This window comes from Sphingomonas ginsenosidimutans, assembly GCF_002374835.1.
Lineage (GTDB): Bacteria > Pseudomonadota > Alphaproteobacteria > Sphingomonadales > Sphingomonadaceae > Sphingomonas > Sphingomonas ginsenosidimutans.
In genome coordinates, this window is sequence record NZ_NWVD01000002.1 from 451,761 (window position 1) to 562,901 (window position 111,141).

At 70.4% G+C, this 111,141-nt stretch carries 115 protein-coding genes (2 of these 115 running past the window's edge); 56 read left to right on the forward strand and 59 right to left on the reverse strand.

Annotated features, from left to right (window positions below; all coding sequences use genetic code 11):
* Positions 1-2,640, forward strand: partial view of an excinuclease ABC subunit UvrA gene (gene uvrA / locus COA17_RS07780; RefSeq protein ID WP_096611411.1) — the 3' portion only. 261 nt of this gene lie to the left of the window's left edge; 2,640 of the gene's 2,901 nt are visible here — the last part of the coding sequence; its start codon lies beyond the left edge, outside the window; its stop codon occupies positions 2,638-2,640.
* Between the two features lie 369 nt (positions 2,641-3,009).
* Here the strand turns inward: uvrA and COA17_RS07785 are convergent, their stop codons facing one another.
* The 3 genes from COA17_RS07785 to COA17_RS07795 all read right to left on the reverse strand — a co-directional run bounded on the left by COA17_RS07785 (position 3,010) and on the right by COA17_RS07795 (position 4,201).
* Entirely contained in the window at positions 3,010-3,603 is a 594-nt protein-coding gene (locus COA17_RS07785; RefSeq protein ID WP_096611413.1) for a hypothetical protein, read from the reverse strand.
* A gap of 87 nt (positions 3,604-3,690) precedes the next feature.
* Positions 3,691-3,969, reverse strand: a complete 279-nt coding sequence (locus COA17_RS07790) for a BrnA antitoxin family protein (protein ID WP_096611415.1) — start codon at positions 3,967-3,969, stop codon at positions 3,691-3,693.
* Positions 3,929-4,201 (reverse strand): BrnT family toxin, encoded by a 273-nt coding sequence (locus tag COA17_RS07795; RefSeq protein WP_096611417.1) that lies wholly within the window; start codon positions 4,199-4,201, stop codon positions 3,929-3,931. The genes COA17_RS07790 and COA17_RS07795 overlap by 41 nt, the downstream gene beginning before the upstream one ends.
* A gap of 217 nt (positions 4,202-4,418) precedes the next feature.
* Here COA17_RS07795 and COA17_RS07800 point away from each other — a divergent pair, with 217 nt between their 5' ends.
* On the forward strand, positions 4,419-5,630 hold the full coding sequence (locus COA17_RS07800; RefSeq protein WP_141397050.1) for a hypothetical protein: 1,212 nt from the start codon (positions 4,419-4,421) through the stop codon (positions 5,628-5,630).
* Between the two features lie 8 nt (positions 5,631-5,638).
* Here the strand turns inward: COA17_RS07800 and COA17_RS07805 are convergent, their stop codons facing one another.
* The gene (locus tag COA17_RS07805; RefSeq protein WP_096611686.1) at positions 5,639-5,947 is read right to left on the reverse strand and encodes a BolA family protein; all 309 of its coding nucleotides are present in this window, start codon (positions 5,945-5,947) and stop codon (positions 5,639-5,641) included.
* A 50-nt stretch (positions 5,948-5,997) separates the two neighbouring features.
* On the opposite strand from COA17_RS07805, the gene COA17_RS07810 reads away from it, so the two are divergent.
* Positions 5,998-6,594, forward strand: coding sequence for a DnaJ domain-containing protein (locus COA17_RS07810; protein WP_420542555.1), 597 nt, complete (start codon positions 5,998-6,000; stop codon positions 6,592-6,594).
* A gap of 23 nt (positions 6,595-6,617) precedes the next feature.
* Here the strand turns inward: COA17_RS07810 and COA17_RS07815 are convergent, their stop codons facing one another.
* From COA17_RS07815 to sdhC, 5 genes are all read right to left on the reverse strand, one after another.
* Positions 6,618-7,190 carry an ATP-dependent Clp protease proteolytic subunit gene (locus tag COA17_RS07815; protein ID WP_066488068.1) on the reverse strand — a complete coding sequence of 191 codons (573 nt, stop codon included), beginning with the start codon at positions 7,188-7,190 and terminating at the stop codon, positions 6,618-6,620.
* A gap of 10 nt (positions 7,191-7,200) precedes the next feature.
* Positions 7,201-8,232 (reverse strand): C13 family peptidase, encoded by a 1,032-nt coding sequence (locus COA17_RS07820; RefSeq protein ID WP_231738760.1) that lies wholly within the window; start codon positions 8,230-8,232, stop codon positions 7,201-7,203.
* 131 nt (positions 8,233-8,363) lie between these two features.
* Positions 8,364-10,166 carry a succinate dehydrogenase flavoprotein subunit gene (gene sdhA, locus COA17_RS07825; protein WP_096611423.1) on the reverse strand — a complete coding sequence of 601 codons (1,803 nt, stop codon included), beginning with the start codon at positions 10,164-10,166 and terminating at the stop codon, positions 8,364-8,366.
* Entirely contained in the window at positions 10,166-10,543 is a 378-nt protein-coding gene (gene sdhD / locus COA17_RS07830) for a succinate dehydrogenase, hydrophobic membrane anchor protein (RefSeq protein WP_066488073.1), read from the reverse strand. Before sdhD ends, sdhA begins: the two co-directional genes overlap by 1 nt.
* A complete protein-coding gene (sdhC, locus tag COA17_RS07835; RefSeq protein ID WP_096611425.1) occupies positions 10,543-10,968 on the reverse strand; it encodes a succinate dehydrogenase, cytochrome b556 subunit in 426 nt (141 codons plus the stop codon). Before sdhC ends, sdhD begins: the two co-directional genes overlap by 1 nt.
* Before the next feature lie 192 nt (positions 10,969-11,160).
* Between sdhC and COA17_RS07840 the strand changes: the two genes are divergently transcribed.
* The 5 genes from COA17_RS07840 to COA17_RS07860 are packed head-to-tail and all read left to right on the forward strand — an operon-like array spanning position 11,161 to position 16,196.
* Positions 11,161-12,504, forward strand: coding sequence for a methyl-accepting chemotaxis protein (locus COA17_RS07840; RefSeq protein WP_096611427.1), 1,344 nt, complete (start codon positions 11,161-11,163; stop codon positions 12,502-12,504).
* Positions 12,505-12,532: 28 nt separating this feature from the next.
* Complete coding sequence (locus tag COA17_RS20050) at positions 12,533-13,888, forward strand: methyl-accepting chemotaxis protein (protein WP_096611429.1); 1,356 nt, start codon at positions 12,533-12,535, stop codon at positions 13,886-13,888.
* A gap of 28 nt (positions 13,889-13,916) precedes the next feature.
* Positions 13,917-14,618, forward strand: coding sequence for an SDR family NAD(P)-dependent oxidoreductase (locus tag COA17_RS07850; RefSeq protein WP_066487578.1), 702 nt, complete (start codon positions 13,917-13,919; stop codon positions 14,616-14,618).
* Positions 14,608-15,552, forward strand: coding sequence for a 50S ribosomal protein L11 methyltransferase (locus COA17_RS07855; RefSeq protein WP_096611431.1), 945 nt, complete (start codon positions 14,608-14,610; stop codon positions 15,550-15,552). Before COA17_RS07850 ends, COA17_RS07855 begins: the two co-directional genes overlap by 11 nt.
* The gene (locus tag COA17_RS07860; RefSeq protein ID WP_245857543.1) at positions 15,534-16,196 is read left to right on the forward strand and encodes a TIGR02117 family protein; all 663 of its coding nucleotides are present in this window, start codon (positions 15,534-15,536) and stop codon (positions 16,194-16,196) included. The genes COA17_RS07855 and COA17_RS07860 overlap by 19 nt, the downstream gene beginning before the upstream one ends.
* A gap of 105 nt (positions 16,197-16,301) precedes the next feature.
* Here COA17_RS07860 and COA17_RS07865 read toward each other — a convergent pair whose 3' ends face one another.
* Positions 16,302-16,607: a hypothetical protein gene (locus COA17_RS07865; RefSeq protein WP_096611433.1), complete on the reverse strand. Its 306-nt coding sequence runs from the start codon at positions 16,605-16,607 to the stop codon at positions 16,302-16,304.
* A 140-nt stretch (positions 16,608-16,747) separates the two neighbouring features.
* On the opposite strand from COA17_RS07865, the gene COA17_RS07870 reads away from it, so the two are divergent.
* Positions 16,748-17,653, forward strand: coding sequence for a pirin family protein (locus COA17_RS07870; RefSeq protein WP_066487635.1), 906 nt, complete (start codon positions 16,748-16,750; stop codon positions 17,651-17,653).
* A gap of 4 nt (positions 17,654-17,657) precedes the next feature.
* On the opposite strand, the gene COA17_RS07875 is transcribed toward COA17_RS07870, so the two are convergent.
* The 11 genes from COA17_RS07875 to COA17_RS18755 all read right to left on the reverse strand — a co-directional run bounded on the left by COA17_RS07875 (position 17,658) and on the right by COA17_RS18755 (position 25,866).
* Positions 17,658-18,821 (reverse strand): BaiN/RdsA family NAD(P)/FAD-dependent oxidoreductase, encoded by a 1,164-nt coding sequence (locus COA17_RS07875; RefSeq protein ID WP_096611435.1) that lies wholly within the window; start codon positions 18,819-18,821, stop codon positions 17,658-17,660.
* Positions 18,822-18,854: 33 nt separating this feature from the next.
* Positions 18,855-19,229, reverse strand: coding sequence for a winged helix-turn-helix domain-containing protein (locus tag COA17_RS07880; RefSeq protein ID WP_096611690.1), 375 nt, complete (start codon positions 19,227-19,229; stop codon positions 18,855-18,857).
* Between the two features lie 28 nt (positions 19,230-19,257).
* A complete protein-coding gene (locus COA17_RS07885) occupies positions 19,258-20,718 on the reverse strand; it encodes a flavin-containing monooxygenase (RefSeq protein ID WP_066485879.1) in 1,461 nt (486 codons plus the stop codon).
* Between the two features lie 112 nt (positions 20,719-20,830).
* A complete protein-coding gene (locus COA17_RS19340; RefSeq protein WP_176484840.1) occupies positions 20,831-20,980 on the reverse strand; it encodes a hypothetical protein in 150 nt (49 codons plus the stop codon).
* Between the two features lie 151 nt (positions 20,981-21,131).
* Positions 21,132-21,896, reverse strand: coding sequence for an SIMPL domain-containing protein (locus COA17_RS07890; protein ID WP_096611437.1), 765 nt, complete (start codon positions 21,894-21,896; stop codon positions 21,132-21,134).
* Positions 21,897-21,935: 39 nt separating this feature from the next.
* On the reverse strand, positions 21,936-23,258 hold the full coding sequence (locus COA17_RS07895; RefSeq protein WP_096611439.1) for a cystathionine gamma-synthase family protein: 1,323 nt from the start codon (positions 23,256-23,258) through the stop codon (positions 21,936-21,938).
* Between the two features lie 21 nt (positions 23,259-23,279).
* A complete protein-coding gene (locus COA17_RS07900) occupies positions 23,280-23,699 on the reverse strand; it encodes a hypothetical protein (RefSeq protein ID WP_096611441.1) in 420 nt (139 codons plus the stop codon).
* A gap of 54 nt (positions 23,700-23,753) precedes the next feature.
* Positions 23,754-24,479 (reverse strand): hydroxyacylglutathione hydrolase, encoded by a 726-nt coding sequence (gene gloB / locus COA17_RS07905; protein ID WP_096611443.1) that lies wholly within the window; start codon positions 24,477-24,479, stop codon positions 23,754-23,756.
* Between the two features lies 1 nt (position 24,480).
* Positions 24,481-24,915, reverse strand: coding sequence for a VOC family protein (locus COA17_RS07910; RefSeq protein ID WP_096611445.1), 435 nt, complete (start codon positions 24,913-24,915; stop codon positions 24,481-24,483).
* Positions 24,916-24,931: 16 nt separating this feature from the next.
* The gene (locus COA17_RS07915) at positions 24,932-25,657 is read right to left on the reverse strand and encodes an alpha/beta hydrolase (RefSeq protein ID WP_070321462.1); all 726 of its coding nucleotides are present in this window, start codon (positions 25,655-25,657) and stop codon (positions 24,932-24,934) included.
* A 23-nt stretch (positions 25,658-25,680) separates the two neighbouring features.
* Positions 25,681-25,866 carry a hypothetical protein gene (locus COA17_RS18755; RefSeq protein ID WP_141397052.1) on the reverse strand — a complete coding sequence of 62 codons (186 nt, stop codon included), beginning with the start codon at positions 25,864-25,866 and terminating at the stop codon, positions 25,681-25,683.
* On the opposite strand from COA17_RS18755, the gene COA17_RS07920 reads away from it, so the two are divergent.
* Positions 25,865-26,224: a hypothetical protein gene (locus COA17_RS07920; RefSeq protein WP_141397053.1), complete on the forward strand. Its 360-nt coding sequence runs from the start codon at positions 25,865-25,867 to the stop codon at positions 26,222-26,224. The genes COA17_RS18755 and COA17_RS07920 overlap by 2 nt on opposite strands.
* 27 nt (positions 26,225-26,251) lie before the next feature.
* Here COA17_RS07920 and COA17_RS07925 read toward each other — a convergent pair whose 3' ends face one another.
* A complete protein-coding gene (locus tag COA17_RS07925) occupies positions 26,252-27,673 on the reverse strand; it encodes a glutamate ligase domain-containing protein (protein WP_096611447.1) in 1,422 nt (473 codons plus the stop codon).
* A 57-nt stretch (positions 27,674-27,730) separates the two neighbouring features.
* Here COA17_RS07925 and COA17_RS07930 point away from each other — a divergent pair, with 57 nt between their 5' ends.
* Positions 27,731-28,546: an LD-carboxypeptidase gene (locus COA17_RS07930; RefSeq protein WP_096611449.1), complete on the forward strand. Its 816-nt coding sequence runs from the start codon at positions 27,731-27,733 to the stop codon at positions 28,544-28,546.
* 26 nt (positions 28,547-28,572) lie between these two features.
* Here the strand turns inward: COA17_RS07930 and COA17_RS07935 are convergent, their stop codons facing one another.
* Together COA17_RS07935 and COA17_RS07940 are read right to left on the reverse strand one after the other, a co-directional pair.
* Positions 28,573-29,502 (reverse strand): GGDEF domain-containing protein, encoded by a 930-nt coding sequence (locus COA17_RS07935; RefSeq protein WP_066490080.1) that lies wholly within the window; start codon positions 29,500-29,502, stop codon positions 28,573-28,575.
* Positions 29,503-29,576: 74 nt separating this feature from the next.
* On the reverse strand, positions 29,577-30,227 hold the full coding sequence (locus tag COA17_RS07940) for a retropepsin-like aspartic protease family protein (RefSeq protein WP_066490077.1): 651 nt from the start codon (positions 30,225-30,227) through the stop codon (positions 29,577-29,579).
* A 321-nt stretch (positions 30,228-30,548) separates the two neighbouring features.
* Between COA17_RS07940 and thrS the strand changes: the two genes are divergently transcribed.
* Positions 30,549-32,561: a threonine--tRNA ligase gene (gene thrS / locus COA17_RS07945; protein ID WP_096611451.1), complete on the forward strand. Its 2,013-nt coding sequence runs from the start codon at positions 30,549-30,551 to the stop codon at positions 32,559-32,561.
* A gap of 81 nt (positions 32,562-32,642) precedes the next feature.
* Complete coding sequence (gene infC / locus COA17_RS07950) at positions 32,643-33,176, forward strand: translation initiation factor IF-3 (protein ID WP_066490070.1); 534 nt, start codon at positions 32,643-32,645, stop codon at positions 33,174-33,176.
* Positions 33,177-33,342: 166 nt separating this feature from the next.
* Here the strand turns inward: infC and cysN are convergent, their stop codons facing one another.
* The 3 genes from cysN to cysQ all read right to left on the reverse strand — a co-directional run bounded on the left by cysN (position 33,343) and on the right by cysQ (position 37,196).
* Positions 33,343-35,247: a sulfate adenylyltransferase subunit CysN gene (gene cysN, locus COA17_RS07955; RefSeq protein ID WP_096611453.1), complete on the reverse strand. Its 1,905-nt coding sequence runs from the start codon at positions 35,245-35,247 to the stop codon at positions 33,343-33,345.
* 240 nt (positions 35,248-35,487) lie between these two features.
* Positions 35,488-36,384, reverse strand: coding sequence for a sulfate adenylyltransferase subunit CysD (gene cysD / locus COA17_RS07960; protein ID WP_096611455.1), 897 nt, complete (start codon positions 36,382-36,384; stop codon positions 35,488-35,490).
* Positions 36,381-37,196 (reverse strand): 3'(2'),5'-bisphosphate nucleotidase CysQ, encoded by an 816-nt coding sequence (gene cysQ, locus COA17_RS07965; protein ID WP_096611457.1) that lies wholly within the window; start codon positions 37,194-37,196, stop codon positions 36,381-36,383. The genes cysD and cysQ overlap by 4 nt, the downstream gene beginning before the upstream one ends.
* Positions 37,197-37,352: 156 nt before the next feature.
* Here cysQ and COA17_RS07970 point away from each other — a divergent pair, with 156 nt between their 5' ends.
* From COA17_RS07970 to COA17_RS07995, 6 genes are all read left to right on the forward strand, one after another.
* The gene (locus COA17_RS07970; RefSeq protein WP_066486539.1) at positions 37,353-39,281 is read left to right on the forward strand and encodes a heme lyase CcmF/NrfE family subunit; all 1,929 of its coding nucleotides are present in this window, start codon (positions 37,353-37,355) and stop codon (positions 39,279-39,281) included.
* The gene (locus COA17_RS07975; protein ID WP_096611459.1) at positions 39,278-39,811 is read left to right on the forward strand and encodes a DsbE family thiol:disulfide interchange protein; all 534 of its coding nucleotides are present in this window, start codon (positions 39,278-39,280) and stop codon (positions 39,809-39,811) included. The genes COA17_RS07970 and COA17_RS07975 overlap by 4 nt, the downstream gene beginning before the upstream one ends.
* On the forward strand, positions 39,808-40,206 hold the full coding sequence (locus COA17_RS07980; RefSeq protein WP_096611461.1) for a cytochrome c-type biogenesis protein: 399 nt from the start codon (positions 39,808-39,810) through the stop codon (positions 40,204-40,206). Before COA17_RS07975 ends, COA17_RS07980 begins: the two co-directional genes overlap by 4 nt.
* Before the next feature lie 73 nt (positions 40,207-40,279).
* Complete coding sequence (locus COA17_RS07985) at positions 40,280-41,494, forward strand: LLM class flavin-dependent oxidoreductase (protein WP_096611463.1); 1,215 nt, start codon at positions 40,280-40,282, stop codon at positions 41,492-41,494.
* Positions 41,491-42,591, forward strand: coding sequence for a zinc-binding dehydrogenase (locus tag COA17_RS07990; protein WP_096611465.1), 1,101 nt, complete (start codon positions 41,491-41,493; stop codon positions 42,589-42,591). The genes COA17_RS07985 and COA17_RS07990 overlap by 4 nt, the downstream gene beginning before the upstream one ends.
* A 2-nt stretch (positions 42,592-42,593) precedes the next feature.
* The gene (locus COA17_RS07995; RefSeq protein ID WP_096611467.1) at positions 42,594-43,949 is read left to right on the forward strand and encodes a cytochrome P450; all 1,356 of its coding nucleotides are present in this window, start codon (positions 42,594-42,596) and stop codon (positions 43,947-43,949) included.
* A gap of 272 nt (positions 43,950-44,221) precedes the next feature.
* Here COA17_RS07995 and COA17_RS08000 read toward each other — a convergent pair whose 3' ends face one another.
* The 7 genes from COA17_RS08000 to COA17_RS08030 all read right to left on the reverse strand — a co-directional run bounded on the left by COA17_RS08000 (position 44,222) and on the right by COA17_RS08030 (position 52,815).
* Positions 44,222-45,343, reverse strand: coding sequence for an OmpA family protein (locus tag COA17_RS08000; protein WP_096611692.1), 1,122 nt, complete (start codon positions 45,341-45,343; stop codon positions 44,222-44,224).
* A gap of 129 nt (positions 45,344-45,472) precedes the next feature.
* Complete coding sequence (locus tag COA17_RS08005; RefSeq protein WP_096611469.1) at positions 45,473-45,973, reverse strand: DUF2793 domain-containing protein; 501 nt, start codon at positions 45,971-45,973, stop codon at positions 45,473-45,475.
* Positions 45,974-45,984: 11 nt separating this feature from the next.
* Positions 45,985-47,889, reverse strand: a complete 1,905-nt coding sequence (locus tag COA17_RS08010; RefSeq protein WP_096611471.1) for a GTA baseplate fiber-binding domain-containing protein — start codon at positions 47,887-47,889, stop codon at positions 45,985-45,987.
* A 184-nt stretch (positions 47,890-48,073) separates the two neighbouring features.
* Positions 48,074-48,976 (reverse strand): TniB family NTP-binding protein, encoded by a 903-nt coding sequence (locus COA17_RS08015; protein WP_096611473.1) that lies wholly within the window; start codon positions 48,974-48,976, stop codon positions 48,074-48,076.
* Positions 48,973-50,694, reverse strand: coding sequence for a DDE-type integrase/transposase/recombinase (locus COA17_RS08020; protein ID WP_167956318.1), 1,722 nt, complete (start codon positions 50,692-50,694; stop codon positions 48,973-48,975). Before COA17_RS08020 ends, COA17_RS08015 begins: the two co-directional genes overlap by 4 nt.
* On the reverse strand, positions 50,633-51,922 hold the full coding sequence (locus COA17_RS08025; RefSeq protein ID WP_167956320.1) for a TniQ family protein: 1,290 nt from the start codon (positions 51,920-51,922) through the stop codon (positions 50,633-50,635). The genes COA17_RS08020 and COA17_RS08025 overlap by 62 nt, the downstream gene beginning before the upstream one ends.
* 251 nt (positions 51,923-52,173) lie before the next feature.
* Entirely contained in the window at positions 52,174-52,815 is a 642-nt protein-coding gene (locus COA17_RS08030) for a peroxiredoxin-like family protein (protein WP_167956322.1), read from the reverse strand.
* A gap of 213 nt (positions 52,816-53,028) precedes the next feature.
* Here COA17_RS08030 and COA17_RS08035 point away from each other — a divergent pair, with 213 nt between their 5' ends.
* From COA17_RS08035 to COA17_RS08070, 9 genes are read left to right on the forward strand one after another with little or no spacing between them, the layout of a single operon-like run.
* Entirely contained in the window at positions 53,029-53,487 is a 459-nt protein-coding gene (locus tag COA17_RS08035) for a YHS domain-containing (seleno)protein (protein WP_096611481.1), read from the forward strand.
* Between the two features lie 39 nt (positions 53,488-53,526).
* Positions 53,527-54,012, forward strand: a complete 486-nt coding sequence (locus tag COA17_RS08040) for a hypothetical protein (RefSeq protein WP_096611483.1) — start codon at positions 53,527-53,529, stop codon at positions 54,010-54,012.
* A gap of 26 nt (positions 54,013-54,038) precedes the next feature.
* Entirely contained in the window at positions 54,039-54,638 is a 600-nt protein-coding gene (locus COA17_RS08045) for a DedA family protein (protein WP_096611485.1), read from the forward strand.
* Between the two features lie 3 nt (positions 54,639-54,641).
* Positions 54,642-55,478 carry a helix-turn-helix transcriptional regulator gene (locus COA17_RS08050; protein ID WP_096611487.1) on the forward strand — a complete coding sequence of 279 codons (837 nt, stop codon included), beginning with the start codon at positions 54,642-54,644 and terminating at the stop codon, positions 55,476-55,478.
* Positions 55,475-56,842, forward strand: coding sequence for a tetratricopeptide repeat protein (locus COA17_RS18760; protein WP_141397054.1), 1,368 nt, complete (start codon positions 55,475-55,477; stop codon positions 56,840-56,842). The genes COA17_RS08050 and COA17_RS18760 overlap by 4 nt, the downstream gene beginning before the upstream one ends.
* 26 nt (positions 56,843-56,868) lie before the next feature.
* Positions 56,869-57,666: an alpha/beta fold hydrolase gene (locus COA17_RS08055; protein WP_141397055.1), complete on the forward strand. Its 798-nt coding sequence runs from the start codon at positions 56,869-56,871 to the stop codon at positions 57,664-57,666.
* Positions 57,660-58,772 (forward strand): D-alanine--D-alanine ligase, encoded by a 1,113-nt coding sequence (locus COA17_RS08060; protein WP_096611491.1) that lies wholly within the window; start codon positions 57,660-57,662, stop codon positions 58,770-58,772. Before COA17_RS08055 ends, COA17_RS08060 begins: the two co-directional genes overlap by 7 nt.
* A gap of 38 nt (positions 58,773-58,810) precedes the next feature.
* Positions 58,811-59,923, forward strand: coding sequence for a serine hydrolase domain-containing protein (locus COA17_RS08065; protein WP_141397056.1), 1,113 nt, complete (start codon positions 58,811-58,813; stop codon positions 59,921-59,923).
* Complete coding sequence (locus tag COA17_RS08070; RefSeq protein WP_167956328.1) at positions 59,913-60,680, forward strand: lysophospholipid acyltransferase family protein; 768 nt, start codon at positions 59,913-59,915, stop codon at positions 60,678-60,680. Before COA17_RS08065 ends, COA17_RS08070 begins: the two co-directional genes overlap by 11 nt.
* Here the strand turns inward: COA17_RS08070 and COA17_RS08075 are convergent.
* Positions 60,633-61,616 carry a YeeE/YedE thiosulfate transporter family protein gene (locus COA17_RS08075; protein WP_096611495.1) on the reverse strand — a complete coding sequence of 328 codons (984 nt, stop codon included), beginning with the start codon at positions 61,614-61,616 and terminating at the stop codon, positions 60,633-60,635. The two genes, COA17_RS08070 and COA17_RS08075, sit on opposite strands and share 48 nt — an antisense overlap.
* The gene (locus COA17_RS08080) at positions 61,613-63,274 is read right to left on the reverse strand and encodes a patatin-like phospholipase family protein (RefSeq protein ID WP_209023461.1); all 1,662 of its coding nucleotides are present in this window, start codon (positions 63,272-63,274) and stop codon (positions 61,613-61,615) included. Before COA17_RS08080 ends, COA17_RS08075 begins: the two co-directional genes overlap by 4 nt.
* Positions 63,275-63,537: 263 nt before the next feature.
* On the opposite strand from COA17_RS08080, the gene COA17_RS08085 reads away from it, so the two are divergent.
* Entirely contained in the window at positions 63,538-64,512 is a 975-nt protein-coding gene (locus tag COA17_RS08085; RefSeq protein ID WP_245857569.1) for a carbon-nitrogen hydrolase family protein, read from the forward strand.
* A gap of 29 nt (positions 64,513-64,541) precedes the next feature.
* Here the strand turns inward: COA17_RS08085 and COA17_RS08090 are convergent, their stop codons facing one another.
* Positions 64,542-65,003: a hypothetical protein gene (locus COA17_RS08090; RefSeq protein ID WP_096611501.1), complete on the reverse strand. Its 462-nt coding sequence runs from the start codon at positions 65,001-65,003 to the stop codon at positions 64,542-64,544.
* Positions 65,004-65,153: 150 nt separating this feature from the next.
* On the opposite strand from COA17_RS08090, the gene COA17_RS08095 reads away from it, so the two are divergent.
* Genes COA17_RS08095 through COA17_RS08105 form a run of 3 tightly spaced genes read left to right on the forward strand, consistent with a single transcriptional unit; the run spans position 65,154 to position 69,972 of the window.
* A complete protein-coding gene (locus tag COA17_RS08095) occupies positions 65,154-66,905 on the forward strand; it encodes a hypothetical protein (RefSeq protein ID WP_096611503.1) in 1,752 nt (583 codons plus the stop codon).
* Positions 66,902-67,555 (forward strand): hypothetical protein, encoded by a 654-nt coding sequence (locus COA17_RS08100; RefSeq protein ID WP_096611505.1) that lies wholly within the window; start codon positions 66,902-66,904, stop codon positions 67,553-67,555. Before COA17_RS08095 ends, COA17_RS08100 begins: the two co-directional genes overlap by 4 nt.
* A complete protein-coding gene (locus tag COA17_RS08105) occupies positions 67,552-69,972 on the forward strand; it encodes an AAA family ATPase (protein ID WP_096611507.1) in 2,421 nt (806 codons plus the stop codon). The genes COA17_RS08100 and COA17_RS08105 overlap by 4 nt, the downstream gene beginning before the upstream one ends.
* A gap of 284 nt (positions 69,973-70,256) precedes the next feature.
* On the opposite strand, the gene COA17_RS08110 is transcribed toward COA17_RS08105, so the two are convergent.
* The 5 genes from COA17_RS08110 to COA17_RS08130 form a co-directional block, all read right to left on the reverse strand.
* A complete protein-coding gene (locus COA17_RS08110; protein WP_096611509.1) occupies positions 70,257-70,790 on the reverse strand; it encodes a VOC family protein in 534 nt (177 codons plus the stop codon).
* Positions 70,791-70,874: 84 nt separating this feature from the next.
* Positions 70,875-71,681 (reverse strand): enoyl-CoA hydratase/isomerase family protein, encoded by an 807-nt coding sequence (locus COA17_RS08115; RefSeq protein ID WP_096611511.1) that lies wholly within the window; start codon positions 71,679-71,681, stop codon positions 70,875-70,877.
* Between the two features lie 38 nt (positions 71,682-71,719).
* On the reverse strand, positions 71,720-72,046 hold the full coding sequence (locus COA17_RS08120; RefSeq protein WP_096611513.1) for a putative quinol monooxygenase: 327 nt from the start codon (positions 72,044-72,046) through the stop codon (positions 71,720-71,722).
* Between the two features lie 96 nt (positions 72,047-72,142).
* Entirely contained in the window at positions 72,143-72,925 is a 783-nt protein-coding gene (locus COA17_RS08125; RefSeq protein ID WP_096611515.1) for an alpha/beta fold hydrolase, read from the reverse strand.
* Positions 72,926-73,001: 76 nt separating this feature from the next.
* A complete protein-coding gene (locus COA17_RS08130; RefSeq protein ID WP_096611517.1) occupies positions 73,002-73,754 on the reverse strand; it encodes an SDR family oxidoreductase in 753 nt (250 codons plus the stop codon).
* Between the two features lie 120 nt (positions 73,755-73,874).
* On the opposite strand from COA17_RS08130, the gene COA17_RS08135 reads away from it, so the two are divergent.
* Positions 73,875-74,828 carry a LysR substrate-binding domain-containing protein gene (locus tag COA17_RS08135; protein ID WP_176484841.1) on the forward strand — a complete coding sequence of 318 codons (954 nt, stop codon included), beginning with the start codon at positions 73,875-73,877 and terminating at the stop codon, positions 74,826-74,828.
* A gap of 213 nt (positions 74,829-75,041) precedes the next feature.
* Here COA17_RS08135 and COA17_RS08140 read toward each other — a convergent pair whose 3' ends face one another.
* Positions 75,042-75,479, reverse strand: a complete 438-nt coding sequence (locus COA17_RS08140) for a hypothetical protein (RefSeq protein WP_096611521.1) — start codon at positions 75,477-75,479, stop codon at positions 75,042-75,044.
* 90 nt (positions 75,480-75,569) lie between these two features.
* Entirely contained in the window at positions 75,570-75,773 is a 204-nt protein-coding gene (locus COA17_RS08145) for a hypothetical protein (protein WP_096611523.1), read from the reverse strand.
* A 272-nt stretch (positions 75,774-76,045) separates the two neighbouring features.
* Between COA17_RS08145 and COA17_RS08150 the strand changes: the two genes are divergently transcribed.
* From COA17_RS08150 to COA17_RS08185, 8 genes are all read left to right on the forward strand, one after another.
* Positions 76,046-76,438 carry a thioredoxin family protein gene (locus COA17_RS08150; protein ID WP_096611525.1) on the forward strand — a complete coding sequence of 131 codons (393 nt, stop codon included), beginning with the start codon at positions 76,046-76,048 and terminating at the stop codon, positions 76,436-76,438.
* Positions 76,435-77,166 carry a cytochrome c biogenesis CcdA family protein gene (locus COA17_RS08155; RefSeq protein ID WP_096611527.1) on the forward strand — a complete coding sequence of 244 codons (732 nt, stop codon included), beginning with the start codon at positions 76,435-76,437 and terminating at the stop codon, positions 77,164-77,166. The genes COA17_RS08150 and COA17_RS08155 overlap by 4 nt, the downstream gene beginning before the upstream one ends.
* Positions 77,167-77,275: 109 nt before the next feature.
* Positions 77,276-78,034 (forward strand): DUF1223 domain-containing protein, encoded by a 759-nt coding sequence (locus COA17_RS08160; protein ID WP_245857546.1) that lies wholly within the window; start codon positions 77,276-77,278, stop codon positions 78,032-78,034.
* Positions 78,035-78,152: 118 nt separating this feature from the next.
* A complete protein-coding gene (locus COA17_RS08165; protein ID WP_096611696.1) occupies positions 78,153-79,019 on the forward strand; it encodes a cytochrome b/b6 domain-containing protein in 867 nt (288 codons plus the stop codon).
* Positions 79,016-79,783 (forward strand): molybdopterin-binding protein, encoded by a 768-nt coding sequence (locus tag COA17_RS08170; RefSeq protein WP_096611531.1) that lies wholly within the window; start codon positions 79,016-79,018, stop codon positions 79,781-79,783. Before COA17_RS08165 ends, COA17_RS08170 begins: the two co-directional genes overlap by 4 nt.
* On the forward strand, positions 79,770-80,585 hold the full coding sequence (locus COA17_RS08175) for an alpha/beta hydrolase (protein WP_096611533.1): 816 nt from the start codon (positions 79,770-79,772) through the stop codon (positions 80,583-80,585). Before COA17_RS08170 ends, COA17_RS08175 begins: the two co-directional genes overlap by 14 nt.
* Positions 80,582-81,064 (forward strand): GNAT family N-acetyltransferase, encoded by a 483-nt coding sequence (locus COA17_RS08180; RefSeq protein ID WP_096611535.1) that lies wholly within the window; start codon positions 80,582-80,584, stop codon positions 81,062-81,064. The genes COA17_RS08175 and COA17_RS08180 overlap by 4 nt, the downstream gene beginning before the upstream one ends.
* A 45-nt stretch (positions 81,065-81,109) precedes the next feature.
* On the forward strand, positions 81,110-81,721 hold the full coding sequence (locus tag COA17_RS08185; RefSeq protein WP_096611537.1) for a DedA family protein: 612 nt from the start codon (positions 81,110-81,112) through the stop codon (positions 81,719-81,721).
* On the opposite strand, the gene COA17_RS08190 is transcribed toward COA17_RS08185, so the two are convergent.
* Together COA17_RS08190 and COA17_RS08195 are read right to left on the reverse strand one after the other, a co-directional pair.
* Positions 81,700-82,467 carry an alpha/beta hydrolase family protein gene (locus COA17_RS08190; protein WP_096611539.1) on the reverse strand — a complete coding sequence of 256 codons (768 nt, stop codon included), beginning with the start codon at positions 82,465-82,467 and terminating at the stop codon, positions 81,700-81,702. The two genes, COA17_RS08185 and COA17_RS08190, sit on opposite strands and share 22 nt — an antisense overlap.
* A complete protein-coding gene (locus tag COA17_RS08195) occupies positions 82,467-83,777 on the reverse strand; it encodes an SAM-dependent methyltransferase (protein ID WP_096611541.1) in 1,311 nt (436 codons plus the stop codon). The genes COA17_RS08190 and COA17_RS08195 overlap by 1 nt, the downstream gene beginning before the upstream one ends.
* 309 nt (positions 83,778-84,086) lie before the next feature.
* Between COA17_RS08195 and COA17_RS08200 the strand changes: the two genes are divergently transcribed.
* Positions 84,087-84,527, forward strand: coding sequence for a CBS domain-containing protein (locus tag COA17_RS08200; protein WP_167956332.1), 441 nt, complete (start codon positions 84,087-84,089; stop codon positions 84,525-84,527).
* A gap of 336 nt (positions 84,528-84,863) precedes the next feature.
* Here COA17_RS08200 and COA17_RS08205 read toward each other — a convergent pair whose 3' ends face one another.
* The 8 genes from COA17_RS08205 to COA17_RS08245 form a co-directional block, all read right to left on the reverse strand.
* A complete protein-coding gene (locus tag COA17_RS08205) occupies positions 84,864-85,487 on the reverse strand; it encodes a glutathione S-transferase family protein (protein ID WP_096611545.1) in 624 nt (207 codons plus the stop codon).
* Positions 85,484-86,590 (reverse strand): NADH:flavin oxidoreductase/NADH oxidase, encoded by a 1,107-nt coding sequence (locus COA17_RS08210; RefSeq protein WP_096611547.1) that lies wholly within the window; start codon positions 86,588-86,590, stop codon positions 85,484-85,486. The genes COA17_RS08205 and COA17_RS08210 overlap by 4 nt, the downstream gene beginning before the upstream one ends.
* Positions 86,591-86,624: 34 nt before the next feature.
* Entirely contained in the window at positions 86,625-87,431 is an 807-nt protein-coding gene (locus COA17_RS08215) for an SDR family NAD(P)-dependent oxidoreductase (protein ID WP_096611549.1), read from the reverse strand.
* Entirely contained in the window at positions 87,428-88,336 is a 909-nt protein-coding gene (locus COA17_RS08220; RefSeq protein ID WP_217991001.1) for an enoyl-CoA hydratase/isomerase family protein, read from the reverse strand. The genes COA17_RS08215 and COA17_RS08220 overlap by 4 nt, the downstream gene beginning before the upstream one ends.
* A gap of 35 nt (positions 88,337-88,371) precedes the next feature.
* The gene (locus COA17_RS08225) at positions 88,372-89,049 is read right to left on the reverse strand and encodes a peroxiredoxin-like family protein (RefSeq protein WP_096611551.1); all 678 of its coding nucleotides are present in this window, start codon (positions 89,047-89,049) and stop codon (positions 88,372-88,374) included.
* Between the two features lie 2 nt (positions 89,050-89,051).
* Positions 89,052-89,987: a DMT family transporter gene (locus COA17_RS19345; RefSeq protein WP_167956336.1), complete on the reverse strand. Its 936-nt coding sequence runs from the start codon at positions 89,985-89,987 to the stop codon at positions 89,052-89,054.
* On the reverse strand, positions 89,984-90,661 hold the full coding sequence (locus COA17_RS08240) for a peroxiredoxin-like family protein (protein WP_245197207.1): 678 nt from the start codon (positions 90,659-90,661) through the stop codon (positions 89,984-89,986). The genes COA17_RS19345 and COA17_RS08240 overlap by 4 nt, the downstream gene beginning before the upstream one ends.
* A gap of 160 nt (positions 90,662-90,821) precedes the next feature.
* The gene (locus tag COA17_RS08245; RefSeq protein WP_096611553.1) at positions 90,822-91,400 is read right to left on the reverse strand and encodes a carboxymuconolactone decarboxylase family protein; all 579 of its coding nucleotides are present in this window, start codon (positions 91,398-91,400) and stop codon (positions 90,822-90,824) included.
* 113 nt (positions 91,401-91,513) lie between these two features.
* Between COA17_RS08245 and COA17_RS08250 the strand changes: the two genes are divergently transcribed.
* The 7 genes from COA17_RS08250 to COA17_RS19350 all read left to right on the forward strand — a co-directional run bounded on the left by COA17_RS08250 (position 91,514) and on the right by COA17_RS19350 (position 96,430).
* Positions 91,514-92,425 (forward strand): LysR family transcriptional regulator, encoded by a 912-nt coding sequence (locus COA17_RS08250; protein WP_096611555.1) that lies wholly within the window; start codon positions 91,514-91,516, stop codon positions 92,423-92,425.
* 12 nt (positions 92,426-92,437) lie between these two features.
* Positions 92,438-92,950, forward strand: a complete 513-nt coding sequence (locus COA17_RS08255) for a DUF1993 family protein (protein ID WP_096611557.1) — start codon at positions 92,438-92,440, stop codon at positions 92,948-92,950.
* Positions 92,951-93,256: 306 nt separating this feature from the next.
* On the forward strand, positions 93,257-93,382 hold the full coding sequence (locus COA17_RS20055; protein ID WP_280742702.1) for a hypothetical protein: 126 nt from the start codon (positions 93,257-93,259) through the stop codon (positions 93,380-93,382).
* A gap of 52 nt (positions 93,383-93,434) precedes the next feature.
* A complete protein-coding gene (locus COA17_RS08260; protein WP_096611559.1) occupies positions 93,435-94,790 on the forward strand; it encodes an NAD(P)/FAD-dependent oxidoreductase in 1,356 nt (451 codons plus the stop codon).
* A 99-nt stretch (positions 94,791-94,889) separates the two neighbouring features.
* Complete coding sequence (locus COA17_RS08265; protein ID WP_096611561.1) at positions 94,890-95,741, forward strand: GNAT family N-acetyltransferase; 852 nt, start codon at positions 94,890-94,892, stop codon at positions 95,739-95,741.
* 123 nt (positions 95,742-95,864) lie between these two features.
* Entirely contained in the window at positions 95,865-96,260 is a 396-nt protein-coding gene (locus COA17_RS08270; RefSeq protein ID WP_096611563.1) for a hypothetical protein, read from the forward strand.
* A complete protein-coding gene (locus tag COA17_RS19350) occupies positions 96,257-96,430 on the forward strand; it encodes a hypothetical protein (RefSeq protein WP_176484842.1) in 174 nt (57 codons plus the stop codon). The genes COA17_RS08270 and COA17_RS19350 overlap by 4 nt, the downstream gene beginning before the upstream one ends.
* A 52-nt stretch (positions 96,431-96,482) precedes the next feature.
* Here COA17_RS19350 and COA17_RS08275 read toward each other — a convergent pair whose 3' ends face one another.
* A complete protein-coding gene (locus COA17_RS08275) occupies positions 96,483-97,127 on the reverse strand; it encodes a DUF6969 family protein (RefSeq protein WP_096611565.1) in 645 nt (214 codons plus the stop codon).
* 112 nt (positions 97,128-97,239) lie between these two features.
* Between COA17_RS08275 and COA17_RS19355 the strand changes: the two genes are divergently transcribed.
* Positions 97,240-97,614: a hypothetical protein gene (locus tag COA17_RS19355; RefSeq protein ID WP_176484843.1), complete on the forward strand. Its 375-nt coding sequence runs from the start codon at positions 97,240-97,242 to the stop codon at positions 97,612-97,614.
* Positions 97,615-97,812: 198 nt separating this feature from the next.
* Entirely contained in the window at positions 97,813-98,685 is an 873-nt protein-coding gene (locus tag COA17_RS08285) for a LysR family transcriptional regulator (protein ID WP_096611569.1), read from the forward strand.
* A 225-nt stretch (positions 98,686-98,910) separates the two neighbouring features.
* On the opposite strand, the gene COA17_RS08290 is transcribed toward COA17_RS08285, so the two are convergent.
* Positions 98,911-99,555, reverse strand: coding sequence for a recombinase family protein (locus COA17_RS08290; protein WP_096611571.1), 645 nt, complete (start codon positions 99,553-99,555; stop codon positions 98,911-98,913).
* A gap of 282 nt (positions 99,556-99,837) precedes the next feature.
* Between COA17_RS08290 and COA17_RS08295 the strand changes: the two genes are divergently transcribed.
* The 5 genes from COA17_RS08295 to COA17_RS08315 all read left to right on the forward strand — a co-directional run bounded on the left by COA17_RS08295 (position 99,838) and on the right by COA17_RS08315 (position 107,824).
* Positions 99,838-100,086: an AbrB/MazE/SpoVT family DNA-binding domain-containing protein gene (locus COA17_RS08295; protein WP_037447248.1), complete on the forward strand. Its 249-nt coding sequence runs from the start codon at positions 99,838-99,840 to the stop codon at positions 100,084-100,086.
* Complete coding sequence (locus COA17_RS08300) at positions 100,079-100,477, forward strand: type II toxin-antitoxin system VapC family toxin (protein WP_096611573.1); 399 nt, start codon at positions 100,079-100,081, stop codon at positions 100,475-100,477. Before COA17_RS08295 ends, COA17_RS08300 begins: the two co-directional genes overlap by 8 nt.
* Before the next feature lie 371 nt (positions 100,478-100,848).
* Positions 100,849-102,867 (forward strand): type I restriction-modification system subunit M, encoded by a 2,019-nt coding sequence (locus tag COA17_RS08305; RefSeq protein ID WP_096611575.1) that lies wholly within the window; start codon positions 100,849-100,851, stop codon positions 102,865-102,867.
* Complete coding sequence (locus COA17_RS08310; protein WP_096611577.1) at positions 102,864-104,810, forward strand: restriction endonuclease subunit S; 1,947 nt, start codon at positions 102,864-102,866, stop codon at positions 104,808-104,810. The genes COA17_RS08305 and COA17_RS08310 overlap by 4 nt, the downstream gene beginning before the upstream one ends.
* A 17-nt stretch (positions 104,811-104,827) precedes the next feature.
* Entirely contained in the window at positions 104,828-107,824 is a 2,997-nt protein-coding gene (locus COA17_RS08315; protein WP_096611579.1) for a type I restriction endonuclease subunit R, read from the forward strand.
* 30 nt (positions 107,825-107,854) lie between these two features.
* On the opposite strand, the gene COA17_RS08320 is transcribed toward COA17_RS08315, so the two are convergent.
* The 3 genes in view from COA17_RS08320 to COA17_RS08330 are tightly spaced (at most 58 nt apart) and all read right to left on the reverse strand, a layout consistent with a single transcriptional unit that may run on beyond the window.
* The gene (locus COA17_RS08320) at positions 107,855-109,594 is read right to left on the reverse strand and encodes an ATP-binding protein (RefSeq protein WP_096611581.1); all 1,740 of its coding nucleotides are present in this window, start codon (positions 109,592-109,594) and stop codon (positions 107,855-107,857) included.
* Entirely contained in the window at positions 109,591-110,643 is a 1,053-nt protein-coding gene (locus tag COA17_RS08325; RefSeq protein WP_096611583.1) for an SIR2 family protein, read from the reverse strand. The genes COA17_RS08320 and COA17_RS08325 overlap by 4 nt, the downstream gene beginning before the upstream one ends.
* 58 nt (positions 110,644-110,701) lie before the next feature.
* Positions 110,702-111,141: the 3' portion of an AAA family ATPase gene (locus tag COA17_RS08330; RefSeq protein WP_096611585.1), read on the reverse strand. It continues 2,182 nt past the right edge of the window; 440 of the gene's 2,622 nt are visible here — the last part of the coding sequence; its start codon lies off the right edge, out of view; the stop codon is at positions 110,702-110,704.

The following is a 111,141-nucleotide window of genomic DNA, read 5'->3' on the forward strand; positions in this document are numbered from 1 at the left end:
GAGCAGAAGACGACCAGCCGCAACCCGCGCTCGACCGTGGCGACGGTCACCGAGATCTACGATTACATGCGCCTGCTGTGGGCGCGCGTCGGCGTCCCCTATTCCCCCGCCACCGGCCTGCCGATCGCAGCGCAGACGGTCAGCCAGATGGTCGACCGCGTGATGGCGCTGCCGGAGGGGACGCGCCTCTACCTGCTCGCCCCCGTCGTGCGCGGGCGCAAGGGCGAATATCGCAAGGAACTGGCCGAGTGGCAGAAGGCCGGCTTCACCCGCGTGCGCATCGACGGCGAGGTGTATGAGATCGACGAGGCGCCGGCGCTCGACAAGAAGTACAAGCACGATATCGAGGTGGTGGTCGATCGCCTCGTGGTGCGCGAGGATGTCGCGACCCGCCTCGCCGACAGTTTCGAGACCGCGCTGAAGCTTGCCGACGGCCTGGCCTATATCGACCCGGCCGACCCCGTCGAACCGCGCACCCCCGAAAGCGTCGTGCTCGGCGATCACGCCCCGCCCGGCCGGATCGTCTTTTCCGAAAAGTTCGCCTGCCCGGTCAGCGGCTTCACCATCGCCGAGATCGAGCCGCGGCTGTTCAGCTTCAACGCTCCCCAGGGCGCATGTCCGGCGTGCGACGGGCTGGGCGAGAAGATGATCTTCGACGAGGATCTGGTCGTCCCCAACCACGATCTGTCGATCAAGAAGGGCGCGGTCGTCCCCTGGGCGAAGAGCAACCCGCCCTCGCCCTATTACATGCAGGTGATGGCCAGCCTGGCGCGCGAATTCGGCTTCTCGCTCGACACCCCCTGGGCCGACCTGCCGGGCGAGGTGAAGCTGGTGATCCTCCACGGCACCGGCGGCAAGCCGGTCACGCTGACCTTCGTCGACGGCAAGAAGAGCTACGACGTGAAGAAGCCGTTCGAGGGCGTCATCGGCAACCTCAACCGCCGCCTGCTCCAGACCGAGAGCGCGTGGATGAAGGAGGAGCTGTCCAAATACCAGTCGTCGCAGGCGTGCGAGGTCTGCCACGGCGCGCGCCTCAAGCCCGAGGCGCTGGCGGTCAAGATCGCCGGCGAGGATATCAGCCACGCCACGCGGATGAGCGTGGTCGACGCGCTCGCCTTCTTCACCGACCTGCCCAGCCATCTCGGCGACCAGCAGCGCGCGATCGCCGAGCGCATCCTGAAGGAGATCGTCGAGCGGCTCGGCTTCCTCAACAACGTCGGGCTCGACTATCTGAACCTCGATCGCACCTCGGGCACGCTGTCCGGCGGCGAGAGCCAGCGCATCCGCCTCGCGTCGCAGATCGGCAGCGGGCTGTCCGGCGTCCTCTACGTCCTCGACGAACCGTCGATCGGGCTGCACCAGCGCGACAACGACATGCTGCTCGCCACGCTGCGCCGGCTGCGCGACCTGGGCAACACCGTCATCGTCGTCGAGCATGACGAGGATGCGATCCGCATGGCCGATTACGTGATCGACATGGGGCCGGGCGCGGGCGTCCACGGCGGCAAGGTGGTGGCGCAGGGCACCGTCAAGCAACTCCTCAAGTCGAAGACGTCGATCACCGCCGATTACCTCAACGGCACCCGCGAAGTCCCGCTTCCTGCCAAGCGCCGAAAGGGGTCGGGCAAGAAGCTGACCGTCCACAACGCCACCGCCAACAATCTGACCGGCGTCACCGCGTCGATCCCGCTCGGCACCTTCACCTGCATCACCGGCGTGTCGGGGTCGGGCAAGTCCAGCTTCACGATCGACACGCTCTACGCCGCCGCCGCGCGCCAGCTGAACGGCGCGCGCATCCTGGCGGGCAAGCACGACAGGATCACCGGGCTGCAGCATCTCGACAAGGTCATCGACATCGACCAGTCGCCGATCGGCCGCACCCCGCGGTCGAACCCGGCGACCTACACCGGCGCCTTCACGCAGATCCGCGACTGGTTCGCCGGCCTGCCCGAATCGCAGGCGCGCGGCTACAAGCCCGGCCGCTTCAGCTTCAACGTCAAGGGCGGGCGGTGCGAGGCGTGCCAGGGCGACGGCGTGCTCAAGATCGAGATGCACTTCCTCCCCGACGTCTACGTCACCTGCGACGTGTGCCACGGCGCGCGCTACAATCGCGAGACGCTGGAAGTGAAGTTCAAGGGCCACTCCATCGCCGACGTCCTCGACATGACGGTGGAGGACGCCGCCAGCTTCTTCGCCAACGTGCCGCCGATCCGCGACAAGATGGCGATGCTGGTCGAGGTCGGCCTGGGCTACGTCAAGGTCGGGCAGCAGGCGACCACGCTGTCGGGCGGCGAGGCGCAGCGCGTGAAGCTCGCCAAGGAACTCAGCCGCCGCGCCACCGGCAACACGCTCTACATCCTCGACGAACCGACCACCGGCCTCCATTTCGAGGACGTCCGCAAGCTGCTGGAGGTGCTCCACGCGCTGGTCGAGCAGGGCAACACCGTGGTGGTGATCGAACACAATCTCGACGTCATCAAGACCGCCGACTGGATCATCGACCTGGGGCCGGAAGGCGGCGTGAAGGGCGGGGAGATCGTCGCGGCGGGCGTGCCGGAGGAGGTGGTGAAGGAAGAGCGGAGTTTTACGGGGAAGTATCTGGCGCCGTTGCTAAGCGCGCAACGGAGAACAACGAAATAGCAAGAATCAACACATTGATTTTCATCAAATATTTCACTAAACTCACCTTAGGAGGTGAAGTATGGCTCGAAAAGATGAGACTGAGATTGCCATCGGAGTAATGCGTATTGCAGCAAACCAGCCAAGCGACTTGGCAACGTTCAAAAGATGCCGCGCCGACATGCCCGGGTTCATGAATTTCTCAGCGGAGGATAACGCGCTGTCTGGAACACGCCCCGGTGAGACGATGTGGCATCAACAGGTACGCAACATCAGGTCACATCACGCCGCCGGTGGCAACGCCATCGACCGTGGATGGCTAGTGCATATTCCTCGGATAGGTTATCGTATAACGAGTGCTGGAAAAGCCCAACTAGCATCACTTGGGCTTCATCCATAGCGCTTCTTAAATCCTGGCTCAATCCACCGAATTTCGGTTTTCGCTTGGCAATTCATGTCCCATACGAACCAAGCATAAGCTGTAGTGCCCGTACCTTTTTGGACAGCACCGGCCGGATAAAATGTGATACGCTCGCTGAACACCCATACACGTGATGGCGGAGACGTAGAAAATATTGTTCGTCTGCGGTTAGCACCTTCGAGGAAGGCAAGACGCAAAAGTAAAGCAAATTTCTTATTAGCCTTATCTAGGCAGGATTTTAAGAATCCTTCAGCGGCATTGTATGGAGGATTTGTGATTATGTTGTCAGCATTTCCAGATACCGTCAAAAAATCAATACCGGCTTCTCCATAACCCCGATCATAAAGATCAGAACTTCGAACGGCGCACCCAGTTTTTTCTAGGACTTCTGACATAGCGCCATTCCCGCAGGCAGGTTCCCAAATACTCCCCGTGAAGGTTTCATTTTCGATCAAAGCATGCGTCGCCCATGCGGGCGTGGGGAAAAAGTCTGGCCCGCTCAAATCGGCAAACCGCTTAGTCGCCGGCTTAAAGCCACCGTTCAAATTATAAGTTACGTCCATCAAGAAATTATCGCAGAATCAGCGGCTTATGCAATAGCCGCTAAGTGACTCAAACCCTTTAGAATTCCACACTCGACTATATTTTCGTCACAACCCCACCGCCTTCCGCAGCGCCTCGTTCATCCGCCCCTGCCACCCCGGCCCACCCTCGCGGAACTTCTCGATCACATCGGGATCGAGCCGCAACGTCACCTGCCGCTTCGCCGCCGCGCCCAGCGGCGGACGGCCGGCGCTCCGCCATTTGCCGGGCCGGATGACCTCGCCGCCGACCGCGATCTCCGCCTCGGCGAACATCGCCTCGGTCCATTCGGGCGCATCGTCGGGATCAACCCAGTTGCCGGGCGAACCAGTGTCGTTCTCGCTCATTGCACTTCCTCATCGAGACGATCCGGCGGCGTCCCTCGACGTCCGCCCACACCACCATCACCAATCGGTCATCCAGCAGACCAAACGTCTGAAATCGCGGCTCGGGATAATCGAAGCGATCGTCGGGTCGCGTCATCGTCAGTCCGGCGAACACCCGCCCGGCGTCCGCAAAATCCAGCCCCCGCTCGGCGAGCGTCCTGGCACGCTTGGCGGGATCGAAGCTGATGTCCACCGGCCCAATATGTAACTACGATATTCACGGCGTCAATTGCCTCTGCGTCCCCCCGCCGCGGCAAAGCCGCGTCGTCAGTCGGCGCTATAGCGCCGCTAGCCGGCGTCGCCTCGGCGGGCCTCGGCGGTAGCTGCGCTACCACCTCGGGCGGCGACGCTGTCCTACACCCCCCAACACCCGCCACCCTCCCCCGCACACCACAGGGAGGGCCACCCACATGACCGTCATGACCCCGATGGAGGGCATCACCGCCCCCGCCCGCCGCGCGACCCAGCCCCCGCCCGACCCCGCGCCCGCCCCCGCCGCGCTGCTCCCCGACACCACGCCCTCGCGCCGCGCCGACGGCTGGTCCGCCGCCAACCAGCGCACCTTCCTCGCGGCGATCGCCGAGGGGCATGGCGTCGATGCCGCCTGCGCGCAGGTCGGGCTGTCGGCCACCTCCGCTTATGCCTTCCGCCGCTCGGCGAAGGGCGCGGCCTTCGCGCTCGGGTGGCGCGCGGCGACGCTGGTCGCGCGCGATGTGGTCGCGGACACGCTGATGGTCCGCGCGCTCCATGGCCAGGTCGATACCTATACCCGCGCCGACGGCGTCACCGTCACGCGCCACCGCCATGACAATCGCCTCGCGATGACGCTGCTCGCGCGGCTCGACCGGCAGGTGGAAAGCGCGCCCGACGCCGATGTCCGCGCCGCGCGGCTGGTGGCGCAGGAATTCGACGCCTTCCTCGATCTGGTCGATCGGGACGGCGGGCCGGCGCAGGCCGGGCTGTTCATCGCGCGGCGCAGCGTCGGGCTGGGCGACCTGCTCGACGCCGCGGGGGAGGATACCGCGCCCGCGCACGATCTGGCGCCGCTGTTCGCGCTCGCCGCCGCCGACCGCCTCGTGCGGACCGGCCATGCCACCGCGGACGAGGTGCCGGCCGCCGATCTCGATCCGGCGCAGCGCGCGTCCTGGACCGCGGAGCAATGGGCGCGTGCGGAGGCCGCCGGGCTGCTCCGCCTCGCGCCGCCGGCTCCCCCGGCGCCGTCCCCGACCCCGCCCCCGATCCCGCCAGCGCCTCAACTTTCGCAACATTCGCCCGCCCCGTTCCCGCGCGTGCCCCCGCCCGATCCGGAACCGGTGTGGTGGTGCGACGAAGAGGATGCGTGGCGCACCTCCTTCCCCCCGCCCCCCGGCTTTTTCGGCGAGGAGGAGCACGAGCCGACGCATTTCGAATACGAACGCGCGCTCACCCCGGAGGAGGAGGCGGTGATGGGCCCCGGCCCCGATCATCGCGATGCGCCCGCGATGGCCGTGCTCGCCGCCGCGCGCGATGCCTGGTTCACGAAGCGGGCCGCTCCGGCGCGCGCGGCGTCAGGCGGACCGGAGGATGTCGCGGACGGCGGGGGCGACGGTCCCGCCGCGGTGGCGGGCGGCGGCGGCGGGTGACCGCTGCGTCAGCGTGCCGCCTCGCCGGGCGCGCGCGCGCTGATCGCCAGCGCGTGGATCCGCTCCGCCAGCAAATCGGCGAGCGCGTGGTTGACCATCCGCTGGCGCGCGACGCGGCTCTGCCCCGCGAAGGCGGCGCTTTCCACCGTCACGTGGAAATGGCTCTCCCCCGTGCCGTCGTCGCCCATGTGCCCGCGATGCCGCGCGCTGTCGTTCACCACCTCCAGGTGGGTCGGGGACAAGGCGGCGGTCAGCCGTTCGGCGATCGCCTCCGCGACGGTCGGGGCGGGGGCGGGGGTGGTGGAAGCGTCGGTCATCGCCCCCATATAGCGGTTCTTTTGCGAAAGAAGATGGACGAAGCGTGGCGTTGAACAACGATCGCCCCCACACCCGTTTCCACGGCCGGGTCGAAGGGACCGGCCAGCCGTGTTCGCACCCCGCCTGCGACGCGGCGGGGGAGTTCCGCGCGCCCCCGCTCGAAGGGCCGGGGAATGGCGAAGGCCCGCCGCGCTTCCGCTGGTTCTGCCTCGATCACATCCGCGCGTTCAACGCCGGCTACAATTACTTCGACGGGATGACCGCCGACGAAATCCACCAGGCACAGCGCCCGATGGCCGGGTGGGAGCGCGAGACGCGCGCCTTCGCGCGTGCGGGGGCGGGGGATGCCGGGCCGCGCTGGGCCGATTTCACCGATCCGCTCGACGCGATCGGCGCGCGCTTCCGCCGCGCAGCCGCCGCGCCGGAGCGTGCGGACGGCAAGCCGCTGTCGGGGGAGGACCGCCGCAACCTCGAAGTGCTCGGGCTGGCCGCGGACGCCGATCGCGCCGCGCTGCGCCGCCGCTATTCGGACCTCGTCCGCCGCTACCACCCCGATCGCAACGGCGGCGACCGCCGGCACGAAGCGAAGCTGACCAGGGTGATCGCCGCCTATCAGCAGCTGCGCCGCGCCCCCGCCTTCGCATGACGCGCGGCGGCGGCGGGGGGGCGTCAGATGATGTCGAGCACCAGCCCCAGCCGCCGCGCCTCCTCGGCCTCGATATACCAATTGTCGGGCGCCTTGGCCTTCAGCTGCTCCAGCGTCACCTGCGTGCCGCGCACCAGATCGGCGAACCCTTCCTCCTGGATGCGGATCGAATCCTCGATCTCGTTTAGCTTGGCCTTGAGCAGCGGGGTCAGCGTGTTGAGCGGGCCGTTGAGCGTGATCGTGCTGTTCATCAACCGCTCGTGGATCATCAGCCGCGAATTCTTGGTCAGGAACCGGCGATCGGCGGGAAAGGCCGACATGAACGTCGCCCCCGCGGAATAGACCGCCACCTTGCCCAGGAACAGCGCATCCCGCCCGGTATATTCGCGCAGCAGCCGGATCGAATCGCCCATCGCCCGCGCCATTTCCGGGTCGCCGCCCAATGTGGTGATCGACACCACCAGCGGGCCGTCGGGCGGCGCGGCGGCCAGCTGGTCCTTGAACTGCGCGTACATCGCATCGTCGACGATGCCGTGCAGCTGGATATGCGGAGCCGCGAGCAGCGGATATTGCGAGGCGTGGGTATCGGTGGTCATCCCGCCCCAATCAGCGGCGCGCCCGCTTGTTCCGCGCCACCTCCTCCAGCACCGCCGTCGCCGGGCGCCCGACCGGCGCATCGGCGGGCGGCAGCGCGCGCTCCAGCGTCGCCAGCCAGCGTTGCGCACCCGCCCCGATCGACACCTGCGGATCGGAGGGGGTCAGCTTGGCCCGCCGCTCCCATCCGGCGATCTCGCCCTGCGCCTGCGCCACCGCCGCCGCCAGTGGCACCGGCTGGCGCAGCGCATGGTTGACCAGCGCATCGCCGAAGAACGTCCAGTCGTTGTCCGCCTCGCACCCGAAGCTGCTGCGTTCGGCGGAGGCGGCGGTGACGATCGCGGTCGTGTCCGACGACAGCATCGGCACGAACACCCCCGAATAGCAGGCGCTCAGCAGGATCAGGCGGTTGCGGATGCCCAGGTCCGACAATTCCCGCCACAGATGCGCCGGGCCGATCGCACCGTAACCCTGGTCGCCGTCGTTGTAATAGAGGCCGAACCCGGCACCATGGCTGGTGGTGTAGAGGATCAGCACATCCTCCGCCGGGTTCATCACCTCGGCAACGCGCGCCAGCACCAGGTCGAGCGCGGCGGGGCTGCCCATCGGCAGCGCGGCGCCCCCGCGCCCGTCCGGCCCGGCCAGCACGATCGTGCGCCCTTCCGCGCCATAGCGCCGCGCCAGCACCACCGCGCTCGCCCGCGCCTCCCGCGCGAACACCGGGTCGCTGTCCAGCGCCGCGACCACGACATAGGCATCGATCACCCCGCTGCGTTCGGGCGCGAGCCGGTCGAGCGCGGCGGTCAGCCGGCGATGCTCCGCCAGCCGCCAGCGCGCGGTGCGGTCGCGCTCCACGACGATCCCGGTATCGGCCTGCTGCCGCATCGTCGCATCGTCGCCGTCCAGCGTCGGCGGGGGGAGCGTATGGCGGGGCGGCGGCGCGTCAGCGACCGTGGCGGAGGGGGACGAGGCCCGTGCCCCCACACCCGCCACCGCGATCAGCAGCAGCCCCGCCCGCATCATGTCCGACCACGTCCGCCCCATCCGCGCCCCCGTTCGCGACGATTGGGCACGTGTAGGAGCACGTCGTCAAGTGCGCGTTCCGATCCGCCATCGTCGACAGCGCCGGGCCACCGCGACCGCGCGGCCCCGTCGACGCGGGGCCGCGCGGGCGATCAATAGACGCGCTTCTTCGGCTTGATATACTCGATGTCGTCGGTCAGCGTGTAATCGTGCACCGGGCGATAGTCGATCGACACCGCGCCGCCCTTGCCGCCCCAGCCGTCGAACGTCGCGATCGTGTGCTTCATCCAGTTGGCGTCGTCGCGCTCCGGGAAATCCTCATGCATGTGCGCACCGCGGCTTTCCTTGCGGTTGTCGGCGCTCTTCATCGTCACCACCGCCTGGCCGATCAGATTGTCGAGCTCCAGCGTCTCGACCAGATCCGTGTTCCAGATCAGCGAGCGATCGGCGATGCCGACGTCCTGCATCCCCTGGTAGATGCCGTCGATCTTCGTCACGCCCTCGGCCAGCAGCGCGCTGTCGCGGAACACCGCGCAGTGGCGCTGCATCGTCTTCTGCATCTCGGCGCGCAGCGTAGCGGTCGGGGTGCCGCCCTTGGCGTTGCGGAAATGGTCGAGCCGGCTGAGCGACAGCTCTTCCGATCCCTTGGGCAGCGCATCGTGCGAGGTGTTCGGCTTCAGCGTGTCCTTCAGCCGCAGGCCGGTGGCGCGCCCGAACACGACCAGGTCGATCAGCGAGTTGGAGCCGAGGCGGTTGGCGCCGTGGACCGAAACGCACGCCGCCTCGCCGACCGCGAACAGGCCGGGGACGACCGCATCGGGGTTGCCGTCCTTCAGCCGGACGACCTCGCCGTGGTAGTTACACGGGATGCCGCCCATGTTGTAATGGACCGTCGGCGTCACCGGCAACGGCTGGCGTGTCAGGTCGACGCCCGCGAAGATCTTGCCCGTCTCGGTGATCCCCGGCAGCCGCTCGTGCAGCACCGCGGGGTCGATATGGTCGAGGTGGAGGAAGATGTGGTCCTTGTCCTTGCCGACGCCGCGGCCCTCGCGCATCTCCATCGCCATCGAGCGCGCGACGACGTCGCGGCTGGCCAGGTCCTTGGCGGACGGGGCATAGCGTTCCATGAACCGCTCGCCCTCGGAATTGGTCAGATACCCGCCCTCGCCGCGCGCACCCTCGGTGATGAGCACGCCCGCGCCGTAGATGCCGGTCGGGTGGAACTGCACGAACTCCATGTCCTGCAACGCGATGCCGGCGCGCAGCGCCATGCCGTTGCCGTCGCCGGTGCAGGTGTGCGCCGACGTCGCCGACTGGTACACGCGCCCGCCGCCGCCGGTCGCCAGCACGACGGCATGCGCGCGGAAACGGTGGATCGACCCGTCCTCCATGCACAGCGCGATGACGCCGCGGCACGCGCCGTTCTCCATGATGAGGTCGAGCGCGAAATATTCGACGTAGAAGTCGGCGTCATACTTCAGCGACTGCTGGTACAGCGCATGCAGCATGGCGTGACCGGTGCGGTCGGCGGCGGCGCAGGTGCGCTGCACCGGCGGGCCTTCGCCCATGTTCTGCATGTGCCCGCCGAACGGCCGCTGGTAGATGGTGCCGTTGTCGTTGCGGCTGAACGGCACGCCAGCGTGCTCCAGCTCGTACACCGCGGCCGGCGCCTCGCGCACCATATATTCGATCGCGTCCTGGTCGCCGAGCCAGTCGGAACCCTTGACGGTGTCGAACATGTGCCACGACCAATGGTCCGGCGAGTTGTTGCCCAGCGATGCGGCGATCCCGCCCTGCGCCGCCACGGTATGGCTGCGGGTCGGGAACACCTTGGTGATGCAGGCGGTCTTGAGGCCGCTTTCCGCGATCCCCATCGTGGCGCGCAGGCCCGATCCGCCCGCGCCGACCACCACCGCGTCATAGGTGTGGTCGATGATCTTGTAGGCGTCAGACATTATGCGGCAGCTCCGAACGCGACCTTGAGGATCGAGACGATGGCGATGGCGGCGGCGGCGGCGGTGAACACGTTGAGGAGGATCATCATCACGAAGCGATTCTCCTTGTGCGCATAATCCTCGATCACCACCTGCAGCCCTAGGCGGAAGTGGTAGAACACCGATGCGATCAGCAGCACCATCGGCACCGCCGCCCACATCGAATGCAGCCACAGCCGTACCGTGGTATAGTCATAGGCCGGCAGCCGCGCGATCGACGCCAGCAGCCACACGACCAGCAGGACGTTGGTGCCCGCGGTGATCTTCTGATGCCACCAATGATGCGCACCGGCGTGGGCGCTGCCCAGACCCCGGACGCGGCCGATCTGCGTCGTCATCACTTGATCCCCAGATAGAGCCAGAACGCCGCCGTCAGCAGCACCGACGCGACGAAGGTCAGCGCGGCCAGCGTCCGGTTGGTCTTCAGCTCGAACGCCGCGCCCGTGTCCATCACCAGGTGGCGGATGCCGCTCATCATGTGCTGGAACACCGCCCAGGTCAGCGCGACGCCGACCACCCAGCCGATCGGGTTCAGCCCGCCGTCGGCGTGGGTGAACACGTTCAGGAACGCGGCATAGGCGTCCGGCCCGGCGGCGATCGCCGCCAGCCACCACACCAGCAGCGCGGTGCCCACCGTCGCCATGCCGTCGCCGGTCACGCGATGGAAGATCGACGCGGCCATCGCCGGGCTCCAGCGATAATGAAGCGCGAGCGGGCCGCTGAACAGGTGCGGGCTGCGCGGGCGATCGGGTCTGGTGGCCACCGCTTGGCTCCTCGGAATACGGCGTGAACGATTTGGGCCGGTCTATGCGGCGATGCGGCACGGGATGCAAGCGCCCGGCTTATCGCGGCGCCCGGATCGGCGCGGGCGGCATCCCTAACCCTGCCTTAACCTATCGCGCCGTACATCTCCGATCCTGTCCCCCACACAAGGAAGTGCTTCGTGTCCAAGGATATGCCACCTGTCGGATCGGTCGCCACCGCGCTCGACCTGGACGAGCGGTTCCGCGTCTTCGATGCCGACGGCCGGCTTGCCGACAGCGCGCGCACCGCCTGGGCCCTGCTGGAGCCGCGCGTGCGCGAGATTGCGCGCGCCTATTGGGAACATTGGCAGCATTGCTTCGCGGCCGAATCGTCGTGGAAGGACGCGGGCGACGACCGGATGGTCGATCTGGGATGCGAGTTCCTGCGCAACCGCTTCCTCCACACGCGCGAGCGGCCGTGGGTCAATGCGATCGAGCGCGCGGTCGCGACCGCCTATGCCGCCGGGGTGACGCCGATGGCGCTGCTGTCGATGATCAGCGCCAGCGACCGCATGGCGCTGACCGTGCTGATGGCCGCGGTGCCCGCGGGCGATCCCCAGCTGCTGGAACTGGTCGACACGCTGATGCGGCTGTCCGCGCTGGAGGGCGAGATCACCGTCGAAATCTACAACGGCTATGGCGCGTACAGCGCGCAGGTCGAGCGCGACCGGCTGGCGGCGGAGTTCCGCGACGGCATCGCGCTGACCGTGGAGGATACCACGCGCGAGGGACTGCAGCTGCGCTCCCAGGCGTCGTGCGCGTCCTCCTCGGCGCGCGGGATGCTGGGCAAGACCAGCGAGGTCGCCGCCGCGGCGGAACAGTCGGCGGTCGCGATGCGCGACGCCGCCTCCACCGCCGCCGGGCTGATCCGCGCGATCGAGGATGCCCGCGCCGAGGTGGAGATCGCCGCCGAGATCGCCACCCGCGCCGCCGGCCAGGCGGGCGATGCGGTGACGGTGTCGGGCGCGCTGAGCGATCATGCCAAGTCGATCGAATCGATCCTGGGGCTGATCCGCGATATCGCCGGGCAAACCAATCTGCTGGCGCTCAATGCCACGATCGAGGCGGCGCGCGCGGGCGATGCCGGCCGCGGCTTCGCCGTCGTCGCGCAGGAGGTCAAGAGCCTCGCCAACCAGACCGCGCGCGCCACCGACGATATCGCCGCGAAGATCGCCGCGATCCAGGCCGCCACCCGCGTCACCGTCGATACCAGCGCTTCGATCCGCACCACCGTGGCCGAGGTGCAGGAAAGCGCCACGCGCATCCGCCACGCGATGGAGGCGCAGGCGCATACCGTCACCGCGATCACCGCCGCGGTCGACGAAACCGCGCTGGCCGCCGATTCGATGTCGCACACCATCGCCACGATCCGCCACGACACCGAAACCGTCGCGACCCAGATCGACCAGCTGGGCGCCGGCTTCGACACGCTGGCAGGGCGCCTGGGCGCGCTCGAGGGGCGGGCGTCGGTCTATGCCGGGAAGGTCGCGGCATGACGGCGGCGGCGCGCGGCGGGAAAGGCCGATGAGCGATCCGGCGGTCTATTTCGACACGCGCCCGCTCGCCGAGCGCGCGATCGGCTTCGACTGGGACGGCGCCGTGCCGGCGGCGTGCCGCGATATCGTCGCGATCCTCGATGCGGCGGACGGCTGGCAGGCGGTGTCGCAGGCGTTCTGGGATCATTTCCGCGCACAGCCGACGCTCCCGCGCGAGGCGCTCGGCAACACGCCCGAGGAGATCGCCGCCGAGCAGGTGCGCACGATCGAATTCGTCCGCATCCGCTACGAAGAGCCGTGCAGCGAACGCTGGAAGGCCAAGCTGATCCACTATGTCGAGATGTCGCAGCGTGCGCATATCCCGCTCACCGCCTTCCTGGCGTCGATGTCGCGCGCGCATGCGCAGATCCTCTCGCTGATCGCCGACGCGCCGGGGATGGACGTGGCGCGGCTGCTCCGGCTCGCCGATGTCGTGCAGCGGCTGGCCCTGTTCGAGGGCGACGCGATGGCGCGCCAGCTGGCGATGCAGGCCGATCACCATGCCCGCGCCAGCCGCGAACAGCGCGGCGGCGCGTTCCGCACGTCGATCTTCACCGGCATCGACGCGATCGCCAGACAGGGGCTGGACGTGCGCGGACAGGTCGAACAGGCCTCCGCCTGCACCGCCGACATGCTGGAGAAGACCAGCGAGGTCGCCGCCGCCGCCGAACAGTCCGCGCTGGCGATGCGCGACGCGGCCTCCACCGCCGCCGGGCTGATCTGCGCGATCGAGGACGTGCGCACCAGCATGGATGCGTGCAACCGCACGCTGGCGGATGCTACCGTCCAGGCCGAAGGCGCGGTGACCGCGACCGCGGCGCTGAGCGATCATGCCAAGTCGATCGAATCGATCCTGGGGCTGATCCGCGATATCGCCGGGCAGACCAACCTGCTGGCGCTCAACGCCACGATCGAGGCGGCGCGCGCGGGCGACGCCGGCCGCGGCTTCGCCGTCGTCGCGCAGGAGGTCAAGAGTCTCGCCAACCAGACCGCGCGCGCCACCGACGATATCGCCGCGAAGATCGCCGCGATCCAGGCCGCCACCCACACCACCGTCGATGCCAGCGCCTCGATCAAGCGCACCGTCGCCGACGTGCAGGGATCGGCCAGCCACGTCAGCGAGGCGATGCGCCTTCAGTCGCAGACCGTCACCGCGATCACCGCGGCGGTCGACGAAACCGCGCTGGCCGCCGATTCCATGTCGCACACCATCGCCGCGATCCGCGAGGAGACGCAGGCGGTCGCCAACCAGATGGCGTCGGTCGGGGTCACGTTCGCCACGATCGGCGACCGGTTCCAGGACCTGCGCACCACCGCCAGCGAGTTTTCGGCAAGCGTGGCCTAATCGCGCCGGCGGCGTTATGCCGCCGGGCATGACGCATATCCTGCTGACCGGATCGACCCGCGGCATCGGCGCCGCGATCGCCGCCCGGCTGTCCGCCATCCCCGGCGTGCGGCTGGTCGGGCACGGCACCGCCGCCGGCATCGCCGCCGACTTCGCCGATCCCGCCGGCGCCGACCATCTATGGGAACGCGCGCTCGACCGGCTCGACGGGCGGATCGACGTCCTCATCAACAACGCCGGCATCTTCGAGGCCGCGCCGATCGATGCCGATGATGCCGACTGGCTCGCCGCGTGGCAGCGCACGGTGCAGGTCAACCTGACCGCCGCGGCGCAACTGTCGCGCCACGCGGTGCGCCACTGGCTGGCGCGGGAGAACGGCGGCCGCCTCGTCAACGTCGCCAGCCGCGCCGCCTATCGCGGCGACAGCCCCGCGCACTGGCATTATGCCGCGGCCAAGGCGGGGATGGTCGCGATGACGAAGACGATCGCGCGCGGCTATGCCGCCCAGGGCGTGCTCGCCTTCGCGATCTGCCCCGGCTTCACGATGACCGGGATGGCCGACGACTATCTCGCCAGCCGCGGCGGCGACAGGCTGCTCGCCGACATCCCGCTCGGCCGCGTCGCGCAGCCGGAGGAAGTGGCGGAGGTCGCGCGCTTCCTATCGCTCGATGCGCCGCCGTCGATGACCGGCGCGGTGCTCGACGTGAACGGGGCCAGCTATGTCCGATAAGGTCGACAGCTGGCGCGTCACGCTGCCGTGCACCCGTGCCGAGGCGGAGGCGATCGACGCCGCCGACGATCTGGTGATCGAAGCGGTGCTGATGACCACCGAGGAGGTGGAGGACGATCGCGAACGCTGGCGGCTCGACGCCTATGTCGAGGATGAGCCCGACGCCGCGCTGCTCGCCGCGCTCGCCGCGCTGGTCCCCAGCGCCGCCGGAACCGCCCCGGTCGTCACCCCGCTGGGCGCGGAGGACTGGGTGGCGATGAGCCAGGCCGGGCTGGAGCCGATCCGCGAGGGCCGCTTCGTCGTCCACACCAGCGCGCATCCCGTCGCCGCGCCGCCGGGCGGCCGCGCCTTCCTGATCGATGCCGGGCAGGCGTTCGGCACCGGCCACCATGCCACCACCTCCGGGTGCCTGGCGATGCTCGACGGCATGGCCGACCGCGCCTTCGCCAATGTCATCGATCTGGGCACCGGCACCGGGCTGCTCGCCTTCGCCGCGCGTCACCTGTGGCCCGCCGCGACGATCACCGCGACCGATATCGATCCCGCCGCGATCCACGTCACGCACGAGAATGCGGCGGAGAACGGTATCGACGCGCTCCACCTGATCGTCGCCGACGGCGCGCTGTCGGACGATATCGCCGCGCGCGCACCCTATGACCTGGTCATCGCCAACATCCTCGCCGGCCCGCTGATCTCGATGGCGCCGGAGGTGGCGGCGATCGCCGCGCCCGGCGCCGCAATCGTGCTGGCGGGGCTGCTCGACACGCAGCGTGAACAGGTGATCGCCGCCTTCGCCGCATGCGGCTGCACGCTGGAACTGGTCGACCGGCGCGGCGACTGGACGATCCTGCGCCTTTCCGCTGGCACGACCCGCTACGTGCCGACACGGCCGATCGACCCCAAGGGCCGCGACGGTTGGGCGCTCGATCTGTAGCGCGCCGGGCCGCGCGCGGCGTCCTCGCGCTCGCGCTGCTGCTTGCCGGCTATGTACTGGCGGGGCTGCTGGGCGGACTGGTGCCGCGCAACCCCGACTGGCGACCGCCACCTGCCGGCGGGGTGACGATCTTCGTCGAGGATAACGGCATCCATACCGGTATCGTCGTGCCCAAGGTGGCGGCCGGCGTCGACTGGCGCAGCGACTTCCCCGCCGCCGACTTGGGCGATCCACGCTACGCCGGCTACGATTACCTCGCGATCGGCTGGGGCGAACGCGGCTTCTTCCTGGGCACGCCGCACTGGTCGGACCTGCGCCCCGCGACCATCCTCCACGCCGCGATCGGCAGCGACGATACGCTGCTGCATGTCGAACATATCCCGCGTCCGGCGGTGACCCGCCACACGCGCGCGATCACGCTGCGCCCCGCCGAATATCGCCGCCTCGCCACCACGATCCGAGCCGCCCGTGCATCGGGCACGGCGCTGCCGGGCTACGATCGCCACGACGCCTTCTACCCTGCGCGCGGCCATTACGATGCGATACGGACGTGCAATCAGTGGACCGGCGCGACGTTGGCGACGGCGGGCGTCCGGGTCGGTGCTTGGACGCCTTTCCCGGTCACTGTGCTGCGCTGGTTCTGACCGGAACGTTGCCCCAGCGAAGGCTGGGACCTCCTCCGGCTCCTGCCCCGCCCCATCACCCACGGCCTCGGCCTCAACCGGCACCAAGCGCCTCCATCGCTGGCCTCAGTTCGCCGCGCCGGTCTGGTTCGCCATCTCGCCGCGCTCTGGCGACATCGTCGGCGCAGGCCCGGTGGCGGGGCGCAGCGCCTCGCGTTCACTGTCGGGCACCGGCGCGGTCGGATCGGGGCGGAAGGCCTCGGGCGCCCGCGCCGTCCCGGGCGTCGCGGCGGCGGGGGCGAGATCGGGCGCGGCGTGTTCCGCACCGGGATCGGCATCCATCACGGTGAAAAACCGGTCGAGCCACCCCAGCTTCAGTGCCGCCGTCATGCCCGCCGCGATCGCGCCCACCGCGCCGGCGGCAACCGCCATGCGGGTACGGCCGGGCCGGTCGGCGGCGGTGGCGGGTTTGCGGGGGCGTTTTCTCTTGTTCGGTGCGCGGGTCATATGCGGTCAACACGGGTGCGCGCGCGCGGTTCCCGTCATGCCCGCGGGGTGGTAGCGTGCGCGCCATGTCCATCCACGACGACCTGATCCTCCAGACGCTGGAGCCCGTCACCCACGATCTGGGCGGCTTCAAGGTCCATCGCACGCTGCCGCATCGCGAACGCACGATGGTGGGGCCGTTTATCTTCTTCGACCAGATGGGCCCCGCGCACCTGCCGCCGGGCGGGGGGATCGACGTGCGCCCGCACCCGCATATCGGGCTGTCGACGGTTACCTATCTGTTCGACGGTGCGTTCCAGCATCGCGATTCGCTGGGCACCGATGCGCGGATCACGCCGGGCGCGGTCAATCTGATGACCGCGGGGACCGGCATCGTCCATTCCGAACGCTCGCCCGCCGATGCGCGTCCCGGCGGCGCGGCGCTTTCGGGGATCCAGACGTGGCTCGCGCTGCCCGACGGGCGGGAGGATATCGCCCCCGCCTTCGAACATGTCGCGGCCGACGCGCTGCCGCTGGTGGAGGCAGGTGGCGCGCAGGCGCGCGTGATCATGGGCGATCTGTGGGGCGCGGGCGCGCCGACCACGACGCATGCCGCCACCATCTATGCCGACATCCTGCTCGACGCGGGCGCCGCCGTGCCGATCGACGATGCGGCGGAGGAGCGCGCGATCTACCTCGCCCACGGCGATGCCACGCTCGACGGGCTGGTGCTGGAACCGCAGCGGCTCTACGTCCTGCGCCCTGGCGTGCGTGCGCGCCTGTCGTCGGCGCGCGGTGGCCGCGCGATGCTGGCGGGCGGGTCGGCGTTCGCGACGCCGCGGCACGTGTGGTGGAACTTCGTCCATTCCTCGCGCGAGGCGATCAACGAGGCGAAGCGCGCGTGGAAGGCCGGGCGCTTCGCCGCCGTACCGGGCGACAGCGAGGCGATCCCGCTGCCCGAACTGACGCCCAAGACCGTCAGCTACCCCTGACGCTTCACAGCGCCTGCGCCGCGGCCCAGCCGCTCGCCCAGGCCCATTGGAAGTTGTAGCCGCCTAGCCACCCGGTCACGTCCACCGCCTCGCCAATCGCATACAGGCCGGGCAGGTGCCGCGCCGCCATCGTCTTGGACGACAGGCCGGCGGTGGCGATCCCGCCGACCGTCACCTCCGCCTTGGCGAACCCCTCGGTCCCGTCGGGGTGGAAGCGCCAGTCGGCCAGCCGTGCCTCCGCCGCCGCCAGCGCGCGGTCGCTCGCCGCGCCCAGCTCGCCCACCCCGATCCGCTCCGCCAGCGTCTCGGCCAGCCGCGCGGGCAGCCCCAGCGCCCCCGCCAGCGTCGCGCGCGGCCGCGCGCGCTTGGCCGCGACCAGCCAGCCCGGCGCGGCATCGGGGCGGAAGTCGATGCCGATCGCCTCGCCGTGCCGCCAGTAGCTCGATACCTGCAGGATCGCCGGGCCGGACAGTCCGCGGTGGGTGAACAGCGCGGCCTCCGCGAACGCCGCCTTGCCCGCACGCGCCACCACCGGCGTGGCGACGCCCGACAGCGCGCGGAACAGCGCCTCGTCGCCCGGCAGCGTCAGCGGCACCAGCGCGGGGCGCGGTTCCACCACCTTCAACCCGAACCGCCGCGCCAGATCATAGGCGATGCCGCTCGCCCCCAGCTTGGGGATCGACGGCCCGCCGGTCGCGATCACCAGCGCGGGCGCGGCGACGGTGCGCGCGCCGTGGCGCACGGTGAACATGCCGTCGGCATGTCCCACCTCGCCCAGCGGCGCACCCAGCCGGATCGTCACGCCCCCCGCCGCGGCTTCGTCCAGCAGCATCGCGACGATCTGCCGCGCCGATCCGTCGCAGAACAATTGCCCCAGCGTCTTTTCGTGCCACGCGATCCCGTGCCGTTCGACCAGCGCGACGAAATCGGCGGCGGTGTAGCGGCCCAGCGCCGACTTGGCGAAATGCGGGTTGGCGGACAGATAGCGGTCGGCGGCGGCGTCGCGGTTGGTGAAGTTGCACCGCCCGCCCCCGGAAATCAGGATCTTGCGCCCCGGCTCCGGCACATGGTCCAGCACCACGACCCGCCGCCCGCGCTGCCCCGCGACCGCCGCGCACATCAGCCCGGCGCCGCCCGCCCCCAGCACGATCGCATCGAATGTCTCCACCCCCGCGCCCGTGTCACAACCGCGCGCGCGATACTAGGGCGCAGGCGGCGGCACCGGTTCATCGCGCAGCGCCGCGTCCAGCGTCGCGAACGCTGCGGTCGCAGCCACCGCCGCGTCGATCGCCGCCTCCAGCGCACGATAGGCGGCCAGCACGCGCCGCCCGGCGTCGGTCACCGCCGCGCCCCCGCCCCCGCCACGCCCCGTCACCACCAGCCGTTCGCGCCAGCAACGGTTCATCTCGTCCACCAGCAGCCAGCAACGGCGATAGCTGATCCCCAGCGCGCGCCCCGCGGCGGAGATCGAGCCATGCTCGGCGATCGCCTCCAGCAGGTCGGCCTTGCCCGGCCCCAGCGCGATCGCCTCCCCGCACAGGATCTGGGCCTTCAGCTTCAGGGGACCGTGGCGCATCGCGCGCATGATGCGCCGCGCGCGCGGGTCAGGTCAACGCCACCGCCGCGCGGTCCACCGAGGCAGTCGCGGCGGCATATTCGGTGCAATTGCCCGCCCAGTTCTGGTAGATGCGCCCGTTCGCCGCCTTGTACCAGCTGTTGCACTGCGGATCGGCCCAGACGGTGCCGGCCAGCAGCTGTTCGATCCGCTGCTGGAACCGCGCCTGCGCCTCGGCGGTCACGTCGGCGGCGCTGGCGCCCTCGGCTTCCAGCGCGTCGAGCGTGCGCAGCATGTACGCCACCTGCTGTTCGATCATGAAGCTGATCGAATTGTGCCCCAGGTTGGTGTTGGGGCCATAAAGGACGAACATGTTCGGAAAGCCCGCCACCATGATCCCCAGATAGGCTTCCGGCCCGTCCGCCCATGCCTGGCGCAGCGTGCGCCCGCCGTTGCCGGCGACCTCCATCGACCAGTTCCACTCGGTCGTCTCGAATCCGGTGGCGAAGATCATCACGTCCAGCTCGATCAGCCCGTCGGGGGTGCGCACCCCGCCCGGCTCGATCATGTCGACCCCGCCGGTCACCAGCGTCACATTGTCGCGGCACAGGGCAGGGTAGAAATCGTCGCAGATCAGGATGCGCTTGCACCCGACCGGATAATCGGGGGTCAGCTTCGCGCGCAGGTCCGGGTCGGGCACCTGCGCCGCCAGATGATCGAGCGCGGTACGCGTGAACGCCGCGCGCCCCTCCGGTGTCCACTGGAACGCCTGCCACGTCAGGAAATCGGCCTGGTCGAAGATCATCGCGCGCTGCGCCGCGCCCAGCTTCATCGCCACGTCCATGCGCGTCGCCATCAGCGCCTTGGCCTCCGGCGTGATCGCCACGTCCATGCGCGGCACGATCCAGTTGGGGGTGCGCTGGAACACCGTCAGATGCCCGGCGACCTTCGCCACCTCCGGGATCAGCTGCACCGCGCTGGCCGCCGATCCGATCACGCCGACGCGCTTGCCGGTCAGGTCGATGCCCTCGGGCCAGTCGGCGGCGTGGAACATCGTGCCAGCGAAGGTCTCTCGTCCCGCGATCGCCGGCCATTGCGGCCGCGACAATTGCCCCAGCGCGGGGACGATCGCGTCGAACGTCGCGCGCGCGCCCTTTTCCGTCTCCACCGTCCAGTGCCGCGCGCCCTCGTCCCAGGCGGCGCGCACCACGCCTTCGTTCAGGTGCAGCACCTCGCCCAGCCCGAATTGTTCGACCAGCGATTGCGTATAGGCGTGGATTTCCGGCCCGCGCGCATAATGGTGGCTCCAGTGCGGGTTGGGGGCGAAGCTGAACTGGTACAGGATCGCCGGCACGTCGCACGCCACGCCGGGATAGCGGTTGGCGCGCCACGTGCCCCCCACCGAATCGGCATGTTCGTAGATCGTCACCTCGTGTCCGGCCTCGCGCGCCTTGATCGCGGCGCACAGCCCGCCCATCCCCGCACCGATCACCGCGATCCGCTTGCCCATCCTGCCTCTCCTCATGCGGTCTGTCGCCGCGCGCCGGCAGAATGCCGCGCAGGTGCCGTGAAGGGAAGCGGTTAAAGTCGATCGTTTTAGAAGCGGAAAGGTCGCTCCCTTCTCACGGCGGCGGCGTGTCGCGCTGCTTCTGGATCAGCGCCACCGCGATCATCGCCAGCAACCCCAGCGGAAACCACAGTCCCGGCTTGCCCACGACGATACCGATGAACCAGAATATCGCCAGCGCGGCGAACGGGGTGAACTTCGTCATGGCGCAACGCTATGGCGTCGACGCGACCCCGACAAGTATCCTACGATCGCCCGCCCACACACGTGACGCGATCAGCGCCGCTGCGGGTGCGACGGAGTCGGTGTCGGACGCCTCCGGGGGTGGCGGAGGCGCAGGTCGGTCCCCGCCGGTCTTACCCTCCGATCGAATAGGTCACGGACACCTGCTGGCGCGTCTCGATCGGCGCCGGAGTCACGTCGATCGCCACCGGCGCCATAGCCTCAGGGGGTGGGGGCGGCGGCGGGGGCGGCGCCGCCCGCATCGCCGCGCCCATGACGATCGGTTCGTACCCCTCCTGGTCGGTGACGGTCACGATCGCGCCCAGCGGCGTCCCCGCACCCGTGGCGACCGCCTCCGCCCGCGTCTTCGCATCCGCGATGGCGGCGGCGGTGGCGCGCGCCTGCGCCTCGCGCGGGTTCGAGAGCGAAAAGCCCGTCAGCCGTGCATCGCTCGCTCCCAGCCGTGCGGCCAGTCCCACCGCAGTCCCCGCCTTGCCGATCGCGCCGGTGCGCACCCCGGCCTGCATCCGCGCCAGATAACCGGTGATCGCGCACGCCCCCTGGCTCAGCCGCGGGCGCCCGTTATAGCCCTGGTCGTCGCAGGCGCGGTCCTTCACCTCGATGACGATGACGTTGCCGGTGGTGATCTCGGCCCCCGCGCCCAGCAACCCGCCCAGCGCACCCGCGATCGCTTTCTGCCGCGTCGCCAGCGCGCGGCTCGCCTCGTCCGGGGTCGTGCCTTCGCCGCGCACCCAATAGTCGAGCCGTGCCGTATCGGGCGGGGTCCGCACCACGCCCACCCCGGTCACGCGGATCGTCCGTTCCGGCCCGGCGGGCGCCTGCGCCATCCCCGCCGCCGGTACCAGTGCCGCCGCAGCGGCCAGCATCGCATGTCGCATCACGTCGCCCTCCTCGATTCCCGGCGTCAGATCCTCGCCTCAGATCGCCGCCAGCGCCTGTTCCATGTCGGCGATCAGATCGTCGGCATCCTCGACCCCGATCGAGATGCGCACCAGATTGTCGGTGATTCCCAGCGACTGCTTGCGCTCGTCCGCGACCGACAGATGCGTCATCGCCGCCGGGTGGCTGGCCAGCGTCTCGGTCCCGCCCAGGCTGACCGCCAGCTTGGCGATCCTGAGCGCGTCGAGGAACCGGAACGCCTCCGCCTCGCCGCCCTTCAGGTACAGCGAGAAGGTGGAGCCGCCCCCGGTGCAATGCCGGCGGTAGATATCGGCCTGCCGCCCCTCCGCCTCCGCCAGGAAGCCGAGATAGCCGACCCGCTCCACCTTGGAATGATCGCGCAGGAACGCGCACACCTTGGCGGCATTGTCGCCGGCGCGGCTCATCCGGAGTTCCAGCGTCTCCAGGCTGCGCAGCAGCATCCACGCGGTATTGGGGTCGCAGATCGTGCCGATCGTGTTCCGCATCGCGCGGATCGTGTTGATCAGCGCCTTGGCGCCCAGCACCCCGCCGGCGACCAGATCGGAATGGCCCCCGGCATATTTGGTCAGGCTGTAGACGACCACGTCGGCGCCGTGGCGCAGCGGCTGCGACCACAACGGCCCCAGGAAGGTGTTGTCGATCGCGATCGGCGGCATGTCGGCGGCATCCGCAAAGATCGCGTCGCGGCTCGCCGCCACCGCCTCGACATCGACCAGCGCATTGGTCGGGTTCGCCGGGCTTTCCAAATAGATCAGCGCCACCCGTCCGCCGTCCGCGGCGCGCTGCAGCACCGCATCGATCTCCTCGCGCGTGGCGCCGGCGGGGAAATCGAGCCATTTCACCCCGAACTGCCCCAGCACGCGCGCGATCAGCGTCTCAGTCGCGGCATAGAGCGGGCCGGAATGGACGATCGTGTCGCCCGGCCGCACCAGCGACAGGAACAGCGTCGCGATCGCCGACATGCCGCTGGAAAAGGTCAGCGCATCCTCCGCGCCTTCCCAGATGCCCAGCCGGTCCTCCAGTATCTCCTGGTTGGGGCCATTGAACCGCGAATAGACCAGCCCCTCCGCGCCGCCGGGGCGCTTGCCGGTCACGCCCTCGAAATGGCGCTTGCCGGCGGCGGCGTTGGGGAACACGAACGTGCTGGTCAGGAACACCGGCGGCTTCAGCGCGCCTTCCGACAGCGCCGGGTCGTATCCATGGCCCATCATCAGCGTCGCGGGTTTCAGCCGGCGTCCGCCGATCGCATCGACCTCCGGTTTGGCGGAACGCCGCGTCGTCTCCACGCCGGTCAGCGTGTCCTCGGTCTCGCCGCTCATGCGTCCTCGTCCTCTTCTGTCTTATTTGGATCGATAGGGGATGAAATCGCCCATCGCACAGCTGCCGGTCGGCATCCCGATCGGCAGGTTGACGGTCTGCGCGATATCGCCGCGGCACAGCCGGCCCTGATACTGGCGCGTCACCAGCGTGTCGCCGCGCGCGACGTTGCTGCACCCGCCGCCGGTGTCGCTGACATAGACCAGCTTGCTGCTGACCCGGTAGATCAGCTTGCCGTCATAGGCGGTCAGCCGCGGGTTGTTGAACCGCGTGTCGATGCACGTCTCCGGCTTGCCGGGGGTCTTGCCCGCCAGCAGCTGCCGATATTCCGCCGCCGCCTTCGCCTCGACGGAACCGCGCGCCGGTTCGCGCTGGGCGTTGGCGCCGACCACCGCCAGCGCGCTCAATGCCGCCGCGGCGGTGAAGCTGATGAGGAACCGCATTCGCTCTCTCCCAATCCGTCCCCCGCGCCCGACATATCCGATAACGCACGAACGCTAGAATGCATCCTTCGCCGCGCGCAGTCGCGCCAGTTCGTCGGCATCCGCCGCGCGCAGGAACGGGTTGGTCGCACGTTCCGCGTGGATCGTGGTCGGCACCGTCGCCTCGCCCGCGGCGCGCAGCGCGTCGACGTCGCGCATCCGCGCGATCAATGCGGCGTTGTCGGGGTCCACCGACAGCGCGAAACGCCCGTTCGACTGCGTATATTCGTGCCCGCAATAGACGTTCGTGGCGTCATCCAGCGTCGCGAATCGCTGCATGTTCGCGAACATCTGCGTCGCATCGCCCTCGAACAGCCGCCCGCACCCCATCGAAAACAGCGTATCGCCGGTGAAAATGGCGTCCGCACCGTCGAAATGGAACGCGATATGCCCCGCCGTATGCCCCGGAACGGCCATCACACGCGCGCGCTGTGCGCCCAGTTCCACCGTATCGCCCTCGCCAACGCCCTCTTCCAGCGCCGGAATCTTCGCGCGTTCCGCCTCCGGGCCGATGATCCGCGCGCCCGTCGCCGCCTTCACCCCGGCGGCGCCACCGACGTGATCGGGGTGCCAGTGCGTCAGCCACACCGCCCCGATGTGCCACCCGCGCGCCGTCGCGGCCGCCAGCACCGGCGCCGCTTCCCCCGGATCCACCACCATCACCGCGCCCGTCTGCGGCTCCCGGACAAGCCAGCTGTAGTTATCCGACAGCACCGGGACACGCGCGATCTCCAGCGTCATATCACCACGTCCCCATGTTCGGCATCGACACCCACGGTTCCGCCGGCTCCAGAACCCCGTCCTGCAGCAACTCGATCGAGATGCCGTCCGGGGTCTTCACGAACGCCATATGCCCGTCGCGCGGGGGGCGGTGGATGATGTGCCCGGCGTCGGCCAGCCGCTGGCAGGTGGCGTAGATATCCTCCACCCGGTACGCCAGATGCCCGAAGTTGCGCCCGCCGGCATATTCCTCGGGGTCCCAGTTGTGGGTCAGCTCCACCTCGGCCCGCGCGCGCTCGCCGGGGCCGGCGATATCCTCGTCCGCCGCCAGGAAGATCAGCGTGAACCGCCCCTTCTCATTCTCGATCCGCCGCACCTCGCGAAGGCCCAGCAGGTCGAAGAAGGCGATCGTGGCATCGGGGTCGCTGACCCGGATCATCGTGTGGAGATACTTCATGTTCCGCCTCTCGTCGTCACGGCACCACGTCTTCTACCGCGCGGATCAGCAGCGCGATATCATCCTCGCGCGACAATCGGTGGTCGCCGTCCTTCACCAGCCACGTCTGGACGTGCGGCGAGCGGATCAGCCCCGCCAGCGCGACCGTGCGGTGCCACGGCACGTCCGGGTCCGCCTGCCCCTGCAGGAACCGCACCGGGCCATCGAAGGCGATCGGCCCGTGCATCAGCCGGCTAGCCTCCCCCGATTGCCAGAAGCGCCGCGTGTAGACGGTCGGCGCGGGACCATAGGGATTGGCGCGCTCCAGCCGCCCGTGCTGGAGGAGGTACATCTTCTCGTCCTGGCTGAACCCCCAGTCGGTGAAGTCGGGCGCGGGCGCGATGCCGACCAACGCGGCGACGCGGTCGGGCCGCGCCAGCGCCGCCAGCAGCATCAGCCACCCGCCCATCGACGATCCCACCAGCACCACCGGGCCACTGACGGCATGATCGATCATCGCCAGCACGTCGTCGCGCCAGTCGGCCAGCGACTGGTCCTCGAACGCGCCCTCGCTGGCGCCGCATCCGCCATAGTCGAAGCGCAGGAACGCGCGCCCGGTCGCCACCGCCCACGCCTCCAGCGCCAGCGCCTTCGTCCCGCCCATGTCGGAGGCATAGCCCGGCAGGAACACGATCGCCGGGCCGCTCCCCTCGGTCAGGTGATAGGCAAGGCGCGGGCGGGCGGCAGGGGCAGCATCGGTCATCGCCCCGTAGCTAGGGTCGAGGCTCATTGCTGGCAATGGCGATCGCCACATGAAGCAACGATGAAGAACAGGCGACCGCGCGCCAAGATGAACGTACACCAAATGACGCATGAACATTTGTCCATGTCGATCAGGGCAAGCAACCGCCCCGATATCACGACCGTTCCAGCAGCCTCATCGTTGATGGAGGCTGAAATGAACAGGATCATGATCGGAATCGTCGGCGCCGCGATGATGGCATCGGCCGGCACCGCCTTTGCCGCGCCGGCGCTTCGCGAACAGGCGGTGGTGCCGGGCAGCGGCGGTGCGCGCTATGTCGCGATGCTCAGCGACCGCGGGCAGGATTTCACCGCGGTGTGCGGCGACCGCGCCGGGGTGGATGCGATCTTCCAGCCCGAAGCCGTCAGCTGGAACGTCGCGCCCGCCGGCAAGGGGCATGAGCGCGTGACCGAGGACGTGCGCGGCCTCGAACGGCTGGTCCCGGTGTCGGTCGAAACCTGCCGCGTCAACGCCGGCGACCATTTCGACCATGCGGTCCGCCAGGCGATGCGCCAGCACGCCAGCTGAGCCGCAGGACGGGCGGCGCGGGCCGCGCTATTCCCGCCGCGCCGCCAGTCCCGCGACCATCTCCGCCGCCAGCAGCGGCAGCGTATCGTCGCGCGCGCCCATCACCACGATCCGGTCGCCCGCGCGCGCCAGCGCGACGCAATGCGCCGCCGCCTCCGCGCGGTCCGCAATATGCACCGCCTGCGCGCCCGCCAGCACCACGTCGCGGACGATATCGGCGCTGGTCACCTCGCGCACTGTCGTCCCGCCCTGATAGACGGGATCGGGCATCACCAGCAGGTCGCCCGCACGCAGTTTCCCGGCGAACATCGCCACCAGTTCGGCACGCATCACCTTCAGCGGGCCGAAGCCGTGCGGCTGGAACAGCACGATGACGCGCCCGGGAAAGGCGTGCAGCGTGTCCAGCGTGGCGGCGATCTTGTCGGGATTGTGCCCGAAATCGTCGATCACTGCGACGCCATCGGCCTCCCCCACCAGGTCGAACCGCCGGCGCAAGCCGGTGAAGCGCGCGATCCCCGCCAGCGCCTGTTCCATCGGCAGCCCGGCGGCCAGCACCGCGCCGATCGCCGCCAGCGCATTGGCGACATTGTGCCGCCCGGGCACGCGCAGCGCCACGCGCCCCGCCGCCATCCCGCGCCGCGCCAGATCGAACGACACCGCGAACGGCGCCTCCGCGATCGCACCGGCATACAGGTCCGCGGCCGGATCGCGCAGCGACACGCGCGTCACCCGCTCCGCCGGCAACGCCGCGGCGGCGCGTGCGGCATCGTCGTTGTCGGCATTGACCACGCCGTGCCGCGCCTTGGCCAGAAAATCGCCGAACAGCCGGTTCAGCTCCTCCAGCGACTTGTGATCCAGGCTGACGTTGTTCAGCACCGCCACCTGCGGCCGGTACAGCGCGATCGACCCGTCGCTTTCGTCCACCTCGCTGACATAAGAATCGCCCGATCCGACCAGCGCGCTGGCGAAGGGGCGGTCGGCGGCGACGAAATCCTTCATCACCGCGCCGTTCATCACCGTGGGATCGGTGCCGGCATGGTGCAGGATCGTCGCGATCATGCCGGTCACCGTCGACTTGCCGCTGGTCCCCGCGACGCCGATCGGCATCCGGCTGGCGTTGAACAGCGCGGCGTTCAGCTCGGCACGCGACATGCGCGCGCAGCCATGGTCGCGCGCGGCGACCATGTCGGCGACCGTCGCCTCCACCGCGGCCGAGGCGACGACGGTCTGTCCCTCGTCGCTGATGCCGCTGCCGTCCTGCGGGAACAAGGCGATGCCGCGCGCGCGCAATTCGTCGAACTTGGCGGGGACCCGCCCCTGGTCCAGCCCCCGGTCGCTGCCCGCGACGATCGCGCCGCGCCCCGCCAGGATCATCGCCAGCGGCATCATCCCCGATCCGCCGATACCGACCAGGAAGAAGCGCCGGTCGCGCACGTTGCCGTCATGCATGGCGGTACGCTATCGGCACTTTGGATGGACGTGGCAAGGCAAAGCGGGGCGGAACGGATGCGCATCGGGGTACTGGCGGCCAGCAGCGTGGCCAATCCCGACGTGATCGCGCCGGTCAGCGCCTTCGCGGTGATCGCCTATCCCGAGGTGGATCTGGTGTTCCACCCGCAATGCTATGCGCATGACGGGCATTTCGCCGGGTCGGACGCGGTGCGCGCCGCCGCGTTCCTGGAATATGCCAATGATCCCGCCTTCGACGCGATCTGGTTCCTGCGCGGCGGCTATGGATCGAACCGCATCCTGTCGACGATCATGCCGCAGCTGAAGGAGCCGGCGCGGCGCAAGGCGTATCTGGGCTATTCCGACGTCGGCTTCCTGCTCGGCGCGCTCTACGCACGGCGCATCGGGCGGCCGACGCACGGGCCGATGGCCGCCGACATCAGGCGGCAGGGCGGCGACCAGACGGTAGCGCGCGCGCTCGGCTGGCTGGCGCGCGGCGATCGTGCGGGGCTGGAACCTGGGCTGGCGGGGCGGCCCAGCGCCGCGTTCAACCTGTCGATCCTCGCCGCGCTGGCGGGCACGCCCTATCTGCCCGACCTGACCGACCACGTCCTGATCGTCGAGGAAGTGTCGGAGGCGATGTACGCGGTGGACCGGATGCTGTTCACCATGGCGCACGCCACCCAGCTGCGCGGCATCGCCGGCGTACGGCTGGGCGCGGTGACCGCGGTGAAGGACAATGTCCCCGCCTGGGGCGAGACGCTGGAGGCGATGATGGCGCGCTGGTGCGGGGAGATGGGCGTCCCCTATCTGGGCCGTGCGCTGATCGGGCATACGCAGGACAACCACGTCGTCCCGTTCGGCGTCGCCTGACGCCCGCCCCGGCGTGCCCTTCGGGGTCAGGCGACGACGCGGTTGCCGCCCTGCGCGATCGCCGCCAGCACCTGCGTCTTGGCACGGCGGATCGCCTCGGCCGGGCCGTCCGCGGCGGCCGCGGCGATGCCGGCGGAGAAGGTGACGGTGCCGATCGGCGTACCCTTGTCGCGCAGCCGCAGCGTGCGCCGCGCCATCGCCTCGCGCGCTTCCTCGATCATCGCGGTCGCGCGCGCCGCGGGCACCCCGCGGAACACGGTCATGAACTCGTCGCCCGCCCAGCGGATCAGCTCGTGCTCCCCGCACGCCTGGCGCAGCGTCGTCGCCATCGCGCGCAGCACGTTGTCGCCGACGCCCAGCCCGAATTCCTCGTTGATCCGGTACAGCCCGTCCAGCTTGGCCAGCGCCAGCGTATAGCCCTCCGGCTCCTCGGCCAGCGACACCAGGAAACTGTCGCCGTCGTCGCGGTTCGCGGCCTGCGTCAGCCGGTCGTGCGCCTCGTCGTCGCCGCGCCCGGCCACGCGCTCGCGCAGCGCGCTGATGTCGACCGCGATATCGGCCAGCTCGCGCTCCGCCTTGGCCAACCGCGACACCATCTGCGTCGTCAGATTCGCCAGCGGCGTGCCCTGCGTGGGAAAGCCCGACAGGTCGCGCCCGAATCCGCCCGTCAGGTCCTGCGTCTGGTTGGTCAGCGTTTCCAGCCGCTCGGTGTGGTGCAACATCTGCGCGTGCGCGGCGGCATCCTCGCGGCCGCAGAATTGCGCCGCCAGCGTCGATGCCTGTTCCGCGGTCAGCCGCACACCCCCTTCGGTCAGCCGCGCGACCTCGGCGGTCAGCGCATCGTTGCCACCGCCCAGATGCGTGTACGCCATCTCGTAATGCGACGGCGTGGGGGCCAGCGCATGTTCCAGCAGGAACTCGAGCGCGGCATAGGCGCGGTCGAACGGCCCCTTCATCACAATCCTCGCACATGGCGCGCCGCGATGGCCGCGGGCGGGGGCGACGCTATCCGATCGTAGTGAACGAGATGCTAACGCGCCGTGCCCGTGGCCGTTTTCACGGCACCGTCCGTGCCCTGCGGATGATGCGGGGTCAGGATCAGCGTCTGCCCCTCGACCCGCCACGATTTGAGCCGCGACAGGAAATTCATCCCCAGCACGTCGATGTCGCCGAATGCGGGCGATACCACCACCGCCAGGTCGCGCGCCACGACATTGCCGAAGCGCAGCTCGCGCACCTCGCCGGTATCGGCCCGGATCGTGCCGTTGGCGGTCTTCAGCACCACCGGGAACATCGCCGGCTTCACTTCCACCCCGGCCGCCGCCGCGGTGGCGGGGGACAGCGCGGTGATCGTCGCGCCGCTGTCGACCAGCAACCGCCGCTCCGCCCCGCCGATCGTCGCGCGGACGTAGAAATGCCCGTCGCGGCTCATGCGGATGCGCGTCTCCTCGCCCGCCACCTGCTGGCTGTCCATGTTCAGCCCCGCCGCGATCCGCGCCACCCACGGGTCGAACCGCTCGCGCTCCACCACCGCGGCGAACAGCAGCAGCCCCGCCGCGCCCCAGAAGGCGATGCTGACCAATGTGCGCAGCACCGGGATGCGCCGCGCGACCACCGCCGCGACGAACAGGACGCCCAGCATCAGGTAGAAGTGCGGGTTGGCGGCGACGACGTCGAACATGGTGCCGCCGATATAGGACGCCGCGCGCGCCGGAGGAATGGCCGGGAGGCGGCGGCGCACGACAGACTCATCTGGCGCACGTCCGGCGCGCACGCTATATCGCCCGCGTCATGACGCACGCCCCGCTCACTACCACCACCACCCCGGCGCGTCCGGGGGCCGGCGCGCGCGTCACCGCCTGACGCAGCCGCCGCCCACCCGGAAGCGGGTGGACGAGCGACCGCACCCGCCTTCGCGACGATTTCCCCTCCGGTCGCTCTTTTCGCCGGACGCTGGGGCGCATAAGCCGCAGCACCGCTGGTTCGCAGGAATTGTATTGGCATGGACACGCTTTCGATCACGCTGCCCGATGGTTCGGTTCGGAACGTCGTGCCTGGCACCACGCCCGCGGATATCGCGGCGTCGATCGGCCCCGGTCTCGCCAAGGCGGCGATCGCGGCGCGAGTGGACGGCGAATTGCGCGACATCACGCGCCCGCTGGAACGCGACGCCCGCCTAGCGCTGGTGACGCAGAAGGACGAGGCGGACGCGCTGGAACTGGCGCGTCACGATTTCGCGCACCTGCTGGCCGAAGCGGTGCAGAACCTGTTTCCCGGCACGCAGATCACCTTCGGCCCGGCGACCGACGACGGCTTCTACTACGATTTCGCGCCGCCCAAGGTGGATGGGAAGGACCGCCCGTTCACCGACGAGGATCTGCCCGCGATCGAGGCGGAGATGCGCCGCCTGATCGCCGCCGACAAGCCGCTGCGCCGCGAGGTGTGGACACGCGAACAGCTGATCGCGCGCTGGCGCGAACAGGGTGAGACGTTCAAGGCCGAATGGGCCGCCGAACTGCCAGAGGATGAGGAGCTGACCGTCTATTGGTCGGGCGGTGACTGGCTCGACATGTGCCGCGGCCCACACCTGGCCTCCACGGGCAAGCTCGATCCGCAGGCGTTCAAGCTGACGCGCGTGTCGGGCGCCTATTGGCGCGGCGACCAGAAGAACGCGATGCTCAGCCGCATCTACGGCACCGGCTGGCTCAACAAGAAGCAGCTCGACCAGCATCTGTTCCGGCTGGAGGAAGCCGCCAAGCGCGACCATCGCAAGATCGGCGCGGAGATGGACCTGTTCCACCTCCAGTCCGAGGCGCAGGGGTCGGTGTTCTGGCATCCCAACGGGTTCGTGCTGTGGCGTCAGCTGGAGGCGTATATGCGCCGCCGGCTCGACGCGGCCGATTATGCCGAGGTGAAGACGCCGCAGCTGATGGACGCGCGCCAGTGGGAACAGTCCGGCCACTGGGGCAAGTATCGCGAGAACATGTTCGTCGTCCCCGACGAAGTGCCCAATACCGAGGACGAGGGTGCCGTGCTGTCGGGCGATGCCGAGCTGATGGCATTGAAGCCGATGAACTGCCCCGCGCACGTCCTGATCTTCAAGCAGGGCATCAAGAGCTATCGCGACCTGCCGATCCGCATGGCCGAATTCGGCTGCTGCCACCGCAACGAGGCGCATGGCGCGCTCCACGGCATCATGCGCGTGCGCCAGTTCACGCAGGACGACGCGCATATCTTCGTGCGCGAGGACCAGCTGGTCGAGGAAGTGCGCAACTTCTGCGAGTTGCTCGATTCGGTGTACGCCGATCTGGGCTTCACCGATTATGCGGTGAAGCTGGCGCTGCGCCCCGAAAAGCGCTTCGGCTCCGACGAGATGTGGGATCAGGCGGAGGCGGAGCTGCGCGAGGCAGTGATGTCCTCGCGCCTGTCCAACGCGATTAAGGAGAAGTTCGAGGAACTGCCCGGCGAAGGCGCCTTCTACGCGCCGAAACTGGAATTCCACCTGACCGACGCGATCGGGCGGACGTGGCAGGTCGGCACGATCCAGTCCGACCGCGTCCTGCCCGAGCGGCTCGACGCCAGCTATGTCGCGGAGGACGGCCAGCGCCATCGCCCGATCATGCTGCACCGCGCGATCCTGGGCACGTTCGAACGCTTCATCGGCATCCTGATCGAGCACCACGCCGGCCGCTTCCCGACGTGGCTGGCCCCCGTCCAGGCGGTGGTCGCGACGATCGTGTCGGACGCCGACGATTACGCGGTCCAGGTCGCGGCCGAGCTGAGGAAGGCCGGCATCCGCGTCGAGACCGACCTGCGCAACGAGAAGATCAACTACAAGGTGCGCGAACATTCGCTGGCGAAGGTTCCGAACCTGCTGGTGGTCGGCAAACGCGAGGCGGACGAGGGCACCGTCGCGCTGCGCCGGCTGGGCAGCCAGGGGCAGGAGATGCTGACGCTGGGCGCCACGATCGAGATGCTGCGCTTCGAAGGAACGGCACCCGATCTTAAGCGATAACGACTATCTTCAAAACGGACGCAAGATCGCTTATATAGAAACGTTAGTACCATATCAGGAGAAGTACCAATCCGTCCTCCCATGATGCGCCGCCCGATGCAGGCGCCGCCGATGAATGGCCCGCGGTTCAATGAGTGGATCCAGAGCCCCAAGGTCCGCGTGATCGATCACGAGGGCGAGAACCTGGGCGTGATGTACACGCGCGAGGCGATGGAGCAGGCGCGCGAGGTCGGCTTGGATCTGGTGGAGGTGTCGCCCAACGCCGATCCGCCCGTCGCCAAGTTCCTGGACGTCGGCAAGTTCAAGTACGAGGCGCAGAAGAAGGCCAACCTCGCCCGCAAGTCGCAGAAGACGCAGGAGATCAAGGAGATCAAGATGCGTCCGAACATCGACGACCACGATTACGACACCAAGATGAAGAAGGTCGTCGAGTTCATCGAGGAGGGCGACAAGGTGAAGGTCACCATGCGCTTCCGCGGCCGCGAGCTGAGCCACGGTCAGCTTGGCATGAACGTGCTTCAGCGCGTCGCCGAACAGGTGCAGGACGTCGCCAAGGTCGAAGCCTATCCGCGTATGGAAGGCCGCCAGATGCTGATGGTGCTCGCCCCCAAATAAGCGCCGTCGGGTCGCGTGGCCCGGCGCGCGGGCCACGCCGCCACGACCTATCGGTGTTCCGGCGAAGGCCGGAACCCAGGATAGGGAGCGCGGCGTCCGCCCCGCGACGCTCCGACCTTCGCCGGAGCCCGGCCGGCCCGGACTGGCCGCACCCCGCCGCTACCCGCTATTCCTCGCGCTCCAGCAGCCACGCGACGATCCGCTCCGCCGCCGCTTCGGCATCCTCCGCCGCGGTGTCGATGCGGATCTCCGGTGCCTCGGGCGCCTCGTACGGGCTGTCGATCCCGGTAAAGTTCTTGAGCGCCCCCGATCGCGCCTTGGCATACAGCCCCTTGACGTCGCGCGCCTCCGCCGCCGCTAGCGCGGTGTCAACATGCACCTCGACGAACTCGCCGGGGGCGAGCATCTGGCGGACCATGTCGCGCTCGGCACGGAACGGCGAGATGAACGCGGTCAGCACGATCAGCCCTGCGTCGGTCATCAACCGCGCGACCTCCCCGATGCGGCGGATGTTCTCCACCCGGTCGGCATCGGTGAAGCCCAGGTCGCGGTTGAGGCCATGGCGCACATTGTCGCCGTCCAGCAGGAAGGTGTGCCGGTTCATCCGCACCAGCCTCTTGTCGACCAGATTGGCGATCGTCGACTTGCCCGCCCCCGACAGGCCGGTGAACCACAGCACCGCCGGCTTTTGGTTCTTCAGGTCGGCGCGCTTCTCTCGTGTTACGTCCAGATGCTGGCGGTGGACGTTCTGCGCGCGGCGCAGCGAAAAGCGGATCATCCCCGCCGCGACCGTCGCATTGGTCGCCTTGTCGATCAGGATGAACCCGCCCAGCTCGCGGCTCTGCTCATACGGCGCGAAGACGATCGGCTTGTCGAGCGCCAGCGTCACCACGCCGATCGCGTTCAGCTCTAGCGTGCGCGCCGCCGTCTCCTCCAGCGTGTTGACGTTGACCTGATACTTGGGCGTGCGCAGCGTCGCCGACGCGCTCTGCGTCCCCAGTTGCAGCGCATAGGAACGGCCGGGCAGCATCGGCTCGTCCGCCATCCACACCAGTGTCGCCTCGAACTGGTCGGCCACCTCGGGCGGGTCGCCGGCGGCGGCGATCATGTCGCCGCGCGAGCAATCGACCTCGTCCGCCAGCGTCAGCGTCACCGACTGCCCCGCCTGCGCCTGCTCCAGATCACCGCCCAGCGCAACGATCCGCGCGACGCTGGTGGTGCGCCCCGACGGCACGATCCGCACCGCATCGCCCGGCTTCACCGTGCCGCTGGCGATCGTCCCGGCAAAGCCGCGGAAGTCGAGATCGGGACGGTTGACCCATTGCACCGGCAGGCGGAAGGCCCCCCGCGCCTCGCGGTCGGCATCGACCGGCACGGTTTCCAGATGCTCGATCAGCGTCGGTCCGGTGTACCACGGCATCGCATCGCCGCGCGCCGCGATATTGTCGCCGCCCAGCCCCGACACCGGGATCGCGGCGAAATCGGTGATCCCGATCTCGCTGGCGAAGGCGCGATAGGCCAGGCGGATGCGGTCGAACGTCCCCTTGTCGTAGCCGACCAGGTCCATCTTGTTCACCGCCAGCACGATGTTGCGGATGCCGATCAGGTGGGCGAGATACGAATGGCGCCGTGTCTGCGTCAGCACGCCCTTGCGCGCATCGACCAGGATCACCGCCAGATCGGCGGTCGACGCGCCGGTCACCATGTTGCGGGTATATTGTTCGTGGCCGGGCGTGTCGGCGACGATGAACTTGCGCTTTTCGGTCGCGAAGAAGCGATAGGCGACGTCGATCGTGATCCCCTGCTCGCGCTCCGCCGCCAGCCCGTCGACCAGCAACGCGAAGTCGATGTTCTGCCCCTGCGTGCCGACGCGCCGGCTGTCGGCCTCGAGCGCCGACAGCTGATCCTCGAAGATCTGCTTCGAATCATACAGCAGCCGCCCGATCAGCGTCGACTTGCCGTCGTCCACGCTGCCGCAGGTGATGAAACGCAGCAGCGATTTCGATTCATGCTGCGCGAGATAGGCGGCGATATCCTCGCGGATCAGCGCGTCGGGCTGGTAGGCGGTCATGCGAAACTCCGCAGGCGGCGGCGATACTCCCCCCTCCCCATTTGGGAGGGGTTGGGGGAGGGGCGCGTCCGGATGGTACGGGGACGGCGCGCGGGGGTCAGCCGTGATTCCCGGACGCGCCCCTCCCCCGGCCCCTCCCCGGCGGGGAGGGGGGCGGGAGCGCGGCGAGGCAGGCGCCCGCCTGCGGCCCGAGACCCCAGCCTTCGCCGGGGCGACGTGACGGTTGCTGCACGCACCACCTCAAAAATATCCCTGCTGCTTCTTCTGCTCCATGCTGGCGCCGGCATCCTTGTCGATCGCCCGCCCCTGCCGCTCGCTGGTGGTGGTCAGCAGCATCTCGCGGATCACGTCGTTCAGCGTCGCCGCCTCGCTCTCCACCGCGCCGGTCAGCGGGTAGCAGCCGAGGGTGCGGAACCGGATCGAGCGGTCGACCGGCACCTCGCCGGGGGCGATCGGGAAGCGGTCGTCGTCGACCATCAGGATCAGCCCGTCGCGCTCGACGGTGGGGCGCTTCGCCGCGAAATACAGCGGGACGATCTCGATCCCCTCTCGCGCGATATATTGCCAGACGTCCAGCTCGGTCCAGTTGCTGATCGGGAAGACGCGCATGCTCTCCCCCTTGGCGTGGCGCGCATTGTACAGATGCCACAATTCGGGCCGCTGCGCCTTGGGGTCCCAGCGGTGCGTCGCGGTGCGGAACGAGAAGACGCGCTCCTTCGCGCGGCTCTTCTCCTCGTCACGGCGCGCGCCGCCGAACGCGGCGTCGAAGCCATGCAGGTCGAGTGCCTGCTTCAGCCCCTCGGTCTTCCACATGTCGGTGTGGAGCGCGCCGTGGTCGAACGGGTTGATCCCCTGCGCCAGCGCATCGGGGTTGCGATGGACCAGCAATTCCATCCCGGCATCGCGCGCCGCCTTGTCGCGCAGCGCGTACATCGCGCGGAATTTCCACGTCGTATCGACATGCAGCAGCGGGAACGGCGGCGGCGCGGGGTAGAACGCCTTGCGCGCCAGATGCAGCATCACCGCCGAATCCTTGCCCACCGAATACAGCATCACCGGCTTGTCGGCGACGGCGGCGACTTCGCGGATGATGTGGATGCTTTCGGCTTCCAGCCGGTCGAGGTGCGTCAGCGTCATGTCAGGTACGGCCTGAGCGGGGCAGGTTCGTAGCCGCCGGTGGCGACGAAGCCGGTGTTGCGATACCCCGGCTTGCCATAGACGAACGGCGCGCCGTCGGGGTCGAGCGTTCGCCCGCCCGCCGCGCGCAGCACCGCATCGCCCGCCGCAGTGTCCCATTCCATCGTCGGGCCGGTGCGCGGATAGACGTCGGCCTCGCCGCTCGCCACCAGCACGAATTTCAGGCTGGAGCCGACCGACACGCGCGTCGCGATCCCGCCGGCGTCCAGCCAGCCGTCGAGGCCCGGCATCGCATGGCTTTTCGATGCGACCGCACACGGCGCCTCGCCGCACGCGCGCACATGGATCGACTGCTCGTCATGGCGCGGCTCGTTGGGCTTGCGCACCGCCATCCACGCGCCGCGCGTCACGTCGCCCCAATAGATCGCGTCGCGGGCCGGGGCATAGACGACGCCCATCGTCGGCGCGCCGCCCTCGACCAGCGCGATGTTGACGGTGAAATCGTCGCCGCGGCCGACGAATTCCTTCGTCCCGTCGAGCGGATCGACCAGCAGGAACGCGCCGGTCACGTCGGGGACACGCCCCGCCGCGGCTTCCTCCTCCGCCACTACCGGGATCGCCGGGGTCAGCGTGGCGAGACCGGCGAGGATCACCGCCTCCGCCTCGCGGTCGGCGATGGTGACGGGGCTTTCGTCGGCCTTGTGCATCACGGCGCACCCCGCGACGAAATGGCCCCACACCACATCGCCGCCCGCCTCGGCGAGCGCGACAAGCGTGGCGAGCAACGCGGTCCGGTCGGTCGTATCGGTCATCGCCGGCCTATGTGGCGGCTGTGCGACCGGGTCGCCAGCAACTTGTGCGTGTGACGGGGCAAGCTGCGGTTGATGCGCCGTGCGCTTTTTTGACGCCTTCCGGCGCGCGCTGCGGCTCGCTACAGCATCACGGGTGAGCCACCCGTCCTTTCCGTCATGACCGCCGAAACCGGGCTTGCCGCCCTGTGGCTCGCCGCCGCGCTGGCGGCGTTGCAGGTATTGCTCGCGACGCTGACACTGCGGCGCGGCGTCGCCGGCGGCGCGGGCGCGGTGCGCGCGGTGGCGATCGTGCAGGGCGCGCTGGCAGCGGCGGCGATGGCGGCGCTGATCGCAGTGTTCCTGGCATCCGACATGTCGGTCGCGCTGGTCGCGGCGAACAGCCATTCGATGAAGCCGTGGCTGTACAAATTCGCCGGCGCGTGGGGCAACCACGAAGGGTCGATGCTGCTGTGGGTGACGATCCTGGGGCTGGCGGGCGCGGCGGTGGCGCGGTTCGAACACCGGCTGGCGGAGCGCACCTTGGTGGCGACGCTGGCGGCGCAGGCGGCGATCGCGCTGGGCTTCTATGCCTTCCTGCTGTTCGCCTCCAACCCGTTCGCGCGGTTGCAGCCGGCGCCCGCCGACGGTGCGGGGCTGAACCCGCTGTTGCAGGACCCCGGCCTCGCCTTCCACCCGCCGACGCTCTACGCCGGCTATGTCGGGCTGTCGGTCGCCTTCTCCTTCGCCGTCGGCGCGCTGGTGACGCGCGACGTGGGCCCTTCATTCGCGCGCGCGATGCGGCCGTGGGTGCTGGGCGCGTGGGTGTTCCTGACGCTGGGGATCACCGCGGGCAGCTACTGGGCCTATTACGAACTCGGCTGGGGCGGCTGGTGGTTCTGGGATCCGGTGGAGAACGCCAGCCTGATGCCGTGGCTGGCGGCGACCGCGCTGCTCCATTCGGTGACGGTGCTGGCGACGCGCGACGGCTTGCGCGCCTGGACGGTGATGCTGGCGGTGGTCGCCTTTTCGATGAGCATGATCGGGACGTTCCTGGTGCGATCGGGCATCCTCACCAGCGTCCATGCCTTCGCGGTCGATCCGACACGCGGCACGTTCATCCTTGCCCTGCTGGTCCTCTACATCGGCGGCGCGCTGGCGCTGTTCGGCGCGCGGGTGGGGACGGTGCGGCAGGGCAAGTTGTTCGAACCGTTCAGCCGCGAAGGGTCGCTGGTCGCCAACAACCTGCTGCTGACGGTGATCCTGGGGATCGTGCTGATCGGCACCTTCTACCCGATCGTCGCGGGCGCGTTCGGGACGCAATTGTCGGTCGGGCCGCCGTTCTTCGACAAGGCGACCGGGCCGATCGCGCTGATCCTGGTGGCGATGATGACCGCCGGGCCGCTGATGCGCTGGCGCCGCGACGACGCGGGCGAGGTGCTGGGCCGGCTGTTCGCGCCGATCGCCGCGGCGCTGTTCGCCGGGGCGGGTGCGTTCGTGCTGGGCGGGCCGATCGGCGTCCTGCCGCTGGCGGGCATCGCACTGGCGGCCGGGCTGGCGGTGGCGAGCGTCGCGCCGCTGGCCAGGCGCAACCTGGCCCGCGCGCCGCTGCATCTGTGGGGCATGGTGATCGCGCATCTGGGCGTCGCGGTCGCGCTGGCCGGCATGGCGGCCAGCACCGCCTGGACGCAGGAGGCATTGCTGGCGGTCGGTGTCGGCGATCCGGCGCGCGTCGCGGGCTTCACCGTCCGGCTGGAGGGCGTGCGCCCGGTGGTGGGGCAGAACTGGACCGCGCTGGAAGGGCGGCTGTCGGTGACGCGCGGCGATGCCGCGCCCTATGTGCTGCGCCCGCAGGTCCGCTATTTCACCCAGCCGGTCACCACCACCAACGAAAGCGCGATCGCGACGCATGTCGACGGGCAATTCTATGCCGTGCTCGGCGCGCTGGGCGATGACGGGCGCTGGCAGCTGCGATTGTGGTGGAAACCGTTCGTGACGCTGATCTGGGCGGGCGGCGCGCTGATCGCGATCGGCGGCGGGCTGTCGCTGGCAGGGCATCAATGGCGGCTGTTCCGGCAGGGCCGGCGCCGTGCGGAGGGGGACGCATGACGAACCGGCGCTGGCTGTTGTGGCTGCCGCTGTGCGCGTTCGGCATGGTGGTGGCAGTGGTCGCCTGGGGGCTGTGGCGGCCCGCCGACCGCACCGTCCGTTCGGCGATGATCGGCAAGCCGCTGCCCGATTTCACGCTCGCCCCGATCGCGCCGGGCAAGCCGGGGCTGACCACCGCCGATTTCCGCCGCGGCCGGCCGCGCCTGCTCAACGTCTTCGCCAGCTGGTGCGTGCCGTGCATCGCGGAGGCGCCGCAGCTGATGACGCTGAAGGCCGCGGGCGTTCCGATCGACGCGATCGCGATCAAGGACACGCCGCAGGACATCGCCGATTTCCTTCGCCGCAACGGCGATCCCTATGCCCGGATCGGCAGCGACGTGCACAGCCGCGTCCAGCTCGCGCTCGGCTCGTCGGGCGTGCCCGAGACGTTCGTCGTCGACGGGCGCGGGATCATCGTGGCGCAGCATGTCGGCGATATTCGCGCCGACGACGTACCCGGCATCCTGCGCGCGCTGGCGGACGCGAAATGATCCGCGCGGCCGCCCTCGCGTTTGCGCTCGTCGCCGCCACGCCCGCCGCGGCACAGACCGCCAACGCCGCGCTCGCTTATACCCAATTGCCCGACGCCGCGCAGGAACGCCGCGCGCGCGCGCTAATGGAAACGCTGCGCTGCATCGTCTGCCAGGGACAGTCGATCGCCGATTCGGACGCCGATATGGCGGGCGAGATGCGCGCCGTGGTGCGCCAGCGGATCGCCGCCGGGCAGACCCCGCGCCAGATCCGCGACTGGATGATCGCGCGCTACGGCCGCTACATCTCCTACGATCCGCCGCTCGACGCAGCGACGATCCCGCTCTGGATCGCCCCGCTGCTCCTGCTCCTCGCCGGTATCTGGCTGGCGCGCGGATCGTTCCGCCGCCGCTGATTTTCCGCTTGGCCGATCGGCACGCGCGGCATAACATCGGTTCCAGAACAAAACTTATGCTGAGGAGAGTGGCATGGCCGACCGGCTGCGGTTCGGCGCGTTCATCGCGCCCTTTCACCCGCTGGGGGAAAACCCCACGCAGGCGATCGAACGCGACCTCGACCTGGTCGTCCATATGGACCGGCTGGGTTATGACGAGGCGTGGATCGGCGAACATCATTCCGCCGGCTATGAACTGATCGCCAGCCCCGAACTGTTCATCGCCACCGTCGCGGAACGCACCCGCCACATCCGGCTGGGCACCGGCGTCTCCTCGCTTCCCTATCACCATCCGCTGATGCTGGCCGATCGCATCAACCAGCTCGATCACGTCACGCGCGGGCGGGTGATGTTCGGGGTCGGGCCGGGCGCGCTGCCGTCCGACGCGTTCATGATGGGCATCCCCGTCGCGAAACAGCGCGATCGCATGGACGAGGCGCTCGACGTCCTCGTCCCGCTGCTGCGCGGGGAGGTGGTGACGACGCAGACCGACTGGTTCACCCTGAACGAGGCGCGGTTGCAGATGCGCCCCTACACGCGCCCTTCGGTGGAGATCGCGGTCGCCAGCCAGGTATCGCCTACCGGAGCGCAGGCGGCGGGGCGCCACGGGCTGGGGCTGCTGTCGATCGGCGCGACCCAGGCGGGCGGGTTCAACGCGCTCGCCAGCAACTGGGCGATCGCCGAGGCGCAGGCGGCGGAGGCCGGACGCACCATGGACCGCAGCGGCTGGCGGCTGGTCGGCCCGATGCACGTCGCCGCCACGCGCGAGGAAGCGCGCGCACAGGTCCGCTACGGCATCGAACAATGGCTGTATTATTTCCGCGAAGTCGCCGCACTGCCGCTCGCGCCGCAGGACGGCAGCGACCCGGTCGATTCGCTGGTCAATTCCGGCATGGCGGTGGTCGGCACCCCCGATGACGCAATCGCCCAGATCGCGCGGTTGCAGGAACAGTCCGGCGGGTTCGGCGCCTATCTGACGCTCGACACCAACTGGGCCGAGTGGGACGACAAGAAGAAGAGCTACGAACTGATCGCGCGCCACGTCATGCCCGCGTTCCAGGATTCCAACGGCAATCGCGACGCCTCGCTGCGCTGGGCCGCGGACAATCGCCCGCGCTTCATCGGGGAGGCGCAGGCCGCGGTCGGTGCGCGCGTGGCGCAACATGTCGCGCAGAAGGGGACGGAGAACATCCGCCCCGAAATCCTCGCCGCCATGGGCCTCGACAAGAAATCGGAGGCGGCGGAATGAGGGCCGTCGTCCGGCGCGGGCACGAACTGGTGGTCGATACGATCACCGATCCGGTGCCCGCCGCCGGACAGGTGGTCGTCCGCACGCTGTGCTGCGGCATCTGCGGGTCGGACCTGCACGCCGTCCACGGGATGGAGGCGATGGTCGAACTGGGTGCGCGCAGCGGCGAACCGCCGCTGATCGACCCGGCCGCCGATATCGTCTTCGGCCATGAGTTCTGCGCCGAACTGCTCGATCACGGTCCCGGCACCGACCGCCGGCTGAAACCCGGAACGCGCGTCGTCTCGTTCCCGGTGATGCCGGGCGCGGCGGGGATCGAGACGCTGGGCTATTCGAACCGCTTCCCCGGCGGCTTCGCCGAAACGATGCTGCTCGCCGAACCGCTGCTGCTGGCGGTGCCCGACGATCTGTCGGATGCGCAGGCGGCGATGACCGAGCCGTTCGCGGTCGGCGAACATGCCGTCGCGCAATCGGATGCCGGCGCGGACACGGTCCAGCTGGTGGTCGGCTGCGGCCCGGTCGGGCTGGCGGTGATCGCGGCGCTGAAGGCGCGCAGGCTGGGGCCGGTGATCGCGGCGGACTTCTCGCCGGCGCGCCGCCGTATCGCGGAGGCTATGGGCGTGGATATCGTCATCGACCCGCGACAGGAAAACCCGCACGCGCGCTGGGCGTCGTTCGGCGTGCCGGTCAGCCGCGCCGAACGATCCGTGCTGGCGATGTCGGGGAACGCGGGCAAGCGCGCGATCGTGTTCGAATGCGTCGGCGTGACTGGCATGATCCAGTCGCTGGTGGAGGCGGCGCCCCCCGCCACGCAGATCCTGGTCGCGGGCGTATGCATGCAGACCGACGCGATCGAACCGTTCCTGTGCATCAACAAGGCGATCGAGCTGAAATTTGTGCTCGGCTACACTCCCGACGAATTCGCCACCACGCTGGGGCGGATCGCGCGCGGGCAGATCGACGTCGCGCCCGCGATCACCGGCACGGTCGGGCTGGACGAGGTGCCCGCCGCCTTCGCCGCGCTGGCCGACCCCGAACGCCATTGCAAGATCCTCGTCCGCCCCTCTTCCCCGCCCGTATCTCCCCAAGGAGCATGACCATGCGTCTCGTCAGCGATCATATCGTGGAGGGCCGCGCCGGCCCGACGTTCGGCACCGCCTATCCCACGTTGCCGGGCGTCGACCTCACCGACATCCGCGGCTTCACCCGCGGCCAGCCATGGGCCGATTATGCCGCGATGCGCGAACAGGCGCCGGTGATGTGGCACCCCGAACCGCGCGGCGGCACCGGCTTCTGGGCGGTCACCGGCTATGAGGACGTCAAGCGCGTCAACGGCGACCCGGACACCTTCTCTTCCGAGACCGGCGGCATCCTGATGGCGCTGGGGCCGCAGGAGACGCGCCACCCGACGCTCTTCTCCGCCTCGACCAATTCGATGATCAATCTCGACGGGCGACCGCACCGCGCGCTGCGCAAGGAGCATATGCCCTATTTCACCGCCACCTATATCAAGGGGCTGCGCGACCGCGTCTCGGCGGAGGTGACGCGCCTGCTCGACACGATGGCGCCGCTGGGCCGGTGCGACTTCGTCGAGAAATTCGCGCAGCGGCTGCCGATCTTCACGCTGTGCGAGATGCTGGGCGTACCCGAACCGGATCGCGAGCGGTTCATGGGCTGGATCCACTTCCTGGAAATGGCGCAGCAGGTCGCGATGGAGCAGATCGACCAACTTGCCGGCCTGTCCGAACCCAGCCCGCAGATCGCCGCCTTCATCGAGATGTTCAACAGGAACGTCGCGGAGATGTTCGACTATGGCCGCGACATGCTCGCCAGGCGCCGCGCCGATCCGCAGGCCGATCTGATGAGCGCGATCGCCAATGCCGAGGTGGAGGGCGAGAAGCTGCCCGGCGAATATCTCGACGGCGCGTGGCTGCTGATCGTGTTTGCGGGCAACGACACGACGCGCAACTCGCTGTCGGGCGCGATGAAGCTGTTCACCGAAAACCCGGAGCAGAAGGCGCTGTTGCAGGGTGACGGATCGCTGCTGACCAATGCGGTGCACGAAATCACCCGCATGGTCTCGCCCGTCATCTACATGCGCCGCACCGCTACCACCGATGTCGAACTGCACGGGCAGCGCATTGCGGAGGGCGAAAAGGTCATCATGTATTACGGTGCCGCCAACCGCGACGCTGCGATGTTCCCCGATCCCGACCGCTTCGACATCTGCCGCGACAATGCCGAAAAGAACATCGCCTTCGGCTACGGCCCGCATATCTGCATCGGGCGGATGACCGCGCAATTGCAGCTGGAGGAAGCCTATCGCCAGATCTTCCGGCGCTTCCCCGACATCCGCTGGTCGGGCGACATCGACATCGCTCCCAACAATTTCGTCCACGCCGTCCGCCGGCTGGAGGTGGAATTTACCCCGGAACGCAGCGCCGCCGCGGCGTGACGGGGGATCCGGCGCACGCGATCACCCGATCGCGCAATGCGCTACGCCCTCCTCGCCTTCCGGCACCCGCGCCACGAGCGTGCCGTCCGGCGCGACGATCGCGGTGCGGCCGAAGCTGACAAGATCGCCCGCCGCCGGAGGCCGCCCCCGCCTGAACGGGCGCCCGCGTTCCCGGCCGCAACCGACAGCCGTATCGGCTCCGACGAGCGGACAAAGAAATAGGGAGGCCGGCGTGAGCCGACCTCCCCAATCCTTTCGCCGAAGCGATCGCCTTACTGGCCCGAACCCGGACCGTAGGTGATCTCCACGCGACGGTTCTGCACTTCGCGCACACCGTCGGCAGTTTCGACGCGCAGGCGGGTCTCGCCGAACGCTTCGGTGGTCATCACGCCGTCCGGGATACCCTTCGAGGCGAGATAGGCCTTCACCGAGTCCGCGCGACGCTGCGACAGGCCCAGGTTGTACTTCGCGGTACCCGACGTGTCGGTGTAGCCGGCCAGCATGACCTGCGCGTTCTGGCAGTTCTGGTACTGCGTCACGGCGTTGTCGAGGATCGACGCGGCTTCCGGGGTGACGTCCGACTTGTTCCACTCGAAGAACACGATGAACGGACCCGGCGAGCAGACCACTTCCGGCGGCGGAGGCGGCGGCGGGGGCGGAGGCGGAGGCGGCGGGGGCGGCGGCGGGGGCGGCGGAGCCGCTTCCGGTGCGCCGAAGTTGTAGGTCACGCCACCCAGCAGCGAGTGCGAGCGGAAACGACCGTCATAGGCACTGCCGCGCTGGTCGAACAGGTTGACGTTGTCCGCGTTGAAGAAGCGATACTTCAGCGAGACGTCGACATGGTCGCTCAGCGGCGCGCGGATGCCCGCCAGGGCCTGCCACGCGAACACGGTGTCCGAATCGTCGAGCAGACGATACGACGTCGCCGGGTCGAGGCGCGCCTTGACGCGGGCGACACCGGCACCACCGCCGACGAAGCCCTGCAGGCCGTCGTCCGGCCCGAAGTCGAGCAGGCCGTTGACCATGAAGCTCAGCGCCGAGGTACGGCCGCCGAAATAGTCATAGGTGCCAGCGGCGATCTGGGTCGTGCCGCTGTTCGGCGTCTGGCCGGTGTTACGGTAGCCATCGACGGTTGCCGAACGATAGCCGACTTCGGTCTCGAGGCGGAACGCGCCGAAATCGTAACCGATGACGCCATCGACGTCATAGCCGTAATCGTGGTCGACGGTGCCGGTGCCCGACCGCGAAGCGGCAGTACCGGTGATCGAATAGTCGATGTCCTCGACAATCATCGCACCGCCTTCAACGCCGACATACCACGCCTTGTCGCGCGCGAGCGCGGGCGTGGCGAGGGCGGTGGAGGCAAGCGCCATGATCATGGCAAGCTTACGCATCATAATCCCCTTTCCATGGTGTCACTACGGACAGCGCAAACTCACTATCCGAACGATGGTTTCCCGACAAGCTGACAAAAACCCGGCACTGTTGCGCAACTGCCACAGTTTCCGCACCACCGAAGCGTCTCAGCGGGCGATCATTCCGTGGGTACGCAGCGCCTCCAGGATCGCCACGATCGCGGTGCGGGCGGGGGCGTCCACGGTCTCGCCGCCCACCGGGTCGGCGATCGCGGGCCGTTGCCCGCCCACCACCTGGGTGCCGTCGATCACGATGCGCGCGGCGCGTGTCACCCCGCTCTCCCATCCGGCGGTGGTGCGGGTCGCCGGCACCTGCTGCGCGGCCTCCCACACCCGCCAGCCCGGGCGCGTCGCGACGAACCGCCATCCGCCATCGGTCCATCCCGCGAGCATCCCGGCGTGACCGGTCCACGCCCCCTGCGGCGCATCACCGACGATCCACGAATCGCCGGGCTCGGGATCGGCCGGCGGGATCTGGACGCCGATGCCCTTGACCACGGCCTGCACCGCCAGGTCCAGCAGTGCCAGCGCCTCGTTATGGGTGCGTTCCTTCTGCGCCTGCCCGGCGTCCATCATCGGCAGCAGCAGCCGCGCGCTTGTCGCTTCCATTGCGTGTCTCCTCAAAGGTTTAGGATCGCAGGCGACGACAGGGCGTAGGTGCCCTGTTGCCGAACCGCCACTGTAACCGCGCCGGCGGGAACCTCCGCCGCGCTCAGCACCAGCTGCGGCCCGTCGCTGTTCCTTGTCGCGATCGTCGTGCCGGCCTGATCCGCAACGGCGATGCGATAACCCTCGCGCTCTTCGCCCAGCGGCACGTCGTCCCCCTCGCGCCATCGCCAGCCCAGTCGGCTGCGGCGCGTCCAAGTCAGGCGCAGCCCACCGTCCGCCGCCCGCGCCGCGCGCAGCTGCACCGGCGGCGGCGGCGCACAGGACCGTCCGTCGATCGCCGCGCTCGCGATCGCCGCCTGCGCGCCGTCGCCGACGCCCGCCGCGGCGACTCGCACGCTCTCGCCCGGCTGCGCGCCTGGCAGCGGCAGCGAGATCGCGGCCCCGCGCTCGATCAGCACGAAGCGCGAGCCGCCGGGATGCGCGGCGGCGGCGGTACCACGGCACCCGCGCCACCATCCGCTCAGCCGCCAGCGAGTCGCATCGACCTGCACCGCGTCGCGGAACTGGATCAGTTCGTCACCGATCAGCGCCAGATTCGCACCGCGGTCGATCGCCGCCGCATCGGCGGAGGCCAGCGTCATCCCCTCATGCGCCAGCACCAGTTCGATCACGCGCGCGCGATCCTCGATCGCGGTGCCGCCCGCCGGCAGCGCGGCCGTCAGCCGGCCCAGCGTCGCCGGGGCGGCGGTGGCGCCGATGGCGGTCCAGGACGCGCCACCGTCGCGGCTGACCGTCACCGCCGCATGTCGCCAGCCCGGCGCCTCGCCCGCGGCGAAGATCGCCAGCCGCGGTTCGGTGACCGGCGCCTCGTCCAGCGGCGGCAGTTCGGCGATCTCGACCCGAGTCGCGCCGATCGGTTGATCTCGCGCCGCCGCCACGCGCCCCGGATCGGCCGGCAGCGGCGGCAACGCCCCGCCCGCCCCCAGCGGCGTCAGGTCCAGCGTCACGCGCCACCCCTCCACCGCCGCGCGCGTCACGCGCCACAGCGCGCCGTCGCTTCGCACCGCCGTGCCCGGCGCGATCGCGATCGCGGTCGCGTCCAGGACCGCCTTGCGCGACCGCCGCGACCGTTCGCGCTCGCGGATCAGGTCGTCGGCGACCTGCCGCGCGCGGGCCGCCTCCAGCGCGACCGGCAGCTCGATCGCCTCCTCGCGCCAGCCGCCGCCGGTGCCGAGCGCCCGTTGCACGCCGATCTGGTAATCGCGCGCCGGGTCGTAATGCGACAGCGAAAGCGCGGCGGGCACCGCCTCCACCGGCAGGCGCGCCTCGCGCAGCGTCGCATCGGGGTCCAGCACCAGCGGCGCGCCGGTCGCGCGGCCGATCCGCGTCGCCGCGCCGTCGGGCACCATCCACGCACCCGTCATCGTCGCCAGCGCCGCCACCGCACCCGCCACGCTGTCGCCGCTAGCGGCATAGCCCGCGACCGGATCGTCCGGCCCCGCGCCGACGATCGCGCCGTCGCCCAGCGCGCGCATCACGTCGCCGGCGCGCGGCGGGGTGGCATCGCCGATCACCTCGAAGGTGAGCGAGGGGATGCGGTTGCCGAAATCGGCCAGTTGCAGCGCCTCGAACACCGCATAGGCGATGCCGCGATGCGCCGGCGCGTCGGCCTCATGGCTGGCGATCAGCGGGTCGGGCGCCTGATCCTCGCTACCGTGATGCAGGCGAAAGCCGGTCTGCGTCTTCCAGTCGCCCGCCGCCCCGCGCAGCAGCTTGCCGTCGGCCCAGATCCGCCCCACCCCGGCGACCGGCCGCGCCGACAGCGCGACCGCAAAGGAGGCGGCATAGCTGTAACTGGTCGTGACCGGCTGCCCCTTGCCCGCGCGACCGTCCTGCTGTAAGCCGCATCTAGCCACTGCAAAACGGCGCAGGTGGTATCAGCGACTTAGCCCGTAAGCTCTGCAAGCGATCCGGCCGGTTTGCAGTCGTAAGACGCTCGGACCGCTTTCGAATGAACATTTAAGCGCTGCAAAGCATGCCTGATCGCGGCCAACCCTCCGACCAAGTCACTCAAGTCTCACGTGAACCAGCAGAACCGGCTCAAGAACCGTGCGACGTGTCCGCCCGTCTTTGCGAGGGCAGCGTCCAGTCCAACCGCGCGAGGACGTCCTGCGTTACCTGCTCGTCACCATCATCGATCGCCCTCAACGCCGCGTCCTCGAGTAGCTGCGCGACCTCACCGACCAACCCTTCCGACATCTCGTTGAGGAGACCGGCCAGGCTCGGGTGCTTCAGGTTCGACGCACGCGCGAGCGGGATGTCCCGCTCCAGTGCAGCCAGAACGCCCTGGAAATCGTCGCCGTTTTCGACCGGGCCGACATGCACCTCGCGGAACCGGGTGCTCATCTCCCGGTCGGCATAGAGAGCGCTCCTCGCCGCGTGCGTCCCGGCGCAGATGAAGGTGATCCGATGCTCCTCGCTGTTCGTGAGATACTTCATGAACGCCAGGAACTCCTTCTGGCGCAAATAGGAGGTCAGGGTGAGCGTGTTCAGCTCGTCGAGCACGACCACGCACACGGACAGGTTCTGGAGAACGGTAAGGCCCTGTGTCCGTTTCGGGGCCACTGCGGTGGCTCTGAGTGACGGCGCCCCGGTCTTGTTGATCAGTTGCTCGTAGAACTTCATCTCGTCCATCTTGGACGTGCACTCGAGTGGCAGAACGGTCGAGGTGGCACCGATGCCGCGCTCGGCCCTGAACTGGGTCACGCAGTTCCTGATGAGCTGCGACTTGCCCGCATGCGAATGGCCGTACAGCAGTATGTGGCGACCACGCGTGGACGGTTTGGCCCTGAGCGTGCGCATTACCGTGCGCTTGATCGGAGCCAGACCCGGATACTCCACGAACCAGGTCGGGCGCGAGTCGACGATCGACTGGGCGCGCGTCTCGTCGTCCCGTTTCATCCACGACGCGGCCTCGGGGCTCAGGTGCGGGTAGGCCGTCATCGCGCCCAGCGCGACTTGATGTGGCTGAGCGGGAAGGGCACGACGTTGTCCGGATCGGCGAACGGGCGACCCCGAACGTTGGCCGGAGCCGCCGGAGCGACCTCGCCGACGACAGGTTTCGTGCTGGGCTGCTCGGGCGGCCCATGCGAAGGTCGCTCCACGACCATGTCGGTCGGGATCACGCCGGCCTGCTCGGCGCGAAGCGCCTTCTTGGCCGCGGCACGCGCACTACTCACGACCTTCTGCTTTTCGATCTCGGCCTTCACGTTGACAGCATGGGGGGTCCGGCGCCCCTTGTTCTCCCGCTTGACGCGATTGAGGTTCGCGACCGCGTCCTCCGTGAGGAGCCGGGCGGTGCACGGGACCGGGAAGTACCGCTCGGTGCTCGGGTCAAAGAACTGCATCCAGCCCTCCTCGCGCTCGTCGTAGGCGAAGATGAACTCGCCGCCTTGGGGATGCCTGCGGCCGATCCAGCAGGTCACCTCGGGCGAGTTGTAGCGCCGATAGTTCTCCTGAAGCCCGTACTGCTGAATGTTCTTGCGAGTGATGAATGGCAGGAAGGCGCAACGGACCTGATCGGGCTCGAACCGGCGCGGCGCCTGGTATGCCTGGTTTGCAAGCCACATCTCCATGGGCGAGTAGCCGGTCGAGCTGTGCACCGTGTGGTGATACCGATAGAGCTCGATCGCGATCACCTTCTCCGCCTCCTCAAGGGACAGGCAGGCGCGTCCCTCGCTGTCGTAGCCCGCTTTCATGAGCACGTTCGAGAAGGTCTTCCCCGGCAACTCCGCCATCTCGGCCTGGACAGTGCGGATCATGCGCTCGACATGTCCGCCGTCGTCCGGAACGCCGATGCGGCGGGTGGGATGTTCGATGCCCAGCAGATCGCAGCCATGCTCGAACGGGTTGGCCGTAAGGTCCCGGCCGTGGTCGGTATGGATGCGGCGCATTGGGCCGGCGAACGGCCAATCGATCCAGTCGAGGCCGAGACCTGCGAGCCATCTCGCCTTCGGATTGATCGCCCGCGTCATAACCTGCGCCGTCAGGAGGCTGCTCGGCTTCCGCATCGAAAGCATTACCGCGAGGATCACACGCGTGAAGATGTCTATGACGATGGAAAGGGTCGGCCTGCCCATGACCCCTCGGCTCAATGGGTGTACCACTTCCAGGTCGAGGATGCTGTGATCCGTCTGCGAGAACTCGAGCGGGCGCGAGGCGGGCAGGAACCCGCCGCCATGCGGGGCGAAGCGCTCCCTGGCCGCCTTCGCGCCCTCCCTCGCGACCGTCACCGCTTCCGGGTCCCTCCGCCTGATGCGCTTCTTGATCGTGCGGATGTCGACCAGATCTTCCTGCGCGACCTTGGTGCTGAAGACGCGATCGACGGCGGTGATGCGCCCGCGCTCGGGTGTCAGGTAGGCGATGTCGATCGCCTCCTCGATCGCCGTCTCGATATGATCCGGCAGGCGTCCGCGCCTCGTCGTCGGCTTGGGCCTGGGCAGGAGACCGACGAGTCCGTCGCTCGTGTACCGACCGCACCAGTCGGTCAGCGTCCGCCAGCTGTACCCATTGGCCTTGCTTTCCGCGACGGCGGCGGAATGGCGGCTCCGACCCGGCCCTTTCTCGTCAATCAGTATGCGTCGGACACGGCGCTCGCGATCATAGGCGACACGCCAGCGTTCCTCTTCGGCCGGCGTCCGCGGACCGGCCGGCAGCTCCACTCCTGCGCTCGTTCCGCGAACCTCGTCTGGCATCGGGCACCTCTGACGGGAGCGTACCATGATCCCGGCCTGTCGTCATCGGCATGCGACCGGTACGTTCGGGCGCGAGCGGAGGCAGGTGCGCTTGTCCGAGCTTGGTGTGTCCGAGCAGCTTCTTGAGCGCCTCGCGTGACGGCCGCTCGTGCGTGCGGCGCAGGTATGCGACCGCGGCCGCGACCTCGTCCGGGTTGGGGAGATACTTGGGCCGCCGCAGATGCGTCTCCACCACCTGGAGGTACGCGTGGGGCGGATCGATCGCATCCGCGAGCGCCCATGACTGCCAGACCCCGGCCTTCTTGCAGGTCTCGACAAAGCGGAGCGGCCACTCCGTGAGCAGGCGCTCGGTCAGATCGAGGAGCGGAGCACGATCGGAGACGGGTAGCAGCTCGACGTCACGGCGATTCCGCTTGGCCGTCGGCAGCACCGGATCGCCGCCCCAGGTAGAGGCTGCGACCTCGCGCATTCGCATCGATCTCGGGCCGGTAGCCAGGGTCTTTGCGACCTGACGGACCAGCGCGAAATACAGATGCGAGTAGGAGAACGCGGTCCGGTGGAGATCGACCCAGCCCTGGGCCAGTGCGTTCTCGGCTCGTGCCTGGAACGATAGGAGGTGCGAACTCGCCGGAGGAGACTCGGCGCGGGCAAGATCGGACCGACACCGCCAGCATGATGACGGGCCAGACGATCTGAGCGGCAGGACCGCACGCAGGCATTCGGGACACCGATCGAGCAGTTCGATCCCGTGCTGCAGGCAGGCGCCCGACACGGCGAGCCGCCACTTTCGGCGGAAGTACGGCTTCTGATCCGTGCCGAGACACGCCGGACAGAACTGCTGGCCGAAACCGCGCCGATCGCGGTCGCGCAGTCCGATCGGCAGGATCCACTGCGTCTGGCTCCGCGCGAAATAGGACACAACCAACATGCCGTCATAGGCCGGCAGTCCAGTTTCGCTGGCTCGCCGCAGACTGGTGCCCGTCGCGTGCGCCAGATCGGCAACGATCGGGTCGGGTGCCTGCTTGTCCATGTCCCGACCCATCACGGCAGGGCGTGGTCCCCAGAGGCTTGTCGCGAGCGAGAAGGGCTTCATGCCGTGTGCCAGCGCATTGCGCGCGAACCAGGACGAGAGGAGTTCGCCGGGCAGCGGCGATTGCGCCAAAGGCCATAGCCCTACAACGCTTGGCTCCACCATCGGCGTCCTCCGTCGTGGCGAACCGCTCCATGAGCGTTGGTACGCCGCCGCCTTCATTCGCTCGTGCGAGAAACGCTCGCCGGGGCTCGGCGAGCGCTATTCGCCTGCCATTTACCCCGCCCGAGAGGGATCAGGGCAACCCTGGATTGTTGCAGACCAGCCCCGACGCCGTCGCACGCGAAGTTACTTCTCCCGCATGTGCCGCCATCAGCCCATTCGCTCGCCAAGACGCTAACGCGCAGGCTTATCTATCAGAAAGGTACGTTTACTGGGCCGCATGCCTCCACGACAGCAATCACCACCGCCGGGTCCGGGCGCACGCGGAAGTCGGGCTCGACGAAGGCGTAGCGCACGATCCCGCCACTATCGATCACGAAGGAAGCGGGAATGGGGAGCAGCATGCCGGAGTCGCCGTAGATGTCGGCAAGGTCGAGACCGTGCGCCCGGTAGCTCGCGTGCAACTCCGCGCCCATTGGGTGTGCGAGGCCGAGCGAGAGCGCCAGCCCGTGGTCGACGTCGCAGAGCATCTCCGCGTTCGGCGCCAACCCGCAGCGCGTCTCCTCCGCTCGCCCGCCAATCTCGCCGCTGACCGCGACGAAGTGCCCGCCCACTGCCTCCAGCCGCGGGATCGCCTCGTGCCAGGCTTGCAGCTCGCCGCGGCAGTAGGGGCAGAAGCCGCCGCGCATGAAGCTGAGCACCACCGGCCCTTCGGCCAGGCGATCGGCGATATCGACGTAGCGGCCACGCGAGTCCGGCAGTGCGAACGGCTCGAACCGGTCGTAGAGCTTGGGCGCGTCAAGGCCCGCGCCGCTCTGGCGTAGCCGGCCGACGAAGCCGTCGAAGAGCGCGTTCCAGTCGAAGGCGGGCGCGGCGGGGGCAGCGATCGTTTCCATGGACGCCATTGTGGCGGGGCGGGCCGGGCGTGTGAAGGACCCGGGCGTGCATGGGTTCCATGCGCGCCAGCGATGGACCGGAGCCCGCGATGCGGGCCGCGCATGGAAAGCATAGGACCTCGGCATTTCACCGCGACGACCCGCTCGGCCAGTTGAAGGGCACGGAAGCGGTCACCCCCGATCGTCCCGTCCCGACACGCAAGGAACACGACCATGAAGCTCAAGACCCTCATCGCCGCGCTGGGCCTCGGCCTCGCAACCGTCGCCGTCCCGGCGCCCGCCTTCGCCAAGGACGCGCCCGTCTACACCGGCACGTTCAGCAACACCGCGGTCTCCGGCTACGACACCGTCGCCTACTTCACGCAGGGCAAGCCGGTGAAGGGCTCGACCGAGTTCCGCACCACCTACAACGGCGCGGAATGGCGCTTCGCCAGCGCGGCCAACCTCGCCAAGTTCCGCGCCAACCCGGGCCGCTACGCCCCGCAATACGGCGGCTACTGCGCCTGGGCGGTCAGCCAGGGCTACACCGCCTCGGGCGACCCGACCGTCTGGAAGGTCGTCGGCGGCAAGCTCTACCTGAACTACAACCAGGAGATCGGCGCCAAGTGGTCGAAGAACATCCCCGGCTTCATCCGCGCCGGCGACGCCAACTGGCCCAAGGTCCTCGGCTGAGCCGCAGCCGATCCCCGACCCCTTGAAGGAGTGACTGCGATGAGCACGTCCCACCGCCGCATCCAGATCGTCCTCGTACTCTACGTCGCGTTCGTGTTCGTCCAGTCGCTCTTCTTCAAGTTCACGAACTCGCCCGAGACCGTCTACATCTTCGGCACGCTCGACGAGTGGGCGGGAGGCCTGGGCTTGCCCGGCCTGTTCGCGCCTAACGGCATCTTCTCGCAATACGTGATCGGCTCGGCCGAGCTCGTGGCGAGCGCCGCCCTCCTCGCCAGCCTCTCGGCCCGCTTCCGGTCGCTGCGCCCCTACGCCGCGCTTCTCTCCATGGGCGTGATCTCCGGCGCGATCCTGTTCCACCTGTTCACGCCGCTGGGCGTGTCGGTGCTCAACGCCGACGGCACCCGCGACGGCGGCCTGCTGTTCGGGATGGCGTGCGGCGTGTGGCTCGCCTCGGCCGCGCTGATCTGGCTCAACCGCGACCGCGTCGCCCTGCCCGGCGCGCTGCGCCGGGCGGTGGCGGCCTGAGCCGCGCCGGCGAAGGGAGGCTCGCCATGGACGCCTGGCTCACGGACACGATCACCGGCTATGCCGCGTCGCCGGTGCTGCTGTTCGCCGCCCTCTTCCTCCTCACCTTCGTGCAGGAGGACGCGGTCAGCGTGACGGCGGGCCTGCTCTCGGCACGCATGGTGATCGACCCCGTGCCGGCCGTCGCCGCCGTCGTCCTCGGCACGGTCGTCGGCGACCTGGCCCTCTACGCCGCCGGCCGCTGGCTGGCCGACACCCGGCCCGTCCGCAGGCTGCGCGCCGCGAGCGGGCCGCTCGAGGGCCGGCTGCGGCGGCAGGGCCTGCTCGCCGTCGCCGCCGCGCGCTTCGTGCCCGGCACCCGTCTCCCCGTCTTCCTCGGCAGCGGCGTCGTCGGCACGCCGCTGGCGGCGTCGACCCTGGTCATCTCGCTGACCACCCTCGCCTGGACACCGGGCCTGTTCTACCTCGGCTACGGTGCGGGCGAGCACGTGCTGGCTATGATCACGCCCTCCTCCGGACTGATGGTCGCCGCACTGCTCGCAGCGGTCTGGTTCGCGCCGAACATCGTCCGTCGAGGCGTCAGCCTGGTCCGCCCGGCGACGGCCGTCGCGGCGGCGGGGGCCTGACCCGTGACCGACCCGACCGGTCCGGAGCAGGACGTGGCGGCACCCCGCTTCCGGCTCAACGCGCATGCCGATGTCGGCGTGGAGGTGCTGCACGCTTCGCTCCGCGACCACCACTTCGACCCGCACTTCCACGAGACCTACCTGGTCGGCTTCACCTGCGGCGGCGTCGAGCGCTTCTCCCAGTCCGGCCGGCCGGAGGTGTCGCTGCCCGGGCAGGTCAGGGTCGCCGAACCCGGCGCGGTTCACACCGGTGAGCCGGGCGACGATCAGCCCTGGCGCTACGTCGCCCTCTACTTCGGCGCGGAGGCGTTCGCCGACCTGCGGCCGGAGGCACCCGCCGCTCCCGTCTTCGAGAAGGCGGTGCTCGACGATCCCCAGCTCTTCCGCATCGGCCTCGATCTCGCCGACGCCCTAGCGCACGCCCTCGACCCGGCCGAGCGCGAGGAGCGGTTGGCGCTCCTGCTGATGCGCCTCAGCCGGCATCAGGTCGGCGCCGACGCCGGCGAGGTGCGGCCCGAGCCCGAGAAGATCCGGCTGGCCCGCCAGTACATCAGGGCGCGCATGGCCACGGTCGTCCGGCTCGAGGAGCTCGCGGCGGCGGTGGGCTTCAGCAAGTTCCACCTGCTCAGGACCTTCAAGGCCGCGACGGGCCTCACCCCCTGGCGCTACCAGGTGCAGCTGCGCCTCGCGTCGGCACGCGCCCTGCTCCGGGACGGCGTGCCTGCGAGCCAGGTGGCGGTCATCTGCGGCTTCTTCGACCAGAGCCACTTCACCCGGCTGTTCCGGGCCTCGTTCGGCATCACACCGGCCGCGTTCCAGTCGGCCTACAAACGGCTGTGACCACCGCGATCACCACGGCGGCCCTGGGCGCGCGCGCCGACCGCAACATCGTGCAAGACCGTTCAACGCCACGGCCCACCTTGCGCCCCATGAACGCGACCCGCCCGGTCCAGACGACTCGCAGGCAGGAGAACGGCCTCGCGCTCACGACCGACGATCCCGCGATCGTTGCGGCCGTGGACGCTCTGGAGGCGGAGCTGCTCCGCTACGGCAAGGGGGTCGGTCGCTACCTCGACGGCCCCGCCGCGGCGAGCGACTGCGCGCTCGCGGTCGCCTACGCCGCCGCCGTCCACCTGTTCGCGCTGACCACCGAGGGCCGGGCGCGGGCGATGCCGCTCGTCGGGCGGGCCCTGCGCCTCGCCAGATCCGCCACCGCGCGCGAGCGCACGGTGGTCGAGGCCGTGGCGCACTGGGCGGCCGGTGACACCGCGCGCGCGACCGCGCTCCACATGGAGGTCGCGCGGCGATGGCCCGCCGACCTCGTCTCCGCAAAAATCTGCCAGTTCCACCAGCTCAACGCCGGCGACTTCTCGGGCATGCTCGCCTGCACCGGCGCGCTGGTCGGGGCGCTGCCGGACAACGGCTGGACGCTCGGCATGCACGCCTTCGCGCTCGGCCAGACGGGCGACCTCGCCGGTGCGGAGCGCGCGGGGCGGGCGGCGGCGGCGCTGAATGCGGACCCCTGGGCGCACCACGCCGTCGCGCATGTCCTCGATGACGCCGGACGAGCGGCCGAGGGACGCGCGTGGATGCGCGAGCACGGCCGGGTCTGGGAGGACTGCTCGTCCTTCATGTATACCCACAACTGGTGGCACGCGGCGCTGTTCGAGATCGGGCTGGGCGATCACGGCGCCGCGCTCGCGCTTTTCGACGAGCGGGTCTGGGGCGTCCGGCGCGACTGCTGCCAGGACCAGGTCAACGCGGTGTCGCTGCTCGTGCGCTTCGAGCTGCTGGGCATCGACGTCGGCGATCGATGGGACGACCTCGCGCCGCATCTGGAAAAGCGGATCGGCGATCAGGCCAACGCCTTCGTCGACCTCCACTATGCCTACGGCCTGGCGCGGGCCGGTCGCGACGGTGCGGTCGAACGGCAGCTCGCAGCTCTGCGCACGGGTGGCGAAGCGGGCGAGCCGCCGGCTCGCGCGTTCCGCGACGCGGTGGCGATGGCGGCCGAGGGCATGGCGGCGCACGCGCGCGGCGACCATGGTCGCGCCGCCGCGCGGCTCGCCGCGGTCGGCGGGCATCTGCCCGCCTTCGGGGGCAGCCGCACCCAGCGCCGGCTGGTCGACCTAGTCCGCGAGGACAGCGCCCGGCGCGCCGGCGCGGGCGCCCGGATGCCCGGGCGGAGCGCGGCGCGCGCGTGAGGCCGCCCGGCGTCCTGGCGCTCGCTTTGCCGCTGCTCGGCTGCGGCATGCCCGACACGCCCGGGCCCGACGAGGCGAAGGCGGACGGGATCGAGCGCGCCTCCTACGCCGTGCCGGGCGCGGCGACGCGGGTCTCCTATCTCCGCGCTGGCGACCCCGGCGACCGCCGCGTCATCCTTGTTCATGGCACGCCCGGCTCCGCCGATGGCTGGGCCAGGTTCCTCGCCCGCCCGCCCGCGGGTGTCGAGCTGGTGGCGATCGATCGGCCCGGCTTCGGTGCGACGACGCCGTCCAACGCCGTTCCCTCCCTCGCGGCGCAGGCGGCCGCGATCGCGCCGCTGCTCGTCGAGCATGACGGCCGGTGGCCGATCCTGGTCGGCCACTCGCTGGGTGCGCCGGTCGCGGCGCAGGTCGCGCTGGACAACCCGGGCCGGGTCGGCGGCCTCGTGCTCCTTGCGGGCTCGTTCGACCCGGCGCTGGAGCACGTCTACGCGGTCCAGCGCATGGGCGAGTGGCCGGGCATCCGGTCGGCGCTGCCCCGGTCGCTGCGCAACGCCAACGTCGAGCTGATGGCGCTCAAGCCGCAGCTGGAGGCGCTCGCTCCTAGGCTCGCACGGCTGCGCTGCCGGGTTGCGGTGGTGCACGGGACGGAGGACAGGCAGGTGCCCTATGCGAACGTCGCCTTCCTCCGGACGCGGCTAGCGGCCGCGCGGCTGACAGTGCGGAGCCTGAAAGGCGTGAACCACTTCCTCCCCTGGAACAGCCAGGAGATCGTCGAGGAGACGATCGCGTCGCTGCTCGCCGAGGAGCCCGGCCGTTGCTGAGCGCCGCGCCCGACGTCGTCCCGCATCGCGGCATGCCGCCGCTCGACGACGCCCCGCCGCTGTCGCGCTTCGAGTTCTGGCCGGCGTGGCGCTTCTACGCGCCCGTGTGGATCTGGGCCGCGTTACTGTCTGTGCGACACCTCGGCGCGCGGCTGCCGCTGCTGGCCAACCCGGGGCTGCCCGCAGGCGGGCTCGTCGGCGAGGTCAAGTCGGAGGTGCTGGACCTTGTCGGTGCGGACCAGCGCGAATGGATCGCGCCCTACGTCTCGCTACTCCGGCTGGGCGGTCCCGCCCCGGCGCAGGCGGCCGCCGCGCTGGCCCGGGCGCGCGCGCACGGCCTCGACCTCCCGCTCGTCGCCAAGCCGGAGCTCGGCTGTCGCGGCGCGGGGGTGCGGCCGATCCGCACGGAAGGCGAGCTCGTCGACTATGTCTCGCGCTTCCCCTTCGGGGAGCGCTACCTGCTGCAGGCGATGGTGGACGTGCAGGGCGAGGCGGGCGTGTTCTACCAGCGCGAACCCGGCGAGGCGCGCGGGCGCGTGGTGTCGCTGACGCTCAAGTACTTCCCCCACGTGACCGGCGACGGTGTTAGCACCCTGGAGGAGCTAATCCACGCCGATGCCCGCGCCGGGCGGGTTTCCCACCTCTACCTCGACCGCCACCGGGACCGTCTGGCGGAGGTGCTACCCGCCGGCGCGGCGTTCCGCCTCGCCTTCGCGGGCAGCCACAGCCGCGGCGCCATCTTCCGCGACGGCACGGCGCTGGTCACGCCCGCGATGGAGGAGCGGTTCGACGCCATCGCGCGCTCCATTCCGGAGTTCTGGTTCGGCCGCTTTGACGTCCGCTTCGCCGACGTCGAAGCGTTGAGGCGCGGCGAGGGCTTCCGGATCGTCGAGCTGAACGGCGCGGGCGCGGAGTCGACCCACATTTGGGACAGTCGCACCCGGCTGCGCGACGCCTACGCCACGCTGTTCCGCCAATACGCGGCGCTGTGGCGCATCGGGGCCGAGAACCGGCGGCGCGGCTTCAGGCCGGAAGGCTGGCGCGCGTTCCTGGCACGCCGCCGCCGCGAGCGCGAGGCGACCGCCCGCTACCCGGCAACGGCGTGACGGCGCTCCGGCCGCGCCGGTGCGAGCTGCCGGACGGGATGACGGCGGAGAACTGGCGCAGGCACCCGCATGCGCCCTGGGCGTTCGCCAATCCGGCGGCATTCCTGCCGACCGCCGCCGTGCGCAAGGTCGCCCCGGTCCGCCCGCTTCCGGCGGGTGAGCCGCTGCTGCTGCCCGCCGGCGTGCCGATGGAACGCGGCGTCGCGTCGCTCGCACATGTTCTGCGCGAAACTCACGCCGACGGCCTGATCGTCCTCCACCGCGGCGCCGTCGTCTACGAGCACTACGCGGCCGCGACCTCCGCCAGCAGCCGGCACCACTGCTTCTCGATCACCAAGGCCGTGTTCGGGCTCGCGGCCGAGCTGCTGCTCGCTGAGGGTGCCTTGAGCCCCGACCTGCGCGCGGCCGATGTCGCGCCCGAGCTGGCGGGCTCCGCATTCGCGGACGCGACGCTGCGCTCGTTGCTCGACATGCGCGACGGTGTCGCGTTCGACGAAGATTACGGCAACCCCGGCGCGGCGATCCACCTTTACTCCCGGCACTTCTGGGGAAGCGGCGAGGGCGGCGTGCTCGCGGCGCTGCGCGACCTGAAGGCGCCGACGAACGCGGGCGCGCCGTTCCTCTACCGGACGCCGGCCTTCGACGCCGCCGGGCTGGCGCTGGAGCGCGCGACCGGCGCGCCGCTGCCGGACCTGGTGTCCCGCCTGATCTGGCGCCGGATCGGCGCCGCCAACCCGGCGCGCTGGGTCGAGGACACGGGCGGGCGGGCGATCGCGGCAACCGGCTTCGCCTGCACGCTGCGCGACCTCGCGCGGCTCGGCGACGCGGTCGGGGCCGCGGTCCGCGGCGAAGGCGACCCCGCATGGCTCCGCGCCGGCCGGGCACTGATGGACGGCGGCTGCCGCGACGCGTTCGCGCGCGGAGCCAACGCGACGCGCCCCGGCTGGTCGTATCGCGCCGGCTGGTGGGTCGACCATCCGACGGGCGCGCTCAACGCACTCGGGGTGTTCGGCCAGCGGCTGCATGTGGCTTCGGAGGAAGAGGTCGTCATCGCCCGGTTCGGGTCGCACCCGGTCGCGTCCAACCAGGCGACCGACGCCGTCCACGCGCGGCTGTTCGCGGCCATTCGGGATGAGCTGCGTGGCCGTTGACGTCGCGCCGCCACGCACCCTGGGCGGGCTACCCGCGCTGGCGGGGCACCTCGCGCACGCCTTCGCGCTCGTGCCGCCCTGGTCGCTCTCCCGCTCGACGCGGCGTCGCCGCGACCTGGAGCGCCGCTTCTTCGCCCGCACGCTCCGGGCCGTCGGCGTCGAGCTGGAGGTCGTCGGCGCGCCCGTCCAAGGGCCCGGCGTCATGTTCCTCGCCAACCACCTCAGCTTCACCGACGTGCTGGCGCTGGCGCCGCTGCTCGACGCCTCGTTCGTCGCCAAGGCGGACGTGCGGCGCTGGCCGGGGATGGGGCGGCTCGTCGAGGCGTTCGGGACGGTGTTCGTCGACCGCGACCGGCCGGCGGACGCGGCCGCGCAGGTCGAGGCGGTGGCCGCCCGGTTGCGCGGGGGCGGGCGGGTGGCGCTGTTCCCGGAGGGTACCACCTCGCGGGGCGACGGCGTGCTGCCCTTCCGGACGGCGCTGCTCGCGGCCGCGCGGCACGCGCGCGTCGTCCAGCCGATCGCGCTCGCCTACAGCGACGGCGCGCGCCGCGCCTATGTCGGCGAGGAGTCGCTGGTCGCCAACCTCGCCAGGCTGGCCCCGCACCGCGCGCGGCTCAGCATCGAGTTCCTGCCGCCGCTGCCGGACCCCAGAAGGTCGGACCGGAAGCACCTCGCGGCCGAGGCGCGCGAGGCGATCGTGCGGGCGCTCTCAGATCGGGCCGATGCGGCGCGCCCTTGGTCGCAACAGAAGGCGTAGACCGGCCAGCCACGCCATAATGGCGCCCGTCATAAGCAGGTAGGCGAGCAGGCCCGACACGCTGCCCCCCGGCACCGCCCAGAGCAGCAGGCTGTCGTTGCCGCCGGGCACGAAGCTGGCCCCCGCCGCCATCAGCGCGCCGCCGCCAAGCGAGCGCAGGACCGGCACCGCGCGCGGCCGCTCCACCCTGAACCTGCCGGCGACGGTGCCGGCGACCACCGCGCCGACGAGGGTCGCCGCCCCCGTCAGCAGCGCCGGCGCGGCGACCGCCACCGGCGCGCCGCCCAGGCCGGCCGCGACCGCGCCGCGAACCGCGTCGGCGTAGGTCCAGCCCGGCGTCAACGCGAACAGCAGCGCGCCCGCCCCGCCGAGGACGACCATCGCCGCTCGCAGCGGCCACCGCCCGGGCGCGGCCCGGTCGCCGCCGCGCGCCAGCGTCCAGGCCGCGCCCGCGACGAGCGCCGCGGACGCGGCCACCAGCAGCAGCCCCGCCGGTGACGGCGAGCCGAAGCGGTTCGGGCCGACCGGCGCGCCGCCGACCAGTCCGCCCACCATCGCGTAGCCGGCTGCGAGGCCAAGCGGCACCGCCAGGAAGCGCACCTCGCCCAGCGCGATGCGGGCCAGCGTCCCGAACAGGCAGGCGTCGTTGACCAGCGCGCCCGCGGCGAGCAGCAGCGCGCCCGCCGCCAGCGGCGGCGCGAGCGGCGCCTCGGGCGGCAGGCCGGCGCGCATGCCCGCCGTCCAGGCGAGCGGCAGGCAGACCAGGCCCGCCACCCCGCCCGCGACCAGGAACCCGGCGAGCAGCCGCGCCCGCCCCTCGAACACAAGCTGCCTGCCGGCCGTCACCGCGCAGGTGCTGCCCTGCCCCACCGAGAAGCCGACGAGGAAGCCGAGCAGCGCCCCGAGCCCCGCGACCGTCGCGCCGACGCCGGTCACATCCCGCCCTCCGCCATCGCCGCCAGGCGCCGGAGCCGCAGCAGGTGGACGGGCGCGTCGAGGCGCGCCAGCGCGCGCCCCATCGCGTCGCGGCCGGCCGCGACGGCCCGGTCGTAGGCGCGCCAGTTCCGGATCTCGATGCCGCCCACCTCGGGCATGACGTAGAGGTCGGCCGCCGCGCGGGAGGCCGCGAGGTCGGGGCCCGCCGCCATGGTCGCCGAGCGCATCAGGATGGAGACGATCGGCGGCCCGCGCCGCCACGCCCCCGACCAGAACCACCGCCCGAGCGGACGGGGGCGCTCCACGTCGGCGGAGGTGAGCCCCACCGCCTGCGACACGTCCACCGCGACCACCGGGCCGTCGTGCGTCGCTCGCATCACCTCGGAGGGCAGGTTGCGCAGCACGCCGCCGTCGACCAGCACGCGGTCGCCCATCGCCACCGGCGGAAGCACGCCGGGCAGCGAGATGGAGGCCCTGAGCGCGGTCGCGAGCGGACCGCGCCGGTGCGCCACCGGCTCGCCGGTCGCAAGGTCCGCCGACATGCAGAAGAACGGCAGGGGCAGATCGGCGATGTCGACGTCGCCGAAGTGCTCGGCCAGCCGGCGCTCGACCTTGCGGCCCCGCGTCATCGCCACGAACGGCAGCGCGACGTCGTCCAGCGGGTTGGTCGCGACGAACGCCGCCCGCATGCGCCGGTCCAGCTCCTCGCCATCCCAACCGGCCGCCAGCCCCGCGGCGACGATGCCGCCCATCGACGTGCCGCAAACCGAGTCGATCGGCACCCCGGCCCGGCGCAGCGCGTCGACGGCGCCCACGTGCGCGAAGGCGCGGGCGCCGCCGCCCGACAGCACCAGCGCGACCGCGCACCCGGTCAGCGTCCGCGCGAGCGGGCCGCAGTCGCCGCCGACCAGGTGGAAGTGGCGCGCGGGGCCGACCGCGTCCAGCCAGGCCGCCGTGCCGGCCGGCCGCTCGCCGCGCTGCACGAGGACCAGGTCGACGAGCCCGCTCGCCTGCAGGGGCTCGCTCGCGCACAGCCCGCAGTCGGCGGGCGGCGGCCGGTCGCCGTCGGCCAGCAGCAGCATGCGGTCGGCCTGGCGGCGGCACGCCGCGGCCCAGGCCCCCTCCTCCGCCTGCGCCGCGCAGAGCAGGTAGTCGTGCCGCGCCTCCGCCTCGGACCACCAGGCGGGGTCGCGATCCAGGAACGACGCGTCCAGCACGGCGACGTCGTGGCCGAGCGCGCGCATCGCGCCGGCCAGCAGCCCCGCCCAGCGGCGCGCGTCGACGCCGGCGTCCAGCGCCGCCAGCCCGATCACGCGCGGCGTGACGGCGCCCGCGCCTGCGCCCGCGCCCGCCGACCGCGAGCGGGCGACCAGCAGCCGCGCGACCTCCACCATCGCGTCGGGGCTGCGGCGGGCGGCCGCGAGGAAGCCGGCGCCCGGCATCGCGGCCACCTCGCTGTCGCGCAGCGCCACAACGGTCGCCGAGCGCGGCGTCCCCGCCAGCAGGCCGAACTCGCCGACGACGTCGCCCGGGCGGAGCACGCCCACCAGCGCGCGCCCCATCGCGCCCTCGCGGAACACGCCGAACGCGCCGGCGCGCACCATGAAGATAGCGTCGGGCGGGTCGCCCGCGCGATAGAGCGCGGACCCGCCCGCCACCGCGAGCGTGCGAACGGAGCGCGCGCGGTCGAACAACCTGGCGATGGCGGGGACGTCGGTCGTGGCTCGGCTCCTCGCCGGGCAGGCTGCCGGAGAGCGGCGGGCGGTCAAGTCACAGGATTGCTATCCGCAGGGCATTTCTCGCGGAATACGCCGGCCAAGATCGGACTGGTGTCGCGGCACGCGGCAGAGGGTCGAAGGGTGACGTTCGACAAGCGGAGGCAAAAGGGGCAGGGCGCGACCGGGCGAGCGCGCCCGGAGTGATGCGAACCATGCCGACCGTCGCCCTGGTGCAGCGACCCCCGGTCTTCCTCGACCTGCCGGCCAGCGTGGCGCTGGCGGCGGAGATCATCGGCGAGGTCGCGCGCGGCGGCGCGGACCTGGTCGTCTTCCCCGAGACGTGGCTCCCCGGCTACCCCGTGTGGCTGGACGACGCGCCGGACGCCGCGCGATGGGGGCACGCGCCGGCGGAGGCGCTGTTCCGCCACCTCTTCCAGCACTCTCCCGCGATCGACGGCCCCGAGCTGGCGACGCTCGCGGCGGCCGCCGCCGAGCACGGCGCGGACGTCGCGATGGGCATGCACGAGCGGCGCGGGGGCACCCTCTACAACTCCATCGCCTTCCTGGGCGCGGACGGGTCGCGCCACCTGCATCGCAAGCTGTCGCCCACCTACAACGAGCGGCTGATCTGGGGTTCGGGCGACGGCAGCACGCTCGGCGTCTGGGACCGGCCCTACGGAAAGGTCGGCGGGCTGGTCTGCTGGGAGCACTGGATGCCGTTGGTGCGCGCCGCCATGCACGCGCAGGAGGAGACGGTGCACGTCGCGCAGTGGCCGGCGGTGGGCGAGCGGCACCAGCTCGCCAGCCGGACCTACGCCTTCGAGGGCCAGTGCTTCGTGCTGGCGTCGGGCTGCGTGCTGACGCGCGACGACGTGCTCGCCGGCTTCGACAGCGCGCGCGGGGCGCCCGAGGCGCGCGACCTGCTGGCCTCCATTCCAGCGGACAAGTTCTGGCTGAAGGAGGGCGGCAGCGCGGTGATCGGACCCGACGCCGGCTACGTCGCGGGCCCGAGCTTCCGCGACGCGGCGACCGTGATGGCCAGCTTCGACCCGGTCGCGGCGAAGCGCAGCCCCTACCTCGACGTCCATGGCCACTACGCGCGACCCGACATCTTCGAGCTGCGCGTCGACACGACCCGACGGGAGGGGGTCAGGTTCGGCGAATGGCCGCAGGCCTGATCGCCGCGTCGGCGGTGCGCCGCGACGGATCAGCCGGGCGGCGGCTGCGCGGCGACGATCGACGACACCTTGCTGGCGACCTCCTCCAGAGTCGCCGCCATGCGCGTCGGCTCGGACGCCTCGCCGGCGCGATCCGGCGCGTAGCGGCTGGTCAGGTACTCCCGCCGGGCAGCCACCGCGCGAAGGTGCGCCACGGTCCTGACCCGTAGCACCAGGCCGGCGGCGACCGCCATCTCCATCCGGGAGGCGAGGTCGTGCTGGAGCCCGCGGATCGCCTCGGGGGACCGGCACCGGTGCAACAGCAGCGCGTTGAGGTAGAGTTCCACCGCGTGCAGGGCCAACATGCGATAGGGCGAACGCGAGGAGGGCACGTCGCGCCTCCCGCAGTTCGCCACGGCCGCGGCGGCGAGCCGGTAGTCGTCCGCGAGCGACCTGATCTCGCCCGCGGTCGCGCGATGTCCCGGGTTTGACGTGACGGCGGACGTCTGCATGCCGCGACGGTAGGCGGGAACGGTTGCCGCCCCGTCAAGCGGCCCGCGTCGGTCGCGGGCGATCGAGAACGCGTGTGCCCTTGTGCCTGCGCCACCGCGACCGTAGCATGCCCCATCGGCAGGTCGCGCCGGCACGGGGGGCAGAAGAACTTGGCGCTCGCGCCCGACGCAACGCAGATCACCGTCCAGCAGGTTCTCGCGATGCTCGATGCCGACTTCGAGCCGATGGCGCGGGCCGTGGCCGCGGGCGAGTTCGCGCTATGGGTCGGCTCGGGCATCTCCCGCAGGGCGCCCAACCTAGGCCACCTCGTGTCCGCCGCAATCGAGTTCCTCCGAGAGCGCGCCGTCGCGCCCGCCACCGCCGCGATCTACACGCCCCCGCTGGAAGCCGCGCTGCGGCTCGCGGGCAAGGATCCGGCCGCACTCGCGGGCCGCTTCGGCGCACCGTTCGCGACGTGGCCCGAACACGACGAGATCGTGACCATCCTGTGGGACCAGTATTCGCGCGTGCTCGACATCCGGGTGCAGGGCGAACCCGCGGACTTCATCCTATGGGACGCGATCGACATCCGCCAGGCGTTCAGCGCGCCGCACCCGCCATCGGCGGAGCACCTCTGCATCGCCATCCTCGTTATGGAGGACGCGGTGCACAGGATCGCGTCGGCGAACTGGGACGGGTTCATCGAGGCGGCAGTCGATCGCCTGAGCGGCGGCGCGCAGGGGCTGCTGCAGGTGGTCGTCGACCCCGCACAGCTGCGCGGCCAGCCCGGGCGGGCGACGCTGCTCAAGTTCCACGGCTGCATCGTGCACGCGACCGATGACCCGGCCACGTTCCGGCGCTTCCTGACCGGCAGCCGCAGCCAGATCATGCGCTGGCCGGAAGTGCCCGAGTTCGCGGCGATGCGCCACAGCGTCATCGAGGTCGCGCAGACGCTCAAGTCGCTAGTCCTCGGCCTGTCGATCCAGGACAACAACCTCCAGACGCTGTTCATCCGCGCCCAGCAGATCCACCCCTGGCCATGGCCGTGCGCGCCCGAAGCGCCGGCCCAGGTGTTCTGCGAGGAGGAGATCAAGCCCGGGCAGCAGGACGTGCTGAGAAGCATCTACGTCGACGCCTACGACCAGCACGGCCCCGACATCGAGGCGGCCGCTCACCTGCGCGCCTGGGCGGAGCAGGTCCTGATCGCCCTCGTGCTGAAGACCGTCGCGGACAAGCTGATCACGCTGATGGGACTGTGGCTCACATCCTGCGGCAAGGCCGCGCTCGCCCCGGCGTTCGCGAATGGCATCGTGGCGGTCAGGAACGCGACCGCGGCGCATGCTTCTGTCGACTCGGTCGAGCGGAGCCGCACGCCGGCGGTGAACACCGGCGTGGCCGCCTGGTCGCGGATGGTGCGGATGTTCAGGAACGGCGCGCTGCCGGCCAGCGGCGACACCTACGAGCCGGTCAGCGCGACGGCAGCCGGCTTCCTGCACGCCGACCAGAACGCCCAGTCCGCTGGGCTGGGCCGGCTGGCGCTGGCGCTCTCGCTGCTAGAAGGCGGGCGTGCCGCCGGCCGCTGGGCGATCTCCCCGCCCGCGAACGACGAGGCCGGCGCCGGCGCTATGACCGCGACACCGGCTAGACCCGGAGCCACGCCGCGACCGGTGTTCGTCGTGCGCTCGGCGTCTGAGGCGATCGCTCTTCAGGGCGCCGGCGCGTTCGCGAACGACAACGCCGTCGTGGTGCACGGCGACGACGCCTGGCGGACGATGGTCGGGCAGAGCGCGCGCGTCCCGCGCGGCGCCCCCGGCCGGACCGGACGCCTGGCACCGACGCACGTCAGCCTCGCACACCTGGTCTCGACCTCCGCGACCGCGGTCGACCTGCAGGACCTGTTCGCGGCGGAAATGCTCCTGTGACCTCGGCGCTGATCGCCGCCGTGCGCGACCGGCTCCTCGTGGCCGGCTACTCCGACCTGCCGACGCCCCTGCACGTCGCGGGCGTCGCCTTCGACTTCACCGGCGTCATGCGCGGGCGCGACGGGCGCGCGCTCGACCTCGTCGTCCTCGTCGACACGACCGCCGGCTCGTTCGGGGACGTCAAGGGCGCGCGGGTGCGCCAGCGCATCGAGGCGCTCAGCCGCGCGCTCGACGTGACCGGATCACGCCTGGTCCTGACCGCCATCCTGGCGGGGGCGACGCTCGCCGGCGGCGTCGAGGCGCTCGCCGAGACCTGCCGGGTGCTCCAGGTCGAACCGCAACCCGCGCCGGACGGCCCGGGCGGCGCGGCCACGGCGATCGAGCAGATGGAGGACCGCATACGCGTCCTGCTGCCGCTCTCGCTGCCAGAGCCGGCCGGCGGCGAGGAGGAGGGCGGCACCGCCGTCGAGCAGCTCAGGAAGGCGCTGCCGTCGGGCGTGGACACGGCGATCGTCGACGCGCTGCTCGCGGCTTCGCGCCGTGGCGAGGTCGCGGTCACGAAGGAGATCGGCAGCCTGATTGACGCCGAGCTGAAGACGAACATGGACCCGCCCGCCGCCGGTGCCGCGGGCGAAGGGAGGACCGCATGAACCGGCCCACCCTGGCATCACTCGACGTGACCAACTTCCGCAGCATTCGCGGGCACGTCCACGCCCCGCTCGACGCGAGGGTGGTGCTCGTCCACGGCGAGAACGGGGCGGGCAAGACCAGCCTGCTCTCGGCCATAGAACTCGCCCTCACCGGCGGCGTGCAGTCCCTCAGGCGCGCCGACCCGGCCTACGCGCGCCAGCTCCTGCACCGCTCCGCCGACCAGGGCGGCGTCGCGCTCGCGACCACGGGCGACGGCGGAGGGCGCTACGAGGCGGCGCTGACGCCCACGGGCGCCAAGTCGATCAACAAGCTCGACGCCGCCGACGCGTCGTTCTTCACGGAGCGGAGCTACCTGCCGCAGTCCCTCCTCAGCCAGCTGCTTCAGATCTACCAAGACGCCGGCCAGGAGGCGAACTCGCCGCTCGCGCGCTTCGTCGGCGATTTGCTGGGGTTGAACCTGCTCGACGCGATCGAGGAGGGGCTGAAGCCGCTCGCCGACAAGCGGAACGTCAGGAAGATCGCCGGCGAGTGGGCGACCGCAGAACTGCGGCAGAGTCAGGCCGAGCGGTCGCTGCGGGCGGATGCGGAAGCACGCGCGCTGCTGCAGGAGCAGATAGATCTGAAACTCGCCGACCTGCGCGGTGCGCTGGCGATACTCGGCGTCGACCTTCCCGCCGACGAGGCGAGCCTGGACGCGATCGAGCCGACGCTGGCCGAGCCGTCGGACGCCGCCGACCTGGAGCGGCTTGCGGACAGCCGGCGGCAGCTCGCCTCGATGCGCCGCCAAGTCGCGGAGGAGAACGCGGCCGGCACGGGGCCGGACGCGTCCGCGGGCGCGGGAGCCGCCGCCGAGGCGTTCTCCCGCTGGGTGGCGGCCAACGGCGAGCGCGAGGCCACGCTGCTCCGCGACGTCGCGATCGCGCTCCCCGAAGCCAACCTCCCGAGCGAGACCGGAAGGTTCGTGGACGCGGCGCGGACGGCGGCCAGGGCGCGGCGCGCGCAGGCGCAGGCCCAGGCGACGCAGGCGCGCGCGGACGCGAGGCGGCTTCTCGAGGCCGAGGGCGAACTTGAGACGGAGCGCGGCCGGCTTGCCGCCATTGACAACGAGGTCGCGCGCCTACCGGGAAAGGCCGGCGGGCTAGCGTCCGCGCTGGCGGAGCTGACCTCGTTCATCGAAGGCGAGACCTGCCCGGTCTGCGACCGAGACTATCGCGAGGTCTCGGACGCGCCGCTCGTCGAACACGTACACGCCAAGGTGCGGACCCTGTCCGCATCGGCCGAGCGGCTGCTGGCACTCGGCCGCGCGCGCGGCGAGGCCGCGTCGGCGGGCGAGAGGCGGGTGCGGGAGATCGAGGAGCTGCGAGCGAGGCGTGTCGAAGCGCCCGCCTTGGCGGCGGTCGACCGGCTCGGGGCCGAACTCGATGCGCTGATCGCCCGGCTAGACGAGATGGAGCCCACGGTGCTGGAGGGCGCGCGCCTGCGGGCGGCCGACGTGGCGGCGCGGCGCGCGGCCGCCGAGCGGGGGCTGCGCGACTCCTCGCTCGCGGCGGCCCGCGACATGGTCGCGTCTTTCGCGGCTTCGCTCGACCTCGACTCGACCGATGTGGAACTGGACCTGACGGGGGTCGTCGACCGCATCGGGGCGGCCCTCGCGGAACGAGAAGCCCGCCTGAAGGCCAGGCTCGCCGCGCGGAACGCGGCGCGCGAGGCGGTGGCCGCGATCCGGGCGGCGACGACTAGACGGGCGGTGTTCGAACAGGTGATCGAGACCGGGAAGGCCGAGGTCGGGCGCGCCGCGGACGCGCTGCGGCGTGCGCAGCGGGTGCGCGATCGCGGCATCGCGGTGCGCGGCGCAGTCGAGCGGGTGAGGTCCGGCATCATCCGACGCGAATTCAATGATCGCCTCAACCGGCTGTGGCGCGACCTTTTCGTCCGGCTGGCGCCCGGCGAGCCCTTCGTGCCCGCATTCTCGATCCCGACGGCCAGCACGCACCGGCTGCAGCCCAAGCTCGTCACCGTACATCGCGACGGCGGTCTCGCCGGAGGCACGCCGGGCGCAATGCTGAGCGCCGGCAACCTCAACACGGCCGCCCTAACGCTCTTCGTCGCGCTCCACCTGTCCGTGCGCGACAGGCTGCCCTGGCTGATCCTAGACGACCCGATCCAGTCGATGGACGACATCCACGTCGCGCACTTCGCCGCGCTGCTGCGGACGCTGTCCAAGGAGCACGGGCGGCAGGTGCTTATCGCGGTCCACGACCGGCAGCTGTTCGACTACCTGCGCCTTGAGCTCAGCCCGGCGTTCCCGGACGACAGCCTCCTCACCCTGGAACTGACCAGGGGCCCGCGGCGGGACACGCGCTGCCTGTCCGAACGCTTCGGATACAAGGAAGAGGCCCTGCTGGCCGCGGCATAGCCGCGCGGTCCATTCTTCTCGTTCGAATCGCGAAACGGGCCCAGGCCGCCATCGACGTGCGGCTCACCCCGTTCATCCGCTTCCGACTTGCCGATCACGCGCGTGGCCGCCACGACGGCGTTCAGCACGCCGAGCATCACCTTGGAAAGGTAGGCGAGAGGGTCGGCGTCGGCGAGCGCTGGCATCCCGCATGTGCGCGTCAGGCGACACGAGCGTAGGACTGGGCTCGAACGTAGAACTATGATCGAGAGGGGCAACGGGTTCCGTCGAGCGATGTCGGCGGGTCACGAACCGCAGGAATGCCAGCGGCGCAGCGACGTTCCCCGCTCGTAGCCCATGCCAGAGGGATAGGTGAGGAACTCGACCATCATGCCCCACGGTGTCCGGCCGTAGCAGAAGAGGTTCCCGCAGCCCTCCTCCTTGGGAAATAGGAACGGGTTCGGCCCGGACAGCATCTGTCCGCCGGCGGACTCAAAGCATCGGAGCGCCTCGGCCATGTCGTCGACGTAGATGGCCAGGTGCTGCAGTCCGAAGTCGCTGGGGCGCGACGCAGGCCGCTGCACCTCCGCCTGCAGCTGGAACAGCTCGATCTCGGGTCCCCGCCCGAGCTGGACGAGGCGTGCGGCCACGAGCCGCGTGCCGGGATGGAGGTTCAGGTCGCGATCGATCTCGGGGCTGCCTTGCGGCGGCTGGTCGGTCGTGAACGACTCGTAAACCACCCGCGCGCCGAACGCCTCAATCAGGAAGGTCGTGGCCGCCTCGATGTCGGGCACCGTCACGCCGACATGGTCAATGCCGCGAACATAATCATGGGTCATGCTCTCACCTCGATGTACGTGCATGGGAAATCGCGACGCCCGCGCGACGCCGGTCGAGTTGCGCGCCCTGATTGTGATCCGGCGTCATCGGCCGAGGAAGCGCATGCGGGCGCTCGCCTCACAGTCCGCCTTTGAGCCGCCGGCCTCGGTCTCCTCCTTGAGGGCAGCGAACGCCCGCTGCGCGTCCTCCGTGTCGAACAGCCGCATGGTGAGGTCGAGCATCAGCTCGTCCGCCCCCGCGACGCCGCCGGAGGACCAGGCCTTCAGCAGCGCGCGCGCCGCGCCATAGGCCTGCGTGGGACCCGCCGCGAGGCGCTCGGCCAAGTCGGTGGCGGTTGCGTCCAGCTCCGCGTCCGGCACAACAAGGTTGGCGAGTCCGCTCGATCCGGCCTCCGACCCGGCCATCGGCTCTCCGAGCAGGTAGAGCTGGATGGCCCGGCTGCGCCCGATCCGCTCCGCGAGCCGCTGCAGCCCGCCGGCGAGCGGCACCATGCCCGTGTTTCCCTCGATCGCATGGAAGGAGGCGCTGTCGGCCGCGACGATGACGTCGCAGTGCAGGGCGAGCTCGAAATGCCCGCCCACCGCCTTGCCCCTCACCGCGGCGATCGTCGGAACGCGCAAGGCCTCCAACGCCCTGTACGCGTGGTTCACCTCGCCGATGAACGCGTGGAACCAGTTCACGTCCCTGCCCGGCCATGCGACGACGTCGCCGCCGGTGCCGAAGTTCGGCCCTTCGGCGCGGACGAGGAGGGCGCGGACGCCCGAACCGCCGGCCCGGTGCACGGCCACGCGCAACTCCTCGGCGAACCGGAGGCCGAGCCTGTTATCGGGCGGGCTGCAGAGCACGATCTGCCCGACTGCCCCGACGTGATCGAAACGAACGGCTTTCATTAAGGTGATTTCCTGTCTTGCTATAATGACCGTGCGGGTCAGGATGGTGCCTGGAGCGGCGCTCGGGCCGCGACCGAGTAGGTGTCGCCCGAGCGTTCGAAGATCCGCAGCTCGCCCGCATCCGCCGTAATTTTGCGGAAGTCGTCGCTCCCGAAGTGCGCCTCCAGCGCCTGCCGATCTCGCCAGCCTTCGAAGAACCGGAAGGTCGTCGGGTCGAGGAGATCCTGCGTGACCTTGACGAACCCGCAGCCGTCCCGTCGCCGCGCGACGTCGGCCATGCGCAACGCGAGCGAGCGGAAGGCGGCTGCGTCGTCGGGATGCAGGCGGTAGGCCGCGTCGACCAGCAGGGCGGGTATGTCGGTCATGTCAGGCTCCGTTGAATGTTAATATGTCGAGGAACCGACGTCGTCCGTCGGCGCGCCGTCGCGGTCGGGTCGGTAGTTGGAGAACGGCTCGGCCGATCATGGCCGAGCCTGCCCGGCCGCCTGCTCGACGATGTCCGCGACGGCTCGGGGGTGGGACACCATCACGACGTGCGACGCGCCGTCCACGACGACCGTCCTCCTCGCTCCCGCGCGTTTCGCCATGAAGGCCAGGCCTGCCGCAGGGATGTTCCTGTCGCCGCTGCCGTAGATGAACCAGGATGGCAGCGCCTTCCAGGCCGGCTCGCCGGCCGCTTCGGTCAGCGCCGCTTCCGCGATCGGCCGCTGCGAGGCCGCCATCGCCGCGGCTTGCCCCGCCGGCAGGTCGTGCGCGAACTGCGCGTGGAACCTACCCTGGTCGATGTAGAGGTCGACGCCGCCGCCGGAGAGCGTCACGGGCGGGGCAAGGGCTTGGCCGAGCGTGCCGCCCGGGAACCTGCCCGCGAGTTCCGCCGCCGTCTCGCCCCGATCGGGCGCGAAGGCCGCGACGAAGACCAACGACCTGACGTTCCGATGAGCGTTCGCGGCAGCCGAGATCACCGCGCCTCCATAGGAGTGGCCGACCAGCACCACCGGCCCGTTTATGCTCGCGACGATGTCCGACACGTATCGCGCGTCGGCCCTGACGCCCCGCAGCGGGTTGGCCGCGGCGACGACGGTGTAGCCGTCCCCGACCAGGCGTTCGGTCACGCCGTTCCAGCTGGACGCGTCGGCGAAGGCGCCGTGGACCAGCACCACCGTCGGCTTGCGCGGTCCCTGCGCCTGAGCGGCGTCGGAGAGTAGCGCTCCGGCGAGGAGGGCGGCGGATGCGAGCTTGGACATGGGGATCTCCTGGTGTGGGGTTCGGACGAGGCGAGGCGCTCCGCCGGAGCAGCCCCGTGCGACCCAGATCGAGCGGTCAGAACTGGGCCGCGCCGCCGTCGACGAACAGCTCGGCGCCGTTGACGAAGCTGGCCTCCTCGGAGGCGAGGAACAGCGCCATGCTGGCGATCTCCTCGGGTCGGCCCAGGCGGCCGAGCGGAACCGAGGCGACGAGGCCGGTGCGCAGCTGCCGCTCCTGCTCGGCGTCGGCGGCGAGCCCGAGCAGGCCCGGCGTCTCGACCGGACCGGGGCTGATGACGTTGACGCGGATGCGCCTCTCCTTGAGGTCGAGCATCCAGCTGCGCGCGAGGTTGCGCACCGCGGCCTTGGTCGCGCCGTAGACGCTGAACGCGGGCGTCCCCTTGATGCTGGTCGTCGAGCCGGTGAGGATCACGGAGGCGCCGTCCACCAGGAGCGGGAGCGCCTTCTGCACCGTGAAGATCGTCCCCTTCACGTTCGTGCCGAAGGTGCGCTCGTATTGCTCCTCCGTGACCGCGCCCAGGGGCGCGAAGTCGCCGCCGCCGGCGTTCGCGACGACGACGTCGATCCCGGCGTGCCTCTGCCGCACGGCGTCGTAGAGCCGGTCGATGTCGGCTAGGACCGACATGTCGGCGCGGACGCCGACGGCCCCGGGGCCGATCGCGGCGATCGCGCCGTCGAGCTCGGCCTGACGCCGTCCCGTGACGAACACCGCGGCACCCTCGGCCGCGAAGCGCGTCGCGACCGACAGGCCGATCCCCGTCGTGCCGCCGGTCACCACCGCGACCTTGTCCGTGAGCCGTCCCGTCACCGTCGTTCTCCTTGTTCCGCCGGGCAGCTGCCCGTTGCCGTGAGGATCTGTTGCCGGGACGATGTCGACAGTAGTGGTCGAAACGGCCACTCTGCGTTCCAGCGATAGGACGATGCCCTGGTGAGCGACCTCGACGACTACGTGCTGTTCGCGAGTGTGGTCGAACATGGTGGCTTCGCGCCTGCCGGCCGGGCGATGCAGGTACCCAAGTCGAAGCTCAGCCGGCGCGTCGCGCGTCTTGAGGAGCGTCTGGGCGTTCGCCTGATCGAGCGGTCGACGCGCCGCTTCAGAGTCACGGAGGTTGGTCAAACGTTGTACGAGCAGTGCCGCGTCATCCTGCTGGAGGTCGAGCGCGCCCGGGCGGTGACGGCGGAGGCGCTCGCCGAGCCGCAGGGTCAGGTGCGCTTCAGCTGCCCTCACGGTCTGATCGAACCGCTCTCGCCCAGCCTGGCCGAGTTTCTGAAGCGACACCCGAAGGTCGCCCTCCAGATCGTCGCGACCGACCGCGGCGTCGACCTGATCCGCGAGCGCATCGACGTCGCGCTCCGCGTGCGCGCCAGCGTCGAGAGCGACGCCTCGCTGACCATGCGGACGCTGACCCGCTCCCGCCGCATCCTGGTCGCAGGACCGGAGTTCGCGCGGAACGTCGGTCCACACATCGACGCGCTGGAGGGGCTGCCGACGCTGAGCTCGACCGACCTGGCCGGGCCGGTGACCTGGAACCTGGTCGGACCCGACGATGCAACGTATGACTTACGACATGAGCCGCGGGTCAGGTGCGAGGAGTTCGGCGCGCTGCGGGCGGCGGCGGCGGCCGGCCTCGGCGTGGCGCTGCTGCCGGACCACGTCTGCTGGCCCGATCTCGATGAGGGCCGGCTCGTGCGGCTCTTCCCCGGCTGGCACGCGCAGGAGGGCATCGTGCACCTGGTCTTCACGACGCGTCGCGGCTTGCCGCCAGCGGTGCGCGCCTTCATCGACCATCTGGCGGCGACGTTCCGAAGCGGCCTGCTTGCATTCGGAGACAGGAAACAGGCTGATGAAGTGGCTCGAAAGGCGTCCGAGCTAACACCATAGTCCGAAGATGATAGTCGCGCTGTTGCACGACGCACGGCACCGAAGCGTAAGCTCCGCCTGCGTCTCGCCGTCTAAACAGACGCCGCATCGGGGAGCGGCTAGGCAGGCCTGGACATCGCATTCGGGTCAGCCCTGCCGCTGTAAAAGGCGATCGCGGTCGCTTTTTACATTCCAGGGGTTGCTGAACCGGCACACCGAGGACGATCCGAACGGTCACGGCCGGTTCGCCTCGTCCACCTCCGCCCCGCCCTCGACCAGCCTCCGGGCGATCGCCCGGTAGGACAGATGGCAGCTCGTCCACGGGTGCCGCGGCTCGATCGTGGCCGACCGCCAGAACTCGTTCAGGAGCCGCTGGTCGCGCACGAAGGGCCGCAGGACGTGCAGCGCGAGCCGGACCTCGATGGTCCCCACCGCCTCCCGCGCCGAGCGGCCGGCCGCCTCGCGCAGTATGCCGAGTGACAGGTTGACGAGCGTCGACCGCCGCTCTCTGCGGCGCGCGCGCTGCCTGCTGTAGGGGATCGGCAGCAGGTCGATCAGCGGCGACGGGCAACGCTTCGGGCACCTGATCGAGCGGCGCGCCGCCCGCCAGTCGGTGTTGCCCCCGTTGCGGCGCACCTCGTCGATCAGCGCGCCCAGATCCCACACCTCCACGGCCCTGCAGCTCCGGCACGCGACGCGGACCTGGGCCTCTATGCGATGCAGGTCGGAGAGGTTCCTGGGCGGGCCGACCACGCCGTGCGGTCAGGCGAGGGCGGGGAGGGACAGCTGCTCGCCCCGCGCCGCCAGGACGGACCGGGCCTGCAGGGCCGCGCCGACGGCCTGACGGTAGTGGACGGTCCGGAAGCGCTCGGCCTCGTCGAAGCCGACGGGCGCCCACTCGTCCGACGGGTAGCAGGCGTCGTAGATGGCGCGCGCGGCCGCGCGCAGCTGCAGGTCGTGCTGCATCCCTCACTCCAGCGGTGTCGAATCGCCGCAGCCGCGGCGCCGCGCCAGCTAGAACGAAAACGGAACGGCTTGCAATCCCGCGCGTCCGCCGCGGCCAGGTCGGCCCTGGCGACCCGAACATCCCACCCAACAAGCCGTCGCGCCGGGTCGCGGGAGGCGGCGGCGGGCGTCGAGGGCTGCGGCTATCGAAAGCATGGGCGACGCGCATTGGGCGGCCCTGGGCGGCGCGAGTAGACGTCCCGCCGCACGAACCCGCGACGGACACCAGAACGATGCGCCTCCTCCCACGCCCCGCCGCCGCGCTCCTCCTCGCACTCGCCGGCTGCTCGGCCGCCCCGGTCGCCCCGGTGCCGTCCTTCTCCGTCCCCGCCTTCCAGGCCGCGCGGGAGCGGGGCGAGCCGATACTGGTGCACGTCCACGCGGACTGGTGCCCGACCTGCCGCGCCCAGGCGCCGACCGTCTTCGCCCTCACCCGCGAACCGGCGTTCCGGCAATTGAAGGTGTTCCGCATCGACTTCGACCGGCAGGAGGTCGAGCGGCTCGCGCTCGGCGCGCGGCAACAGAGCACGCTGATCGTCTGGCGCAAGGGACGCGAGATCGATCGTTCCACCGGCGTCACCGACCCTGCCGCGATCCGCGCCATGGCGGCGGAGGCGCTCAAATGACCGGGCCGGCCGGGCTCAGCCTCCCGCTCGCCTTCCTCGCCGGGCTGCTCACCTTCCTCTCCCCCTGCGTGCTGCCGCTGCTCCCCATCGTCCTCGGATCGGCCGGACGCGACGGGCGGAGCGGCCCGGCGGCACTGGCCGCGGGGGTGGTCACCTCCTTCACGGGCGCGGGCCTGCTGCTGGCCACGAGCGGCGCCGCCGCCGGCCTGGCGGGTGGCGCGGCGCGCCCCCTGCTCGGCATCGCAATCTCCGCCGTGGCGCTGACGCTACTCCTTCCCGGCGCCGAGCACGCGCTGGAGCGGGCACTCGCGCCCGCGTCCCGCTGGGCGTCGGCGCGCGCCGACCGGCTGGCGATCCGCGGCACGCCGGGCCGGTTCGCGCTCGGTCTGCTCCTCGGAGTGGCCTGGTCGCCCTGCGTCGGCCCGACGCTCGGCGCGGCGACGGTGCTCGCGGGCCGAGGCCAGGACCTCGGCGCAGTAGCGACGACCATGACCGTCTTCGCGATCGGCGCGGCGCTGCCGCTGCTGCTCGTCGGGACCGCCACGCAGGCGACGATCGCGCGACTGCGGACGCCGCTCCTCGCCGGCGGCAGGGCCGGGCGGCGCGCGCTCGGCGTCGCCCTGCTGCCGCTCGGCGCGGCGATCGCGACCGGGTTCGACCATGCGATCGAGGCCGCGCTGGTCGGCGTCTCGCCCGACTGGCTCGTCCGGCTCACCACCGCCTACTGATCCCCGGCCCGGCCATGCACGCGGGCTATCGACATCATGCGCGCGCGGGCTCTTCACGTCGGCGCCGACGCACCGCATCCTCGCCACCCTGAACCCGGAGTCCCGTTCCGTGCCCCAACGCCCGATCCTCTCCCGCGTCGCTCCGCTCGCGCCGCTCCTGCTCGCCGCCTGCGGCGCGGCCACGTCGCAGCCGACGCGCGAGGCGCGGGCCGCCGCGCCGGCGCCGCGGATCGCCTCGGCCACGGCCGGCGCCCCGGTGGTGGTCGAGCTTTACCAGAGCCAGGGCTGCTCCTCGTGCCCGCCGGCCAATGCGAACGTGAACGCGATCGCCGACCGCCCCGAGGTGCTCGCACTCTCCTTCGGCGTCACCTACTGGGACCAGCTCGGCTGGACGGACAGCTTCGCCAAGCCGCAATACACCGCGCGGCAGTGGGACTACGCCCGCGCCGCCGGGCGCGGCCAGGTCGCGACGCCCCAGGTCGTCATCAACGGCGGCCGGACCACCGTGGTCGGCGCCAACGCCGCCCAGCTGGCCGCCGCCATCCAGGCGGCGGGGTCGCCTCGCGGCGGACCGGCCATCACGGCGTCGCCCGACGCGGTTGCGCTCGCCGCCGGCAGGGGCGCGGCGTCGACCGTCTGGCTCGTCCGCTACGATCCGAAGGTCCGCCAGGTCGCGATCAACGCCGGCGAGAACGGCGGGCGGACGCTGCCCCACCGCGACGTCGTGCGGCAGCTGGTGCACCTCGGCAACTGGTCGGGGGCGGCGGTCCGCTTCGCGCTGCCTGCCGCCGGCGAGCCGGGACTCCGCACGGCCGTGCTGGTGCAGCAGGGCAAGGGCGGACCGATCACCGCCGCGCGGAGGATCTGAGGCGATGACCGGGGCGGAGAAGCCGTGGAGCGCGCCCGACGCGGAGCTCGCCAACGCGGACGAGCCAACCGCGGCGGGGATGGGCGACCTCGCCGACGCGCTGACGCCGCCGTCGCCGATGGCGTCCAAGCCGCACCGCATCTACCGCCACCGCGTCTCGACGCGCCTGTGGCACTGGACCAACGCGATCGCGCTGATCGTCATGCTGATGAGCGGGCTGATGATCTTCAACGCGCACCCGCGGCTCTACTGGGGCGAGTACGGCGCGAACATGGACACGCCGTGGCTCTGGATCGGGCCGACGCCCGAGGGCGGTGGCCACTTGCTGCTGGGGCGGTCCATCGACATCCCGACGACCGGCGTGCTCGGCCGCTCCACCAATCCGAACGGCTCGATCAACACGCACGCGTTCCCGCACTGGGCGACGATCCCGTCGGGCTACAGCCTGGCCGGCGCGCGGCGCTGGCACCTGTCCTTCGCCTGGATCTTCGTGCTGGCGACGATCGGATACGCGCTGGTCAGCCTCGTCAACGGCCATGTCCGCCGCGACCTGCTGCCGAAGCGGCACGAGCTCGCGCCGCGGCACCTGTGGAAGGACGTCGTCGACCACCTCAAGCTCCGCTTCCACGGCGACGAGCCCGGGCAGTACAACATCCTCCAGAAGCTCACCTACGGCCTGGTGCTGTTCGTGCTGCTGCCGCTCGTCATCCTGACCGGCATGACGATGTCGCCGGCGTTCGACGCCGCCTTCCCGTGGCTGCTCGACCTGTTCGGCGGGCGCCAGTCGGCGCGCTCGATCCACTTCGTCTGCGCCGCCGGGTTCGCCGCGTTCATCGTCGTCCACCTCCTGCTGGTCGTGCTCGCCGGCCCGATCAACGAGATCAGGTCCATGATCACCGGCTGGCTGCACGTCCGCGAGGTGAAGGGCCACGGGGCCGAGGGTCCCGGAGCCGGGCCGCGCGCGCGCGAGGAGCAGACCGCATGATCACGCCCACCATGACCCGCCGCCGACTGGTCGGCTCGCTCGGCCTCGCCGGCGGCGGGCTCCTCCTGACCGGATGCGACCGGGTCGCCGCCACGCCGGCCTTCCGCGGCTTCGTCGAGGGGTCCGAGCGGCTGACGATGGACTTCACGCGACTGGTCTCCGCCCGCGACGCCCTCGCGCGCGAGTTCACCGCTGCCGACCTGTCGCCGGTGTTCCGCGGCAACGGCGTCACGAACCCGACCGCGACCGACTACCAGGCGATGGTCGCGAACGGCTTCGCCGACTACCGGCTGCGGGTCGACGGGCTGGTGCGCCGGCCGCTGTCGATGTCGCTCCCGCAGCTGCAGGCCATGCCCAGGCGCAGCCAGATCACGCGGCACGACTGCGTCGAGGGGTGGAGCGCCATCGGCCAGTGGACGGGCGTGCCGCTCAGGCTCCTGCTGAACCAGGCGGGCCTGCTGCCGCAGGCGCGCTACATCGTCTTCCACTGCGCCGACGACTACGGACCGGGCAAGTACTACGAGAGCGTCGACCTCATCGACGCCCACCACCCGCAGACCATCCTCGCCTGGGCGCTGAACGGCCGGGCCCTGCCGGTCACCAACGGCGCGCCGCTGAGGCTCAGGGTCGAGCGCCAGCTCGGCTACAAGCAGGCGAAATACGTGATGCGGGTCGAGGCAGTGAACAGCCTCGCCCACATCGGCGGCGGCAAGGGCGGCTACTGGGAGGATTCCGGCGACTATGCCTGGTATGCGGGCATATAGGGCCCTCGCCGCCGCGCTGGCCGCGGCGACGCTCGTCGCGGGATGCGGCGACGGCGGTCGAGCGGGCGCGGGTACCACGACCACGGGCGTCGCGACGACGAACGCCACGACCACCGACGCCACTTCCCCGACCGCGACGACCGCGCCCACGCTCCTGCGGGCCGCCGACGGCGTCGCGATCTCCGCAGCGCACGGCGAGGCGGCCGATCCCAGGGCGCTGATCCTGCTCTTCCACCAGGCGGGCTCGGGCAGGGGCGAATACGCCACGGTCGCGCCCCGGCTGAACGCGGCCGGCTACGAGACGCTCGCGATCGACCAGCGATCGGGCGGCGACCTGTTCGGTCGCAACGAGACCGTGGCGAGGCTGGGCCGCTCCGCCAGCTACGCCGAGGCCGAGCGCGACCTGGAGGCGGCGTTCGCCTGGGCGCGGACCCGCCGGCTGCCGATCGTGCTCTGGGGCAGCAGCTACTCGGCCGCGCTCGCGTTCCGGGTCGCCGCCCGGCACCCGGGCGAGGTCGCCGCGGTGCTCGCCTTCTCGCCGGGCGAATACCTGGACGCGCCCGACGTCGTTCGGATCGCGGCGGCGAAGGTGGCCGCGCCGACCTACGTCACGTCCGCCAGCGACCCCGCCGAGGTCGCGGCCGCCCGCGCCATCCTCGCCGCCTCGCCCGCGCGGACGAAGGTGCAGTCCACGCCCCGCGCCGGCGTCCACGGCAGCTCCACGCTCATCCCCGCCCGGAACCCGACGGGGGCGGAGGAGAACTGGCGGACGGCGATGGCCTTCCTGGACAAGCTGCCGTGACCGCCGTCACGATCCGACCGGCGGTGCGCGACGACCTCCCGGGGCTCAGGCGCGTCATCGACGGCGTCGGCCTGTTCCCGTCGGACATGCTCGACGGCATGGTCGCGCCCTTCCTCGACGGGCGCGCCGGGACGGGCGAGTTCTGGCTGACGGTCGACGGCGACGCCGGCCCGATCTCCGTCGGCTACTGCGCTCCCGAGCGGATGACCGAGGGCACGTGGAATATGCTGCTGATCGCGGTCGACCCGGTCCGCCAGGGCGCGGGCGTCGGCGCGGCGATGATGGCCGAGACCGAGCGACTGCTGGCCGAATCCGGGCAACGCATCCTGCTGGTCGAGACGTCGGGCCTGCCGGAGTTCGAGCGCACGCGCGCCTTCTACCGCGGGCTCGGCTACGACGAGGAGGCGCGCATCCGCGACTTCTACCAGGCGGGCGAGGACAAGGTCGTCTTCCGCAAGGCGCTCGGCGGCGGCGCGTGACGCGCTGGCCGTCCCGCGCGGGACCGCGCCGCCGCGGCGCCTGAGGTGCCGACCTCCTTCACGGCTCTGATCGCGGCGCACGGCGCCCCGGCCGTTTTCCTCCTCGTCCTGCTGGGCGCGGTCCCCTCCGAGATCGTGCTGCCGATGGCAGGCGCGGTCGCGGGTCCGAGCCCGGGCGGGCTGGTCGCGGTCACGGCCGCGGGCGTCGCCGCGCACCAGGCGAGCGCCGTGTTCTGGTACTCCGTCGGCCGACGCGTCGGCCACCGGCGCTGCCGGCGCTGGGTCGCGATGCACGGCCGGCGGTTCGGCGTCGCGCCGTCGACCCTCGACCGCGCGGTCGCCTGGTTCCGCAGGTGCGGCGCCCGCGCCGTCCTGCTCAGCCGCGCGCTACCCGTCGCCCGCGCGCTGGTATGCCTGCCGGCCGGCGCCGCGCGGCTCGGCTTCCGTCGCTTCTTCGCGGCCGCGCTGCTGGGCTCCACCGCCTGGTGCTCCCTGCTGGTCGGTATCGGGGTCGCGCTTGCGGCGCGGGCGCCGCGCGCCGTCGCCTGGCTGGACCGTGCCGCGTGGGCTGCGCTCGCCCTCGCTGCGACGGTGGTGCTGGCTCGCCGGCTCCGCCGTCCGCGTCGTCCTCGCGGTCAGTCCGCCGGCGAGAGGTAGCGCTCGGCCCAGGCGGCGATCACGGCGGCGGCGTAGCGCGAGTCCGCCGGACGCGACAGCAGGTGGTCGGCCCCGTCGAGCGCCACGAAGCTCTTGGGATGGCGGGCGGCGTCGAAGATCGCGCGGGCGTTGTCGACGCCCACGGTCGCGTCGGTCGGCGCGTGCATGACCAGGATCGCTCGGCCGAGGCGCGCGAGGCGCTCGGGGAGGCGGTGCGCGCGCGCGTCCTCGACGAACGAGCGCGAGATGGTGAACGTGCGCCCGGCCAGCACCACCTCGGCCGACCCGTCGCGCTCGATCGCCTCCAGGCCGGCCCCGAACTGGTGGAGCACGTGGTCGACCTCGGCGGGCGCGCCGATGGTCGCCACCGCCCTGACCTCCGGCACGTGCGCCGCGGCCGCGAGCACCGCCGCGCCGCCCAGGCTGTGGCCGATCATTAGCTCGGGCACCTGCCCGCGCTCGCGCAGGCACGCCGCGGCCGCGACGAGGTCCTCGACGTTGGAGCTGAAGCCCGCGTTGCCGAACTCGCCCTCGCTGGCGCCCAGCCCCGTGAAGTCGAAGCGCAGGCAGGCGAAGCCGTGGCCGACCAGCGCGCCGGCGATGCGCGAGGCGGCCAGCACGTCCTTGCCGCAAGTGAAGCAGTGCGCGAACAGCGCAGTCGCGCGCGGGCGACCGTCGGGCCGGTCGAGGCGGGCGGCGAGCCGCTGGCCCCGGTCGCCGAGGAACTCGAACCGTTCGCTCGGCATCAGCCCGCCTCCGCGCCGGCCTCGAGGACCACGGGAGCGGGCGCGAGCGCCGGCCCGCCGTCGAACGCGCCGGCCGGCGGCACGTCCACGCGCGCCGACAGGTAGCGGCGCTCGGCCTCGGCCATGTAGTCGCGCGTGATCGGCAGCGCGTCGCGCCGCCTCGCCAGCTGGATCTGGTAGTTGACGTGCCCGTCGTTGCGGAACGCGCAGATCGCGCCGGCCAAGTAGAACAGCCACATGCGGTGGAAGCGCTCGTCGTAGAGCCGCACGATCCGGTCGCGCTCGGCGACCGCGCGGGCGTACCACTCCTCCAGCGTATAGGCGTAGTGCAGCCGGAGCGTCTCGATGTCGGTCGCCCACAGCCAGCTCCGCTCGATCGCGGGCATCAGCTGCGACAGCGCGGGCGCGTAGCCGCCGGGGAAGATGTACTTCGCAGTCCACGGGTCGGTCGCGCCGGGACCGTCGGCGCGCCCGATCGTGTGGATCAGCGCGACGCCGTCGGGCGTCAGCAGGTCGGCGACCTTGTCGAAGAAGGCGCGGTAGTGGGGCAGGCCGACGTGCTCCAGCATGCCCACCGACACGATCCGATCGAAGCGGCCCTCGACCGCGCGATAGTCCACCAGTTCGAAGCGCACCCGGTCGGCGACGCCGGCCGCCGCCGCGCGGGCACGTGCGACCGCCAGCTGCTCCTCCGACAGCGTGACGCCCAGCACGTCGACGCCCGCCACCGCGTGGAGGTGGAGCGCCAGCCCGCCCCAGCCGCAGCCGACGTCCAGCACCCGCTGCCCCGGCGCCAGCGCCAGCTTGGCCGCGATGTGCGCCTTCTTCGCCGCCTGCGCGCGCTCCAGCGAGTCGCCGGGGTCGACGAAGTAGGCGCAGCTGTACTGCCGGTCCGCGTCGAGGAAGAGGTCGTAGAGGCGGCCGTCTAGGTCGTAGTGGTGCGCCACGTTGCGCTTGGACCGCCGCGCCCAGTTCCACTGGTCCCAGAGGGCCGCGATCCTGGCGTGCCGCCACAGCGCGCGGCGCGTCGGGTTGTCGCGGTCCCACCGCAGGTTGAAGGTGACCAGGTCGAGGAGGTCGAGCACGTCGCCCTCCAGGATCTCCAGCCCGCCGTCCATGAAGGCCTCGCCCGCGCCCAGCGCCGGATTGCGCGCCACCGCCCGCTCCGCGCGGCGGCTGGCGAACCTGACCGCCACGGGGCGCCGGTTAGGCCGCGGCCGGCCGTAGCGGCGGGTGCGCCCGTCGGACCCGTGGACGACCAGCTCGCCGTCGACCACGACGCGGCGGAGCAGGGCGTCCAGGCCGATCAAGCGAGCGACTCCGGGCCGGGAGCCCGGCGGCGCTCGCCGCGAATGGATCGATCCGCTCCGCGGCGGCGCATCGGGGAGTGCGTCGAGGCGCTCATGACGCCGGGTTAGGACCGCGTGAAGGCAGGCGGATAGGACGCCATTGCCCTTCCTTCGAGGGGCGAGCGGACCCTCCCGGCCGGGCGCATGGAAACCATGCCGCCAAACGATTTCCGCGCCGCCGGCGCGAGGCGTAGCCGGAGGACGCCCGGCGGCGATCCGCGCGGGCGGAGCCGGCGGCCGGATCCGCCGGACGCGCAAGGAGTGACACCGATGATCGTTATGCAGCTCCTCGACGGGAAGTCCGCCGAGGTCATGTCCATCGCGCCGGGCGCCACCATCGCCGCGGCCGCCGCGCTGATGGCGGGCGCCGGCGTCGGCGCCCTCGTGGTCGAGGGCATCGACGGTCACCCCGTCGGCCTCATCTCCGAGCGCGAGGTCACGCTCGCCGTCGCCCGCTGGGGCGGCGAGCTGGGCACCCGCCCGGTGCGCTCGCTGATGGCGGACGGGATGACCACCGTCGCACCCGAGACGCCGGTCGTCGAGGCGATGCGGCTGATGACGGTGCGGCGCGCGCGCCACCTGCCGGTCGTCGACCGGGGCCGCCTGGTCGGCATCGTCAGCATCGGCGACGTGCTGAAGTCTCGGCTGGAGGAGAAGACGGCGGAGAACCAGGTGCTGATGGACATCGCGCGCTGGCCGAAGGCCGCCTGACCGCATCCGACCCCGCTCGGAAAACGACCCCGCGAGGGGTCACATTCCGAGCAGGGGTCGGGCGGATCGCCGCCCTGGCGACGGCCATCGTCAGACCTCGCCGCCAGGGTCGAGATCTGCCCCGTCGTCAATAAGCTGGAAGAGGCCTACGCCCAGGCCGTCGCGGCCGGCGCGGTCGCGGTCGGGCCCGTGCAGGTGCAGCCGTGGGGCAGAAGGTGTCCGACGTGGGCGACCTCGACGGCTTCCTGGTAGAGGTGTGCTCGCAGGAGCCAGCGGTCACCTGACGGACGGACGCGATGACGGGGACGGCGCGGCGCCGCCCCCTTACAGGCAGCATCAGCCCCCGATCGCCGCGATCGCGCGGCCGATCGCCGGGCGGGCCTCCATCGCGCCGAACCAGCGTTCGACGTTCGGCGCCTCGGAGAAGTCCACCTCCGCGAACGCGCGGCGCCATATCCAGCCGAAGGTGGCCATGTCGGCGATCGAGTACTCGTCGCCCGCCAGCCACTCCGCCTCGGCGAGCCTGCCGTCGAGCACGCGCATGTTGCGCTTCGCCTCGGCGTGGAAGCGGTCGATGGCGGCCGGCACCTTCTCGGGCGCGAGCTTCAGGAAGTAGCCCGACTGGCCGAACATCGGCCCCAGGCCGGCCGCCTGGAACATCAGCCATTCGAAGCAGCGCACGCGGGCCACCGGGTCGGCGGGGATGAACCGGCCGAACTTCTCGGCGAGGTAGACCATGATCGCGCCCGACTCGACGACGGTCAGCGGCTCGCCGCCCGGTCCGTCGCGGTCGACGATCACCGGCACCTTGCCGTTCGGGTTGCGGGCGAGGTGCTCCGGCGTCTTCTGCTCGCCGGCGCGGACGTTGACCTGGTGGAACTCGTAGGGCGCGCCCAGCTCCTCCAGCAGGACGGGCACCTTGACGCTGTTCGGGGTCGCGAAGGCGTAGAGTTCGATCATCGGACGGCTCCTTCTCGTGCGGACGCGCGCACGCCCTTCGCGCGCGTGTAGGGTGGCGGATAGGACAGGGTTGCGCCGAGCTCGTCGGCGGCGCGCCAGCCCCAGCGGGGATCGGCGAGGAAGGCGGTGGCGAGCGCGACCAGGTCGGCGCGGCCCTCGGCCACGATCGCCTCGGCCTGGGCGGGCGAGGCGATGCCGCCGACGGCGCGCGTCGCGATCCCCGCCTCGCGCCTGACCCGCTCGGCGAGGTGGACCTGGTAGCCGGGGCTGAACGGGATGCCGGACGGCGGCACGACGAAGCCGCCGGTCGCGTCGACGTAGTCGACCCCCGCAGCCTTCAGCTCGCGCGCCCACGCGACCGCGTCGGCGGTGTCGACTCCGCCCTCCTGCCAGTCCGTCGTGGTGAGGCGCACACCCAGCGCGACGCGGTCGCCGAGCAGCGGTCGGACGCGGGCCGCGATCGCGCGCAGCAGCCGCGAGCGGTTCTCCGGGCTACCGCCCCAGGCGTCGTCGCGACGGTTCGAGATCGGGGAGAGGAACTGGTGCAGCAGGTAGCCGTGGCCGGCGTGCAGCTCGACCACGTCGAAGCCGATCCGCACCGCGCGCTCGGCGGCCTGCGCGAAGGCGTCGACGATCCGGCCGATGCCGACCTCGTCCAGCGCCTCGGGCGCGGGCCAGCCCTCCGCGAAGGGCACCGCCGACGGCGCGACCGTCGTCCATGGATCGGCGTCGGCCGCCAGCGGCCTGCCGCCCTCCCAGGGCCGCGAGATCGAGCCCTTGCGGCCCGAGTGCGCGAGCTGGACGCCGAAGCGCGTCCCCTCCGGCGCGAAGCGGCGGGCGACGGCGAGCGCGCAGGCGAGCGCCGCCTCGTTGGCGTCCGAGTAGAGGCCTAGGCAGCCGTGCGTGATGCGGCCGCGGCGCTCGACGTGCGTCGCCTCGGTCATCACGAGAGCGGCCCCGCCCATGCCCAGCGCCGGCAGGTGCTGGAGGTGCCAGTCGGAGGCGGAGCCGTCATCCGCCGAATACTGGCACATGGGCGAGACGACGATCCGGTTGGACAGCCGCACCGGGCCGAGGTCGAAGGGGGTGAACAGGGCGGGCATCGCATGCTCCTTGTGAATCGTCGCCTCTCGGCGGTCAGAGGGCCGAGTGGTCGCGGACGGCGGCTTCGAGCCGCGGCTTCATGTCGAGGAAGCGGGCGTCCACGGCGGCGGGGTCGGTCCGGTTGAGGTCGAGGGTGGCGGCGCGCGCCTCGCCGCCGCGCACCACCTCGAACGCGTCGGACTCGATGCCGTCGACGATCGAGCCGACCACGTCGGCGACGGGCTGCAGGCCGAAGCCGAGGTCCGCGCCGGCGTGGTTGCTGCTCATCATCGGCGTGTCGGTCGCGCCCGGGAAGACGGTGAGGACGTGGACGCCCTCGCCCTTCAGCTCGCGCCTGAGCGCCTCGCCGAAGCGCCACAGCCCGCCCTTGGCGGCGGCATAGCCCGCGTAGAAGGGCACGCCCATCTGCGCGATGCCGGACGCGACGTTGACGGCCAGCCCGTCGCCCGACGCGCGCAGCGCCGGCAGCAGGGCGCGGGTGAGCAGGATGGGTGCTAGCAGGTCGACCTCGATCATCGCGCGCAGCTCGTCCTCACCCGTGTCCTCCAGCCGTCCGGCGCGCACGCCGCCGGCGTTGTTGACGAGGACGTCGACGCCGCCGAGCAGCCGCTCCGCGCCGTCGACGAGAGCAGCGCGCGCGGCGGCGTCGGTCACGTCGCCGGGCAGGCTGTGCGCCTCGACGCCTTCGCCGCGGAGCCGCTCGACGGCGGACGCGAGCGCGTCGGGCCGGCGGCCGGTGAGGAGGAGTCGCGCGCCCTTCGCGCCCAGCTGCCGGGCCAGCTCGAAGCCGATCCCGCTGGAGCCGCCGGTGACGACGACGCGCTTGCCCGCGACGATCACTTGCCCTGCTCCCGCGTCTGCTCGCGGCCGGCCTTGACCAGCGCGGCGGCGCTCGCGCCCTCCAGCGCCAGGCCGTAGCCGGTCTCGCGCGCGATCCGCTCCTTCAGAGGCTGGACGAAGTGGACGCGGGTGTCGCGCCGGGTCACCTCGGGCGCGCGAAGCCAGGCCGCGGCCAGTTCGCGGGCGCGGGCGACCGCGCCGCCCTTGGCCGTCACCTCGGCGACCACGCCCCAGTCGCGCGCGGTCTCCGCGCTGATCGGAGCGGGACTGAGCAGCCAAGCCTGCGCGCGGCCCGGCCCGGCCCAGTAGGACCAGGCGGTGAAGATGCCGTCGCCGGGCACGATGCCGCCGGCGAAGTGCGGAGCGTCGTGGAAAGTCGCGCCGTGCCCGGCGACGACCACGTTGGCCGTCAGGCAGTATTCGGTGTGGACCCAGGCGCGGCCCTCGACCGCGCAGATCACCGGCACGCGGATGTTGAGTAGGTTCTCCAGCACCTGCGTGCCCTCGTCGTGCACCCGGCTCCAGCGGTCCGGGTCCGACACGTCGCCGAAGCTGGCGAAGTCGATGTCGGCGATCCAGTCGCCGCCCGCACCGGTCAGGATAACAACCTTGTTGTCGCGGTCGCGGCCGATCGCGGCGAACGCGTCGACGAACGCCGCGTGCTCGACCGCCGAGAAGCGGAACGGGCCGCCGCGGGTGTTGAATGTCACGACCAGCACGCCGTCGGCTCCGCGCTCCATTCGCAGCGAGGGCGTGGCGTCGAAGTAGGCGGGGCGGGCGACGGCCGCGGCGGCGGGCGTAGCGCGGACGGGTGCCGGCGCCTGCGCGCGCGCAGGTCCGACGGCCGAGATGAGCCCGAGCGTGAGGGCGAAGGACGCGACGCCGATCCTGATCATGCGGTCCATGGGGGTTCTCCGGTGGTTGGGGTGGAGGAAGGCCGTCAGGCCGCGGCCGCCAGGGCGTCGCCGCGGAGCGCCGGCAGCAGCTCCTCCGGCTCGGGGCGGCGCGTGTAGTCCGGCTCGACGTTGGCGTAGAGGATGCGCCCGTCGCGCCCGACCACGAACCGCGCCGGCATCGGCAGCGTCCAGGACGGGTCGAGGTTGAAGGCCGGCAGGTCGTTCCCGAGCCGCTGATAGAGCTCGACCAGATAGTCCGGCAGCTCGAAGCGCAGGCCGAAGGCGGCCGCGACCTCGTTGCCCGGGTCGCTCAAGATCGGGAAGCCCAGCTTGTTCTGGCGCGCCGACTTACGGCTGTTCGGGGCCGACTGCGGCGAGATCGCGAGCAGGCTGCCGCCCGCCGCCTCGATCTCCGGCAGCGCCTCCTGCAGAGCCTGCAGCTCCATGTTGCAGTAGGGGCACCACACGCCGCGGTAGAAGGTGAGCGCCACCGGACCCGAGGCGAGCAGGTCGGCGATTCGCACCTCCCGGCCGTCGCCGTCCTTCAGGGCGAAGTCGGGCGACCGGTCGCCGACGCTCAGCGCGCGCTCGGCGAGGCCGCTCGCCTTCAGCTCGGCGGTGGCGCGGTGCATTACGTCGATCACGTCGCGCGGCACGCTGTAAGGCGGGCGGCCGGCCTCGAAATCGGCCTTGAAGGCGTCGAGCTTGGCTTGCAGGGTCATTGTCAGTCTCCTTGACGGGGGTCGGGTCGGGTCTGGGTGACGAGGAGGCCGGCGGTGACGACCGCCAGCCCGGCGATCTGGAAGAGGGTCGGCAGCTCGCCCGCGATCGGGATCCCGGCGAGCGTGGCGACTACGGGCACGAGCGCCGGCAGGGCGGCGGCGCGGGCGGCGCCGAGCAGCTCGACCGCTCGGCCGAAGGCGAACACGGCGAGCACCCCGGAGAGCAGCCCCTGCACGACCGCCTGCTGGAGGAGGGTCGCGGGACTCTGCGCGAGCAGGCCGCCGACGCCCGCAGTCGCGAGGTGGAGGGGCGCGTAGACCGCGGCGGACAGGACCGAGATGATGGCGACGCCGGCGAGCGGCGGGACCGCCCAGCGCCTGGAGAGTATCGCAAAGGCCGCCCACATGGCGCCGGCGAGCGCGAACAGCGCGTCGCCGCCGAGCGAGGCGGCGCCCCCGGCGAGCGCGCCGGGGCCGGCGACCACGGCTAGACCCGCCAGGATCACGCCCGCGCCGGCCAGCCGCCCGCGTGTGACGCGATCGCCCAGCAGGAGAGCGCCGAGCGCGAGGCCCGCGACCGTGATCGCGCCGGGCTGCACGACGGCGCCGTGGGAGAGCGGCGCCAGGCGGAAGCCGCCGGCGCTCGCGAGGACGAAGGGCGGGCCGGCGAGGACCGCCAGTGTCGCGATCCGCGCCCAGCCGAGGCGACGGATCTGCGCCGGCGCGAACCGCGCGAACCAGGGCAGCGTCGCCACGCCGGCGACCGCGTAGCGCAGGAAGGCGAGGTCGGACGGCGCGGCACCGTGCGCAACGCCGGCGCGCGCGACCGCGAGGTAGACGCCCCAGATCGCGACGGCGGCGCCGCCCCAGGCCAGGCCCGAGCGGACCGGGTCGGGCGCGCGGCGCGCCGCCGGAGCGTGGAGGGCGGCGGCGGTCACGCCGCCCTCCGCCAGCCCGGCGCCGCGGCGGCGGCGGCGTCGATCGCGTCCGCCGGCTCCAGCCGGCTGCGGTAGTCGGTGTCGATCGAGGCGAGCACGATCTCGCCCGAGGGTGCGACCACGTAGGTGGCGGGCACCGGCAGCACCCAGTCGGCGCCGTTCCGGTCGGGCAGCGCGTGGCCGAGCCGGGTGTAGAGCGGGCGCAGCTCGTCGGCGAGGTCGAACGCGACGCCGTAGGCCCGCGCCACCTCCGAGCCGACGTCGCTGACGACGTCGAAGGCGAGGCCGCCGTCGCGAACCGTCGCGGCGGTGTGGTCGGGCAGCTCGGGCGAGATCGCGATCAGCCTGACGCCCGCGTCCGCCATTCGGCCGGCCAGCGCCTGGTAAGCGCGCAGCTCCAGGTTGCAGTAGGGGCACCAGCCGCCGCGGTAGAAGCTGAGGATCACCGGTCCGTCCGCGAGCGCGCGGGACAGCCGCATGGGAACGCCGTCGACGCCCGGCAGCGCGAAGTCGGGGGCGAACTCGCCGGCGGCGAGCGCCGAGCCGACCAGGTCGGACGCCGCGAGCGCCGCGTCGGCGCGCTTCATCGCCGCGGCGATGTCCGCGGGCATGTGGACGGCGTAGTGCGCCCGGAGGGCGGACAGCTCGTCGGCGAGGCGGGTGTGGGCGGGCATGGCGGCGATCCTGAAGGACGGGAGAAAGTGGGCCGGCGCGGCGGGGGGAGGCGCGCCGGCCCAGGGGCACCCGGCGCGAGGGGGAAGCGCGCCGGCGGGGGGACTTGGGCTAGGGGTGGCCGACGCGGGCGGGGGGAGACCCGCGCCGGCCCGGGGGACGTCAGGCGGCGAGCCGCTCGGCCGCGACCGGCTTCGTCCACTCGTTGCCCTTCATGAAGGCGTCGTAGGGCGTGCCGACCAGGTGGTTGACGTAGTTGCTCTGGATCTTGATCGAGACGCCGAGCACCACCTCCAGCACGTTGCGGCGGGTGAAGCCGGCGTCGAGGAAGGCCTGGACCTCCGCGTCCGCCACGAAGCCGCGGTCGCGCACCACCAGCGTGGTGAAGCGGTGCAGCGCCTCGAGACGCGGGTCGGCGATCTCGCGGCCGTTGCGCAGCGCCTGGATCACGTCGTCGCCCAGCTTCTGCATCTTGGCCATCGTGGTGTGGCCGGCCATGCAGTAGTGGCACTCGTTCTCGTAGATCGCGGTCATGAACACGACCTGCTGCTCGTGCTGGGTCAGCGTGGTCTTGCTGAACTCGCCCCACAGCGCGCCGTGGGCGGCGAGCAGCTCGGGGCTCTCGGCCATGATGCTCTGCAGGTTCGGCACGAAGCCGAACTGCGCCTTGACGCCGGCCAGCAGCGGCTTGGAGGCCTCGGGGGCGGTGTCGGCGGTGTAGGACTGGAAGGCGATGGTCATCGGGGTGGCTCCTGAAAGGGTCCGGCGGCGTCCGCCTCCGGTGACCTCCAGATGATCCATCCCCGATCGGCGCAGTAGCCGGAGAGTGGCTCTATGATATATACGTCCGGCGCATGAGCGACCGGCTGAAGGACCTGGAGCTGTTCGTCCGCGTCGCGGAGACCGGCAGCTTCTCGCGCGCCGGGCGCGAGGCCGGCTACGCCCAGCCGACGGTGTCGCGGATGATCGGCGCGATGGAGGCCAGGCTCGGAGTCAAGCTGCTCACCCGCACGACGCGCAAGGTGGTGCTCACGGACGCCGGGACGGCGCTTCTCGAGCGCGCGCGCACGGCGCTGGCGGAGGTCGAGGAGGCGGAGAACGCGGCGCGCGGCGCCGACGCGCTGTCGGGCACGTTGAAGGTCGCGACCCCCGTCACCTTCGGCGCGCGCGAGGTCGTGCCGGCGCTCGGGCCGTTCCTGGAGGAGCATCCCGGCCTCACGGTGGCGCTGCTCATGGCGGACCGGCGGGTCGACCTGGTGGAGGAGGGCGTGGACCTCGCGATACGCCTGGGACCGCTGGGCGACTCCAGCTTCGTATCTCGGCGGCTGGCGAGCGCGCCGCGCTTCGCTGTGGCGAGCCCCGGCTACGTCGCCAGGCGCGGCGAGCCGCGGTCGCCGTCGGACCTGACGGGCCACGACGTGCTGTCCGGCCAGGCGTCGGGCGGCGAGGTGTGGACGTTCCGCCACGCCGGCACGGGGGAGACCTCGGTCAGGCTGCAGGCGCGGGTGGCGGCGACGTCGGTCGAAGGCGTGCTCGCGGCGGCGCGCGCGGGATTGGGCGTCGCGGCCGCCTCGCTGTTCGCGTGCCGCGACGAGCTGGCGTCGGGCGAGCTCAGGCGCGTGGTCGCCGGCTACGAGCTGCCACCGATTGACGTGCACGCGGTCATGCCGGGCGGGCGCCGGCCACCACGTAAGGCGCGCGCCTTTCTAGATGCGCTCGCCGCGTTCCTCGGCGAGCGCGGGGGTCCACCTCCCGGCTCAGACTGACGAGGTCACGACATGTCTTACGCCACTTCCGCTCGGCAGGCCTTCATCGACATGCTCGGCACTCTCGACCACCTGGCCGGCAGGGCTGAGGCGGCCGGTATGACGGATGACGTTTTGTCCGAGAAGCTGACCGAGGACATGTTCCCGCTGGAGCTGCAGTTCCGCGTCGCGGTGAACCAGGTCCTGCTTGCGCTCAACCAGGTCGGCGGAGCCGAGGCCTCTCTCCACGAAGCTCCATACCGCTCGCTTGCGGACGTGCGTCACGGGATCGCCCTGGCCCGCGCCCAGGCCGAGCGCTTCGGACCGGCCGGATGGGCGGAGGCCGACGAGACGGTCGATCTCACGCTGCCGAACGGCGTCCGCTTCGTCATGTCCGCGGAGGCGGACATCCGCGACTGGATCATGCCGAACTTCTATTTCCACGTGACGATGGCCTATGCCCTGCTGCGCAAGGCCGGCGTGCCGCTGGGCAAGATGGACTTCCTGCCGCACATGAAGAGACATTCGCGACCGCGCCCAGCATAAAGGCGCGCGCGCCGGCTCGGGACTCCGAGCTCGTCGCTGCGGAGCCGGGCTGGACGTGGGCGGTGGACCGTTCACTCCACCGATCACTCCGCCTCGCCGGCGTCCGGCTCGCGGGCGGTGCCAAGCCACTCGCTCGGATGCTCGATCCGAGCGTTCGAACCGGCACCAGCGGCTGCGACCGGCCAAGCCGACCCTGCAGGATTCGGGCGTGGCAACCCGGCCGCGCATGGAACCCATGCGGAACGGGCATTTCACGCGTGCGAGGCGAAAGCGCAGATGAAGGCTCCCAACCCAAGGAGCTCACCCATGTCCCACCTTCCCATGATGCCCGTCCTCGATCGCAGCGGCTTCGCGCCGGTGGTCGGCACCGCCGTCTCCATGATCGGCATGCTGGTCCTCGTCGGGACCTCGCTCGTCCACATGATGGCCTGAACGGGGGCGGCCCGGCCGCCCCTCCCGTCCCTCCAGCCCGAGAGCAGGACGCATGAGCACCATCGACACCCTCGATCCGCGCCGCAACTTGAGCCGCGCCGAACCGCACGTCGTGATCGTCGGTGCCGGCTTCGGCGGGCTGGCCGCCGCCCGGGCGCTGCGCGGCTCCGGCGCGCGCGTCACCATCGTCGACCGGCAGAACCACCACCTGTTCCAGCCGCTCCTCTACCAGGTCGCGACCGCCGGGCTGTCGCCCGCCGACATCGCCGCGCCCATCCGCAGCGTCGTCGCCCGGCACGAGCGCACGCAGGTGCTGCTCGACGAGGTGACGGGCGTCGACGCCGCCGCCCGCCGCGTCCGCCTCGCCAGCGGCGCGACGCTCGCCTACGACCACCTCGTCGTCGCCACCGGCGCGCGCCATAGCTACTTCGGCAACGACGCCTGGGAGGAGCACGCGCCCGGCATCAAGACCATCGACGACGCCACCCGCGTCCGCCGCGACGTCCTGCTCGCGCTCGAGCGCGCCGAGACCGAGCGGCAGGAGGACCTGCCGCGGCGCGCCGAGCACATCACCTTCGCCGTCATCGGCGGCGGCCCGACCGGCGTCGAGATGGCCGGCGCGATCGCGGAGCTGACCCGCCACGCCGCCGAGATGGACTTCCGGCACATCACCCGGAACTGCGTGCGCATCGTCCTGGTCGAGGCCGGGCCGCGGCTGCTCGCCACCTTCCCCGAGTCGCTCGGCGTCGCCGCGAAGCGGTCGCTGGAGGAGCTGGGCGTCGACGTGCGGCTGGATGGCCGCGTCACGGACGTCACCGCCGACGGTCTGACCGTGAACGGCGCCTTCCTCCCCACCGCCGCGACGATCTGGGCGGCGGGCGTGCAGGCCTCGCCCGCCGCCCGCTGGCTCGACGCGCCCGCCGACCGCGCCGGCCGCGTGCTGGTCCAACCCGACCTCAGCGTCCCCGGCCTGCCGGACGTGTTCGTCGTCGGCGACACGGCCTCCATCTCACGCGCCGACGGCCGCCCGGTGCCCGGCATCGCGCCCGCGGCCAAGCAGCAGGGCCGCCATGTCGGCCGCGTCATCGCGGCGCGGATCGCCGGTCGCCCGACACCCGGCCCGTTCCGCTACCGCGACTGGGGCAGCCTCGCCACGGTCGGCCGCAGCCACGCGGTGGCCGACTTCGGCAGCATCCGGCTCACCGGCCTGCCCGCTTGGCTGCTCTGGTCGACGGCGCACATCTACTTCCTGGTCGACTTCAGGAGCCGCTTCGTAGTCGGGGTGAACTGGCTGTGGAGCTATGTCACCTTCCGGCGCGGCGCGCGCCTCATCACCGGGCTGGGATCCGCCGACCGGGCGGGCGCCGCGCCCGACGCCGCCCTGCCGCCGCTCCGTCAGGTCGGCTGAAGCGCGACCGCCGCGCGGCGACGCGCAATATCGTGCCAGACACCGCCGGCGGGGCGGAGCAGTCGTCATGCCCACGCCGATCCGAAGCCAGGAGGGGCCATGCAGGCCCAGTCGACCGCCGACCTTCCGTCCACCCGCATCGAACTCGCGCCATGCCGTGCGGGCGACCTCGAGGTGCGGCTCGCGACCACGGCCGCCGAGGTCCGGGCCGCCCAGGCGCTCCGCTACGCCGTGTTCTACCGGGAGATGAGCGCGAGGCCGGACGCGGCGGCGCGGCTGTCGTGGCGCGACGCGGACGCGTTCGACGACAGGTGCGACCACCTGGTCGTGGTGGACCACGCTTCGGGTCCCGGCAGCGGCGACGGCGACGTCGGAGACGGCGAGATCGTCGGGACCTACCGGCTCATCGACGCCGGCGCCGCCACCGCGGCGGGCGGGTTCTACTCGGAGGGCGAATACGACCTCTCCCCGCTGCTGGCCCTGCGCGGACCCGACGGACGCAGGCCGAACCTGCTGGAGCTCGGCCGCTCGTGCGTCGCCCCGGCCTACCGCACCAGCGCGTCGATCATGCTGCTGTGGCGCGGCATCGCGAGCTATCTGGAGGCGGCAAGCATCGACTACCTGTTCGGCTGCGCGTCCTTTCCCGGCGTCGACCCGGATGCCATCGCGGCCGAGCTGGCGCTGCTGCATCACCGCCACCGGTCGGCCATCGGCGTGCGGACTCGCCCCGAGCTCCACGTGCCCATGGGCCGGGTCCCCGCGCACGCACTGGACGAGCGCGCCGCCTGGCGGAAGCTACCCCCGCTCGTGCGCGGCTACCTGCAGGCAGGCGCGTCAGTTGGCGACGGCGCATACATCGACCACCAGTTCGGCACCGTCGACGTGTTCATGCTGGTCGCTACCGCCGGCATCCGCGACCGCTACCGCGCAAGGTTCGCGCCCGAGGGCTGATCCCGGCGCCGCGGGCCGCGCCGGACGCATCGAAACCATAGCAACTCGCCATTTCCGCCCGTCGCGCGGCGGCCGTAGTCCCATGGCACGCCCCCCGTTCGGGAACCTGACCGGAGACGAACCATGGCCTTCATAGACTTTCAGGAGATGCCCGCGACCGGCCCGGCCGCCCGGCTCCGCACCGTCCAAGCGAAGGACGTCGCGACTCCCCCGACCGCGCCGGAGCCCGAGTTGCGGTTCGACCAGCTGGAGCGGCAGGTGCTGCTGCTCGCCCGACGGGACGGCGCATGGTCGCTCGGCGGTCGCGGCGGCGGGCTCGACGTGCTGCTGAAGCGCCTCTTCGGTGCCGCCCGGCCGAACGTCCTGGCCGATCCTCGGCTCGAGGCGCTGAGGCGCTTCGCCGTCACCGCGCGGGTCGGCGGGGTAGCCGCCGTCCGGCGGGAGGCGGCCGCCTTCCTCGCCGGCGGCTTTACCGCCGAGCAGCGCGACGCGGTCCTTGATCTGGGCTGGGCGCGGTGAAGGCGCTCGCGGGCCTGAGCACCGCCGCACCGCTGGTCGCCCTCCTAGCCGCGGCGCTAAACGCGACGCTCGGCGATCCCCTGATCTCGCTGGCCGCAGCGCTCGCGCTGACCGCCCCCGCGGTCGCTACGCTGGCCACGGTGGGAGGCGTCCGGGCGCGTCGCGCCTAGTGGCATGCCGACGCAAGCCGGCCTCCTCCGCCCGCGAGATCGGCGATGCGCGTCAGCCAAACGCGGCCGCGTCGTTGATGTCGATGGTAGCCGCCGACAGCACCTCCCGCGCGCGGTCCTCGAAATCATCGCCGTCGCGCGGCCATGCGGCGATGGTTCGGTCCCGAGCACGCAGGACATCGACGATCACGGGTCGGAAGAAGGCGACCGCGGCGGTCAGCCAGCCGTTGACGAGGGCGTCCCCGCCCGCGCCGGCCAGGTCAAAGTGGGGCAGCAGCGGGGCGATCGCCTCGGCCGGGTAGAGCCACTCGTCGGTGACCCATCTGTTGACCGTGAAGATGCGAAAGGGAAGCCCGTCCATGCCGATCGCGATCGCTGCGACGTGGACCACGTCGGCCCCGGTCGACACGCCGCCAACAGGCCCGGCGATCGGCTCGCCCGTCAGCAGGGTGCGATCCAGAAACAAATGGAAGTGGCCGTGCTCGCCCTCCTCCCTCTCGCCGGGCGGGTGCGCGTGGTAGAACCAGCGGGCACCCGAGTCCGGGTCGACGGCGTCGTCGGGCGGGTAGTGGTCCCAGACGACGAACGCGCCGCCCTCGGGGGCGACGCGGGTCATGAGGGCCACGCCCTCGCCGGCGATCCGGACCGTGGCCGCCACCAGCGCCTGGGCTGCCGCGCGGCGTTCGCGTGGTGTCATGCGGAGAGGCTCCATCCCTCCCGGGATCTTCGCTGGTGAGGTCTCGGCGGCGGACGGTGCCGGGGGAGGGAGCGGGCCCGTCCGCCGCCGATGCTCGGGTCAGCGCCGGGGCTTGGCGCTGCAGGGGTTCGCCGAGCAGGGGTTGGCGCGGGCGCTGCAGGGATTGGCGCTCGCGGAGCAGGGGTTCGGCTTGGCCTTGGCCGAGCAGGGGTTGGCCTTGGCCGAGCAGGGGTTGGCCTTGGCCGAGCAGGGGTTGGCCTTCGCCGAGCAGGGGTTCGCCTTGGCGGAGCAGGGGTTCGCCCGCGCCGAGCACGGGTTGGCCGCGGCCGCAGCGGGGGAACACGGGTTGCGGGTCTGCGCGCCGGCCGGGGCGGATGCGACGGCGAGGCCGCCCGCGACGGCGAGCATGGCGGCGAGGTTGAGGGTGGACTTCATGGGAAGGGTCTCCGGGGGTGGGTCGGTTGGTGTCGCCGACTTGGTCCGGTAAACCGGTCCCGCCTCGACACGGGTTCTTGTGCCCGCCACCCGGACGCGGCGGAAATGCCGTTGCCGCATCGGTTCCATGCGCGTCGAACATGAGTTGGCGAACCCGCAGACAGCGCGGCGCCTAAGCGATCGCAATTTCATGCTAGCCGCCGGGTAAGTCTAATCCATATCGTTTGTGCAAGGCACGAGGGAATTCGTCATGGAGATGCATCAGGTCCGCTACTTCCTGGCCGTCGCGCGCACGCTGAACTTCACGCGCGCGGCCGAGGAGTCGAACGTCACCCAGCCGTCGCTGACCCGCGCCATTCAGAAGCTGGAGGAGGAGTTCGGCGGCCTGCTGTTCCGGCGCGAGCGCGCCCTCACGCACCTGACCGACCTCGGCCGCCTCATGCTTCCGCACCTCGAGCGCGCCTACGACGCCGCCCAGGCGGCGAAGACGCTGGCCAAGGGCGTCGGCAAGGCGACGGTCGCCCCGCTCAGCCTCGGCATCGCCACGACGCTCCGCGGCACGCATTTCGACCAGTCGATTGCAGAGGTCGGTGAGAGCCTGCCCGGCTTCCAGCTCAAGATCTCGACCGGCGACGGCGAGCACCTGATGCAGGACCTGCTGCGGGGCGACCTCGACATCCTGATCCTGGCCGAGCCGCGAAACCCGCATGAGCGCCTGGACGTGGTGGAGCTGTTCCGCCAGATCTACGCCGTCGTCGCCCCGGCAGACCATCCGCTCGCGACCATGGAGGGCGCGGCCCTGTCAGACCTCGCCGACGTGACCTGGATTGAGGGCGACGCCGACATCATCGCCGAGTTCCGCGAGCACTGCTCGCGCGTCGAGATCGAACCGGACTTCCGTCACTCCGCCGGTAGCGGCGCGGATGTCGCGCGCATGGTAGTCGCCGGCCTGGGCTGCGCCATCCTCACCCGCGACGAGAAGCTGCCCGAGGGACTTAGCTTCGTCGAGATCTCCAACCTGGAGCTCGCCCGGCGCGTCGTGCTCGCGACAGTTGCAGGGCGTAAGCGCCCGGTTGCGGCCGACGCGCTGATCCGCGCGATCCGTGCGCGTGGTTGGGAGTGAAGTTCAGGACTATCTGCGGTCAACGACTTCCTTGTGACGTTGGAAAGACACTGGTGCCACATCGTCAACCGTGCTCGCTCCTCATGCTGATATTTGGCGATTGGATCCTTCTACCGAGCAATCGGCATTGCTCTAACCGGTCCCCAAAAGGTCGGCGATCGCCGGCTGCCAGTCGACACTCCAACGCCATGGTCAGAGAAGCACCACTTTATGCGGGCTCCGCCTCTACTTCGAAGCCTCCGACCCGACTTGGCCGGTCCGCGAGCGATGCGCCGCTGTTACGCGCTTAACGTGAGCGATGCTGCAACGAGCAAGTTCTGCCGTCTTGGCGATGCTCATGCCAGCCTCGCGAAGCGCTACTATGCGGCGGTGGTGGGCGAGGTCGGGCTTGCGGCCGGTGTACCGCCCCGCTCGCTTGGCGATCTCGATCCCCTCGCGCTGCCGCTCGCGCCGAGTCTCGTAGTCGTCGCGCGCGGTCTGCAGCGCGACCCGCAGCAGCATGTCCTGCACCGCCTCAAGCACGATGCGCGCCACGCCCGCGCTGTCCGCCACTAGGTCGGACAGGTCGACGATCCCCGGCACCGCCAGCCGCGCCCCCCTGCCCCGAATGGTCTCAACCAGCAGCTCGGCCTCCGGCAACGGTAGGCGGCTAATCCGATCGATTTTCTCGGCCACGATCACCTCGCCCGGCTGCAGGTCGGCAACCATGCGCAGCAACTCCGGCCGGTCCGGCCGCGCGCCGGACGCCTTCTCCCGGTACACGGCCGCGATATAGAAGCCGGCCGCCCGGGCACCCGCCACGATGCTCTCCTGCCGCGTCAGGTCCTGCTCGTCCGTGCTCACCCGCAGGTAAACCCGCGCCGCCCGCACCTCGTTACCTGCCACCTGTCATCGCTCCTGCCCGGCGTGCATGGGTACACCCGTAAGCGCCACCTCTGCCCACACTGGCTAGTATTAGCAAGGAGCGGGTCTACCGCGCCTAGCCAAGCAGGCCGGCTCTGCGTAGCCACTCACGGCCGAGATGAACGGGTCCGGTGCAGATGTGATCGCCGCTATATTCTACGGTCAAGGGTGATCGTCTGGCTGTGGCAGCTACGCGGGTTATCTGATACGTAGACGTTTAAACGGGTCAGACGAGCGAGGTTGGTGCAGATGGAAGCACAGCGAGTCAAAATCGTAGATGGTGGCAAGCTGGTCATCCCGGCATCAATGCGGCGACAACTCGGAATTGGCACGGGCGATACCGTTCTAGTTGACGTCGACAACGGGGAGCTTCGGGTACGGTCGGTGACGCGGGCCATCGAGCGTGCCCGCGCCATCCTGCGCAAGCACATACCTGAAGGGTCAGGCTTGGCTGACGAACTGATCGCCGACCGGCGCCGCGAGGCCGAGCGTGAGTAGCAAGGTCGTCCTCGACGCGTCAGCGCTGCTCTGCCTGCTCAATGACGAGCCGGGCGCCGGCAGGGTAGTAGAAGTATTGACGCGTTCCGTGATGGGCACGACCAACCTCGCCGAGGTTGTGTCCAAACTGCGCGAGCGCGGCCTATCACTGGAGGAGGTGCGCGAGGCCCTGGGCGGCCTGCACCTAGACGTTCGTCCGTTGTCGCCTTCTCAGGCGATGATCATCGGCGACCTGCGGCCGGCGACGAAGCCGCTAGGCCTATCGGTTGGTGACCGGGCCTGTCTGGCGCTCGCCTTGGACCTAGATGCTGAGCTGTTTACGACTGACGCGGACCTCGCGAGCGCTGACGCAGGCGTCGGCATCACCGACGTACGTCGATCATCAGAGTGACCCACTTGCAGACGTCCGCGTGGCCTTCACATTCTCAACTACCAATACCCGTTTACCTTGGTGAAATGGCCGAATTCCAGCAAACCGTGCCGCCGCAGCTACGGTGACCTCCATCGCGCCAAGGCGACAATGTCGCGACGAAGGTCGGTTCGCCCGCTTGTTCGGTAGAGCGTCAAAGCTCGCTGTGCCGAAGTTGACCGCCGCGCTGCCGCGCCCACACGTAGCGCATACCGCCTGCACCCGACGATCGTACAACCGACATGCCCACCAGCCTGTCGGACCAGCACGCTTGCCCGCAACCCGCCAGCCATGCTACTTGGCGCGCCCGCACGAACGGACCTATAACGCCGTCAAAAAGAGGGCGTTACAGGATGCTAAGCACGAAGGTCAGGTCGCTAGCGAACTTCGCGTGGAGCGTCGCCGATTTGCTGCGCGGCGACTTCAAGCAGTTTGAATATGGCAAGATCATCCTGCCGTTCCTAGTGCTCCGCCGCCTCGACTGCATCCTGGAGTCCACCAAGGACGCGGTGCTCGCGACCGCCGGCGGGCTGCCCGACGGCATCGACGAGGCCACCAAGGACATGATTCTGTTCGAGGTGGCGGACGGGCCCAAGGTCTACAATACCTCCAGCCTGACGCTCGGGCGCATCAGGGGCCAGAACCCCGCCCAACTCCACGCCAACCTGCTCGATTACATCACCGGCTTCTCCGGCGGCGTGCGCGACATTTTCCTGGACAAGTTCCTCTTCACCGACACGCTCAAGCGCCTGAACGACGCGGGCATCCTCTGGCACGTGTTCGAGCGCTTTGCCCAGATCGACCTGCACAGCGACGAGGTCTCCAATCTGGAGATGGGCTACCTCTTCGAGGACCTGATCCGCCGCTTCTCGGAGATGTCCAACGAAACCGCGGGCGAGCACTTCACTCCGCGCGAGGTGGTCCGCCTAATCGTCGAGATGCTGATCGCCAACGACCGTCAGGCGTTCAGGCCCGGCATCATACGCACCGTCTACGATCCGGCGTGCGGCACGGGCGGGATGCTGTCGATCACCGAGGAGGAGATCAAAAAGCAGAGCCCAGGCGTCCGCGTCGAGCTCTACGGCCAGGAGCTCAACCCCGAGTCCTACGCCATCTGCCGGTCGGATATGCTAGTAACGGGTCACGACCCCGAGCAGATCGCGTTCGGCAACACGCTTTCGGCCGACGCCCACAGGGGCCGGCGCTTCCACTACATGGTGTCGAACCCGCCATACGGGGTCGACTGGAAGAAGTACGCCGACGTCATCCGCGTGGAGGCCGAGAGCGGGGGCGACGGCAATCGCTTCGCCGCGGGCCTGCCGCGCATCTCCGACGGCCAGCTGCTCTTCCTCCAGCACATGGTCTCCAAGATGCGGGACGACGAGGAGGGCTCGCAGATCGGCATCGTCACGAACGGCTCGCCGCTGTTCACGGGCGGCGCCGGATCGGGCGAGAGCGAGATCCGCCGCTGGCTGCTCGCCGACGCCGACATGGTAGAGGCGATCGTCGCGCTGCCGACCGACATCTTCTACAACACCGGCATCCAGACCTACGTGTGGCTGCTCACCAACCGCAAGGAGGAGCGCCGTCGGGGCAAGGTCCAGCTGATCGACGCGTCGTCGCAGCGGTTCTGGTCGCCGATGCGCAAGAGCCTGGGATCCAAGCGGCGCGAGATCCCCGAGGAGGCCCGCCGCGACATTGTCACGATCTACGCGGACATGCTGAACGGCGGCAGCGAGCACTCCGACCACGCCAAGATCGTGCCCGTCGAGCAGCTTGGCTACCGCGAGGTGCGCGTGGAACGCCCCCTCCGGCTCGCCTTCCAGGCGACGCCGGTGCGCATCGCGGTCCTGATGGCGTCGAAGGCCATGCAGAAGCTGGAGGACGGCGCGCGGGCGGAGCTCGCCTCCTGCCTTCGCGAGCACCTCTCCACCGACCGCTTCCTCTCCCGGGACGAGGCCGACCGCGCGCTGAGCTCGGCGCTCGGGAGAGCCGGGCTGCGCATCGCGGTGCCGATCCGCAAGCTGATTCTGTCGTCGATCGCGGAACGCGACGACGCGGCCGAGATCGCGCGCGACGCAAAAGGCCGGCCGCAGCCCGACCCGGACCTTCGCGACCACGAGCTGGTTCCGCTGCTGGAGGACTGGCGGTCGTTCTTCGAGCGGGAGGTGGCCCCCCACGTTCCCGACGCCTGGGTCGACACCGACCATCGCGATCCGGCCGACAAGGAGGTCGGACGGGTCGGTTACGAGATCAACTTCAAACGGTTCTTCGACCGCTACGCGCCGCCGCGCGAAGTCGCGCTCATCGACAAGGAACTCGCGACCAAGGAGCTGGAGATAGCCGACCTGCTCAGGGCATTGGCGGAATGACCGCCGCCCACAATCGGGTTCGCCTGAAGCACCTGGCGCAGGTCCGGTCGAGCAACGTGGACAAGGTAATCGACGACGATCAGACGCCGGTCCGCCTCTGCAACTACGTCGACGTCTACTACCGCGACAGGATCGACGAGACGATCGACTTCGCCGCCGGGTCCGCCACTTCTAAGGAGATCGAGAGGTTCGGCCTGCGCGCGGGCGACATCGTGATCACCAAGGACAGCGAAACTCCGTCCGACATAGCCGTTCCGGCGATCGTGGACGCCTCCGCGGAAGGCGTGGTGTGCGCTTATCACCTGGCGATTCTCCGTCCCGACCGTGCCATCGTCGATCCGCGGTTCCTGTTCTGGGCTTTGCGCTCGGCCCCCGTGCGGCAGGCGTTCTGCGTCCGTGCGCAGGGCGTGACCCGCTTCGGCCTGACGATCGGTGGCATCGGGTCTGTCGAGATCCCTTGTCCCCCGCTGGAGCGGCAGCAGGAGCTGGCGCGTCAACTCGACCGGCGGCTCGCTCTGACCGAGCGCCTGATAGACGCCAAGCGCGCGCAGGCGCAGCTGCTGCTCGAGAGGGAGGAGAGCACCTTCGCCGACGTGGTCTCCGGCCGCGATCGACCGGGCGAGAAGGCGCATTCCGGCGTGGAGTGGATCGGCGAGATGCCCGCCCACTGGACCGCGCCCAAGATGGTGCACGTCGCCCGGCAGGAGACCGGGCACACGCCCAGCCGCAAGGTGGACGAATATTGGTTGCCGGAGGCGTGCGTAATCCCCTGGTTCTCGCTTGCCGATGTCTGGCAGATCAGACAGGCGGGCAATATCGAGGTGACCGAGACGGCCGAGCGCATCAGCGAACTTGGCATGGCGAACTCGGCCGCGCGCCTGCTGCCCGCCGGCACTGTCATCCTCTCCCGAACCGCGTCGGTCGGCTTCCCGGCGATCCTCGGCGTGCCGATGGCGGTGACGCAGGACTTCGTTGGCTGGATCTGCGGCCCGCGCGTGCTGCCGCGCTACCTCTACTACGTCCTGCGGTCGATGAAGCCGGTGTTCCGCAGCCTGATGATCGGCTCGACCCACCAAACCATCTACATGCCCGACATCCGCTCCTTCAGGATGCCGCTGCCGCCGATCGACGAGCAGGCGGAGATCGCCGACAGGCTCGACCGGATCACCGGCGCTTTCAGGGGCGCGGCGGCGGAGATCCAGCGTTCGATCACCCTGCTGGCGGAGCGCCGGGAGGCGGTGATCACCGCCGCGGTCACGGGGGACCGAGGCGACGCCGTCACGGTTGCGCACGAGACCGCCGTAACCAGCGCGGTGCCGGCGACCGCGCCCCGCGCCAGCGTGCGCACTATGGTCGCCGCTGAGATCATCTACCGGCACCGCACGGTGCTGCGGTTCGGCCGGGTCAAGCTGCAGAAGCTGCTCTACCTCTCCGAGGTCCACGTCGGCATTCACGAGGTCGCGGGGTCCTACCGGCGCGAGGCGGCGGGTCCGTTCGACGGCACCATGCTCGACCGCGTGGAGGCCGGGCTGCGGGAGAGCGCGCTCTACGACGGCTCGGGCGGGGACGGCGCAGCGGTGTCCTATCGACCGCTCGCGCTTGCTGGGCGCCACGACACGGACAGCATCGGTGCGGATCGCCTCGCCGCCCTGCGAGGGCTCGTCGACTTGGTGCGCGATCTCGATACCCGTGCCGCGGAAATGATCGCCACGCTCTACGCCGTCTGGAACGACGACCTGATCGACGGGCGGCAGGTCAGCGACGACGCGGTGATCGAGGGCGTGCTCGACGACTGGCACGCCGAGAAGCGCGCTAAGTTCACGGCGGCCGACCTGCAACACTGGCTGGCGTGGATGAAGCGCGTCGGGCTGACGCCGCGAGGAACTGGCCCGCGGACGATCCCGACGATGGAGGCCGACCTCTTCGCCGAGCGAAGGGTGTGAGCGGAGAGGAGAAACTCATGGGCGAGGGGCACGCCGCGTCGAAGGCGCACCAGGAGCACGTCCTGGAAAGCCACATGGTCGACACGCTGGTCGCCCGGCAGGGCTACGCGGAGCGGCCACCAGAGGCGTTCGACCGCAGGCGCGCGCTCGACGTGGAGACAGTGGTCGGCTGGGTGAGGCGGACCCAGGCCGAGCAATGGGCCCGCCTGGAGGAGCAGTACGCCGGCACCGCCGAGGCCGAGTTCCTCAAGCAGCTCGAGGCCAACCTGAAGAGCGCCGGCACGCTCGGGGTGCTGCGTCGCGGAATCAAGCTCATCCCCGGCATTCGCTTTGCGCTCTGCCACTTCAAACCCGCGTCGGGGCTTAACGCCAAGCTGCAGGCGCTCTACGAGAGCAACGCCCTCACCGTCATGCGGCAGGTGCGCTACAGCTCGCGGAGCGAGAACGCCATCGACGTTGTCGCCTTCGTCAACGGCATCCCGGTCGCCACGTTCGAGCTCAAGAACGAGCTGACCGGCTCCACCTTCAAGCACGCCGAGCAGCAGTATATGAAGGACCGTCCGGCGGCGGGCGAGCCGCTGCTGACGTTCAAGCGCGGCGCCATCGTCCACTTCGCCATAGACGGATCGAACGTGTCCATGACGACGCGGCTGATGAACGGGAGGACGCGATTCCTGCCGTTCAACCGGGGTCGCGCCGGGGGCGCCGGCAACGAGGATGTGCCGGGCGAGTTCCGCACCTCCTACATGTGGAGCGATGGTCCCGACGGCGCAGCCGTCCTGTCGCGAGACGTGCTGCTCGACGTGATCGGCAACTTCGTCCACCTCGACACCCAGGAGGTAGTGGCGCGCGACGGGGCGGTCGAGACGCGCGAGACCCTGATCTTCCCGCGCTTCCACCAGCTAGACGCCGTGCGCGCGATGATGGCCGACGCGCGCGACCACGGTGCCGGGCGCAACTACCTGGTCCAGCACTCGGCTGGCTCGGGCAAGTCAAACACAATCGCCTGGACCGCGCATCAGGCGATCACGCTGCACGACGGCGCCGACCAGCCGGTCTTCGACACGGCCGTCATCGTCACCGACCGCGTCGTGTTGGACCGCCAGCTCCAGCGCACCGTCGGACAGTTCGCGCAGACCGCCGGCGTGGTGAAGCAGATCGACGGCACCTCGCGCCAGCTGAAGGAGGCCATCGCCAGCGGCGCTCGCATCGTCGTCACCACAATCCAGAAGTTCTCGACCGAGCACCTGGCCACGCTGTCGGGCCAGGCCGGCAGGCGCTTCGCCGTCATCGTGGACGAGGCGCACGGCAGTCAGTCGGGCCGGAGCGCGCAGGCCCTCTCAGACGCGCTCTCTCGCGACGGCGCGACGGCGCCGACCGAGGTTGAGGACATCATCGCGCAGCACCAGGCGGCGCGCGGGCCCCAGCCGAACATCAGCTACTTTGCGTTCACCGCGACGCCGCGCAACGTCACGCTGGAGCGGTTCGGCAGACCGGGCGACAACGGACTGCCGCATCCGTTCCACCTCTACTCTATGCGCCAGGCGATCGAGGAGGGATTTATCCTCGACGTCCTCCAGAACTACATGACCTACAAGGCCTACTACCAGCTGGAGAAGGCCATCGAGGACGATCCCGAGCTGAACGGGCGCCGCGCCCAGCGCCGCGTCGCCCGCTTCGCCTCGCTGCACCCGGCCGCGCTCGGGCAGAAGGTGGAGGTAATCGTCGAGCACTTCCGCCGCCACGTCGCCGGCGAGCTCGACGGACAGGGCAAGGCCATGGTCGTGACCCAGAGCCGCGAGCACGCGCTGCGCTACTACCGCGAGATTCGCGAATACATCGAGGCGCACGACTACCATGACCTGCGGCCGCTGGTCGCGTTCTCGGGCGAGCTGCGGATCGACGACCAGACGTGGACCGAGGCTCAGGTCAACGGCTTCGGCGAGGCCGAGCTGCCGCGTCGCTTTGACGAGGAGTACCAGGTGCTCATCGTCGCGGAGAAGTATCAGACCGGCTTCGACCAGCCGAAGCTCTGCGCAATGTACGTCGACCGCAAGCTGGCCGGCCTGCAGGCGGTGCAGACGCTGTCCCGCCTGAACCGCACGCATCCCGGCAAGGAGCGGACCTATGTCCTCGACTTCCAGAACACCACGGAGGACGTCCAGACCGCCTTCGCGCCGTTCTTCGAGGCGACGGTCATCGAAGCCAACTCGGACCCGAACCAGATCTACGCGCTGGAAAGCCGGCTGCGCGCCTTCGGCATCCTGGACGCGGGCGAGATCGAGCGGTTCGCCGCGACCTTCTACAAGGGGCCGCTCGACGGGCACGACCGCGCCCGGCTCGAAGGACTGGTGCGCCAGGCGGTCGCCCGCTTCGAGGCTGAGGAGGAGGAGCGCCAGGTCGAATTTAAGCAGCTCGTGCGAAGCTACATGCGCTTCTACGCCTTCGTGTCGCAGGTCGTGCGCCTTGGCGACACCGAGCTAGAGAAGCTTTACGCCTTCGCGTCGTGGCTGGACCGGCTGCTGCCCGACCGCGAGATACCCGGCGACGTCGAGATCACCGACGAGATGGTCCGTCTCCAGGCGTTCCGCGTCGAAATGAAGGAGGAGGGCTCGGCCTCGCTGCCGGCCGGCACCGGCTCGCCCCTGTCGCCGATCACCGAGTTCGGCGCCAACCCTATGACAGAGGAGGAGAGCCGCTCGCTCTCCGAGATCATCCTTTCGTTCAACGAGCGCCACGGCGGCGACTTCAGCGAGGCCGACTTCATCCGCTTCGAGGCGGTCAACCGCGAGATCCTCGACGGAAATCTCGTCGAGATGATGCGCAACAACCCCGACGACGTGGTCTATGGGGCATTTCGCGAAATGTTTTTTCGCGGCGCGGTCCGCGCGTTCCAGCGCGACAACGAGCTTAAGAGCGTGATACTGACCGAGCCCGCGATGCGTGAGAAGGTGACCCGGCACTTCTTCCGTCGGGCGCAGCGCGCCATACGCGAGCACGGTCGGGCCGCTTAGGTGACAAAGGATCGGCCGGCAAATCATCCTTCACTTCTGCACGCTCTGTCGCCGCCAGCTCTCAACCGCCTTCGTAAGGTCGCTTGCGCTCGACCCGTCGGACCACTTGTCCCAGAAATCGATCGTGCCACTCAACGGCTCATTGCGAGGCTTCGAGATTCGAATTCTAGTCGGCAATAGGATGGCATCGCCGACCACAAGTGCCTCACCGGTATCAAGCACAGGAAGTAAATCGCTGAAGCCGCCAAGGCTGTCAGGGAGCAGGCGTCTGACGACGGACTGATCGTCACCGTTTGTGAGCCTCATGGCAATTAGATTACTGCACTGGCTGACCACGGTGCGGTTGACCTCCGACGGGCGCTGGCTGATCACCACCAAGCCAGTGCCGTACTTGCGCCCCTCCTTCGCGATGCGCTCAAAGATCGCGATCGCGTTTTCCGCGGCGCCTGACGTAACCTCCTGCGGGATGTAGAGGTGAGCTTCGTCGCAGAAGAGTGCGATCGGGTGCCTATCGCCGCTCGGCAGCCATTGCTGCACCGAAAAGGCCAGTCTCGCCACAAGGCCAACGATCAGCGGTAGAATGTCCGACGGCACCTCTGAAAAATCGATGACCTTGACACCGCCCGTACCGCCCTTGGCGGATCGGCCGCCCAGCAGTGTCGCAACCAGGTTATCAAGCCATCCGTAGTTTAGAGTTGCTTGATCGCTCGGGAAAAGAAACCCAAGCCTACGGTCTGTGGTCTTGCTTTCCAGACGTTGGATCAGGCGGCTCAGCTTTCCGTGAAAGTCGCCCTGCTTGTCGCCTCGTGAGCCGGCGACCATCTCGGTATTTAGTGCTTCGAGCCGTCGAAGCACGTCAGCGATCTCAAACGGCACCGGACTGTCGATGGTGAAGTTGGCGAGCACCTCATCGTGCTTGCCCTGCTGCAGGTATTGCCGCTTCGCCTCCGTGATGGATCGCGACATGAGCATGGCTTGGTTGGGTGCGTTCGCGTCCGACCGGTCGACGAACATGGACACGAGCGCATCGTAGGTCAGCAGCCAGTATGGGAGGTGCAAAACGCCATCAGCCAGACCACGACATGCCTCAATATCCGCGGGGCCAGCAATGCGAAAGTGCTGAAATCCATCGCCGGCCATGGATCCATACTCGCCATGGATGTCGAAGACGATGGCGTTGGCGCTCGCGAGTTCTGCAACCTGCTCGAGCAGGCGTGCCGTGGTCCAAGACTTCCCCGATCCCGTGCTGCCGACGACCAGCGCGTGCCGCTGGAACAGTTTGTTCCCGTTCAGGAAGGCTTCGGCGTTCGGATCCAGAGTGTAGGAACCGAGCGACAGGCGCTGCCCATCTCCCGACACCGCAGAGATCACCTGCATGAACCTGGTCAGCCGCTCGCCTTCGAGGGCAAAGCAGTTGGCGTCGATCTCGGGCACGGATTCCAGCGTGCGGCGGAACACGTTGGATTGCTGACCCAACCGCCCGACTAGCGTCCCAATCAGCGCAATGCGACACAGGTTGAGTTCTGGCGTGGCCTGCTCCGGCTCCTCCAAATCCAGCGCGTTAGCTTTCTGTTCAACGGCAGTGCGGGTGATCTTCTGGATTATGCCAACTAAGTGCTGGCCTGCGCGACTACTCTGGAGCGCTACCAAACGGTTGACCTGTAGCGTCCGGAGCGTCTCGACATCATCGACACGAACGACGACGGTCGCGGTGTCGACAGACTGGACGCGACCGAAAGTTTCGCCGTCATCGTAGTTCAGGATCGTCACGCATCTGCTCCGAGTGTTGAATCGAGGAAGTTCGCCAGTGGCCAGATCGTCTGATCGGGGAAGCTAACGCCGGCAGGCTGTAGATGAGTGTAAGCGCGTGTCCCGACGCCCCCGTCTCCCTCTTCAAGTGCGAGGTACTTGCGACACCGGCCGCCACGGAGGAACGCCTTCGTCGTTTCGGAGAGACACTTGGTGATTACGATGATTGGCACAGAGTCAACATCGCAGCGCTCGACCAGCTTCGTCTGAAGGTGCTGATCATTGAAACCATAGCCGACGCAGAAGTAGGCGCGGGCGCGTTCCAAAGCTGCATCGGAACAGGTAAAGATGGTCCGAAATGGCTCCAAATGAGCGAGCCTGTATTTGTCGATGCCGGGAGTAATCATCAGCGGCACATACCCGGCGGGCGTCTCGCGACAGCCTCTGACGCCGATAATCTGGTGGTCGGCGTCCTCGAACCAGTCCAGTGAGCCGTGCACCTTCCAGACGTTTACAACGCGACCGCTATCGCCTGTGGGTCGGGGCGCTTGCGCCTGAGTGCGGGTCTGAAGATACCCGGAAGTGAAGCCGCTGAAGTGGATGACGCCCGCCGCGTCGGCAGCATATTCCGCCAGCCTATCGTAGTTCGGAGTGATGACATCGACAGTACGATGCGTGCTGCTGAACAGATGTCGATAGAAGCGCGACAACGGCAGGTATCGCCGATCGCTCAGCATCGCCCCAAAAACCTGCTCGTCATAGGGCAGGAGAAAGCTTCTTGTCGCATCGGCCACATAGCCGGTCTGACGGCCAGTAAGGCGTACGGCACCGAGAGCGCTTTCCAGGTCCGTGCCGCGCCGGAGTTCAGAATGGAAAGCACTCCATTGCATCGCCTCATCAGCACTCGGTGTATCAACACCGGGCAGACGACCCAATTTGTCGGCCAGCAGCCACATACCTGGAACGCCATGCGCCGCGGACGCGCCGCTTCCTAAAATGATGACTGGCGCAAGCGCCAGTGCCTCCTGCGCGAACTCCAGCATCTGGTCGAAATCCGACCCGGTACTCATGACGACATGCCCCTATTACGGACCGCTATCGGCGGCGGTACTATCGCTCAATGGACCCTTAGCCGATGGTGATCCTATGCCCGCCCATGTGCCGAAAAGCCCGCTCGCGGCACGTGAGCAGAATGACCTGCATGCGCTCGGCCGCCCGGGTCAGGATGTCAGTCATGACTTCCAGACGGGCATCGTCCGAGTAGACCAGCGGGTCGTCAAGGATCAGCGAAACCGGCTCGCCCTTCTCGAGCAGCAGGTCGGCGAACGCCAGCCGGGTGAGTACCGCCAGCTGCTCCTGCGTGCCGCGGCTGAGGTCGCCGCAGCCCTCGCTGACGCCGCTGCGCGCGATCGAGGTCAGCCCCAGCTCCTCGCTGAACGTGACGTCGCAGTCCGGCAGCACGCGGCGGACATACTGGACGGTACGCTTAGTGACCGGTCCCAGGAACGTCCGCGCCACCGCCTCCTGCGCCTCATTCAGAGTGGTCCGCAGAAGTGCCAACGCATCCG

Bases quoted from the DNA above. Each gene is read 5' to 3' on its own strand.
- COA17_RS07785 (WP_096611413.1), bottom strand. From the start codon at position 3,603: ATGGACGTAACTTATAATTTGAACGGTGGCTTTAAGCCGGCGACTAAG.
- COA17_RS07790 (WP_096611415.1), bottom strand. From the start codon at position 3,969: ATGAGCGAGAACGACACTGGTTCGCCCGGCAACTGGGTTGATCCCGAC.
- COA17_RS07800 (WP_141397050.1), top strand. From the start codon at position 4,419: ATGACCGTCATGACCCCGATGGAGGGCATCACCGCCCCCGCCCGCCGC.
- COA17_RS07805 (WP_096611686.1), bottom strand. From the start codon at position 5,947: ATGACCGACGCTTCCACCACCCCCGCCCCCGCCCCGACCGTCGCGGAG.
- COA17_RS07815 (WP_066488068.1), bottom strand. From the start codon at position 7,190: ATGACCACCGATACCCACGCCTCGCAATATCCGCTGCTCGCGGCTCCG.
- COA17_RS07820 (WP_231738760.1), bottom strand. From the start codon at position 8,232: ATGGGGCGGACGTGGTCGGACATGATGCGGGCGGGGCTGCTGCTGATC.
- sdhA (WP_096611423.1), bottom strand. From the start codon at position 10,166: ATGTCTGACGCCTACAAGATCATCGACCACACCTATGACGCGGTGGTG.
- sdhD (WP_066488073.1), bottom strand. From the start codon at position 10,543: ATGACGACGCAGATCGGCCGCGTCCGGGGTCTGGGCAGCGCCCACGCC.
- COA17_RS07840 (WP_096611427.1), top strand. From the start codon at position 11,161: ATGCCACCTGTCGGATCGGTCGCCACCGCGCTCGACCTGGACGAGCGG.
- COA17_RS20050 (WP_096611429.1), top strand. From the start codon at position 12,533: ATGAGCGATCCGGCGGTCTATTTCGACACGCGCCCGCTCGCCGAGCGC.
- COA17_RS07850 (WP_066487578.1), top strand. From the start codon at position 13,917: ATGACGCATATCCTGCTGACCGGATCGACCCGCGGCATCGGCGCCGCG.
- COA17_RS07855 (WP_096611431.1), top strand. From the start codon at position 14,608: ATGTCCGATAAGGTCGACAGCTGGCGCGTCACGCTGCCGTGCACCCGT.
- COA17_RS07865 (WP_096611433.1), bottom strand. From the start codon at position 16,607: ATGGCGGTTGCCGCCGGCGCGGTGGGCGCGATCGCGGCGGGCATGACG.
- COA17_RS07870 (WP_066487635.1), top strand. From the start codon at position 16,748: ATGTCCATCCACGACGACCTGATCCTCCAGACGCTGGAGCCCGTCACC.
- COA17_RS07880 (WP_096611690.1), bottom strand. From the start codon at position 19,229: ATGCGCCACGGTCCCCTGAAGCTGAAGGCCCAGATCCTGTGCGGGGAG.
- COA17_RS07885 (WP_066485879.1), bottom strand. From the start codon at position 20,718: ATGGGCAAGCGGATCGCGGTGATCGGTGCGGGGATGGGCGGGCTGTGC.
- COA17_RS19340 (WP_176484840.1), bottom strand. From the start codon at position 20,980: ATGACGAAGTTCACCCCGTTCGCCGCGCTGGCGATATTCTGGTTCATC.
- COA17_RS07890 (WP_096611437.1), bottom strand. From the start codon at position 21,896: ATGCGACATGCGATGCTGGCCGCTGCGGCGGCACTGGTACCGGCGGCG.
- COA17_RS07895 (WP_096611439.1), bottom strand. From the start codon at position 23,258: ATGAGCGGCGAGACCGAGGACACGCTGACCGGCGTGGAGACGACGCGG.
- COA17_RS07900 (WP_096611441.1), bottom strand. From the start codon at position 23,699: ATGCGGTTCCTCATCAGCTTCACCGCCGCGGCGGCATTGAGCGCGCTG.
- gloB (WP_096611443.1), bottom strand. From the start codon at position 24,479: ATGACGCTGGAGATCGCGCGTGTCCCGGTGCTGTCGGATAACTACAGC.
- COA17_RS07910 (WP_096611445.1), bottom strand. From the start codon at position 24,915: ATGAAGTATCTCCACACGATGATCCGGGTCAGCGACCCCGATGCCACG.
- COA17_RS07915 (WP_070321462.1), bottom strand. From the start codon at position 25,657: ATGACCGATGCTGCCCCTGCCGCCCGCCCGCGCCTTGCCTATCACCTG.
- COA17_RS07920 (WP_141397053.1), top strand. From the start codon at position 25,865: ATGATCGGAATCGTCGGCGCCGCGATGATGGCATCGGCCGGCACCGCC.
- COA17_RS18755 (WP_141397052.1), bottom strand. From the start codon at position 25,866: ATGATCCTGTTCATTTCAGCCTCCATCAACGATGAGGCTGCTGGAACG.
- COA17_RS07925 (WP_096611447.1), bottom strand. From the start codon at position 27,673: ATGCATGACGGCAACGTGCGCGACCGGCGCTTCTTCCTGGTCGGTATC.
- COA17_RS07930 (WP_096611449.1), top strand. From the start codon at position 27,731: ATGCGCATCGGGGTACTGGCGGCCAGCAGCGTGGCCAATCCCGACGTG.
- COA17_RS07935 (WP_066490080.1), bottom strand. From the start codon at position 29,502: ATGAAGGGGCCGTTCGACCGCGCCTATGCCGCGCTCGAGTTCCTGCTG.
- COA17_RS07940 (WP_066490077.1), bottom strand. From the start codon at position 30,227: ATGTTCGACGTCGTCGCCGCCAACCCGCACTTCTACCTGATGCTGGGC.
- thrS (WP_096611451.1), top strand. From the start codon at position 30,549: ATGGACACGCTTTCGATCACGCTGCCCGATGGTTCGGTTCGGAACGTC.
- infC (WP_066490070.1), top strand. From the start codon at position 32,643: ATGATGCGCCGCCCGATGCAGGCGCCGCCGATGAATGGCCCGCGGTTC.
- cysN (WP_096611453.1), bottom strand. From the start codon at position 35,247: ATGACCGCCTACCAGCCCGACGCGCTGATCCGCGAGGATATCGCCGCC.
- cysD (WP_096611455.1), bottom strand. From the start codon at position 36,384: ATGACGCTGACGCACCTCGACCGGCTGGAAGCCGAAAGCATCCACATC.
- cysQ (WP_096611457.1), bottom strand. From the start codon at position 37,196: ATGACCGATACGACCGACCGGACCGCGTTGCTCGCCACGCTTGTCGCG.
- COA17_RS07970 (WP_066486539.1), top strand. From the start codon at position 37,353: ATGACCGCCGAAACCGGGCTTGCCGCCCTGTGGCTCGCCGCCGCGCTG.
- COA17_RS07975 (WP_096611459.1), top strand. From the start codon at position 39,278: ATGACGAACCGGCGCTGGCTGTTGTGGCTGCCGCTGTGCGCGTTCGGC.
- COA17_RS07980 (WP_096611461.1), top strand. From the start codon at position 39,808: ATGATCCGCGCGGCCGCCCTCGCGTTTGCGCTCGTCGCCGCCACGCCC.
- COA17_RS07985 (WP_096611463.1), top strand. From the start codon at position 40,280: ATGGCCGACCGGCTGCGGTTCGGCGCGTTCATCGCGCCCTTTCACCCG.
- COA17_RS07990 (WP_096611465.1), top strand. From the start codon at position 41,491: ATGAGGGCCGTCGTCCGGCGCGGGCACGAACTGGTGGTCGATACGATC.
- COA17_RS07995 (WP_096611467.1), top strand. From the start codon at position 42,594: ATGCGTCTCGTCAGCGATCATATCGTGGAGGGCCGCGCCGGCCCGACG.
- COA17_RS08000 (WP_096611692.1), bottom strand. From the start codon at position 45,343: ATGCGTAAGCTTGCCATGATCATGGCGCTTGCCTCCACCGCCCTCGCC.
- COA17_RS08005 (WP_096611469.1), bottom strand. From the start codon at position 45,973: ATGGAAGCGACAAGCGCGCGGCTGCTGCTGCCGATGATGGACGCCGGG.
- COA17_RS08015 (WP_096611473.1), bottom strand. From the start codon at position 48,976: ATGACGGCCTACCCGCACCTGAGCCCCGAGGCCGCGTCGTGGATGAAA.
- COA17_RS08025 (WP_167956320.1), bottom strand. From the start codon at position 51,922: ATGGTGGAGCCAAGCGTTGTAGGGCTATGGCCTTTGGCGCAATCGCCG.
- COA17_RS08030 (WP_167956322.1), bottom strand. From the start codon at position 52,815: ATGGAAACGATCGCTGCCCCCGCCGCGCCCGCCTTCGACTGGAACGCG.
- COA17_RS08035 (WP_096611481.1), top strand. From the start codon at position 53,029: ATGAAGCTCAAGACCCTCATCGCCGCGCTGGGCCTCGGCCTCGCAACC.
- COA17_RS08040 (WP_096611483.1), top strand. From the start codon at position 53,527: ATGAGCACGTCCCACCGCCGCATCCAGATCGTCCTCGTACTCTACGTC.
- COA17_RS08045 (WP_096611485.1), top strand. From the start codon at position 54,039: ATGGACGCCTGGCTCACGGACACGATCACCGGCTATGCCGCGTCGCCG.
- COA17_RS08065 (WP_141397056.1), top strand. From the start codon at position 58,811: ATGACGGCGGAGAACTGGCGCAGGCACCCGCATGCGCCCTGGGCGTTC.
- COA17_RS08085 (WP_245857569.1), top strand. From the start codon at position 63,538: ATGCGAACCATGCCGACCGTCGCCCTGGTGCAGCGACCCCCGGTCTTC.
- COA17_RS08090 (WP_096611501.1), bottom strand. From the start codon at position 65,003: ATGCAGACGTCCGCCGTCACGTCAAACCCGGGACATCGCGCGACCGCG.
- COA17_RS08105 (WP_096611507.1), top strand. From the start codon at position 67,552: ATGAACCGGCCCACCCTGGCATCACTCGACGTGACCAACTTCCGCAGC.
- COA17_RS08110 (WP_096611509.1), bottom strand. From the start codon at position 70,790: ATGACCCATGATTATGTTCGCGGCATTGACCATGTCGGCGTGACGGTG.
- COA17_RS08115 (WP_096611511.1), bottom strand. From the start codon at position 71,681: ATGAAAGCCGTTCGTTTCGATCACGTCGGGGCAGTCGGGCAGATCGTG.
- COA17_RS08120 (WP_096611513.1), bottom strand. From the start codon at position 72,046: ATGACCGACATACCCGCCCTGCTGGTCGACGCGGCCTACCGCCTGCAT.
- COA17_RS08125 (WP_096611515.1), bottom strand. From the start codon at position 72,925: ATGTCCAAGCTCGCATCCGCCGCCCTCCTCGCCGGAGCGCTACTCTCC.
- COA17_RS08145 (WP_096611523.1), bottom strand. From the start codon at position 75,773: ATGCAGCACGACCTGCAGCTGCGCGCGGCCGCGCGCGCCATCTACGAC.
- COA17_RS08150 (WP_096611525.1), top strand. From the start codon at position 76,046: ATGCGCCTCCTCCCACGCCCCGCCGCCGCGCTCCTCCTCGCACTCGCC.
- COA17_RS08155 (WP_096611527.1), top strand. From the start codon at position 76,435: ATGACCGGGCCGGCCGGGCTCAGCCTCCCGCTCGCCTTCCTCGCCGGG.
- COA17_RS08165 (WP_096611696.1), top strand. From the start codon at position 78,153: ATGGCGTCCAAGCCGCACCGCATCTACCGCCACCGCGTCTCGACGCGC.
- COA17_RS08170 (WP_096611531.1), top strand. From the start codon at position 79,016: ATGATCACGCCCACCATGACCCGCCGCCGACTGGTCGGCTCGCTCGGC.
- COA17_RS08175 (WP_096611533.1), top strand. From the start codon at position 79,770: ATGCGGGCATATAGGGCCCTCGCCGCCGCGCTGGCCGCGGCGACGCTC.
- COA17_RS08190 (WP_096611539.1), bottom strand. From the start codon at position 82,467: ATGCCGAGCGAACGGTTCGAGTTCCTCGGCGACCGGGGCCAGCGGCTC.
- COA17_RS08200 (WP_167956332.1), top strand. From the start codon at position 84,087: ATGATCGTTATGCAGCTCCTCGACGGGAAGTCCGCCGAGGTCATGTCC.
- COA17_RS08205 (WP_096611545.1), bottom strand. From the start codon at position 85,487: ATGATCGAACTCTACGCCTTCGCGACCCCGAACAGCGTCAAGGTGCCC.
- COA17_RS08210 (WP_096611547.1), bottom strand. From the start codon at position 86,590: ATGCCCGCCCTGTTCACCCCCTTCGACCTCGGCCCGGTGCGGCTGTCC.
- COA17_RS08220 (WP_217991001.1), bottom strand. From the start codon at position 88,336: ATGGACCGCATGATCAGGATCGGCGTCGCGTCCTTCGCCCTCACGCTC.
- COA17_RS08225 (WP_096611551.1), bottom strand. From the start codon at position 89,049: ATGACCCTGCAAGCCAAGCTCGACGCCTTCAAGGCCGATTTCGAGGCC.
- COA17_RS08240 (WP_245197207.1), bottom strand. From the start codon at position 90,661: ATGCCCGCCCACACCCGCCTCGCCGACGAGCTGTCCGCCCTCCGGGCG.
- COA17_RS08245 (WP_096611553.1), bottom strand. From the start codon at position 91,400: ATGACCATCGCCTTCCAGTCCTACACCGCCGACACCGCCCCCGAGGCC.
- COA17_RS08250 (WP_096611555.1), top strand. From the start codon at position 91,514: ATGAGCGACCGGCTGAAGGACCTGGAGCTGTTCGTCCGCGTCGCGGAG.
- COA17_RS08255 (WP_096611557.1), top strand. From the start codon at position 92,438: ATGTCTTACGCCACTTCCGCTCGGCAGGCCTTCATCGACATGCTCGGC.
- COA17_RS20055 (WP_280742702.1), top strand. From the start codon at position 93,257: ATGTCCCACCTTCCCATGATGCCCGTCCTCGATCGCAGCGGCTTCGCG.
- COA17_RS08260 (WP_096611559.1), top strand. From the start codon at position 93,435: ATGAGCACCATCGACACCCTCGATCCGCGCCGCAACTTGAGCCGCGCC.
- COA17_RS08265 (WP_096611561.1), top strand. From the start codon at position 94,890: ATGCAGGCCCAGTCGACCGCCGACCTTCCGTCCACCCGCATCGAACTC.
- COA17_RS08270 (WP_096611563.1), top strand. From the start codon at position 95,865: ATGGCCTTCATAGACTTTCAGGAGATGCCCGCGACCGGCCCGGCCGCC.
- COA17_RS08275 (WP_096611565.1), bottom strand. From the start codon at position 97,127: ATGACACCACGCGAACGCCGCGCGGCAGCCCAGGCGCTGGTGGCGGCC.
- COA17_RS08285 (WP_096611569.1), top strand. From the start codon at position 97,813: ATGGAGATGCATCAGGTCCGCTACTTCCTGGCCGTCGCGCGCACGCTG.
- COA17_RS08295 (WP_037447248.1), top strand. From the start codon at position 99,838: ATGGAAGCACAGCGAGTCAAAATCGTAGATGGTGGCAAGCTGGTCATC.
- COA17_RS08305 (WP_096611575.1), top strand. From the start codon at position 100,849: ATGCTAAGCACGAAGGTCAGGTCGCTAGCGAACTTCGCGTGGAGCGTC.
- COA17_RS08310 (WP_096611577.1), top strand. From the start codon at position 102,864: ATGACCGCCGCCCACAATCGGGTTCGCCTGAAGCACCTGGCGCAGGTC.
- COA17_RS08315 (WP_096611579.1), top strand. From the start codon at position 104,828: ATGGGCGAGGGGCACGCCGCGTCGAAGGCGCACCAGGAGCACGTCCTG.
- COA17_RS08325 (WP_096611583.1), bottom strand. From the start codon at position 110,643: ATGAGTACCGGGTCGGATTTCGACCAGATGCTGGAGTTCGCGCAGGAG.